Annotated in this window: 93 protein-coding genes and 2 other RNA genes (1 of these 95 running past the window's edge); 39 read left to right on the plus strand and 56 right to left on the minus strand. The window is 33.5% G+C overall.

What is annotated here, in order from left to right; genetic code table 11:
- Positions 1 to 98 precede the first annotated feature (98 nt).
- Entirely contained in the window at positions 99 to 2,510 is a 2,412-nt protein-coding gene (locus ASF10_RS12460) for a thiamine pyrophosphate-dependent enzyme (RefSeq protein WP_056249641.1), read from the plus strand.
- 222 nt (positions 2,511 to 2,732) lie between these two features.
- On the opposite strand, the gene kdsB is transcribed toward ASF10_RS12460, so the two are convergent.
- The 3 genes from kdsB to ASF10_RS12475 all read right to left on the minus strand — a co-directional run bounded on the left by kdsB (position 2,733) and on the right by ASF10_RS12475 (position 6,158).
- On the minus strand, positions 2,733 to 3,464 hold the full coding sequence (gene kdsB, locus ASF10_RS12465) for a 3-deoxy-manno-octulosonate cytidylyltransferase (RefSeq protein WP_056249643.1): 732 nt from the start codon (positions 3,462 to 3,464) through the stop codon (positions 2,733 to 2,735).
- A 278-nt stretch (positions 3,465 to 3,742) separates the two neighbouring features.
- Complete coding sequence (gene ygiD / locus ASF10_RS12470) at positions 3,743 to 4,573, minus strand: 4,5-DOPA dioxygenase extradiol (protein WP_056249647.1); 831 nt, start codon at positions 4,571 to 4,573, stop codon at positions 3,743 to 3,745.
- Positions 4,574 to 4,733: 160 nt separating this feature from the next.
- Complete coding sequence (locus ASF10_RS12475) at positions 4,734 to 6,158, minus strand: ATP-dependent RecD-like DNA helicase (protein WP_056249649.1); 1,425 nt, start codon at positions 6,156 to 6,158, stop codon at positions 4,734 to 4,736.
- A gap of 410 nt (positions 6,159 to 6,568) precedes the next feature.
- Between ASF10_RS12475 and ASF10_RS12480 the strand changes: the two genes are divergently transcribed.
- From ASF10_RS12480 to ASF10_RS12490, 3 genes are all read left to right on the plus strand, one after another.
- Positions 6,569 to 7,390, plus strand: a complete 822-nt coding sequence (locus tag ASF10_RS12480; protein WP_056249652.1) for a DUF3822 family protein — start codon at positions 6,569 to 6,571, stop codon at positions 7,388 to 7,390.
- Positions 7,387 to 7,992 (plus strand): RsmD family RNA methyltransferase, encoded by a 606-nt coding sequence (locus ASF10_RS12485; protein WP_056249655.1) that lies wholly within the window; start codon positions 7,387 to 7,389, stop codon positions 7,990 to 7,992. Before ASF10_RS12480 ends, ASF10_RS12485 begins: the two co-directional genes overlap by 4 nt.
- Positions 7,993 to 8,328: 336 nt before the next feature.
- The gene (locus ASF10_RS12490; RefSeq protein WP_055096600.1) at positions 8,329 to 8,523 is read left to right on the plus strand and encodes a hypothetical protein; all 195 of its coding nucleotides are present in this window, start codon (positions 8,329 to 8,331) and stop codon (positions 8,521 to 8,523) included.
- 6 nt (positions 8,524 to 8,529) lie between these two features.
- Here ASF10_RS12490 and ASF10_RS12495 read toward each other — a convergent pair whose 3' ends face one another.
- The 3 genes from ASF10_RS12495 to rnpB form a co-directional block, all read right to left on the minus strand.
- Positions 8,530 to 9,447, minus strand: coding sequence for a ketopantoate reductase family protein (locus ASF10_RS12495; RefSeq protein ID WP_056249657.1), 918 nt, complete (start codon positions 9,445 to 9,447; stop codon positions 8,530 to 8,532).
- 264 nt (positions 9,448 to 9,711) lie between these two features.
- Entirely contained in the window at positions 9,712 to 10,962 is a 1,251-nt protein-coding gene (locus ASF10_RS12500; RefSeq protein WP_056249659.1) for a cation:dicarboxylate symporter family transporter, read from the minus strand.
- Between the two features lie 31 nt (positions 10,963 to 10,993).
- An RNA gene (gene rnpB, locus ASF10_RS14335) (RNase P RNA component class A) lies at positions 10,994 to 11,311 on the minus strand.
- A 124-nt stretch (positions 11,312 to 11,435) separates the two neighbouring features.
- Here rnpB and ASF10_RS12505 point away from each other — a divergent pair.
- On the plus strand, positions 11,436 to 11,729 hold the full coding sequence (locus ASF10_RS12505; protein ID WP_056249663.1) for a hypothetical protein: 294 nt from the start codon (positions 11,436 to 11,438) through the stop codon (positions 11,727 to 11,729).
- A gap of 54 nt (positions 11,730 to 11,783) precedes the next feature.
- Here ASF10_RS12505 and ASF10_RS12510 read toward each other — a convergent pair whose 3' ends face one another.
- Both ASF10_RS12510 and ASF10_RS12515 read right to left on the minus strand, forming a co-directional pair.
- A complete protein-coding gene (locus ASF10_RS12510; protein ID WP_056249665.1) occupies positions 11,784 to 12,107 on the minus strand; it encodes a hypothetical protein in 324 nt (107 codons plus the stop codon).
- Positions 12,108 to 12,135: 28 nt separating this feature from the next.
- Positions 12,136 to 12,930, minus strand: a complete 795-nt coding sequence (locus ASF10_RS12515) for an SDR family oxidoreductase (protein WP_056249668.1) — start codon at positions 12,928 to 12,930, stop codon at positions 12,136 to 12,138.
- A 129-nt stretch (positions 12,931 to 13,059) separates the two neighbouring features.
- Between ASF10_RS12515 and ASF10_RS12520 the strand changes: the two genes are divergently transcribed.
- Complete coding sequence (locus ASF10_RS12520) at positions 13,060 to 13,440, plus strand: winged helix-turn-helix transcriptional regulator (protein ID WP_056249670.1); 381 nt, start codon at positions 13,060 to 13,062, stop codon at positions 13,438 to 13,440.
- A 370-nt stretch (positions 13,441 to 13,810) separates the two neighbouring features.
- Here ASF10_RS12520 and ASF10_RS12525 read toward each other — a convergent pair whose 3' ends face one another.
- The 4 genes from ASF10_RS12525 to ASF10_RS12540 all read right to left on the minus strand — a co-directional run bounded on the left by ASF10_RS12525 (position 13,811) and on the right by ASF10_RS12540 (position 15,836).
- Positions 13,811 to 14,182: a LysM peptidoglycan-binding domain-containing protein gene (locus ASF10_RS12525; protein ID WP_056249672.1), complete on the minus strand. Its 372-nt coding sequence runs from the start codon at positions 14,180 to 14,182 to the stop codon at positions 13,811 to 13,813.
- 7 nt (positions 14,183 to 14,189) lie between these two features.
- Entirely contained in the window at positions 14,190 to 14,672 is a 483-nt protein-coding gene (locus ASF10_RS12530; RefSeq protein WP_241774950.1) for a BON domain-containing protein, read from the minus strand.
- Positions 14,673 to 15,015: 343 nt separating this feature from the next.
- Positions 15,016 to 15,465: a nuclear transport factor 2 family protein gene (locus ASF10_RS12535; protein ID WP_056249677.1), complete on the minus strand. Its 450-nt coding sequence runs from the start codon at positions 15,463 to 15,465 to the stop codon at positions 15,016 to 15,018.
- Positions 15,466 to 15,515: 50 nt separating this feature from the next.
- On the minus strand, positions 15,516 to 15,836 hold the full coding sequence (locus ASF10_RS12540) for a hypothetical protein (protein WP_056249678.1): 321 nt from the start codon (positions 15,834 to 15,836) through the stop codon (positions 15,516 to 15,518).
- A gap of 249 nt (positions 15,837 to 16,085) precedes the next feature.
- Between ASF10_RS12540 and dnaX the strand changes: the two genes are divergently transcribed.
- Positions 16,086 to 17,171 (plus strand): DNA polymerase III subunit gamma/tau, encoded by a 1,086-nt coding sequence (dnaX, locus tag ASF10_RS12545; RefSeq protein ID WP_056249680.1) that lies wholly within the window; start codon positions 16,086 to 16,088, stop codon positions 17,169 to 17,171.
- A gap of 88 nt (positions 17,172 to 17,259) precedes the next feature.
- Here the strand turns inward: dnaX and ASF10_RS24345 are convergent, their stop codons facing one another.
- Positions 17,260 to 17,550: a hypothetical protein gene (locus ASF10_RS24345; protein ID WP_198529595.1), complete on the minus strand. Its 291-nt coding sequence runs from the start codon at positions 17,548 to 17,550 to the stop codon at positions 17,260 to 17,262.
- On the opposite strand from ASF10_RS24345, the gene ASF10_RS12550 reads away from it, so the two are divergent.
- Positions 17,528 to 17,815 carry a DNA polymerase III gene (locus tag ASF10_RS12550; protein WP_241774951.1) on the plus strand — a complete coding sequence of 96 codons (288 nt, stop codon included), beginning with the start codon at positions 17,528 to 17,530 and terminating at the stop codon, positions 17,813 to 17,815. The genes ASF10_RS24345 and ASF10_RS12550 overlap by 23 nt on opposite strands.
- 101 nt (positions 17,816 to 17,916) lie before the next feature.
- On the opposite strand, the gene ASF10_RS12555 is transcribed toward ASF10_RS12550, so the two are convergent.
- The 6 genes from ASF10_RS12555 to ASF10_RS12580 form a co-directional block, all read right to left on the minus strand.
- Complete coding sequence (locus tag ASF10_RS12555) at positions 17,917 to 18,495, minus strand: NAD(P)H-dependent oxidoreductase (RefSeq protein ID WP_056249683.1); 579 nt, start codon at positions 18,493 to 18,495, stop codon at positions 17,917 to 17,919.
- Between the two features lie 57 nt (positions 18,496 to 18,552).
- Positions 18,553 to 19,113, minus strand: coding sequence for a Crp/Fnr family transcriptional regulator (locus ASF10_RS12560; RefSeq protein ID WP_056249687.1), 561 nt, complete (start codon positions 19,111 to 19,113; stop codon positions 18,553 to 18,555).
- A gap of 76 nt (positions 19,114 to 19,189) precedes the next feature.
- Positions 19,190 to 19,771 (minus strand): TMEM175 family protein, encoded by a 582-nt coding sequence (locus ASF10_RS12565; protein WP_056249690.1) that lies wholly within the window; start codon positions 19,769 to 19,771, stop codon positions 19,190 to 19,192.
- Positions 19,772 to 19,909: 138 nt separating this feature from the next.
- Positions 19,910 to 20,800, minus strand: coding sequence for a Ppx/GppA phosphatase family protein (locus tag ASF10_RS12570; protein ID WP_056249693.1), 891 nt, complete (start codon positions 20,798 to 20,800; stop codon positions 19,910 to 19,912).
- Between the two features lie 30 nt (positions 20,801 to 20,830).
- Positions 20,831 to 22,912 carry a polyphosphate kinase 1 gene (gene ppk1, locus ASF10_RS12575; protein ID WP_056249695.1) on the minus strand — a complete coding sequence of 694 codons (2,082 nt, stop codon included), beginning with the start codon at positions 22,910 to 22,912 and terminating at the stop codon, positions 20,831 to 20,833.
- A 7-nt stretch (positions 22,913 to 22,919) separates the two neighbouring features.
- Positions 22,920 to 23,405 carry a SixA phosphatase family protein gene (locus ASF10_RS12580; RefSeq protein ID WP_056249697.1) on the minus strand — a complete coding sequence of 162 codons (486 nt, stop codon included), beginning with the start codon at positions 23,403 to 23,405 and terminating at the stop codon, positions 22,920 to 22,922.
- 499 nt (positions 23,406 to 23,904) lie between these two features.
- Between ASF10_RS12580 and ASF10_RS12585 the strand changes: the two genes are divergently transcribed.
- From ASF10_RS12585 to ASF10_RS12600, 4 genes are read left to right on the plus strand one after another with little or no spacing between them, the layout of a single operon-like run.
- Positions 23,905 to 24,456: a hypothetical protein gene (locus ASF10_RS12585; RefSeq protein WP_056249699.1), complete on the plus strand. Its 552-nt coding sequence runs from the start codon at positions 23,905 to 23,907 to the stop codon at positions 24,454 to 24,456.
- A 37-nt stretch (positions 24,457 to 24,493) separates the two neighbouring features.
- Positions 24,494 to 31,054, plus strand: a complete 6,561-nt coding sequence (locus ASF10_RS12590; protein WP_056249701.1) for a gliding motility-associated C-terminal domain-containing protein — start codon at positions 24,494 to 24,496, stop codon at positions 31,052 to 31,054.
- A 34-nt stretch (positions 31,055 to 31,088) separates the two neighbouring features.
- Positions 31,089 to 32,006, plus strand: coding sequence for a type IX secretion system membrane protein PorP/SprF (locus ASF10_RS12595; protein WP_056250371.1), 918 nt, complete (start codon positions 31,089 to 31,091; stop codon positions 32,004 to 32,006).
- A gap of 13 nt (positions 32,007 to 32,019) precedes the next feature.
- Positions 32,020 to 33,957, plus strand: coding sequence for an OmpA family protein (locus tag ASF10_RS12600; protein ID WP_056249703.1), 1,938 nt, complete (start codon positions 32,020 to 32,022; stop codon positions 33,955 to 33,957).
- A 120-nt stretch (positions 33,958 to 34,077) separates the two neighbouring features.
- Here ASF10_RS12600 and ASF10_RS12605 read toward each other — a convergent pair whose 3' ends face one another.
- From ASF10_RS12605 to pyrR, 7 genes are all read right to left on the minus strand, one after another.
- Entirely contained in the window at positions 34,078 to 34,581 is a 504-nt protein-coding gene (locus ASF10_RS12605; RefSeq protein WP_056249706.1) for a CAP domain-containing protein, read from the minus strand.
- Between the two features lie 168 nt (positions 34,582 to 34,749).
- Positions 34,750 to 35,394: a pyridoxamine 5'-phosphate oxidase gene (gene pdxH, locus ASF10_RS12610; protein ID WP_056249707.1), complete on the minus strand. Its 645-nt coding sequence runs from the start codon at positions 35,392 to 35,394 to the stop codon at positions 34,750 to 34,752.
- Between the two features lie 111 nt (positions 35,395 to 35,505).
- Positions 35,506 to 36,414 (minus strand): ribonuclease Z, encoded by a 909-nt coding sequence (locus tag ASF10_RS12615; RefSeq protein ID WP_056249710.1) that lies wholly within the window; start codon positions 36,412 to 36,414, stop codon positions 35,506 to 35,508.
- A 113-nt stretch (positions 36,415 to 36,527) separates the two neighbouring features.
- Positions 36,528 to 36,860, minus strand: coding sequence for a hypothetical protein (locus ASF10_RS12620; RefSeq protein ID WP_056249711.1), 333 nt, complete (start codon positions 36,858 to 36,860; stop codon positions 36,528 to 36,530).
- Between the two features lie 233 nt (positions 36,861 to 37,093).
- Positions 37,094 to 38,020: an aspartate carbamoyltransferase catalytic subunit gene (locus ASF10_RS12625; RefSeq protein WP_056249713.1), complete on the minus strand. Its 927-nt coding sequence runs from the start codon at positions 38,018 to 38,020 to the stop codon at positions 37,094 to 37,096.
- Positions 38,021 to 38,104: 84 nt separating this feature from the next.
- Positions 38,105 to 38,746, minus strand: a complete 642-nt coding sequence (locus ASF10_RS12630; RefSeq protein WP_056249716.1) for a DUF6891 domain-containing protein — start codon at positions 38,744 to 38,746, stop codon at positions 38,105 to 38,107.
- Between the two features lie 47 nt (positions 38,747 to 38,793).
- A complete protein-coding gene (pyrR, locus tag ASF10_RS12635) occupies positions 38,794 to 39,333 on the minus strand; it encodes a bifunctional pyr operon transcriptional regulator/uracil phosphoribosyltransferase PyrR (RefSeq protein ID WP_056249720.1) in 540 nt (179 codons plus the stop codon).
- 198 nt (positions 39,334 to 39,531) lie between these two features.
- Here pyrR and ASF10_RS12640 point away from each other — a divergent pair, with 198 nt between their 5' ends.
- The 6 genes from ASF10_RS12640 to ASF10_RS24350 all read left to right on the plus strand — a co-directional run bounded on the left by ASF10_RS12640 (position 39,532) and on the right by ASF10_RS24350 (position 43,155).
- Positions 39,532 to 40,200 carry a hypothetical protein gene (locus ASF10_RS12640; RefSeq protein ID WP_056249721.1) on the plus strand — a complete coding sequence of 223 codons (669 nt, stop codon included), beginning with the start codon at positions 39,532 to 39,534 and terminating at the stop codon, positions 40,198 to 40,200.
- A 131-nt stretch (positions 40,201 to 40,331) separates the two neighbouring features.
- On the plus strand, positions 40,332 to 40,748 hold the full coding sequence (locus ASF10_RS12645) for a hypothetical protein (protein ID WP_056249724.1): 417 nt from the start codon (positions 40,332 to 40,334) through the stop codon (positions 40,746 to 40,748).
- A 184-nt stretch (positions 40,749 to 40,932) separates the two neighbouring features.
- A complete protein-coding gene (locus ASF10_RS12650; RefSeq protein WP_056249726.1) occupies positions 40,933 to 42,114 on the plus strand; it encodes a YCF48-related protein in 1,182 nt (393 codons plus the stop codon).
- 37 nt (positions 42,115 to 42,151) lie between these two features.
- The gene (locus tag ASF10_RS12655) at positions 42,152 to 42,547 is read left to right on the plus strand and encodes a VOC family protein (RefSeq protein ID WP_056249728.1); all 396 of its coding nucleotides are present in this window, start codon (positions 42,152 to 42,154) and stop codon (positions 42,545 to 42,547) included.
- Positions 42,548 to 42,556: 9 nt separating this feature from the next.
- Positions 42,557 to 42,685, plus strand: a complete 129-nt coding sequence (locus ASF10_RS24620) for a hypothetical protein (protein WP_262487325.1) — start codon at positions 42,557 to 42,559, stop codon at positions 42,683 to 42,685.
- A 296-nt stretch (positions 42,686 to 42,981) separates the two neighbouring features.
- The gene (locus ASF10_RS24350) at positions 42,982 to 43,155 is read left to right on the plus strand and encodes a hypothetical protein (RefSeq protein WP_165606662.1); all 174 of its coding nucleotides are present in this window, start codon (positions 42,982 to 42,984) and stop codon (positions 43,153 to 43,155) included.
- A gap of 61 nt (positions 43,156 to 43,216) precedes the next feature.
- Here the strand turns inward: ASF10_RS24350 and ASF10_RS12660 are convergent, their stop codons facing one another.
- Positions 43,217 to 44,836, minus strand: coding sequence for an ABC-F family ATP-binding cassette domain-containing protein (locus ASF10_RS12660; RefSeq protein ID WP_056249731.1), 1,620 nt, complete (start codon positions 44,834 to 44,836; stop codon positions 43,217 to 43,219).
- A 267-nt stretch (positions 44,837 to 45,103) separates the two neighbouring features.
- Complete coding sequence (locus ASF10_RS12665) at positions 45,104 to 45,877, minus strand: TlpA family protein disulfide reductase (RefSeq protein WP_056249734.1); 774 nt, start codon at positions 45,875 to 45,877, stop codon at positions 45,104 to 45,106.
- 96 nt (positions 45,878 to 45,973) lie between these two features.
- On the opposite strand from ASF10_RS12665, the gene ASF10_RS12670 reads away from it, so the two are divergent.
- Together ASF10_RS12670 and ASF10_RS12675 are read left to right on the plus strand one after the other, a co-directional pair.
- The gene (locus ASF10_RS12670) at positions 45,974 to 46,714 is read left to right on the plus strand and encodes a prolipoprotein diacylglyceryl transferase (protein WP_056249737.1); all 741 of its coding nucleotides are present in this window, start codon (positions 45,974 to 45,976) and stop codon (positions 46,712 to 46,714) included.
- 30 nt (positions 46,715 to 46,744) lie between these two features.
- Entirely contained in the window at positions 46,745 to 48,133 is a 1,389-nt protein-coding gene (locus ASF10_RS12675; RefSeq protein ID WP_056249739.1) for a radical SAM protein, read from the plus strand.
- A gap of 1,283 nt (positions 48,134 to 49,416) precedes the next feature.
- On the opposite strand, the gene chiA is transcribed toward ASF10_RS12675, so the two are convergent.
- The 7 genes from chiA to ASF10_RS12710 all read right to left on the minus strand — a co-directional run bounded on the left by chiA (position 49,417) and on the right by ASF10_RS12710 (position 68,918).
- Positions 49,417 to 54,162 (minus strand): T9SS-translocated chitinase ChiA, encoded by a 4,746-nt coding sequence (gene chiA, locus ASF10_RS12680; RefSeq protein ID WP_056249741.1) that lies wholly within the window; start codon positions 54,160 to 54,162, stop codon positions 49,417 to 49,419.
- Between the two features lie 488 nt (positions 54,163 to 54,650).
- Complete coding sequence (locus ASF10_RS12685) at positions 54,651 to 56,717, minus strand: beta-N-acetylhexosaminidase (RefSeq protein WP_056249743.1); 2,067 nt, start codon at positions 56,715 to 56,717, stop codon at positions 54,651 to 54,653.
- Positions 56,718 to 56,873: 156 nt separating this feature from the next.
- Positions 56,874 to 58,811, minus strand: coding sequence for a glucosamine-6-phosphate deaminase (nagB, locus tag ASF10_RS12690; RefSeq protein WP_056250373.1), 1,938 nt, complete (start codon positions 58,809 to 58,811; stop codon positions 56,874 to 56,876).
- A gap of 115 nt (positions 58,812 to 58,926) precedes the next feature.
- Positions 58,927 to 60,510, minus strand: coding sequence for a RagB/SusD family nutrient uptake outer membrane protein (locus ASF10_RS12695; protein WP_056249746.1), 1,584 nt, complete (start codon positions 60,508 to 60,510; stop codon positions 58,927 to 58,929).
- Positions 60,511 to 60,521: 11 nt separating this feature from the next.
- On the minus strand, positions 60,522 to 63,554 hold the full coding sequence (locus ASF10_RS12700) for a SusC/RagA family TonB-linked outer membrane protein (protein WP_056249749.1): 3,033 nt from the start codon (positions 63,552 to 63,554) through the stop codon (positions 60,522 to 60,524).
- A 589-nt stretch (positions 63,555 to 64,143) separates the two neighbouring features.
- Positions 64,144 to 65,667 (minus strand): SusD/RagB family nutrient-binding outer membrane lipoprotein, encoded by a 1,524-nt coding sequence (locus ASF10_RS12705; protein ID WP_082472436.1) that lies wholly within the window; start codon positions 65,665 to 65,667, stop codon positions 64,144 to 64,146.
- 11 nt (positions 65,668 to 65,678) lie between these two features.
- Positions 65,679 to 68,918: a SusC/RagA family TonB-linked outer membrane protein gene (locus ASF10_RS12710; RefSeq protein WP_056249757.1), complete on the minus strand. Its 3,240-nt coding sequence runs from the start codon at positions 68,916 to 68,918 to the stop codon at positions 65,679 to 65,681.
- A gap of 217 nt (positions 68,919 to 69,135) precedes the next feature.
- Here ASF10_RS12710 and ASF10_RS12715 point away from each other — a divergent pair, with 217 nt between their 5' ends.
- The 3 genes from ASF10_RS12715 (at position 69,136) to ASF10_RS12725 (ending at position 72,528) form a co-directional block, all read left to right on the plus strand.
- Entirely contained in the window at positions 69,136 to 70,188 is a 1,053-nt protein-coding gene (locus ASF10_RS12715; protein WP_056249760.1) for a sensor histidine kinase, read from the plus strand.
- Positions 70,178 to 70,879: a LytR/AlgR family response regulator transcription factor gene (locus ASF10_RS12720; protein ID WP_056249762.1), complete on the plus strand. Its 702-nt coding sequence runs from the start codon at positions 70,178 to 70,180 to the stop codon at positions 70,877 to 70,879. Before ASF10_RS12715 ends, ASF10_RS12720 begins: the two co-directional genes overlap by 11 nt.
- 176 nt (positions 70,880 to 71,055) lie before the next feature.
- Positions 71,056 to 72,528, plus strand: coding sequence for an MFS transporter (locus ASF10_RS12725; protein ID WP_056249764.1), 1,473 nt, complete (start codon positions 71,056 to 71,058; stop codon positions 72,526 to 72,528).
- Positions 72,529 to 72,645: 117 nt separating this feature from the next.
- Here the strand turns inward: ASF10_RS12725 and ASF10_RS12730 are convergent, their stop codons facing one another.
- Both ASF10_RS12730 and fsa read right to left on the minus strand, forming a co-directional pair.
- Positions 72,646 to 73,143 (minus strand): hypothetical protein, encoded by a 498-nt coding sequence (locus ASF10_RS12730; RefSeq protein ID WP_056250375.1) that lies wholly within the window; start codon positions 73,141 to 73,143, stop codon positions 72,646 to 72,648.
- A gap of 89 nt (positions 73,144 to 73,232) precedes the next feature.
- Complete coding sequence (gene fsa, locus ASF10_RS12735; RefSeq protein WP_056249767.1) at positions 73,233 to 73,889, minus strand: fructose-6-phosphate aldolase; 657 nt, start codon at positions 73,887 to 73,889, stop codon at positions 73,233 to 73,235.
- Between the two features lie 268 nt (positions 73,890 to 74,157).
- On the opposite strand from fsa, the gene ASF10_RS12740 reads away from it, so the two are divergent.
- Positions 74,158 to 75,465 (plus strand): ATP-binding protein, encoded by a 1,308-nt coding sequence (locus ASF10_RS12740; protein WP_131726536.1) that lies wholly within the window; start codon positions 74,158 to 74,160, stop codon positions 75,463 to 75,465.
- Between the two features lie 26 nt (positions 75,466 to 75,491).
- Here the strand turns inward: ASF10_RS12740 and ASF10_RS12745 are convergent, their stop codons facing one another.
- Together ASF10_RS12745 and ffs are read right to left on the minus strand one after the other, a co-directional pair.
- Positions 75,492 to 76,295 carry an SDR family oxidoreductase gene (locus ASF10_RS12745; protein ID WP_056249772.1) on the minus strand — a complete coding sequence of 268 codons (804 nt, stop codon included), beginning with the start codon at positions 76,293 to 76,295 and terminating at the stop codon, positions 75,492 to 75,494.
- Positions 76,296 to 76,626: 331 nt separating this feature from the next.
- An RNA gene (gene ffs / locus ASF10_RS23950) (signal recognition particle sRNA small type) lies at positions 76,627 to 76,724 on the minus strand.
- 88 nt (positions 76,725 to 76,812) lie between these two features.
- Here ffs and ASF10_RS12750 point away from each other — a divergent pair.
- Both ASF10_RS12750 and hutI read left to right on the plus strand, forming a co-directional pair.
- On the plus strand, positions 76,813 to 77,865 hold the full coding sequence (locus ASF10_RS12750; protein ID WP_056249774.1) for a glutaminyl-peptide cyclotransferase: 1,053 nt from the start codon (positions 76,813 to 76,815) through the stop codon (positions 77,863 to 77,865).
- Between the two features lie 111 nt (positions 77,866 to 77,976).
- The gene (gene hutI / locus ASF10_RS12755; protein WP_056249777.1) at positions 77,977 to 79,212 is read left to right on the plus strand and encodes an imidazolonepropionase; all 1,236 of its coding nucleotides are present in this window, start codon (positions 77,977 to 77,979) and stop codon (positions 79,210 to 79,212) included.
- A gap of 309 nt (positions 79,213 to 79,521) precedes the next feature.
- Here hutI and ASF10_RS12760 read toward each other — a convergent pair whose 3' ends face one another.
- Entirely contained in the window at positions 79,522 to 80,400 is an 879-nt protein-coding gene (locus tag ASF10_RS12760; protein ID WP_056249780.1) for a hypothetical protein, read from the minus strand.
- Positions 80,401 to 80,499: 99 nt separating this feature from the next.
- Between ASF10_RS12760 and ASF10_RS12765 the strand changes: the two genes are divergently transcribed.
- Entirely contained in the window at positions 80,500 to 81,537 is a 1,038-nt protein-coding gene (locus tag ASF10_RS12765) for a formimidoylglutamase (RefSeq protein ID WP_056249784.1), read from the plus strand.
- Between the two features lie 133 nt (positions 81,538 to 81,670).
- Positions 81,671 to 82,924, plus strand: coding sequence for a DEAD/DEAH box helicase (locus tag ASF10_RS12770; protein WP_056249786.1), 1,254 nt, complete (start codon positions 81,671 to 81,673; stop codon positions 82,922 to 82,924).
- On the opposite strand, the gene ASF10_RS12775 is transcribed toward ASF10_RS12770, so the two are convergent.
- The 3 genes from ASF10_RS12775 to aroC form a co-directional block, all read right to left on the minus strand.
- Positions 82,921 to 85,107: a response regulator gene (locus ASF10_RS12775; protein ID WP_056249789.1), complete on the minus strand. Its 2,187-nt coding sequence runs from the start codon at positions 85,105 to 85,107 to the stop codon at positions 82,921 to 82,923. The two genes, ASF10_RS12770 and ASF10_RS12775, sit on opposite strands and share 4 nt — an antisense overlap.
- A 135-nt stretch (positions 85,108 to 85,242) precedes the next feature.
- On the minus strand, positions 85,243 to 86,523 hold the full coding sequence (locus ASF10_RS12780) for a dicarboxylate/amino acid:cation symporter (RefSeq protein ID WP_056249791.1): 1,281 nt from the start codon (positions 86,521 to 86,523) through the stop codon (positions 85,243 to 85,245).
- Between the two features lie 53 nt (positions 86,524 to 86,576).
- On the minus strand, positions 86,577 to 87,635 hold the full coding sequence (gene aroC / locus ASF10_RS12785; RefSeq protein WP_056249796.1) for a chorismate synthase: 1,059 nt from the start codon (positions 87,633 to 87,635) through the stop codon (positions 86,577 to 86,579).
- A 188-nt stretch (positions 87,636 to 87,823) separates the two neighbouring features.
- On the opposite strand from aroC, the gene ASF10_RS12790 reads away from it, so the two are divergent.
- Together ASF10_RS12790 and ASF10_RS12795 are read left to right on the plus strand one after the other, a co-directional pair.
- Complete coding sequence (locus tag ASF10_RS12790) at positions 87,824 to 88,648, plus strand: UDP-2,3-diacylglucosamine diphosphatase (RefSeq protein WP_056249798.1); 825 nt, start codon at positions 87,824 to 87,826, stop codon at positions 88,646 to 88,648.
- Between the two features lie 161 nt (positions 88,649 to 88,809).
- On the plus strand, positions 88,810 to 89,307 hold the full coding sequence (locus tag ASF10_RS12795; RefSeq protein WP_056249801.1) for a hypothetical protein: 498 nt from the start codon (positions 88,810 to 88,812) through the stop codon (positions 89,305 to 89,307).
- 197 nt (positions 89,308 to 89,504) lie between these two features.
- Here the strand turns inward: ASF10_RS12795 and ASF10_RS12800 are convergent, their stop codons facing one another.
- The 7 genes from ASF10_RS12800 to ASF10_RS12830 form a co-directional block, all read right to left on the minus strand.
- Positions 89,505 to 89,933, minus strand: a complete 429-nt coding sequence (locus ASF10_RS12800; RefSeq protein ID WP_056249803.1) for a protease complex subunit PrcB family protein — start codon at positions 89,931 to 89,933, stop codon at positions 89,505 to 89,507.
- Positions 89,934 to 89,959: 26 nt separating this feature from the next.
- A complete protein-coding gene (gene bshA, locus ASF10_RS12805) occupies positions 89,960 to 91,096 on the minus strand; it encodes an N-acetyl-alpha-D-glucosaminyl L-malate synthase BshA (RefSeq protein WP_056249805.1) in 1,137 nt (378 codons plus the stop codon).
- 643 nt (positions 91,097 to 91,739) lie between these two features.
- Positions 91,740 to 92,222, minus strand: a complete 483-nt coding sequence (locus ASF10_RS12810) for a hypothetical protein (protein ID WP_056249808.1) — start codon at positions 92,220 to 92,222, stop codon at positions 91,740 to 91,742.
- A gap of 96 nt (positions 92,223 to 92,318) precedes the next feature.
- Positions 92,319 to 93,110, minus strand: coding sequence for a (Fe-S)-binding protein (locus tag ASF10_RS12815; RefSeq protein ID WP_055096484.1), 792 nt, complete (start codon positions 93,108 to 93,110; stop codon positions 92,319 to 92,321).
- A gap of 135 nt (positions 93,111 to 93,245) precedes the next feature.
- Complete coding sequence (locus ASF10_RS12820; protein ID WP_056249811.1) at positions 93,246 to 94,580, minus strand: (Fe-S)-binding protein; 1,335 nt, start codon at positions 94,578 to 94,580, stop codon at positions 93,246 to 93,248.
- Between the two features lie 5 nt (positions 94,581 to 94,585).
- Entirely contained in the window at positions 94,586 to 95,551 is a 966-nt protein-coding gene (locus ASF10_RS12825) for an MlaD family protein (protein WP_056249814.1), read from the minus strand.
- 50 nt (positions 95,552 to 95,601) lie between these two features.
- Positions 95,602 to 96,729 carry an N-acetylmuramoyl-L-alanine amidase gene (locus ASF10_RS12830; RefSeq protein ID WP_056250377.1) on the minus strand — a complete coding sequence of 376 codons (1,128 nt, stop codon included), beginning with the start codon at positions 96,727 to 96,729 and terminating at the stop codon, positions 95,602 to 95,604.
- A gap of 82 nt (positions 96,730 to 96,811) precedes the next feature.
- On the opposite strand from ASF10_RS12830, the gene ASF10_RS12835 reads away from it, so the two are divergent.
- Both ASF10_RS12835 and ASF10_RS12840 read left to right on the plus strand, forming a co-directional pair.
- Positions 96,812 to 99,508 (plus strand): putative LPS assembly protein LptD, encoded by a 2,697-nt coding sequence (locus ASF10_RS12835; RefSeq protein ID WP_056250380.1) that lies wholly within the window; start codon positions 96,812 to 96,814, stop codon positions 99,506 to 99,508.
- A gap of 122 nt (positions 99,509 to 99,630) precedes the next feature.
- Positions 99,631 to 100,011 (plus strand): RidA family protein, encoded by a 381-nt coding sequence (locus ASF10_RS12840; protein WP_056249817.1) that lies wholly within the window; start codon positions 99,631 to 99,633, stop codon positions 100,009 to 100,011.
- Here the strand turns inward: ASF10_RS12840 and ASF10_RS12845 are convergent.
- The 6 genes from ASF10_RS12845 to ASF10_RS12870 all read right to left on the minus strand — a co-directional run bounded on the left by ASF10_RS12845 (position 99,992) and on the right by ASF10_RS12870 (position 108,777).
- Positions 99,992 to 100,375, minus strand: coding sequence for a methylglyoxal synthase (locus ASF10_RS12845; RefSeq protein ID WP_056249820.1), 384 nt, complete (start codon positions 100,373 to 100,375; stop codon positions 99,992 to 99,994). The two genes, ASF10_RS12840 and ASF10_RS12845, sit on opposite strands and share 20 nt — an antisense overlap.
- A gap of 178 nt (positions 100,376 to 100,553) precedes the next feature.
- Complete coding sequence (locus ASF10_RS12850; RefSeq protein WP_056249823.1) at positions 100,554 to 100,928, minus strand: methylglyoxal synthase; 375 nt, start codon at positions 100,926 to 100,928, stop codon at positions 100,554 to 100,556.
- A gap of 12 nt (positions 100,929 to 100,940) precedes the next feature.
- Positions 100,941 to 101,792, minus strand: a complete 852-nt coding sequence (locus tag ASF10_RS12855; protein WP_055096472.1) for an N-acetylglucosamine kinase — start codon at positions 101,790 to 101,792, stop codon at positions 100,941 to 100,943.
- Positions 101,793 to 101,921: 129 nt separating this feature from the next.
- Positions 101,922 to 102,926 (minus strand): type I glyceraldehyde-3-phosphate dehydrogenase, encoded by a 1,005-nt coding sequence (gene gap, locus ASF10_RS12860; RefSeq protein ID WP_056249826.1) that lies wholly within the window; start codon positions 102,924 to 102,926, stop codon positions 101,922 to 101,924.
- Positions 102,927 to 103,015: 89 nt separating this feature from the next.
- Positions 103,016 to 104,002, minus strand: a complete 987-nt coding sequence (gene pfkA, locus ASF10_RS12865; RefSeq protein ID WP_055096466.1) for a 6-phosphofructokinase — start codon at positions 104,000 to 104,002, stop codon at positions 103,016 to 103,018.
- A gap of 308 nt (positions 104,003 to 104,310) precedes the next feature.
- Positions 104,311 to 108,777 carry a translocation/assembly module TamB domain-containing protein gene (locus ASF10_RS12870; RefSeq protein ID WP_056249829.1) on the minus strand — a complete coding sequence of 1,489 codons (4,467 nt, stop codon included), beginning with the start codon at positions 108,775 to 108,777 and terminating at the stop codon, positions 104,311 to 104,313.
- A gap of 227 nt (positions 108,778 to 109,004) precedes the next feature.
- On the opposite strand from ASF10_RS12870, the gene tsaD reads away from it, so the two are divergent.
- From tsaD to ASF10_RS12905, 7 genes are all read left to right on the plus strand, one after another.
- Positions 109,005 to 110,027, plus strand: coding sequence for a tRNA (adenosine(37)-N6)-threonylcarbamoyltransferase complex transferase subunit TsaD (gene tsaD / locus ASF10_RS12875; RefSeq protein ID WP_056249831.1), 1,023 nt, complete (start codon positions 109,005 to 109,007; stop codon positions 110,025 to 110,027).
- 2 nt (positions 110,028 to 110,029) lie between these two features.
- Positions 110,030 to 110,743, plus strand: coding sequence for a 16S rRNA (uracil(1498)-N(3))-methyltransferase (locus tag ASF10_RS12880; RefSeq protein WP_056249834.1), 714 nt, complete (start codon positions 110,030 to 110,032; stop codon positions 110,741 to 110,743).
- A 210-nt stretch (positions 110,744 to 110,953) separates the two neighbouring features.
- On the plus strand, positions 110,954 to 111,592 hold the full coding sequence (locus ASF10_RS12885; protein ID WP_056249836.1) for a DUF4159 domain-containing protein: 639 nt from the start codon (positions 110,954 to 110,956) through the stop codon (positions 111,590 to 111,592).
- 10 nt (positions 111,593 to 111,602) lie between these two features.
- Positions 111,603 to 112,097 carry a TrmH family RNA methyltransferase gene (locus ASF10_RS12890; RefSeq protein WP_056249839.1) on the plus strand — a complete coding sequence of 165 codons (495 nt, stop codon included), beginning with the start codon at positions 111,603 to 111,605 and terminating at the stop codon, positions 112,095 to 112,097.
- 160 nt (positions 112,098 to 112,257) lie between these two features.
- Positions 112,258 to 113,208 carry a zinc metalloprotease gene (locus ASF10_RS12895; RefSeq protein ID WP_056249842.1) on the plus strand — a complete coding sequence of 317 codons (951 nt, stop codon included), beginning with the start codon at positions 112,258 to 112,260 and terminating at the stop codon, positions 113,206 to 113,208.
- Between the two features lie 112 nt (positions 113,209 to 113,320).
- On the plus strand, positions 113,321 to 114,412 hold the full coding sequence (locus tag ASF10_RS12900) for an AI-2E family transporter (protein WP_056249846.1): 1,092 nt from the start codon (positions 113,321 to 113,323) through the stop codon (positions 114,410 to 114,412).
- 2 nt (positions 114,413 to 114,414) lie between these two features.
- Positions 114,415 to 115,343 carry the 5' portion of a THUMP-like domain-containing protein gene (locus ASF10_RS12905; RefSeq protein WP_056249848.1) on the plus strand. 253 nt of this gene lie beyond the right edge of the window, so 929 of the gene's 1,182 nt are visible here — the first part of the coding sequence; it begins with the start codon at positions 114,415 to 114,417; its stop codon lies beyond the right edge, outside the window.

A 115,343-nucleotide genomic window follows, 5' to 3' on the forward strand; every position in this document is an offset into this window, starting at 1 on the left:
ATTTTAAATACATATAATTAAATTATATTTATTTTAAAGAATTATGATTATTGATTGTTTTTAAGTAATTTCGCAGTCTAACATGACCACTAAAGATTATGATAAAAGAAAAAAGCAATACTACATTAACATTTGAAGATTTCAAAACTGAGGTATTGAATGACTACAAAATTGCAGTAACTAGCCGTGAATGTAGCCTTTTAGGTCGTAAAGAAGTGTTAACAGGAAAAGCCAAATTTGGAATATTTGGTGACGGAAAAGAAGTGCCACAGCTTGCTATGGCAAAAGCCTTTAAAAACGGAGATTTCCGTTCCGGATACTATCGCGATCAAACTTTTATGATGGCTATTGGAGAATTAACTCCTAAACAATTTTTCGCAGGTTTATACGGTCATACAGATTTAGAATATGATCCAATGTCTGCCGGAAGACAAATGGGCGGTCACTTTGTAACGCACAGTTTAAACGAAGACGGATCCTGGAAAGACTTAACAAAACAAAAAAATTCAAGCGCAGATATATCTCCTACAGCAGGGCAAATGCCAAGATTATTGGGATTGGCTCAGGCTTCTAAAATTTATAGAAATGTTGATGGAATTACCATCAAAGACAAATTCTCTGTAAACGGAAACGAGGTTGCATGGGGAACTATAGGAAACGCAAGTACATCTGAAGGTTTATTTTTTGAAACCATAAATGCTGCCGGAGTTTTACAAGTACCAATGGTTATGAGTGTTTGGGATGATGAATACGGAATTTCTGTTCATGCAAGACATCAAACCACTAAAGAAAATATATCTGAAATTCTAAAAGGATACCAACGCGATGAAGATGCAAACGGTTATGAAATTTTTAGAGTAAGAGGCTGGGATTATGCTGAGTTGGTTTCGACTTATGAAAGAGCCGCAGCAGTTGCCCGTGAACAACACGTTCCTGTTTTAATTCATGTAAATGAATTAACACAACCACAAGGACACTCTACTTCAGGTTCTCATGAACGCTATAAAAATGGAGAAAGACTGGCTTGGGAAAGAGATTTTGATTGTATCCGCCAAATGCGTTTATGGATGATCGCTATCAATATAGCATCTCCGGAAGAATTGGCTGAAATTGATGCCGAATTGAAAAAAGAAGTTCTGGAAGCTAAAAAAGAAGCATGGAACTCTTTTATTAACCCTATTATCGAAGATCAAAAAAATCTTTTGATTTTACTGGAGAAGATTTCAAATGCCAGTATCAATCATAAGGATAAAATTCAAAAATACATATCTGAATTAAGTGCTATAAAATCTCCTTTAAAAAAGGAAATGTTGGTAATCGCCAGAAAAATATTGCGCTTTATCGAAGTACCAAACAGTAAAATATTACTATCTGACTGGATTACTAATTATATAAAAATTACGCAACCAAGATTCAGCAGTAATTTACATTCAGATTCAGATAAAAATGTTTTTTCAGTAGAAAAAGTACTTCCTGAATATGCTGACAATGCAAAAGCTGATCTAGACGGCAGAATGATTTTGCGTGATAACTTTGACGCTTTGTTTACCAAATATCCTGAAACACTAATTTTTGGTGAAGATGTTGGGAATATTGGTGACGTAAACCAAGGTTTAGAAGGCATGCAGGAAAAATACGGTGAACTTCGTGTTGCCGATGTTGGTATTCGTGAAGCTACTATTATTGGTCAGGGAATTGGGATGGCTTTAAGAGGTTTGCGACCAATTGCTGAGATTCAGTATTTAGATTATTTATTATATGCGATTCAAATCATGAGTGATGATTTGGCTACGTTACAATACAGAACTGTTGGAAAACAAAAAGCACCATTAATTATCAGAACCCGCGGACACCGTCTTGAAGGTATCTGGCATTCTGGTTCTCCAATGGGAATGATTATTAATGCAGTTCGTGGTATTCACGTTTTGGTTCCAAGAAACATGACGCAGGCTGCAGGTTTTTATAATGCTCTTTTAGAGACAGATGAACCGGCTTTAGTAATTGAATGTTTGAATGGTTATCGCTTAAAAGAAAAAACACCACTGAATTTTGGTGAATTTAAAACGCCAATTGGTGTTGTTGAAACCCTAAAAGAAGGCTCAGATATTACTTTAGTTTCCTACGGATCTACTTTAAGATTAGTAGAACAAGCCGCGAACGAATTATTAGAATTAGGTATTGATTGTGAAGTAATCGATATCCAATCTTTACTTCCGTTTGACGTAAATAAAGACATTGTAAAAAGTATAGCAAAAACAAACCGTCTTTTAGTAATCGACGAAGATGTTCCTGGTGGAGCTTCAGCTTACATCTTGCAACAAATTCTGGAGGAACAAAATGCTTACATTCATTTAGACAGCAAACCACAAACCCTTGCTGCAAAAGCACACAGACCAGCATACGGAACTGATGGAGATTATTTCTCTAAACCTTCTGCCGAAGATATCTTCGAGAAAGTTTACAGTATGATGAATGAAGTTAATCCTTCTAAATTCCCAAGTTTATACTAAGAATTTCGTTTGATTTTAAATATAAAAAAAGCTCCATTTCTGGAGCTTTTTTTTTGTACTTCTACACATTTTTTGTCATCCTGAGCGAAGTCGAAGGCGCACCAATTGGAACGTGGGCTTCGACTTCGCTCAGCCTGACAAAATATCAGCGTAAAAAATCCGTGTAAAATCTGCGTTTTCGCGATAGCGAATCCGTATCATCCGCGTGCCATTAAACGCAAACTAAGCCTTCAAAATAGCACGAGCTTTTTCTAAATCCTCAGCTGTATCAATCCCAATACCAACATGAGTTGTCTCAACCATTTTAATACGTTTTCCGAATTCTAAATAACGTAGTTGCTCCAGTTTCTCCGAAGCTTCTAAAGATTTCATTGGCAAACTATAAAAATCTAACAAAGCTTGTTTTCTAAAAGCATAAATCCCAATGTGCTGGAAATAACGAACTCCAACATCTTTGTCTCTAGGATACGGAATAACTGATCTTGAAAAATACAACGCAAACTGCGATTGATCAACCACAACTTTTACATTATTAGGGTTATTGATTTCTTCTTCATCTGTGATTTCACGCATTAAAGAAGCCAAATCTACCTTACGATCTTTATCATCTTTAAAAACCGATAAAACCTGCTCTAAAGGACCAGCTTCTGTAAAAGGTTCGTCGCCCTGAACGTTCACTACAATATCAACATCAAGATTCATAACAGCTTCGGCAATACGATCGCTGCCTGATTCGTGTTCTTTGACGCTCATAATTGCTTTTCCGCCATTCGAAACAATTTCATCAAATATCAAATCCGAGTCGGTTACGACAAATACATCGTCAAACAATTTCGTTGCTACAGAAGCTTCATACGTTCTTAAAATTACTGTTTTACCTCCCAGATCCTGCATTAGTTTTGCAGGAAATCGTGTTGAAGCATATCGTGCCGGAATTACCGCTATTATTTTCATTTTTTTTTTTATTGCGAGGAACGAAGCAATCTAATCCTCTAGTTATTTTATATTTTTTGTGTGTATCTTCGTGTAAATCTTTGTAAATCTATACAGTTACTACTTTTTTTAAACATATCGCATTTTACCGCAAAGCACGCAAAGTTTTATATTTGCAAGGTTTTGTAAAAAACACAAAGTTCGCAAAGCTAGGTCAACATGTAGCTTTGCGAACTTTGTGTTATAATTTTACCACAGAGAAACACAAAGGTTTTTTGCAGAGTTTCACAGAGTTTTTTCTACATAATTTTCACAGAAGTCATACTCAAAGAACCAGCTAATAATTTATCATTAAATAAGCTTAGTTCTTCTGATTTTTCTTTTAATCCTAAAGTATACAACAAAGGTAAATAATGATCTGGTGTTGGAATCGCTACTTGAACCGCTTTACTCATTTTTTCGAAATCAATTAAAGGCTGAAAATTTCCATCTAATAAATAATTATTAACGGTTTCTCTGGCTTCAATTGCCCAGTCAAAACCGTAATTATCCTTATCAAAATTTCTAAAATCGACTAAGCGAAGATTGTGAACGATATTCCCGCTCCCAATAATTAAAACTCCTTTATGGCGTAATGATTGAAGTTTTTGTGCCAATTCAAAATGATATTGACCAGATTTTGTATAATCAATACTCAACTGAATTACCGGAACATTTGCTTCTGGATATAAATGTTTGATTACGCTCCATGCGCCGTGATCTAAACCCCAATGTTCGTCTAAATCAACATGAACAGGTTCTAATATTTTTTGAGTTTCCAATGCTAATTCCGGACTTCCTTTTGCAGGATATTGCACATCGAAAAGGGCTTGTGGAAATCCTCCAAAATCATGAATTGTTCGCGGCATTTGCATCGAAGTCACTTTAGTTCCGTTGGTAAACCAATGTGCCGAAATACACAAAATCGCATTCGGCTGCGGTAAAGTTTTAGCCAGATTACGAAAACCAGCTACAAACTGATTTTCTTCTATTGCATTCATTGGGCTGCCGTGACCTAAAAACAAAACCGGCATTTTATCTGTATTCGAAAACGTAGACGAAATCGAATGTAAATCGTTTAGTGTTGTCATTTGCTATTTTTTTTCGCCACGAATTACACGAATTAGCGCGAATTTCTAATTACCTGTGAAAATATTATTTTTTCTTTCCACAGATTAAAAGGATTAAAAAAATTCCTTAAATATGTATTTTTAAAATCTTTGAGCATCATTTTAATCTGTGGCAAACTAATCATTCCTTAAAACTCTCGTCTTTAAATCCTATCAAATATAATTTATTTTTGGCACGTGTCATAGCGGTATAAAGCCACCTGATGTAATCGCGATCGATTCCGTTTGGTAAGTAAGGCTGCTCTATAAAAACGGTGTTCCACTGCCCTCCTTGCGATTTGTGACACGTAATCGCATAAGAGAATTTTACTTGCAATCCGTTAAAATATTCGTTCTCTTTTACCTTCTGAAACTTTTTATATTTCGTGGTTTCATTTTCATAATCTTTCATCACTTCTTCATACAAACGATTTGATTCTTCGTAAGTCAAAGACGGAGATTCACTTTTTATGGTATCCAAAAGCAATACCGTTTCAAAAGGTTTCTGGTCCGGATAATCGACCATTCTGATTTTTACTTTGGCAAAATTAAAACCATATAATTCTTTGATTCCAAAAAGCTCTAAAACTTCGATAATATCACCGTTCGCAATAAATCCCGCTTCATCAGTTTCTTTTAACCAGAAATAATTATTCTTGACAACCATAAGAAAATCACCAACAGAAAGTTCACTCTCCTTAAATAAAATTCTGGTTCGGATTTGTTCATTATATTGATTTGCACGCTTATTCGAACGAACAATAAATGCCGTATCTTCAATACTATAATTACTGTATGCTGAATTTATAGCATCCTGAATATCATACCCATCTGTAAGACGAACAATATCTTTGAACTTTTTTACATTAAATTTAAACTCTGTTATAAAAGAATCCTTAAGCAACTCCCGTAATTCTGTTGCATTAAATAAAATCCCTGAACTTTCTTCCTGACGCATTACTTCATCAAGTTCTATATGTTCAATTTCTTTATCATAATGAACCCCTAAAGTCTGGATATCCAGCGCCGGACTTATATCTAAATTCACCGGTGGTAACTGGGCTGTATCTCCTAAAAGTATCATTTTGCAATTTGTTCCGGAATATACATATGAAATCAAATCGTCTAAAAGAGATCCGTTATCATACAATTTAGAATCAGAATTACTGTCAGAAATCATCGAAGCCTCATCGACGATAAAAATGGTGTTTTTATGTTTATTTAATTGTTTAGTAAAAGCTACGCCTCCACCAGCAGATTTTTTAGGAAAATATATTTTTTTATGAATAGTAAAAGCAGGCGTATTCGAATAATTAGCGATTACTTTTGCCGCACGACCTGTTGGTGCCAGCAAAACAAACTTTTTATTGATATCTCCCAGATTATTTACGATTGTAGATATTACGGTTGTTTTTCCGGTTCCTGCATATCCTTTCAGCACAAATATGGTGTCATTATGCGTATCTGTTAGAAAAATAGCTATTTTCTGAAAAAAAATATCCTGTTTGTATGTGGGCGCAAAAGGAAATCGTTTTTGTAAAACGCCATAAAAAAGTGATGAATTCATAGGGAAAAATTGAACTACAAAGTACGGACTTTTAAATGGCAATGTCAATTAATCTTTTACACCATATAAGCAATATAAGTTCATATTATTCTGGAATAAATACAAAAAATTTAACGGAAGAATACCCCATAATCCAAGGTTTATTTTAGATGGTAATGTCAATTAAAAAATCAATTCAATTATAACGTTTTTATTTCATACAAGTAATGCACAGAATGTAAGTTTAAGTTTTTAGATATCAATTAATATGAACTTATATCAATTATATGGTAAAGAAAATTTAACCTTTCTTTAAACCCCAATTAAAATTGTTTTTCGAAATTGCATTTGTAATTGTTCCTTTTTAATTTGTAAGTTTGTAATCGCCTTAAATTCTTTCTTGTAAAACAGGTAACGAATTGTAAATCAATATGTCATTGCAAAATACTAACATCACTTCCAAAAATTACAAAAAGCTTTCTATTCAGGTTTCATTGAATGGATTTTCATTTTGTTGTTTTGATACTCTAAATAATACTATTACAGCATTTAATGAAGTCAACTTTAATAGTACACAAAAAACATCAAAAATTGAAGACTTATATAGTGCTGCCTTTAAAAATCATTCGGAACTAAAAGATACATACGACGAAATTTTAGTGATTCATAATAACAATCTTTCGACATTTGTACCAACAGCTTTATTTGATGAAAATTTCTTAGGAAGCTATTTACAATATAACACAAAAGTTTTTGAAACCGATTTTTTTACTTTCGATCAGATTTCAAATTACGAAATGCATTCTGTTTATATCCCTTACATCAATATCAATAATTTTTTGATTGACAATGTTGGATCGTTTGATTACAAACATGTAAACAGTATTTTGGTCGAAAAAATTCTTGAAAGTTCCAAGAACAACGATCAGAAAAAAATGGTGGTGAATTTTAATCCGGATCATTTTGAGATTATTGTGGTACAAAATCAAAAGCTTTTATTATTCAATTCATTTGAATATCAAACTCCCGAAGATTTTCTTTATTATATCCTTTTTACTGCCGAACAATTGAGTTTAAACCCAGAAAGTTTTCCTCTTGAATTATTAGGCACCATACATCAAAACGATGCATTTTATGCTATTGCTTATAAATACATTCGTCATGTTTCATTTTTGGATGTAAGCACATTACAACAAAAAAACAGCTTTTCAACTGCACAAAATCAAAAACATTATATCTTATTTCAATCATGAGAATCATTTCAGGAAAATATAAAGGACGCCGAATTTTTCCGCCAAAAAACCTTCCTGTAAGACCTACGACGGATATGAGTAAAGAAGCATTATTTAATGTTTTGAACAATCATTTTAGTTTTGACGGCTTAAAGGTTTTGGACTTATTTGCGGGAACAGGAAATATTAGTTTTGAATTCGCTTCACGCGGAAGCGCTCCAATAACCTCTGTTGATGGAGACTTTGGGTGCGTAAAATTCATCAAACAAGTTTCATCAGAATATGATTTTGATGTTGCTGCTACCAAAAGTGATGTCTATAAATTTCTGGACAATTGCAAAACATCTTACGATATCATTTTTGCCGATCCTCCTTATGGATTAGATCAGACTGCATTTGAAAAAATTGTTCTGACAGTTTTCGAAAGAGAATTATTAAACGAAGACGGAATGATGATTATCGAACATTCAAAATATACCAAAATGGAGCATTTAAGTAATTTCTCTTTTCAGAAAAATTACGGAGGTTCGTTTTTTAGTTTCTTCGAATTAAACTCAACTGATGATGACGAAGAGCTAACTATTGATTTATCCGGTAAAGCTACAGAAGAAGACGAAGGTTAATTTTCGTTCTGCAACATAAAAAAAATCCCTTGAAATCCAAGGGATTTTTTGTTTCTACTTCACCCTATCTGAAGTTTCTTCCATACTTTTTCCGGTAAATGCCGTTTCTTTTATTTTTCCAAAAGAATATTTAATCACAATTGAAATCTCAGCAGACTTAGAAAATATTTCAATTCAGATCCAAAAATAAGCATTGAAAGTACCCGAAATATTGGGTTAGAATTTAAAATAACTTCATAAGTTTACTGTAAATGATATAAGTTTTAAAATCAATTGTATAACGTTTCGCACATAAAGCGTAATACATTTGTAATGAAACATTTAAAACCAAACATCATGAACCTAAAAAGATTTTTCGGAGGATTATTAACGATCCTCGGAATAGTTGGTTTGATTTACACAGCAGTTATATTTGCTGGTACTTCAGGCGAAACGAGAGATATCAAATCATTAATTATTTACGGTATATTAGGTATTGTATTTTTCATGTCCGGAATAAGTTTAGTGCGCGCTACAAAAGACGAAGCATAAATTTATTTAAGCCAATAATACATTACTTATTTTTTCGTACAGAGGAGTTTTTACGCCATATTTCAACGCTTCATTCACAACAAATTTTGTCAGCGAAGCAGCTTCTATTTTATTACCTGCCAAATAATCTCTGTGCATAGATGAAGTCGCTTCTTTAGGCGATTTTTCTAGTTTTAGGATACTCTGATTTACTATATCATCCGGTAATTGTAACCCTTTAGCTTTTGCAACTAATTCAATTTCGTGAAGCAATTCTACAAAAATTGCTTTAGAATCCTTATCCTTTAATATGGTACCAATATTTTGGTTTAAATAGGAAGTTGCAGAAGCTAATGCGGATATAAAAATAAATTTCTCCCAAACAGTTTCTTCAATATTCTCTGCTAAATAACTTTCTATTTTAGCATTTCTAAATATATGCTGCAATTCATTTAATTCTGAAATAGAAGACGTTTTAGACCCAAAAAACAATTTTTCGTAAAAACCAATTTTTCGGATTGTTCCCGGCGAAAAAATCATCGAAACAATATAAACGCAACCTTGCAAAATCTCATTTTCAGGAAATAGTTTTAGTATACGTTCCGGTGCATCAACGCCATTATATAACGGAAGAATTATAGTTTTTTGACTGATACAGTTTTGTATCGAAAGTAGACTTTCTTCGATATCATACGTTTTTGTAGCACATATTAAATAATCCAGTTCACCAATTTCATCCGGATTATTAGAAACTAATTTTGGATAAACAGAGGTTTCCAAATCGTCCGTAATAATTTTTAATCCGTTTTCAGCGATTGCTTTTTGGGCTTCACCACGCGCGATAAAAATCACTTCAACATCATCAGACTTATAATACGCTTTTGCTAAAAGTCCGCCAAAATAACCACCTACTCCACCGATTCCTAAAATGCCTATTTTTTTCATATTTAAGTTTTTTTTGTCACTAATTACATGAATTAGCGTGAATTAAAAGTAAGGTAATCATATAAGTTTGTCATTGCGAGAAACGAAGCAACCACACTAAAAAGAAACCCCAAAATGAGTCAACAAATGAGATTGCTTCGTTCCTCGCAAGGACAAAAAAGTCGTTATTGCTGAAATAAACAACAAAAAAATCCGGTTAAATCCGCGCTTTCGCAATAGCGAATCCGTTTCATCCGCGTGCCATTCTCCGCAAAGCAAAGCAAATTATTCTTCTACAACAGGGTTAAGATTAAGCTCTGTAAAATCCCGCTCGCTTTTCGAAATTATAATTGTTGCTACTGTATTTCCAATCAAATTGGTTATTGCTCGTGCTTCGCTCATAAATTTATCAACTCCTAATAAAAAAGCCAAACCTTCTACCGGAATTTTGTGCAAAGCTGTCAAAGTCGAAGCCAGAACTATAAATCCGCTTCCGGTAACGCCCGCCGCACCTTTTGAGGTAATCATCAGAATCCCGATAACACTCAGGATTTCGAAAAAACTTAAATGTACATCATACAATTGCGCCAAAAATATTACCGACATCGACAAATAAATCGAAGTTCCGTCCAAATTAAAAGAATATCCGGTAGGAATCACCAATCCCACAACGGATTTACTACAACCCATTTGTTCTAATTTTACCATTATACTTGGCAAAGCAGCTTCAGAAGATGAAGTTCCCAGAACCAGCAAAAGTTCTTCTTTTATATATTTAAGAATCGAGAGAATACTAATTTTATAATATCTCAGAATACTTCCTAAAATCAGGAATACAAACAGCGCCATAGTCAAATAAACGCACAACATTAATTTACCAAGCGGAATCAAGGTCTGCAATCCAAATTTACCAATTGTATAAGCCATTCCGCCAAACGCACCTATTGGCGCGAGATACATGACATATTTCAAACCAAGAAAAACCACTTTCGAGAAGCGTTCTAAAACCAGAATAGTTTGTTCTCTTTTTTTATAAAAATTCAACGCAATTCCGCAAACAATTGCAGCTAATAAAACCTGTAGAGTAAAATTCGAAAAGAAAAACTCCAGCCACGAAAAATCTTTGGCTGCACCATTTGTATATTGACTTGCATCACCAAGAGTCAATCCTGATTTATCAATTTTTCCGGGTTTAAAAAAATAAGCTACACCTACACCAATGGCAAGAGCGATTGTCGAAACTACTTCAAAATAAGCGAGTGCCTTAATCCCAATTCGGCCTACTTTTTTCAGGTTTCCCATACCAGAAATTCCCAAAACAATTGTAAGAAAGATTATCGGACCAATAAAAATTTTGATAAGTGCAATAAATTTAGCTCCCAGAATTTCCATTTTGACACCATTTGAAGGCGAAAAATGTCCGAGTAAGATCCCGGCAATTATTGCAATCAAAACCCAAAAAGTAAGATTGGTAATTATGGTATAAAAAATGCCTTTTTTAGGTTTATTTGTAGGTTCCTGAGAGGTTATATTCATGAAAATAGTTTAGAGAGTTTCACAAATATATAAAAAATGCAGACCTATAAGCCGGATTCTGTCTTTGATAAATCAAAGCCTTATCATTTATCTAGATTCCGAATTACTTCGGAACTCAAGCTACCTACCCTTCAACAACGGACGAGAAGCCCTTAAATGCTGATATACTTGGTATTTCACCGCATAGAGTTTACCTGGTTTCACTACAGCATTACCTGTACATACTTTCTGTTGCACTTGTCCTGAAGTTATTGCTAACCCCGACGGGTGTTACCCGCTATGCTTCTCTGTGGTGTCCGGACTTTCCTCCCTCCCAATAAATTGGAACGACGATAAGGCGGTCTGCGGCGCAAAAGTAGCGATTTATATACTAAGAATAATGATTTTAAATTTCAGTTTTTCGCCTTGCTTTCGTAACAATTTAATTTTAAATTAGTTATCTTTAAAATCCATAATTTTTAAATTCAATTATCATGACTAGAATGTATCATTACGCAACTGTTTCAAAAGCATTAGATCAATTGCATGAAAAAGGATTTACTTGTGACTTTAATCTAAACTCTGACCTGATTAAAAAAAATCCTGAAAAATTTGAAATTGTACATGTGTATCGATACGAAGGGGATTCTGATCCCGGCGATGAGGCAGTTGTATACGGAATTAAATCAATTAACGGAAAAAAAGGCGTGTATGTAGCTGGCTTCTCAGCTGATTCTGACCAGGAAACGGCAAAGTTTCTATTTGATTTGAGTATTAAAGGAAGATGATAATAAGTCGCTGAGTATAAAAACAATTTATACTCAGCGACATAAAATAAAATGTTAACCCGTTATTTTCAAACTATTAATCTTTTCGTCTTTTAGTTCAAAGTGATATTTTAAAACAATAGGGCTTCCTTCAAAAGTTCCGCTAACTCTTGTCGTCAGGATATTTGTTGTATTATTTGTCGAAATCTCTAATGCCTCAAGTTGAGTCTGATAGGTTTCATTGGTCTTTTCATTCCATTTCATTATCTCTTCCTGACCTGTATGTGTTTCATTTTCATCATAAACTAAAGCCGTTTCTAAAAAACAAGCTGCATAGGCTTTGCTGTCAAAGTTTTTCTGTGCTTCAAGCAAATCTAAAATTATATCCGGTACATTCATTTTCTGTGTTTTTATTGGGTTATTAATTTTAAATCGTTGGAATCGTTCCGCCATCAATTACAAACTCAGTTCCTGTAAGATAACTGGCTCGTGGCGAAACCAGAAACCCAATTAGTTCAGCTACTTCCTCCGGATTTGCAGGTCGCCCAAACGGAATTCCGCCCAGCGCATTCATAACACTTTGTGCTGCTTCTTCGATCGTACCGTTCGAACTTTCGGCAATTCTTTCCATCATTCTTTGTGATGATGTCGTCATTATCCAGCCTGGAGAAACCGTAAGAACGCGAACTCCTTTTGGTGAAACTTCATTAGAAAGACTTTTACTATAATTAATCAATCCTGCTTTTGCAGCAGCATATGGCAAGGTTGAATCATACAAGGGTAATTTTCCCTGAATCGAAGCAATATGAATAATCACGCCTGTTTTATGCTTGATCATCTCAGGCAAAAAACCACGATCTAATCGCACCGGAGCAAACAAATTCGCCTGAAAAGTTTTTTTCCAGTCTTCATCATTTAAAACTTCAAAACCACCACCCGGAGTTTCTGAACTTCCCAGATTATTAATAAGAATATCCAGTTTGCCAAAATTCGTTTTAATTTCTTCAATTACTTTCGCACTTCCATTAGAAGTACTTAAATCTGCCGAAATAAAATGCATTTCTGTATTCTCAACCTCTGGTTTGTTTCTTGCCGTGATAATAACGGTTGCTCCCGCTTTCAACAATCTTTCTGCAATGGCTTTACCTGTTCCTTTTGTACCGCCGGTTACCAAAGCAATTTTACCTGATAACTCTTCATTAAAATTAAATTCTTTTTCCATTTTTTTTCGTTTTAGACAGGACAAATTTCGATAGTATAAACGGTTCTCACAATTACGGAAAACCGAATTGCATAGGGATAAATTTTTCCCCTATTGTGCAGTTTGGAACATTAGGTTAAATTTGTATTTATGTATGAAAGAAAAATTCCTTTGAACTTAAATTGTGGTCTGGACCTTATTGGAGAGGTGCTTTACGGCAAATGGAAAATCCGTTTGTTATGGTTCATCAACCAGGGTTTTCAGCGATCAAGCGAACTGCAGCGAAAAATTCCGGATGCTTCGAGACGGGTTTTAAATATTCAGTTAAAAGAACTGGAACAACACGAGCTTGTCTCAAAAATTATTTATGCTCAAATGCCGCCCAAAGTCGAATATAGTTTAACCGATTTTGGCAAAACATTAATCCCTATAATTTCTGCTTTAGGAAACTGGGGAGATCAGAACGAAGATCGTTTAAGAAAAGCTATTTTAAAGCAACCTTTAGTCGATAGCGATGAGTCTGAAGAATAAATTAATTTTCAGGAGCTATTTCCTGCTATTCGCTTGTATCTTTTCCCGGCTAAAAAGCCAGAAAAAGGATACCGCTTCTATCAGGGCTAGGGTTTTAGGTTTTATAGGAGTATTAATTTTTATGGCACGCAGATTTAAACCGTGCAGATGTTTTTTCCTTTTATGTCACCCTGAGCGAAGTCGAAGGGCGTGCCAATTAGAACGTGGGCTTCGACTTCGCTCAGCCTGACATAAAATGTGAATAAAAAAATCCAATGATATCCGTGTTTTCGCTTTAGCGAATCCGCGTTACCCTCGTACCATTCTCAAAAAAAAAACAAAAAAAAGTCCATCATTACGACGGACTTTCTATAACAGCTTCTAAATAAAATTATGCTGTTGGTATTTTTAATTTCCAACCTGGTTGAATCAGATCAGGATTTTTAATGATATCTCTATTGGCTTCAAAAATTGCTTCCCATGAAACGCCATGCGCTTTTCCTATTTTAGACAACGAATCTCCACCTTTTACCGTATATTCTGTTGTTGCACCTTCAGCTACTTCAATATTCATGACTACATCAGCCGATCTAAATTCAGGATCAATTTTTCCGTAAGCATTCCAAAGTTTTTCTTTGTCATCTGCAGATTTTGCTGTACCATCAACATACAATACATTATCTTGTTCTCTTACCTGCAAATTAGCTATTCCTAAATTAGTCGCTAAATCAGTTAATTCTTTGTATTTGTCTTTTAAACTCATCGCGATATTATTTAATAGTTAATTTGTTTTCAACCTTTTTAGGTTTTAATTCCTGCACACTTTTAATCAAATTAGGCAATTGATCTCTTTTGATATCTCCTGTAAGTGTTACAACGCCATCCTTAACTGTAGCTGTTACACCATTATAAGTTTTCACCACATCATTTACCGAAGTATTTAAAACACTATAAGCATTAATTTCAACAGGAGTTTCTGTTGCAACAGGTTCTGGAGCCGGAATTTCGCAGTTGTTAACTACTGTTTTAACTCCTTTAACCCCTTTTACAATGCTTTCCGCATTTTGTTTTACTGACTCGTCGTTACAAGTACCAGAAATAGTAGCTACTCCTTTTACTACAGTTACTTCTACTCCCGGAAGACCACTAATTTTTTCAGAAATCTCTTTTTCAATATCTGCATCTTTAGGTCCACAAGACACTAACGCAACGGCAAACACCATCCCCAATAAAATCGATTTAATTTTCATCATGATATTTTTTTAGTTAATTAAACATTTAAAATTAAACGAATAAAAATACTAAATATTACATAATAATCCTACAATTTTTACACTATTCCCATTCTTGCAGTTTTACAGATATAAAAAAAATCCTGAATTTAGAGATTCAGGACTTTTCATTAAAACGATGATGATATTTAATTAGTTTTTACAAAATTGTATTTGTAGATATCTTAAAAATTAAAATTATAAATATTAAAAAAATAGAATAAAATCAATCCAAAAAAAAGTGCAAAAATGCCAATAACAATAGCAGTGGTAATTAGTATTTTTTTCATTGTAGTATATTTTCATTGAATTTTATGCCTAAAAACTACTCATGTTGCGATACATCATTATATTGCCAAAGTACATTTATAATTTTCCATTCTCCATTTGTTTTTACAATGTGCATATAATCTATCCACGCATCCGCTAATAGTTTAACAGATGCAGTTCTTGCAGAAACATCTAAAAGCTTCACTTCTTTTCTGGGATTTTTAGGGAATTTATCTCCTTTTGCATTATAAGTTTCGGCAAGAATAACCATATTCTCTGTAAAATATTCTGATATATAATCTTTTTGGGCAGCCTTACTTCTAAAAACTGACCTTTTTACCAATCTTGGATGCAAGGCGCTTTCCATCAATTTAGGATTCGGATTATGTTGTGCTTCAATATAAGCCAAGGCAACACGTTTAATATCAATCGTATCTTGCGAAGTTTGAGCCTGAAGCTGAAAAGAAAAAAATACAATTGTGATTAATCCAAAATATTTTTTCATAGAATGTTAGTTTTAAGAGGAGAAAAGATTGTTTTTAATAGTCTGTTTTTTTATTCTAAAATTCGAAATTCGCTATTTCTATAGCTTAATTTTAAAACTTTATTTTTATCATTTATGTTCCAACCTAATTGGATTGCATTTTCAATTATTTTTTTGATAAAACCAGGCGTTATAATTTTAGGTTCAAAATCTTCAGGGCGTTCTTGAGGATTATTAGCAAATTCCCAATAATCAAAATATCCAAAATTAATTTCAAGTTTGTTCGTTTGGTTCTGATCAGGTCTAATTTCAATAATGCCATTTAGTCGCCAATAATAAATTTTATTATCTGTTACTAATTTCCTGAAACCCATTTTTTTCTTTGGAACCATACATTTTTCGTTCAGCTAAACTTTAAAAGCAGATAAATAGTTGCGCTTTTTTCTCACAAATAAACAAAATTTAAAATAATGTCTGATCAAATTTCATTAAACAGCCATCATTTTAAATTATTGAAAAAATAAAAACAGAACCTTACTTTCTCATATTCAAAATACTCAAAATCCAATCGAATATTTATCAATTTCAGATTTGTGATTTGGCAATTTTCGGACTATATTTGCTATCGAATAAAAAAGAATATGGAACAATTTGTAGTATCGGCTCGTAAGTATCGCCCACAGACCTTTAAGGATGTTGTAGGCCAGAAAGCCATTACCAACACTTTGCTGAATGCTATTGACAGCAATCACCTTGCCTCTGCCCTTTTATTCACTGGACCGCGTGGAGTTGGTAAAACAACTTGTGCTCGTATTCTTGCCCGTAAAATAAATCAACCGGGATATGATGATCCTACCGAAGATTTTGCTTTTAACGTTTTTGAGTTAGATGCGGCTTCAAACAACTCTGTAGATGATATTCGAAGTCTGATTGATCAGGTTAGAATCCCACCGCAAACCGGTCAATATAAAGTCTATATTATTGACGAGGTTCATATGTTGTCTTCGGCAGCTTTTAATGCTTTTTTGAAAACATTGGAAGAACCGCCAAAACACGCTATTTTTATTTTAGCAACAACAGAGAAACATAAGATTATTCCAACGATTTTATCTCGTTGCCAGATATTTGATTTCAAAAGAATTACTGTAAAAGATGCTAAAGAACATTTGGCAGAAGTTGCAACAAGTCAGGGAATTATTTATGAAGACGATGCTTTGCACATTATTGCCCAAAAAGCCGATGGTGCAATGCGTGACGCTTTATCTATATTTGACCGTGTGGTTTCGTATTGCGGAACTAATTTAACACGTCAGGCAGTAACCGAAAACCTAAACGTTTTAGATTACGAAACTTACATAAGCATTACTGATTTACTTTTAGAAAATAAGATTCCGGATCTTTTACTGGCTTATAATGACATTCTTGCTAAAGGATTTGACGGACATCATTTTATTGCCGGTCTTGCTTCTCATTTCAGGGATTTATTAGTGAGCAAAACTCCTGCTACAATCACTTTGCTTGAAGTAGGCGAACAGGCGCAGCAAATGTATGGCGTTCAGTCACAAAAATGTTCTCAGGAATTTTTATTAAAAGGAATTGATATTGCAAACGACTGCGATTTAAAATACAAATTAAGTCAAAACCAACGTCTTTTAGTCGAATTATGCTTGATGCAATTGGCCTCTATTAACTTTGATGGAGAAAAAAAAAAGTTGAGCAATTCATAATTCCCCCTACTTATTATAAAAATAGCGGATATTCTATAGTCGAAGTTGAAAGCCAAAAACCAAAAGTTGAGGCAGAAAAACCAGCTTCTCAAATCGAAAACCCAACTACTTCTGTTGAAGTTGAAAGTCCAAAAAAAGAAGAAACGCCTGTTGCTCCAAAAGCTGAAGTTAGCACTGAGCCTAAAATTTCTGCTTTTTCATTATCCAGTATTCGCAAGAAAAAAGAACTTGAAGCAAGTAATAAATCGTATGTAAAACCATCTTCGGTATTACCAACAGAAGAATTTACTGAGACAGAAATGTTAGTGCAATGGAATAAATACGCACAGCGTTTGGGTGATAAAGGTTTTAAAATTATGGAATCGTTATTGTTAATCAACGATCCTACTTTAGACGGAACTACAATTACGCTAGAATTACCAAATGAAGGTTCTAAATTAGATTTTGAAGGTCAGATGATTGGTCTTTTAGGACATCTAAAAGGACATTTACACAATCATGACATTACGATCCAGGTTAATGTAAATGAAGCGATTGAAAACAAAAGAAGTCTTAACGATCAGGATCGATATAATCGCTTATTAGAAATTAATCCTAATATTGAACTTTTGCGTACTACATTTGGATTAGATGTTCACACCTAATTTTTATCCATAACGGGAATAGTAGCGAATAAGAAATGCAAATACACGAATTTGTTTTTTTAAGTAATTATTCAAATTCGTGTAATTAGCAGCAAACTATTTTATTTGTTTTTAAGTCCAAACTCAAAGACTTTTTTAAGCCATTTTTCCTTTTGCTTTTCATCAGATGTCTTTATGATTCCGATATAAGTGACTTTTACAGGTTTTACTCCGCAGAATTCTAACGTACATTTTTTCAATTGATTGACACTTGGTTTTGCGTAGACAAATCGATAATACCAGTCTGGCTGATCCAGGGTTGTAATTATATGCGCTGTTTTTCCTTTAAGCAATTTATCCCACCAAACTGAATTTTCGCGATGTTCAAAAGCCATTCCCGGTAAAAATAAACGATCTATAAAACCTTTTGTAATCGCAGGTAAACCGCCCCACCAAATTGGGTGAATCCAAACTAAATGATCTGCATTTTGAATCTTTTTCCATGATTCCAGCAAATCCGGCTCTAATTCTGTTCGTTTTTGATAACCAAATTTTAGATTTGGATTAAAATCTAATTCGGCAATAGTTATTGTTTCTACTTGGGCTTTAGATTGTATTGCACCTTTTAGGTAAGATTCGGCTAAGCCAAAATTAAAACTTGACGGATTTGGATGTCCGTTTATAACCAGTATTTTTTTCATGCTTTTTGTTTTTTACAAAAATACCATTTCGATCAAACTCAATACTGGACAAATGTCCTATAAAGCCGCTTTACGAATTCTGCTTAAATGTCTTGGCGTTACGCCTAAATACGAAGCAAGATATTGAAGCGGAATCATTTGAAGGTATTCCTGATGGTTTTGATAAAGTTCGATATAACGTTGTGTTCCAGATAATTTCTGAAAAGAAATCATTCGTTTTTGAAGCGTTACATATTCCATTTCGGTTAGTTTACGCCCTATTTCCTGCCACTGAATCCCTAATTTGTATAGTTTCTCTAAGCTCTCGCGACTTAAGATCTGCAAGTCTGTATCTGCTAATGCCTGAATATTTTCTTCGGCAATATTTTGTGTTATAAAGCTCGAAAATGAAGCCATAAATTCGTTTTCAAAAGCAAAACAATTTGTGATTTCATCGCCTTGATGATTAAAAAAGTACGAGCGTAAGATTCCCTTTTTAATAAAAACGATTTCATTGCAAACCTGATTTTCCTTTAATAAAAGTTCTCCTTTTTTAAGTTTTCGAAATGTAATTAAATCCTCTAAAAGATTTAACTCATTTTGAGACAGAACCTGAATCGATTGAAAAACGGATTTCATTATAAAGTGATTTTCTTATTTATAGAAAAGCTAAAGAAACTTTAATAGTTACTAATACAGCAAAATAATATTGGAATTAATTTTTTGCAGCAAAAGCTTTTTCTATTCTTTTGTCCGGAATTAACCATAACAAAGCAACTATAAAGTATGCTGCTCCAGCGATCCATTCGTTATAAAATGAAGAAATTATACCAACTACATACAATATAGAAGATACTTTTCCTTTCATATCCCTGCCAATAGCTTTTGCCAATATCGAATTTTCGCCTTCGTTACTGATTACAATTTTCTGTAAAATAAAATAGGCTACTGAAGATAAAAACAACACAAATCCGTATAAAGCCATTGATGCTTTTGCAAAATTATGTTCTCCCATCCAGCCTGTAGAAACCGGAATTAGGGACAGCCAAAAAAGCAAATGAAGATTACTCCATAAAACTTTTCCGTTTACTTTTGTTAATCCGTGAAATAAATAATGGTGATTATTCCAGTAGATTCCAACATAAATAAAACTCAAAATATAACTTAAAAACTTAGGAATAAGCGGTTTTAAGTCAGCAAATTCATGTCCGTTGGGCACTTTTATTTCTAAAATCATAATAGTAATAATGATGGCTAATACCCCATCACTAAAAGCTTCGAGTCTTGTTTTATTCATTTATTTAAAATTTTAATGATCAATATTTAAAAAAAGTTTGCCACGAATTTCACTAATTTGCACTAATTTTTTTTATTAAAAGCTTAAAAAATTAATTTGTGAAAATTCGTGAAATTCGTGGCTGAAAATATTTATTTTTTAAATTTTACCGTAATACATCGCTTTTACGATTCCGTCAGAAAGTCCTATTTTTGGTACATAAATCTGGCGTGCTCCACTCCATTTCATCGCATTCAGGTAAATTCTGGTTGCGTGGATAATTACGTCGGCACGATCTGAATTTAGTCCTAATTCGGCGATTCTTTGTTCGTATGTTAAGGAATTTAAAAACGCATATTGCGAATTGATGTAAATGTATGAAAGCGGTTTTTCTTGTTGCTTTCCGGACATTTTAAATAATTTATTAATGTTTCCTCCGGATCCAATCAAAGTTACTTCTTCATAATCTGCCGTATTGGTTTTAATCCATTTTTCGATTTCATCCCAAACTACATCGTGAACCATATTATTAAGCAAACGAACTGTTCCGGCTTTAAAAGATCTGGAATTAACCAGTTTTCCGTCAGAAAAGAGCGTAAACTCAGTACTTCCGCCACCTACATCTACAAAAAGATAGGTTTCGTCTGTTTTTAGTAAATGATGTAAATCTGTAGATGCAATAATTGCGGCTTCTTTTTTACCATCGATAATTTCGATTTTTATATCGGCTTCTTTTTCAATTATTTCGACAACTTCCTTCGCGTTATAAGCTTCACGCATTGCCGAGGTTGCAAACGCCATATAACGTTCTACTTTATGTACTTTCATCAAAAGGTTGAATGCTTTCATGGCATCGACCATTCGATCTATATTTTCTTCTGAAATTTCTCCAACAGTAAAGGCATCTTGTCCCAAACGAATTGGCACACGAACAAGCGAACTTTTATTAAATTGGGGTTCTTTGCCATCTTGTTCTACAACATTCGATATTAGAAGCCTCATGGCATTTGATCCAATATCTATTGCTGCAAGTTTCTTTATATTAATCATGCTCACTTATGATTTGAATTTTATTTTTTATTAATTTATTTTTTGTGGAACCTGCTCTAATACCGAAATCTTATTTTGATAATATTTATAGGTTTCAAGCTGGGCTCTAAACGGGGCATGATGGTTTCTTGGCTTGTATTTATTATCGAGTTTATAGGAATGGTATCTCACTTTAACATTCCCTTTCCATGCAATATTAAAATTATCTATTAGTTCTTTCTTGATTTCAAGATCATAAATTGGACAGGTAACCTCAACTCTGCCGTCAAGATTTCTGGTCATAAAATCTGCTGATGAAATATAAACTTCGGTTAAACCGGCGTTTCCAAAAATGTAAACTCTTGAATGTTCCAGGTAATTATCGACGATGCTTATGGCTTCAATGTTTTCGCTCATTCCCGGAATTCCCGGAATCAATGAGCAAATTCCTCTTACCTGCAGCTGTATTTTTACTCCGGCATTACTGGCTTCATATAATTTATCTATCATTTTAAAATCAGATAAACTATTCATTTTTAATTTAATATGTGTTTTTCTACCTGCTAATGCATGGAGGATTTCACGATCAATAAGTTTAATAAATTTTGTTCGTGTATAATGTGGTGATACAATTAAGTGTTTGTATCTGTGTACTCTGTAATTGATGTCGAAAAATTCGAATATTTTAGAAATGTCTTTCAAAATTCCCTGATGACAGGTTAAAAGTGTTACATCTGTATAAATTTTGGCTGTAGATTCATTGAAATTTCCTGTCGAAATAAATCCGTAGCGACGTGTTTTACCTTCTTCAACTCTTTCTATTACACATATTTTACTGTGTACTTTAAGTCCTTTTATTCCAAAAATAAGATCAATTCCTTCTGTTTGCATTTGTTCTGCATACGAGATATTTGTTGCTTCATCAAAACGTGCCTGAAGCTCGATTTGAACAGTAACTTTTTTACCGTTTTTTGCAGCATTTATCAAGGAACTAATTACTTGAGAATTTTTTGCCAATCGATATAAGGTGATTTTTATAGTGGTCACTTTAGGATCTAAAGCTGCTTCACGCAAAAATTTTGTCAAATACGAAAAGGATTGATAAGGCGCATGCAGCAAATAATCTTTTTTATTGATTTTTTCCAAGATACTTCCTCCCAGACTTAAACCCGGAATTGGCAATGGTTCATTTGGTTTATACAGTAAATCGTATCTTCCTAAGTTTGGAAAACCCATATAATCACGACGATTATGATATCTTCCTCCGGGAATAATACTGTCTGTTTCTACAATTTTCATTTTATCAAGGAAGAAATGCAGTGTATCTTCTTCGATTAAACTGTCGTATATAAAACGTACCGGTTCACCTATTCGTCTGTCTTTTACTGATGTTGCGATTTTTTCGAGCATACTTTTACTCAAATCACTATCAATATCCAACTGTGCATCACGGGTTATTTTGATCATGTGTGCTGAAACACTTTTATAATCGAAAATATTAAAGATGTTTTTCAGGTTATAACGAATTACGTCATCAATTAAAATAACATAATGTTTATCGTCGTGCGATGGCAAAACAACGAATCTGTTTATAGTTTTTGGAATTTCGATTACCGCATAACGAACTTCATCGTTTGTGTTCATTTCTAAACGAACGGCGAGATATCCCAAAGTATCTTTTAAGATTGGGAATTCGGCCAAATCATTCAAAATGATAGTCACTAATTCCGGACTTAATCTTTGTGTAAAAAAATCTTTTAGAAATATTTCCTGATCTGTTGTAATTTGATCTTCGTTTATGATAAAAATATTTTCGGCTTCGAGTTCTGCTTCGATATTTCCTAAAATACGTAAACTTTCAGATTGTTGCTGAATTACAATTTCGGTAATATCTTTAATTAGCTGATGGGCAGAAACTCCGCCTAAATATTTTTCTCCGGAGATTCCTGAAAGACTTAATCGTCTAATAGCAGCATATCGAACTCTAAAAAATTCATCTAAATTGTTCGAAAAAATTCCAACAAAACGCAGTCTGTCTAAAAGCGGAACCGTGTTATCTGCAGCTTCCTGAAGTACTCTTGCATTAAACGCTAACCAACTTTTTTCTCTATCGATATATTTCTGTTCGTACACTTTATTATTATTTTAAATCTTTGGGGAAAATTGTTTTATGAGTTTTACCTTTATTAATGGTGTCCCAACTTTCTGCATTAAACTGTAATGATACAAAGCCGGAAGTAGGAACGTTCTCGATAAAAACATCCCCAAATTTATTAACAAAATTTGTAATAGCCTCGTTATGTCCAAAAAGAATAACGCTATCGAAACTATTATCACATGATTTGATAACTTTTTCGAGCTGTTTATCATCAAAAGTATAAAGATCGTCTTTATAAACGATACTTTCAATAGGATATGAAATATTTTGAGCAAAAATAAGTGCCGTTTCTGAGGCTCTTGCCGCGGTGCTGCTCCAGATAATATATGTTTTAGGAAGATATTTTGAAATATGAGATGACACGTCGTGAGCATCTAAAATACCTCTCTTCATTAAAGGTCGGTCAAAATCTTTTAGAGGTGCTTCCCAACTGGATTTAGCATGTCGTATTAAAATTAAATTTTTCATAAGCAGCAAGTTTATAAAACCTTCTTTTGAGGTTACTAATTTTTATTGAACTTCTAATTTACAAAAGAAAAATTAAACCCTCTCTTTTTTTTATTTCTGTTAACATTAAATAGAAATTTTAACAAGAATAAATATTTCTTCAAACTTACTTTTCTCAAAAATCAGCATTTGCCTTTATGTTAAAAAAGTGTTCTTTATCTGTTAAAACAAACACTTGGTCGATTTATACATATCCATAATAAATTAACTAAATATCTGATTATTAATCATTTAAAATATTTAAAAAATTGCTTTTTTAATTGAAAAATCAAAAAATACTTACTTTTTTATTTGTTATAAATGACATAAAAAATTGCTTTTTAGATCTTTATTTAACAAAAATCATACACTTAAACGAGTTTTTAGGTTAGTTACGGAGAAAAAAAATCAAAAGTACACACGCACTATAACTTTGATTCTGTTAAAATTAGATCATTATCACAAATAAAAATCCTAAGTTATGAGAACTAAAACTACTCTTGAAAAAGCAGTGAAATTTGTTAGCAATTGTAAGTTTATTTTTTCTTTCAAAAAAAACATTTTTCGCCGAAACTTGTTTTCCCTTTTCTTTTTTTTGGTCACTACAATTTCATTTTCTCAGTCTGGTTCGTGCAGCGCTATATTGATAGTTGAGAATAATGGAAACATTCGAAGCACTCCTCTTGAAGGAACTTACTATTCTATAATTCTCACGAATAACAGCTCGTCTACTGATACTTTTATCTTAAACAGTAAAAACATTAATTCTTCGTGCGCAAACACAGACGGAAGTTCTACGACTGGAAATGTGACCGTTAATACTGAATTTATAAATTCTGAAAGAATCTCTCTTACTGAAATCACTTTGAACTCAGGACAATCTATAAATTTTTACATACATGTCACGGTACCTAACGGAACTTCTATACAAAAATGGTCTTGTGACCAGATTACTGCTACTTCAAAAAACTGTACCAATTATACGGTTTATACTGTTTTACACACCTTCATCATTAATCCGGTTAATGATTAAAATAAATATATCAAGTATTCCCTTAAAATAATTTAAAATGGAAAAACTATTACTCTCTTTAAGCAGTTATTTACGTGATATAAAAAAAATATACTTTGCTGTATTATTTCTTCTGTGGTCTTCAATTGGTTTATCTCAGTCTATAACTACCAACAAAACGGTAACTGCAAATGCAACCAATTGTGGTATTGTAAATGTAAAAGTAGATATTACGGGAGCCAATCCTATTACACGAAATTCAGATGTGATTTTGGCTATTGATGTTTCTGGCAGTATGGGTTATACTATTCCGGGAGATTTTAAAACATCTATGGATTATGCAAAAGATGCTGCACTGGCGTTTCTTACGCAGGCTAAAGTAAATCCTCAAAACCGAATCGCAATTGTAGCATACAGTACAACTGCAACTTTAAAAATAGGATTGACTTATTTGAATGCTGCTGGTGTAGCTGCCATAACAGCTCAAATTAATACTTTACAAGCCACTAACTCAACCAATCTTTATGGAGGAATTGTTAGATCAGAAACTGAATTAGAAACCAATGGCAGATTTGACTGCAGCAGTGCAAGGGCTATTATTTTACTTACAGATGGTGTAGCAAACGTAACAGGAACGAACGGAAATACTACTTGTAATATTAGTAAAACATCGCAATGTGTTACTACTGCTATTAGTGCTGCTACAAATGCAAAAACAACAACAAAATCAAGCGTTGTTTATAACAATCAACTTTTTTCTGTTGGTCTTTTTGGCGGGCTGAGCGGAAATATAAATACAAATAATAGTGAACAAAATATTGCGAAATTTACGTTAGACGGTATACAGGGAAGTCCTGCTTATATCACACAAAGTGGTGCAAACTTAACTTCGATATACAATCAGATTGCGACTCAAATTTCATGGGTTGCGCAAAACTTAATTACTAAGGAAACTGTTATTCCTGGTTTTACAATAGGTTCTATTACAACAAGTAAAGGAACAGCTTCGTTGTCCGGACAGGTTATTACATGGAATACTGATTTTTTGAACTCAGAAACTATTACTTTAAATTATCAATTAACGCCAACGGGAACTGCTTGTGGCAATCAAGTTGTGAGTACCTCAACATTGAATTATCAAAATTCATCTTGTGCCAATGATTCTAAAGCAATTAATACCTCTGGTTATTTTGTTCCTTGTGCACCTGTAATCACAGGAGTTTTAACTTCATGCGGATCTACTACATTAACAGCTGTTACCAATGCAGCTTCGCCAACTTATGTATGGTATAAAGATAATGCTGTTTTGGCAGGACAAACTTCGGCTACACTTGTTGTGACAGCAAGTGGTGCTTATAAAGTAAAAAATGGTGTTACAAATTGTGAATTAACCTCAGCAGAATCAACTGTATCAATAAGTCCTGCCGCTGCACTTACTGCTCCAGCAAATGCAAGTGTTTCAGGATGCGGAACGACTGCAATAACGGGGCTTCTATACAATACTACAAACACAAATATTACTCTGGCACAACTAACAAGTGCGGGAGGAACTTTACCAAATAGCGCTTTACTGGGAACATACACCATATCATATTCTGATGTTGCCACAGGTACTTGCCCAACGATTGTTACCAGAACTTTTAAAGTAGTAACGGGTTGTGGTACTATTACGGCCGTACAAACTATAACTATTACAGATACTGCTGCTCCAACCTGGACAACGGCTTCAACAGCTTTAAACACAACTTTACAATGCAGTGATACAGCGGGATTAACAACTGCTCAAAACCAAACTCCGATTGCGACTGATAATTGTGGCGGAACAATAACATACACTAAAACAAGCGGAAGTTTCATTGCGGGTTCTTGTGCCAATTCAGGAACTTATACCAATACCTGGATTGCCAAAGATGTGTGTTTGAATACTTCGACCACTTTTACGCAGGTAATTACAATTATCGACAATACTCCTCCAATTTGGATAACGGCTTCAACTGCTTTAAACACAACTTTACAATGCAGTGATACAGCGGGTTTAACAACTGCTCAAAACCAAAGTCCGGTTGCAACCGATAATTGTGGCGGAACAATAGCATACACTAAAACAAGCGGAAGTTTCATTGCGGGTTCTTGCGCAAATTCAGGAACTTACACCAATACCTGGATTGCAAAAGATATATGTTTGAATATTTCGACCACTTTCACGCAAGTAATAACTATTGAAGATACTTCTGCTCCAACTTGGACTACGGCTTCAACAGCTTTAAACACAACTTTGCAATGCAGTGATTCGGCAGGATTAACGACTGCTCAAAACCAAACTCCGTTTGCGACCGATAATTGTGGCGGAACAATAACATACACCAAAACAAGCGGAAGTTTCATTGTGGGTTCTTGCGGAAATTCAGGAACCTATACCAATACCTGGATTGCAAAAGATTTGTGTTTGAATACTTCGACTACTTTCACGCAGGTAATTACGATTATTGACAATATCGCTCCAACTTGGACAACTTTAGCTACAGCTTTAAACACAACTTTACAATGCAGTGATTTGGCAGGATTAACAACTGCTCAAAACCAAACTCCGGTTGCAACCGATAATTGTGGCGGAACAATAACATACACCAAAACAAGCGGAAGTTTCATTGCGGGTTCTTGCGGAAATTCAGGAACTTATACCAATACCTGGATTGCCAAAGATGTGTGTTTGAATACTTCGACTACTTTTACGCAGGTAATTACGATTATTGACAATACCGCTCCAAATTGGACAACTTTAGCTTCGTCTTTAAACACAACTTTACAATGCAGTGATACAGCGGGTTTAACAACTGCTCAAAACCAAAGTCCGGTTGCAACCGATAATTGTGGCGGAACAATAACATACACTAAAACAAGCGGAAGTTTTGTTGTGGGTTCTTGCGGAAATTCAGGAACCTATACCAATACCTGGATTGCAAAAGATTTGTGTTTGAATACTTCGACTACTTTCACGCAGATAATTACAATTATCGACAGTACCGCTCCAACTTGGACTACAGCTTCAACTGCCTTGAACACAACTTTACAATGCAGTGATTCGGCAGGATTAACAACTGCTCAAAACCAAACTCCGGTTGCRACCGATAATTGTGGCGGAACAATAACATACACYAAAACAAGCGGAAGTTTCATTGCGGGTTCTTGCGGAAATTCGGGAACTTATACCAATACCTGGATTGCCAAAGATTTGTGTTTGAATACTTCGACCACTTTTACGCAAGTAATAACTATTGAAGATACTGCTGCCCCAAGTTGGACAACTTTAGCTGGGTCTTTAAACAAAACTATCGAATGTAGCGATGCAACGGCTTTAACTTCCGCGCAAGCGTTATTCCCTATTGCTGGTGATTTGTGCGATGCTGATGTTTCGAATATTGTTAAAGTTAGTGGTGGTTTTGTAGTTTCTGCAAGTTGTTCGAATGCGGGAACTTATACCAATACCTGGACAGTAAAAGACGATTGCGGAAATACTTCTGATACTTTCACGCAAGTCATTACAATTGAAGATACTGTTGCCCCAACTTGGACAACTCAAATTGGTTCATTAAATAAAACTATTGAATGCAGTGATACAGCAGGTTTAACTTCTGCGCAAGCGTTATTCCCAATAGCTGTTGATTTATGCGATGCTGATGTTTCGAATATTGTTAAAATTAGCGGAGCTTTTGTAGCTTCTGCTAATTGTTCGAATGCCGGAACTTACACCAATACCTGGACAGTAAAAGACGATTGCGGAAATACTTCTGATACTTTCACGCAAGTAATTACAATTGAAGATACGGTAAAACCAATGTTTATTGGAGATCTTCCGTTAGATATTACTGTTTCTTGTGATGCTGTTCCAGAACCGGCAAATGTTGATGCTTCTGATAATTGTAATGGTAATTTGCCAATTGTTTTCAGTGAAATAAAAAGTGATATTCAAAATAGTTGCAATACAAATTACACATTAACCCGTATATGGACTACTAGCGATTGTAGCGCAAATATTGCCAGTTATACTCAAATTATAACCGTTAGAGATACGACTCCGCCTACCGGAACTGCACCAACAAATCTTGCAAACCTGCAAACTATTGCTGATATTCCTGTGGGAAATGCGAGCGATGTAAAAGATGCTTCTGATAATTGCAGTACAACTGTGGCTATTACCATTAATGATTCTGATAATGGAGGAAACGGTTGCGATGGAAATCCTTATATCTTAACCAGAACTTATACTTTGACAGATTGCGCCGGAAATAAAACGGAATTGAAACAAACTTTTACTGTCGAAAATAAAGTTTCGGTTACAGGAATTGCTTCAAATGTAACTTGTCTTGGCGGAAAAGATGGTTATATTCTGGTTACAAATAGTCCCGGATCAACTGTTATTGTTAGAAATGTAAATAATGAAGTTGTAGCAAACAACAATTTGCCTGCCGGAACTTATACATTAACAGCAACATCATCTGTAAATACCGGAAACCAAACTTGTTCTGCAGTTGCAACAGTTGTAATTACTCAACCAACTTATACGGTTAAAATATCCGGACAAATTATTAATAAAGACACAAATACACCACTTGCAAATGTGCCTGTTACCTTGGTTCCGCAAGGTACAACCACTGGTTCAATTTTATTACAGATCACTGGTGCTGATGGTTTTTATAGCTTTTCAGGTATGCCTGCAGGTAGTTATTTGGTACAGGTTCAGGATGCTAATCTCAACAGTGCTTATGAATTATATCCTATAGCTTCAAGTTTGTTTTTTACAACACTGGAAGATTGCAAAATTCAGGAACATGATTTTGAATATGGAAAATCAACTCTTCCTGTTTTAGGAGATTATGTTTGGTATGATACAAATGCTAACGGAATTCAGGATGAATGGTACGATGCTAATAATGATGGTGTTGTAACTAAAAATATCCCTGATGAAAATGGCGCTGTAGAATACAACAAATGGGAATGGATAGATCTTAATGGTGACGGAAGTTATACCGGAGCCCTGAATGTTGGAGAATTAAATGAAGGTGGATTTGGAAATGCATTGAGCCCTAACGTAATTATTGATGGTCCTAACGGCTATCATGCTGAAGTAATTGTAGGTATTGAAGGATTCTGGAGAAACAGACCTGAAACTGCAAATCCGTATGGGGATTACGCTATCAAATTAGTAAAAGATACTAATCTTGATGCTGTTGCTGCAAATTTAGGCGCGACTGGTTTGATAAAAGTTATTCCTTCACCAACAGATAAAAAATTAAGTAATAAAACCAGTAAATCACAATTACATACGGTTTGTAGCACAACTGGAGGCGTGAGCGGATATATTGTAAAGATTACGCCTGACGATCTGGTTCATTTAAATGCTGATTTTGGAGTAAATTGTAAAGCCTATTCTGATATTGTTGCCAATGATGATAAAGCGGGTCCAATTGTGGGTGTAAATACTACTACACCAAATGTGATAAATGTATTGCTTAATGATACACTTGAAGGCATTGTTGTAACGGCTTCTGATGTTGTTATTACCACCATAACACCAAATGCTTTTTTGCAATTAAATCCTGATGGTTCTATAAATGTTTTACCAAATGCGCCTGCCGGTACTTTAACATTAGTGTACCAAATTTGCGAAGCTGACCAAACCTCAAATTGTGATACTGCTACGGTAACAATTACAATTATTAATCCAGTAATTGCTAACGATGATACTTATACTAATATTGGCTGTAATACATTTGGATTAGCAGGAAATGTTTTGAGCAACGACTTTAAAGGTATTACGAAAGCTTCTGTTGATTTGGTGAACTTTACATTATTAACTCAAAATAATATCGGTATAAAAACAGATCCAAATATCACTTTTGATACTTTGGGAAATGTAACGGTATCGAGTTTAACACCAGCCGGAACTTATACCTACAGCTATCAAATTTGCGACAAATTAAGTGCTGCAAATTGCGATACTGCGACGGTTACTATAACAGTCATTCCTAATGGTATTACAACTATTGCAAGTTCAGCTTGTAATGATGATTCGACTTTGATAAACTTATTTTCCTTACTGCCTGAAAACACACCACCAACAGGAATTTGGATGGACAATAGCAACAGTAATTCTATACAGGGAAACACGCTAAATGTACTTGGTTTAGCACTTGGCAATTATATTTTTGAATATAAAATAACCGATCAGAATTGTCCGAGAAGCATTTTGCTTAATATGGAAATAAATGATGATTGTAAAGTATTGGCCTGCGGAAATGTTGTAGTTCATAACGCTTTTTCTCCTAACGGTGACGGCATGAACGATCTTTTCAGGATTGATAGTATTGATGATGTAACCTGTTATCCTGAAAATAACGTGGAAATCTATAATCGCTGGGGAATTTTGGTTTTTGAAACTGATAATTATAACAATACAACCAACGCATTTGACGGAACATCAAGAGGAAGAACAACTGTTAAACAATCTGATGGATTACCAACCGGAACGTACTTCTACATTATTAATTACAAATCATTAGACGGAAATAATGTACTTCAAAATAATAAAAAAGACGGGTATTTATATTTATCTAAATAAAATCGATAGTAATAATAATATAATAATATCTACTATGAGAACAAAATTATTTTTCATCGTCATAATGTTTGCGGGCATTGCCGGTTATGCACAACAAGATGCACAATTTACGCAATACATGTATAACACTATCAATATCAATCCGGCTTATGCAGGATCAAGAGGAGCTTTAAGTGTTTTTGGATTGTATCGTACACAATGGGTTGGACTCGACGGAGCTCCGGAAACCAGCAGTTTTTCTGTCAATTCACCAATAAACAATAGTAATGTGGGGATTGGCGTGTCATTGGTAAATGATAAAATTGGCCCAACAAACGAGAACAATTTTTCTGTCGATCTTTCGTATACAGTTCAGACTTCGCCAGATTTTAAATTGTCTTTTGGAATAAAAGGAACTGCTAATTTATTCAATCTTGACATCAATAAATTAAATCCTGAAAATCAGGGCGATCCGCAATTTCAAGATATTGACAATAAATTTTCTCCCAATGTTGGAGCCGGTGTATATTGGCATTCTAATAAAGCATATATAGGATTATCTGTTCCTAATTTTATAGAAACTAATAGATATGATGATAATGATGTGGCTATTTTCAAGGATAAAATCAACTATTATTTAATGGCGGGATACGTATTTGATCTTGATAAACTGGAATATATAAAATTCAAACCGGCAGTTTTAACCAAAATGGTCGAAGGCGCGCCGCTTCAGGTAGATGTTTCTGCCAACTTTATGTTCATCGAGAAATTTGTTGTGGGCGTGGCTTACAGATGGAGCGCTTCTGTAAGTGCCATGGTGGGTTTCCAGATCACAGACGGACTTTATTTGGGTTATGGTTATGATCGTGAAACCACCAACCTGAACAATTATAATTCAGGATCACACGAGATATTCCTGCGTTACGAATTCATCAAAAACAACGGTAAACTGACAACCCCTCGTTTCTTCTAAAAATAAAATGACTATGAAAAATTATATACTTCTCTGCATCACAATGATCTGTTTTTCATTTGATAGTTATTCGCAACAATCCAAGGTAGCTGCCGGAGATAGAAAATACGACAGTTATGCTTATATCGATGCTATTAAAACCTATGAGCGTGTTGCCAACAAAGGGTACAAGTCTGAGGATATGTTCAAAAAACTAGGCAACTCCTATTATTTTAATTCTGATTTTGAAGGAGCTGCCAAATGGTATGGCGAATTATTTGCCATGAACACAACTGTAGAACCAGAATATTATTACCGATATGCACAGTCTTTGAAATCAACGGGACAAATCGATAAAGCCAATCAGATTCAGTCAGAATTTAATACCAAATTCAAAAATGATAACAGAGGAAAACTCTATAATGGAGCAGTTAATTATCTCGATGAGATAAAAGCTAATTCAGGACGTTATAAAATCGAAGATGCCGGAATTAATAGTAAATATTCAGATTACGGATCTTTTGTTTACGATAACAAAATCTATTTTGCATCGGCAAGAGATACCGGAAACTTTTCGCAACGCAAACACAAATGGACTAATGAATATTTTACCAATTTGTATTTTGCCAATGTTGATACTCAAAATAATAGTATAAGTTCTAAGGTAAATAAGTTTAAGACTTCTCTTAATACGAAGTTTCATGAATCTTCTCCAGCTTTTACCAAAGATGGAAAAACAGTTTATTTTACCCGAAACAATTATGAAAATGGCAAAAAAGGAAAAGATGCAAACAAAATTACTTTAGTAAAAATATACAAAGCCACGATTGAAAATGATAAATGGACAAACATAACTGAACTTCCGTTTGACAGTGATAATTATAGTACGGCACATCCTGCGCTGAGCCCTGATGAGAAAACCTTATATTTTGCATCAGATATGCCGGGAAGCGTCGGACAATCTGATATTTATAAAGTGAGTATCAATAGCAATTCAAGTTATGGACCGCCTACCAATCTTGGCAAAAGTATCAATACAGAAGGCAAAGAAACTTTTCCGTATGTTACCAGCGAAAACGAAATTTATTTTGCCTCAGACGGACATCCCGGATTGGGCGGACTTGATGTATTTGTCGGTAAAATTGAAGACAACGGAACGATTAGCAGTATTCAGAATGTGGGAGCCGATGTCAATTCTCCAAAAGATGATTTTGCCTATATAATTGATCCAGTTTCCCGAATAGGTTATTTTAGTTCTAATAAAGATGGCGGTCAGGGTTCTGATGATATTTATAAAATTCTTGAAACAAAAAGACTGCAATGCATTCAGGAATTAAACGGAATCATTACTGATGCTGAAACTGCTGTTATTTTACCCGGAACAAAAGTTACTTTATATGAAGGAACAAGTATAAAAAACACCATCATTTCTGATTCGGCCGGATTTTATAGTTTTGTTGTCGAATGCGGAAAAACCTATAATGTAAGAGCCGAAAAACAAGATTATACCACTAAAGAAGTAAGTATAACTATTGGAAAACTTACCGGAAAAACAAGCCTTCCAATTGCTTTAGAAAAATCAACCTGCAAAGTCACTATTGGCGATGACTTAGGAAAATGTTTTGGAATTAAAATGATTTACTTCGATCTGGATAAATCCAATATTCGAACAGAAGCAGCTTTAGATTTAGAAAAAATCCTGGATGTTTTGAATAATAATCCAACGATGAAACTTGATATTCGTTCTCATACTGATAGCAGGGCTACACATCAGTATAATGAAGCTTTGTCTAACCGAAGAGCAAAATCAACACTACAATGGCTGGTGAAAAACGGTATTGCCGCAAACAGGTTAACCGGAAAAGGTTATGGAGAAACACAACTGGTAAACGGTTGTGCTGACGGTGTAAATTGTACCGAAGAAGAACATCAAATGAACAGAAGAAGTGAATTTATTATTACGGCTTTATAGTTCATTAAAAATATCCGGGTTAAAAGCTGTCTGAAATTCAGGCAGCTTTTTATGCAAAAAAAAAGTCGTTGTAAATCAAAGATCTACAACGACTACTAAAAACCAACCAGTCCAATATATTTAAATCTTAACGAAAATGTTCGTGTAATATTTTTTTCCCGTTTTAGTATCAGTTGTTACTGATAAACCAAAATGAGTATAATCTCCTTCAATGTTTTCTTTGTGTCCCGGACTATCCAGCCATGCTTTTACAGCAGCTTCTGATGTCTTGTAATTATAAGCAACATTCTCGCCTACTTTTTTTGCTGACAAAACGCTCATAATATTATTAGAACGTGCCGTAAAATCATTATGATCTACAACATTATTTGCGATCATATAATTATTATGCTCCTGGCATTTAAACGATACGTGATTTATTTTTTCTAATGCGTTTAAACCAATACTTATTCTATAGTCATTAATAAGTTTCATGGTTTCGATCTCTGAATCATTATAAGTGTAGTTCGTGATCAGAGTTTGAGAAGTCGTAGTCTCTTCTGTTGCCTCGGCGTTATCTGCAGAGCATGAGTTCATTGTAATAAAAATTACAACGAACATCATGGCATACATAATCTTTTTCATAATCAATTGCAGGTTAATATTAAAGTAAATGTTGGGGCAAATTCCTTAATAAATTTTATAAATAAAATAGTTTGTTTCTGCTTCAAACTTATTCAATTTACCGTTAAACTACAAAATTAATCGATGAAATACATACATAATGCAATATTAAAGGTATTTTTCTTACAACTAAGAAGAAAGTCTTTCGATCTTCCATGAAAAATCAGACTGACTTTGATAACGTATTCTGTCATGCAACCTGTTAGGTCTTCCCTGCCAGAATTCTACCTCTAATGGAGTTACTAAAAATCCGCCCCAATTATCAGGTCTGGTGATAGGTTTTCCTTCAAATTCTGCTTCAAGTTTTTTTAAGTTTTCTTCTAAAAAAGTTCTTGACGGAATCACTTCACTCTGATTCGAAACAATTGCGCCTAATTTACTTCCGTCAGGACGCGAATCAAAATAACCATCAGATATGTTTTCAGAAGTTTTCTGTGCAATTCCTTTTATGATTACCTGACGCTCCATTTCCTGCCAAAAAAAAGACAAACAAACATGAGGGTTTGCAGCAATTGCTTTTCCTTTTTCAGAATTGTAATTGGTGTAGAAAATGAAACCTTCTTCAGAAAATTTCTTTAATAAAACCACTCTGGATTTCGGAAAACCATCCAGTCCAATTGTAGCAACCGTCATGGCATTTACTTCTCCGCTTGCGCCAAAATCTTCTACTTCATGAAACCATCTGTTAAAAAGATTAATGGGATCTTCCGGAATATTAGTTTCTAATAATTCGCTCTTCTCGTAAGATTTTCTATAATTGCTTAAATCGTTCATGATTGAGGATTTAGATTGTTGATTTTAGATTTTAGATTTTAGATTTCGCTGGACTTTTCAAACTTAGTAACTTAGTTTCTCAATCCCGAAACTTCGGGACAGCAACTTAATTTATTCCCACTCAAAACTTCTCCCGTCATCGCCTAAAAGTACGTTCGGGAAAATTTCTTCAGCTTCTTCTTTAAAACGCTCGATTCCATCATATCTTGTAGAATAATGACCTAAAACAAGTTGTTTGGCATTTGCCATAAGTGCAATTCTTGCCGCTTCTTTTGCAGTAGAATGCAATGTTTTTTGAGCCAAAGCAGCTTCAGATTCCAGAAATGTAGTTTCATGGTACAAAACATCTACATCTTTTATAATTGGAATAATATCTTCATTATAAACCGTATCTGAGCAAAAAGCGTAACTCAACGCCGGAATGGGATCAAAAGATAATTTTTCATTTTCGATTACAGTTCCGTCATCCAGTGTAACATTTCCGCCACCCTTTATTTTTTGATAATAAGCCGTATGTATATTGTATTGTTGCACAGCTTCGACATTTAGTTTTCTGTCACCGGGTTTTTCCTGAAACAAAAATCCGTTAGTGTAAACGCGGTGTTTTAGCGGAATTGTTGTTACAATCACTTTGCTATCTTCAAAAATAACTTCACTTTCTTTCGATTCTAATTCATGAAAAAACAGCTCATAAGTTGTCCAGGAATTGGATAATTTAAGTTGTAAAGTAATAATTTCCTTCACTCCTTTTGGTCCGTAGATATGCAAATCAGTTGTACGTCCTAAAAGTGCAAAAGTCGAAATAGTCCCAATTAATCCAAAGAAATGATCTCCATGCAAATGCGAAATAAAAATGTGATTAATCTTAGAAAATTTAATCTTGTTTTTACGCAATTGAACCTGAGTTCCTTCGCCACAATCAATTAAAAACAATCTGTTTTTAATTTCTAAAACCTGCGAAGTTGGGTTGGTAATCGTTCTGGGAGTTGCGGCATAACAGCCAAGTATGGTAAGCTTCATTTTTGATTTTAGATTGTTGATTTTAGATTGAAAGCCTGGAGCTTCGATATTAATTGGATCAAAATTTTAGATTTAGTATAAAAATCTAATATCTAAAATCAGAAATCTAAAGTTTAAAATCCCAGATCTCTTTCGATTTCTTCCATTTCGATAATATCGTGTGCTTCTAAAAGAGAAGGAACCACAACTAATTTATCAGATATAGCATTAAAGTCAAGATCGTCGACTACAATTACAAAAGATTTTTTTGCTTTTTTTTGTTGTTTGGCAAGTGGTAAAAAAAGCTTTAAATCACTTTCAGACAATTCTGAATCTGCTGTTAAATCGATTATAATATTTTGTTTTTCAAAGGTTTTAAATTGCTGCGTTACTTTTTCCAGAAAAGATTTAAAATCTTTCTGAGTATCTTTAATCGTAACGGTATGTCCTTTTTGATCTACTTTCATCTTATAATATTGAAAAGCGAAGGTACGAAGTTTTTTTATTTTTTTGTTTCAAGTTTCAAGTTTCAGGTTGCTAAGCTGAACGTTCCAAAACCTTTGTGATAAAAAGTTAGTTTCAGGTTTGTCAGGCTGAGCGAAGTCGAAGCCTTTTTTTACTTATTAGCCTTCGACTTCGCTCAGGGTGACAATCATTTCAAATTCTGACCGTCACTGAAAACTGCGACTGAAAACTAAAACTATTGAATCTTAGAAGCCAGCAAATATATCACCGCCATTCTAATTGCTACACCATTCTCTACCTGATTCAAAATTACTGAATGATCAGAGTCGGCAACTTCAGATGTTATTTCTACTCCTCTGTTTATTGGTCCCGGGTGCATGATTACGATTTCTTTATTAAGAGAATCTAACAACGGTTTGTCTACTCCGTATTGTTGTGCATATTCACGTGTCGATGGAAAAAAGTTCACATCCATACGTTCGTTTTGTACCCGAAGCATATTTGCAACGTCACACCATTCTAAGGCTTTTCTTAAATTTGGTTCAACCGTAACACCCAATGATTCGATATATCTTGGAATCAATGTTTTTGGTCCGCAAACTTTAACCTCTGCGCCTTGCATTTGCAAAGCATATATATTTGATAAAGCAACTCTTGAATGCAGAATATCGCCTACAATAACTACTTTTTTTCCGGCTACATCACCTAATTTTTCTCTGATCGAATAACTGTCTAACAAAGCCTGAGTAGGATGTTCGTGTGCTCCGTCTCCGGCGTTTACGATACTTGCTTTGACATTTTTAGATAAAAAATAAGCCGCTCCGGGATTGGAGTGGCGCATTACAACCATGTCTACTTTCATGGAAAGGATATTATTTACAGTATCAATCAGGGTTTCTCCTTTTTTAACAGAAGACTGAGCTGCTGAGAAACTAATAACATCTGCTGATAATCGTTTTTGTGCTAACTCGAACGAAAGTTTTGTTCTGGTACTGTTCTCGAAGAAAATGTTAGCAATGGTAATATCTCGTAATGAAGGAACTTTTTTAATGGGTCTGTTAATGACTTCTTTAAAATGATCGGCAGTTTCAAAAATCAGGTTAATATCATTCTCTTTGATGTATTTTATTCCTAATAAATGATTTACACTTAATTCTTTCATTTTTATTTCTTTAATATTTAATTGTCAAATTCCTGAATTCCTGAAACATTCAGCCTTTTCATACTTCTTTTAAGAGCAGCTGCCCTATTGAACCATTCTGTCTACAACTTCACTGTAATCCTGAAGATCTCTTGCGTCTTCATCAAAAATCTTTTGCCATCTAAAACCAGGAATTTCAATTTTAGTTCTGGCAGAGCCGTCCCATTTTATTTTAAAATCGTTATTTATTAAAACTTCGGCAACTCGTTTTCCAACTTCTATTGTAATTGTATCATCTGAATTATCTACTTTCTGGAAAGCAATGTACAAACCTGGATTTTCAAGATCGATTGCTCTGGCTAAATCCTGTTCGTGATAAAAGCAATAACCATCAGACTCTACTTCGTTTTCCTGCAATTCTCTTTCAACCTCAACTACTTCATATTCACCGTCGGTTGTGGTGTAACCCGCATTGTGAAGCGCAATGATATTTTCATCGCCCAATTCATCAAACGCTTTTATTAATCTTTCCGTATCTGTTGGACTTTCCCATAGTTTACTTTCTGCAAGTAACTTTTGGTATTCTTCTCTTATTTTATCAAAAGCCCATTCTTCTGAGATTTCGTCTTCAAATTCGTTGTCTTCAATTTCTTCCAGTATGTTTTCCTGAATCTCATCAAGAGAATGAAATCCCATTCTGATCTGATTAAAAATTGATTCGTAAATAAAAGTTTCGTTCTCAGTCATGTGTTATTGTTTATTCGTTTTAATTGTTTAACTGTTTAATAATTAAATTAATTCGTTACCAGATGAACAACGTCTTCTCCTTCATTTTCTTTCCAGCTTACTTTTACTTTTTCGCCATTTATAGCATCAACCTGACGACCGCGATAATCGGGCTGAATAGGTAAATTACGGCTAAAACGTCTGTCGATTAACACTAATAATTCGATTTCTGAAGGTCGCCCAAAAGATTGAATTGCAGTTAACGCAGAACGAATGCTTCGTCCGGTAAACAATACATCATCAATAAAAATGACTTTCTTGTTTTCGACGATAAAATTTATTTGTGTTTTATTGGCTTCCAGCGGTTTATCAGTGCGACGAAAATCATCTCTAAAAAATGTGATGTCCAGATATCCCAAAGAAATTTCGGGAACCTGATATTCGTTTTCTAATATTTGTTTTAAACGTTCAGCTAAAAAAACGCCTCTTGGCTGAATCCCCACTAAAATAGTATCAGAGAAATCAAGGTGTTTTTCGATCAACTGACAAGCCAAACGATGGAGTATGATAGTAACTTCTTTTGAATTAAGTAATACTTTTTGGCTCATAATTAAGTGTAATGTTTGGTTGGGCAAATATACGAAATCAGAATTTATTTGTTGGGGTGTTGAGTGGGGAAATATTTTTTTTTAGAAATTGTAATGAAATTTTGAGTTGAGAAATGGATTTTTGGTATCTTTCTATATTTAATATTTAAAGTCAATAAAATCATTTTAGTAACATCAAAAATTCAATATTTTTCAAATATGATAAATCGAAATCATTTAAAAGAATTTATAAAAAATAATGAAAAAGAAATCCTTATTGATTACAGAGAAAAGCTTTACAACAATTTACAAGAAGTTATAAAAAAAGAAGAAAAACAAACACTGATTTTATTGATTTTGATTATTCTTTATTTCTTTGTAGATTATAAATCATTATCTGAAGTTTCCCTAGGTATACTTACAATAACAAATCCAGCAAATTTAGTTATTCAACTAATACCGATTATTTTTTCCACATTGCTTTTCAATCTGTTTCGCATTGGGAAAGATAGACAAGATTTACATGATAGCCTAAAGGAAATTACATCGCAATTAACAAGTAGTTTAATTAATCCTGAATCAAAAGATGAACTATTAAATAACACACTTTATAGACTATATCTTCCCAATTCAATTGGAAATTTTGCATCATCTATTACAGCTAGAAAGCGAATTTCCCTAATTGTTATTGGATTTATATTATTAATACCTTTTTTCATAATAGGAATACTACCCTTCTTGATAATTATTTTAATGCTATGTAATTTATGGATAACACAAATTGAAACTATATTGGGAATAATATCTTTTTCAATAACACTTTGGGTCTCAATTTCAATTTTTTTTTTCTTTTTTACTCCTCAACAAGAAGAAAATTTAAATATTTAATACCAAGAAAATCATATACAAATATGTATACAATAAATTCATAAGAATTCAGTCGTACCCGATCGCGCGGATGTTCAACTATAGCGCGGAGATTCTTTCCATATACACAAAGCGAATAACTCAAATAAAAAATGATTTACATCGATAAAACTACATTTCCACATTGTTATATTGAAGAAAAGAAATTTGACTGGGGAGAACCTTACGATATTATAACACCAATCTTCAATTTATATATCGATCCGCAGTTATCAGATATTGAATATACAATTGAAGTTTTAGGCAAAAATAATTTCAAAATTAATTTAGAAAAGCTTTATAATATTCTGCTTAACAAGGAAGAATATGATCGTATTGAAAACTTTAATACGCCAATTTTTAATAGGGAACTTTTATTAAATAATATCCAAAAATTTTTGAACTCAAATGAAGACCGGACTTCTCCGTGGAAACAATATTATGACGGATACTTAACCGAAAATGATTATTTGAAATCTATTGAAGAAGATCTGAATAGAATATTATTATTTGAACGAAAAGAATATTGATTAGATTAAAAAAACCGAATATTTTTAAGAAGAATAATACAAAAATTAAGTAATTTGGCGTTCATTAAAATCAATACAAAGTTCAAGAACGTTACATAAATCCATATTACAAAAACACAATAAACATTTCTATTTTAACTTTAAAATTGTGAGGCGTCAACACCATAAACACAGACATGATTATATGAAAAAAAAATTACTCTTAGTATTATCCTTAATCGTTTTGCAAAACAGCCATGCGCAATGGACTAAAATTACATCGCCATACGCAGGAAATTTATGGACTATTAAATTTTTTGATTCACAAAATGGATATATTGGCGGAAACACTGCCATTTTAAAAACTACTGATGGCGGCGCAACGTGGACATCAAAATCGATTACCAACTTTTTAATAAACAGTTTTTCTTTCCCAAGTGCAACTATCGGATATTATGGCTGCAATAATAACATTGTGGCAAAAACAACTGATGCAGGTTTAACCTGGACAAACCAGAATCCAAATGCAAGTCCTTATGCAATACTATCTGTAAGTTTCCCTACTGTATCTACCGGATATGCAGTTGGTGATGCAGGAACAATCAGAAAAACTACTGATGGCGGAACAACATGGGCGACTCAGGCTTCAGGTTTAACAACAGGAATAGAAGAAGTTCATTTTTTTGATGTGAATACCGGAATCTGCGTTGGAGACGGCGGTAAAATCAAAAGGACAACAAATGGAGGTGCAACATGGGTTACAATAGCGAGTGGAACTACGCAAAATCTATATGATATCTTTTTTATAAATGCAAATACAGGCTTTATAGTCGGAGGAACCGGTACAGTTCTTAAAACAACAAATGGCGGACAAACGTGGTCTGTTTTAACTACAGGAATTACAAGCTGGTTGTATTCTATTTGTTTTAAAGACGCATTAACAGGATATGCAGCAGGTGCTCAGGGAAAAATAATAAAAACTATAGATGGTGGTGTAACATGGACATCAGAAGTTTCAGGAGTAAGTAGCGCTAAAAGCATAAACGATATTATCTATATTAATAACAGATTTATTGCCGTGACAGATCAGGGAGAAATAATTACTGATGTTGCTACTTTAGGAACTGATGACAATATAAAAGAAGATGCTGCAGTTATTGTGTATCCAAATCCTACATCTGATTCTTTTTCTGTAGACTATCATAATGATGAAAATTTGACTTTAAAAGTAAATATTATTAATACAAACGGCGTTATAGTAAAATCTAAGGTTTTAAATGATAACCAAAGAACAATAAATGTAAAAGACCTAAGCAACGGAGTTTATATTGTTGAAATTAAAGCGGATCAATTTTCTGCTACTAAAAAATTGATCATTAAAAAATAAAAACGTAAGGTAAATAATCAATTTAAAACTATAAAAGATGAAAGTAAAAGTCACAGGAATTCCGGTTCTTGATCAGGAAAAGGCATTACAATTTTATACGGAGAAATTAGGTTTTATAAAAAAACACGATGTGCCTTTAGGCGAAAATAACAGATGGTTAACAGTAGTTTCTAAAGAAGAACCAGACGGAATTGAAATTTTATTAGAACCTGCGCCAAATCATTTTGAACCTGCCAAAACCTATCAAAGCGCTTTATTTGAAGCTGGGATTCCGTATACGCAATTTAATGTCGATAATCTTGAGGAAGAATATGGCAGATTGATTAATCTTGGCGTTGATTTCAGCATGAAACCTACTGAAATGGGAAATGTAAAAATTGCCATTCTTGATGATACTTGTGGGAATAGGATTCAGCTTATTGAGATGGTATAAAAATAAAAAATGACTACAGAATCTAAGAAAGAAAAGTTAATCGAAGAATTAAAAAAAGGCGAAAAATCTGGAATGATTAAAGATTTTAATCGTGATTTGTTTCTTGACAATCTTCACAAAAAATATTTACAAAAATAAGATCGATCTGATTTTTGCAATTTTAAAATTCCGTAGGAATGATTATATTGTAGTAACGGATTTTAATCCGTTGTAGAACGATGATCATTCTTTGTAGACTGGATTAAAATCCAGCCCTACAATATGGATCGAGCCGCTGGCTCTTTTTGAATATCTTTGATATTCTTTAAGATTAATCTAAATCATAGAACTTTTGAACTAAATTATGTAATACATTTTTTTGTTGTTTGAAGTAATTTTATTCTACGATAATTAGAATAGTAAATTCTTTTTAAAACAATTAAAACAGCAAAATCATGCAAAAGAACATTACACGTTTGTTAATGGTATTCGTAATACTATTTTCATTTACAAGTTGCGAAGTTATTGGAGACATTTTTAAAGCCGGAATGGGATTCGGGATATTCATCGTAATCTTTATTGTTGCGATCATTATCTTTATATTCGCTAAGCTTTTTGGTAAAAAATAAAACATAAAAAAATCCCGTTCACTTATGCGAACGGGATTTCTTTTTTATTTAAAGCTAAGTTTTATTTAGCGTACATTTTTGTTCTTAATTCCTGAACTTTTTCGTCGTCAAGATATTCATCAAATGTCATATAACGATCGATCGCTCCGTTTGGTGTAAGTTCTACTACTCTATTACCTACAGTTTGTGCAAACTCGTGGTCATGTGTGGTAAAAATTACAGATCCTTTAAAGTTTTTCAAAGAGTTGTTAAAAGCTGTAATCGACTCCAGATCTAAGTGATTCGTTGGTTCATCAAGCATTAAGATATTTGCTCTTTCCATCATCATTCTTGAAAGCATACAACGTACTTTTTCTCCTCCTGATAATACACGGCTTGTTTTTAAAGCTTCTTCTCCTGAGAAAATCATTTTTCCTAAGAATCCTCTAATAAATACTTCGTCACGCTCTTCTTCTGTTTTTGCGTATTGACGCAACCAGTCTACCAATGTTAAATCATTTTCAAAGAAAGAATGATTTTCAGCCGGTAAATAAGCTTGGTTTGTTGTAATTCCCCAATCAAAAGTTCCTGAATCTGCTTTTTGTTGGTTGTTTAAGATTTCGTAGAAAGCTGTTGTAGCACGTGAATCTTTAGAGAAAAGAACGATTTTATCGCCTTTTGCCATATTCAAATCTACACCTTTAAACAAAAGCTCTCCATCTACAGAAGCTTCTAAATTTTCGACATTCAAAATCTGATCTCCTGCTTCACGGTCCTGATCAAAGATAATCGCAGGATAACGACGGCTTGAAGGTTTGATATCTGAAATATTCAATTTAGAAATCATTTTTTTACGAGATGTTGCTTGTTTCGATTTTGCAACGTTGGCACTAAAACGACGAATAAATTCTTCTAATTCCTGTTTCTTTTCTTCTGCTTTTTTGTTTTGTTGTGCACGTTGTTTCGCCGCTAATTGGCTAGACTCGTACCAGAAAGTATAGTTTCCTGAATAGTGGTTGATTTTTCCAAAATCGATATCAGAAATATGTGTACAAACCGAATCTAAAAAGTGACGGTCGTGAGATACTACAATTACAGTATTTTCATAATTTGCCAAGAAATTTTCTAACCAAGTAATGGTTTCAAAATCCAGATCATTGGTAGGCTCATCCATAATAAGCAAATCAGGGTTTCCAAAAAGTGCTTGCGCCAAAAGCACACGTACTTTAATTTTTCCCTCAAGATCTCCCATTAATGTATAATGATGTTCTTCGTTGATTCCTAAGTTAGACAACATTGATGCGGCATCAGAATCTGCGTTCCATCCGTTCATTTCTTCGAACTGAACCTGAAGTTCTCCAATTCTGTCTGCGTTTTTATCGTTGTAGTCTAAATAAAGTTCATCCATTTCTTTTTTAACAGCATAAAGAACTTTATTTCCCATCAAAACAGTTTCCAAAACCGTATGCTCATCGAACATGTTGTGATTTTGGTTTAAAACCGACATACGTTTTCCCGGTTCTAAATGTATGTGCCCGGAAGTTGGATCGATATCGCCTGAAATGATTTTTAGAAAAGTAGATTTTCCAGCACCATTGGCTCCAATAACTCCATAAATATTTCCGTGTGTGAATGTGGTATTTACTTCGTCAAACAAAATTCGTTTGCCAAATTGAACTGATAAATTATTGACTGTTAACATGAATGTCTTTTTAATTAATTTGGTGCAAAAGTACGGAAAAAGGTTCAGAGTTGCAAAGGTACAAAGAGGCAAAGTTTTAATGTAAATGATCAGCTCTCTCGCAAAGTCGCAAAGAAAAGTTTTTTCCGCATTTTATGTCATTTCAACAGTGGAAAAATCTTCGCAAGAAACTCTACAAAGTTTGGATTGTCGTTGCGGAGTTTCTTGTGAGGATTTCTCATTCTTCGAAATGACAAACTAGACGAAAAGCACGAATAGTAAAAAACGCTACAACTTACTTTCTTTCTCAAGCGCCACTTCTAAGCTTTCAAAATTAGGCAGCACTTTTGCAATCATGCCTTCTTTATTCAATATAAAATGTGTTGGGAATGAATTGAGTTGTAAAGCTTCGTTCATATACACTTTCATGCCAGGAATTACGGCGTATGCCAAAGGCCTTTTGGTTAAAAATGTTTTCAATTGTTCCGGTGAATCTTCTGCCAGACTAACAAAAATAATATCCTGACGGTTTTTGTATGTTGCTGCCAGTTTATTTACTTGCGGAAATTCTTTTATACAGGGCGTGCAGTGAATGTACCAGCATTTTATAACTACAATTTTTCCTTTCATGGATTCATTTGAAATTAGATTTCCGTTTAAATCTTTAAAAGAGAATTTAGGAAATGGTTTCCCTTCCATTTCGAAATTTTTATAGGCATCAAAACCAATTTGGTTGATTGTGGCTTTTATACTGGTATCAGAATTGGGCTGAATCTGGAATAACTTATAATAGTAAACTAAATCTTCTGATTTTAATCGAATCGGAATGTAGTTTCCGTTTGCCAGTTGATCTAAAAAAGATCCTTTTGAAATTTCTTTTGAATTTGAATCTAATGCTGTAATATCTCTGGAAAGCATGATGTTTTTACTTTGATAAGCAGACCAATCTGTATACGTTTTTTGAATTTGAATGGGATCAACTTCCGGATTTTGGTATTTGGTTTGGGCGAATGAAGAAGTGAAAAATAAAAATGCTATTATACTTGTAATCGATTTTTGCATGAGTTTTTAAGATACAATTGGGTTTCAAAAGTAAAAAATTAATCTTAAACATTTTTAATTAGATTTACCTATATTCGCTAAAAATTCTGACTAAAAATGACGTTTCCCTTTCAATTTGAAATCTTTGAAAAAACATTTTACTGGCATTTTATATTTGAGACTTTAGCTTTTTTTATTGGTATAAGGGTTTACTATTTTCTAAAAAAAAGAATTCAGGATCCTATATCAGACACGAATCGTTTGATTATTATGATTGGAGCCATGATTGGGGCTTTGGTAGGTTCGAGAATAATTGCTTTATTAGAAAATCCATCACAAATTGCTCATCAGACTTTTTTAACTTTATATCAAAATAAAACTGTTGCCGGAGGTTTTTTAGGAGGATTAATGGGGGTTGAATTAATTAAGAAATGTATTGGCGTAAAAATCGCTTCGGGAGATTTATATGTAATTCCACTTATTGTTGCCTTATTTATTGGTCGGATTGGCTGTTTTTCGATGGGAATCGCTGAACCAACTTATGGCAACGAAACTACTTTTTTTACAGGAATGAATTTAGGTGACGGATTAAAAAGACATCCTATTGCCTTATATGAAATGGTGTTTATGATTTTGCTTTTTATCTTTTTTGAGAAGATAAAAAACAAAAAACTGATTAATGGTGACCGTTTTAAGCTTTTTATGGTTTTGTATTTTCTCTTTCGGTTTTTAGTCGAATTCTTAAAACCTTATGAATCTTTATTTCTTAATCTGAGCAGTATTCAATGGAGTTCTATATTTATTTTTGGCTACTATTGGAAGTTTTTATGCCGAATATCTGCCTTTAAAAACAATTAAAATTTTACTTTACAATATAAATTTAATTTAATGAAAACTCGCGATTATATATTTTACGACTATACCAAAAGTTTATGCCATTATTGTCTGGCTCTTGTAGATACTAAAATTGTATTTCAGGATGACAAAGTCTGGATGCTGAAAAATTGCAAAACTCATGGCGAAATGAGATCTATGATTGCTGATGATGTCAATTATTATAAGCAGTTGCGTAATTACAATAAGCAGTCTGAAATGCCCTTAAAATTCAATACAAAAGTGCATTATGGCTGTCCTTATGATTGCGGATTGTGTACAGATCACGAACAGCATTCGTGTTTGACAATTGTAGAAGTTACAGATCGATGTAATCTCGCCTGCCCTACTTGTTACGCGAGTTCCGGGCCTAATTATGGCAGGCATCGTACTCTGGAAGAAATCGAAAAAATGTTTGATACTGTTGTAGCAAACGAAGGAGAACCAGACGTGGTTCAGATTTCTGGTGGGGAACCAACTGTACATCCTGAATTTTTTAAAATTTTAGATATTGCCAAAAGTAAACCTATCAAGCATTTAATGCTAAATACAAATGGTATTCGAATTGCAAAAGACATTAAATTTGCAGAAAAACTGGCTGCTTATATGCCTGATTTTGAAATCTATCTGCAATTTGACAGTTTTAAACCTGAGGTGTTAGAAAAATTACGAGGAGAAGATTTAACCGAAGTGCGCAAAAAAGCAATCGAACATTTGAATCAGTTTAATATTTCGACCACTTTAGTAATTACGCTTCAAAAAGGAGAAAATGACGATGAAATTGGTCAGATAATTGAGTATGCTTTACAGCAAAAATGTGTCCGTGGCGTTACATTTCAGCCTACTCAGGTTGCCGGACGAAATGATAATTATGATGATTTTTCAGGAAGGATTACATTGACTGAAGTACGTAGAAAAATTTACGAACAATATCCGGTTTTTACACCACAAGATTTAATTCCGGTTCCGTGTAATCCAGATGCTTTATGCATGGCTTATGCATTGAAAATTGACGGGGAAGTATTTCCTATGACGCATTTGATAAATCCGGAAGATTTATTGAATAACTCAAAAAATACAATAGTTTTTGAGCATGATGAAAAACTAAAAACGCATATGCTAAATTTGTTTAGTACAGGAATTTCTGTTGATTGTGCCGAAGGTGAATTTAGTGAACTTATGTGCTGTTTACCTAGAGTGCAATCTGACTCACTGAATTACAATAATTTATTCCGTATTTTAATCATGAATTTTATGGATGCCCATGACTTTGATGTCAGGGCAGTTAAAAAATCATGTGTTCATATTGTAAGCGATAAAATGAAGATTATTCCGTTTGAGACGATGAATTTATTCTACAGGGATAATAAAATAGATCAAATTAGAGAAAAATTAAATGTTTAATAAAAACTTTTAAAATATGGAGGGTTTAGTGTTTTTAGGATTTATTCTTGTGGTAATGTTTTTAATTGGTCTTTTTGGTTTAATTTTTTCTACAGATAGCAAGAAATTTTATTTACGACTTATGTTAGTTCCTATAATTATTGTTGTTATAGGGTTTGGTACCTGTGTTGCAATATTGAGTAATATGTAACTTTTTGACTTAAAAATTAAAAGCGCTAAATGATTTTAGTGCAAACGATGACAACATTGTGGTCATTTTCACTTATTTATGGCACGCGGATGATACGGATTCGCTATCGCGAAAACGCGGATTTATGCGGATTTTTTATTACTACGATTCTTTTAGTCATTGCGAGGAACGAAGCAATCTCATTTGCTAAATCAATTTTTAGTGTGGTTGCTTCGTTCCTCGCAATGACAATATTGTGGTTGCATTACGTTTCAAGGGATTAAAATCCCTCGCTACAAAATAAATCATTCCTTCGGAATTTTATAAAGAGTTCCAGAGGAACTAAACATATTGTAGGGATGGATTTTAATCCATTCTACGCAGTTATAATCGACAATCTTGTTCGAAATATTTATGGTCATTTTACTTATTTATGGCACGCGGATGATAAGGATTCGCTATCGCAAAGACGCTGATTTATGCGGATTTTTTATTACTACGATTATTTTAGTCATTGCGAGGAACGAAGCAATCTCATTTGCTAAATCAATTTTTAGTGTGGTTGCTTCGTTCCTCGCAATGACAATATTATGGTTGCATTACGTTTCAAGGGATTAAAATCCCTCGCTACAAAATAAATCATTCCTTCGGAATTTTATAAAGAGTTCAGAGGAACTAAACATATTGTAGGGATGGATTTTAATCCATTCAACGCGGTTATAATCGACAATCTTGTTCGAAATATTGTGGTTACTTTGTTTTTTCGCAAACTAATAATGTGTATTTAAACTGTAACTTTTTATGAAACCAAATGTCCTAGCCCTGATAGAAGTGGAAATCCTTTTATTTTTTTTCTTTAAAAAATAAAAGATTGAAACGGATAGCAGGAAATAGCTCCTAAAAAAAATCATTATCGTTTTAGTTCATTTTAAACCATAAAAAAACCTGGCAATAAATTGCCAGGTTCATAATGCTCTACTTCGGGTGAAAACCAAATAACAAATCACCTAAATTCGATACATTTATTCGAAATAAAAATTAGATTAAAAAATAAATAACCAAACTCAATTTTAACCGTTCCAATATTTTATTTCTAGATTTTCATTCCTGAACCTTAGTTTAAAAAGTTCATTACTTTGAATGATTTTTTATTTCCTGCTTTGTCAGTTACCACAACTATAAACAATTGTTTTGTTGAGAAACTTTGGTTTTGAAGCAGTACTTCTTTATTATTCTGAACATTTTGGTAGTTTACCAATGATTGTCCAATTGTATTAAATACGTCTACGTGTGCAATTTCTTCGGCTTCATTTGTTACCGATAATGCATTGTTTTTAAAGTAAACGATTGTATTGCTTTTTACTTCTATTTTGTCAAGTGCTAATGTTTTTGCTGATGACTGTGAAGCAAAATAAGCGGCATAGGCTTTAGATAATTCAGATGAATTTCCACAAGAAGATGCATCCCAGTTTACAGACCAAGTCATTAAACCTCTTAAAGAAGGATATGGTCCGCCTGGCTGCATTGTGTATGTTCTTCCTGAAAAAGTAGTTCCTGTTCTTAAATAATTCATGGCACTAATTCCTTCTGCCGGTGTTAAATATCCGCTACCTGCTGCACTTGGACAAGCTGGTAATGCAATAAGAACTTTTGAGGCTGGTAAACCATCAAAACGCATTCCTGTTGTAGCAATGTTATATCCTTTTATCACCATATCGGTTAGGGCTGTTACCATGTTTGCTTTTTTAGCTGAACCATAATATTGACCATCTAATCCGTTTTCTCCTCCTGTATTATACAATTGTACGGCTAACAAATCTAATTCGTTACGTAGGTTTTGAATGATTGGAAGGAAAGAACCAAAAGTATCTGTATAAGTAGAATATCCTCCTTGTACGTATTGTGTTTCAGGAGCTGCAGTTAATAAAAATCCAGGTCCATAATATGCTTTTAATTCTTTGAAAGCATCTACTACGTTTTTCAATCTTGGATAAGCAGAAATACCCGCATAAGAAATATCTCTTAAACCTCCTGCATTAAAATTCATCGATCCGCCTTCGAAATCAATATCAACTCCATCAAATTGATACTCGTCAATAATGGCTTTCAGACCATTTACAAAAATATTTTTTTGAGCTACATTGTCTAAAACAACATGACCATTTTGACCTCCGATAGAAACAATAACAGGAACGCCGCTATCTCTTAAGGATTTTATATCGTTTTTCAACAATTGTTTATTGAAAACTCCATTTGTCAAATATCTGGTGTCATTTGTAGTTAATACTGGTGTATAACCGTCACGATTAACTGTTTCTACGAAAGAATAATCGACTACGTTAAACTTACTTCCTACCATTTGAGAAAAATATAAAAATGGAGCACCTGCATTTTCCCAAGAATGTGCATATCCTAAAATAATTTTAGACGGAAGCGGAATAAATCTATTTGTGCTCACTGGAGCAATTTTGATTGTATTGTTTAATGTAGTTACACCAGATTGATTATCGGTTGCTTTGATTACAACTGGATAATCCTGATATGCAGATGGTGTAAAATTATACGTATACGTACTATTTGCACCTGCTGTCATATTAAATGTACCTCCATTTATTGTAATAGTAACACCTGAAACTGATCCGTTACTATCAACAGCTGTAACTGAAATTGGCACAACCTGAAAAGTACTTTGGTTTACAGTAGTATTCGATGGTGAATTCCAAGTAATTACAGGTAATGAATTAGGGCAGTTTGCACCTGAACAATTTAATGTAAAACTATATGTTTTTGAATCTGTTGATCCGTTTGATGCCGTTGCCGTTACAGTTAACGTATGAGAAAGTGAAAACTGATTTGCTACTGGTGTCCAAACCGCTGTATAAGTTCCTGAAGAATTCGTAGCACTCAGGCTTTGTCCGTCTAAACTAAATACAACAGATGAGATTGTAGTGGCATCAACAGCACTTAATCCAACACTTGCAACAAAATTAATTGCTGATCCTAAATTTATAGCAATCGCCGAAGCTGTTGGCGCTGTAATGGTAACTACTGGCTTAGTTGCAACCACGGCTTGTCTGTTAAAATTATAAACCGTTGCAGTTGTTGGAACTGCAAAGTTGGCAAGGTTATTTGGATAATAAGTCACATCGCCATTTTCCCAAGCGTTTAATTTCAAACTTAAGATTTGTGTATAACCTGCTACAACTGAATTATCGAAAGTATAATTTCCTGATGCATCTGTTGTTGCTAAAACACTTTTCCAGTTGTGTGTATTATCTGTCCAGGGTAAAACGATTTCTACTTTTGCTCCTGCAACTGCAACTGTTCCGTTTTTAACGGTTCCGCTGATTAAGTTTGCGGCTGCCAATGCTAATTTTGCTGTAGAACTTGTATTGAAGTTGTAAACTGTTGGGTTTACAGGAACTGCAAAGTTTGCCAGATTATTTGGGAAGTAGCTCACTTCTCCATTCTCCCAAGAGTTTAGTTTTAAACTTGTAACGGTTGTATATCCTGCTACAACTGCATTATCAAAACTGTATTTTCCTTGTGCATCTGTTGTTGCAATAACGCTTTTCCAGTTATGAGTATTATCTGTCCAAGGCAAAACTAATTCTACTTTTGCGCCTGAAACAGGATTTGCTCCATTTTTAACTGTTCCGCTAATTTTGTTTGTTCCAACAACAATAACGTCCTGAGAGAAGTTTAATGTTTTGTTGGCTGTTAAATTAGTATAAACTGTTGAAGCCGGTGTATAAGTTTGTCCTGTTAAAGCTGCCGTTACTGTATAGTTTCCGCCAGAAGGCAAACTAAGTGAGTAAGCACCGCTCGCATTTGTAACTGCTGCGTAACTTCCTCCTGTAAAAGAAGCGGTAACTGTTACACCAGAAACCGGAGTTGTATTGTTTAAAACTGTACCACTTACTGTGTAATTTACAACTGGTGGACCTTGAGTAAAATTCAATGTTTTATTTGCATCAATTGCATTATAAACTGTAGAAGCCGGAGTGTATGAGAATCCTGATTTTGCAGCTGTAACCGTAAAATTAAGACCTGCTCCCAAACCTGCCACGCTATAAACTCCGCTTGCATTAGAAACCGCAGTTAAAACTGTTGTTCCTGATGTTGCAGTAACAGTTACGCCAGAAACTCCGGTTGTTCCGTTAAGAACTGTTCCGCTTACTGTATAAGTTGGCTGAGATCCGTTGATAACAACAGCAGTTTGATTTACCGTAACGTTTGTAAGTGTTACCGGAGTAAATGTATAAGTAGCTTTTAAAGCTGTAAGTGTATAATTTTGACCTGAAGTTAAGTTACTAAATGTAAAATTACCTCCTGTAGAAACTACTGTTTGCAATATTACATTGCTCGCATTGCGCAATTCAACTGTAACATCCGGCACTAAAGCTGAACCATTTTTTACTGAACCTGCAATACTTACTGTTCCCGGAACAACGCTGCCAAAAGAAGTATCAACCTGATTGATCAATGCATTTGGAACTGCTCCTCTTGTATCCTGAGATAACTCCCAGATCATACCACCGGCAAGATTTTTAGATTTTATATATTGTACTTTTAAATCCATTGATTGCTTATCTTCATAAGAGATAAACTGTTTTAAAGTAGCATTATACAAATAAGGAACTTTTGTAGTATTATCAAAATAACGTACCCATCCTGCAGCCGCTGCAGTTGATGTAACCATCATGGTATTTGGATCTAAATAAGCATGTGAATTTGTAACCGGATTACCTACTAAATCACATATTTCGATACTTCCTGATTTCTCACAAGCTGCCGGACCATCCCAGGTTCCTGTTGGATTTTGCGGATTTGTACACCCTGAAACTGTATATCTTGGTGCAGCAACAAATAATCCTGGTAAATTAGGAGTAGTTCCGTTATTGGCAACATTATCGAATTTTTTACCGTAGAAAGGCAATCCCATGATTAATTTATTCGCAGGAAAACCAACTACATTCAAATATTGATTGGTTAATTCGTCTAATGATTCTGATTGCGTTGCACCATATAACGGATCATTTGTGTTTCCGCTTGCATATAAAGGAGCGTTGTAACATGTTTTATCATACCAGTTTCCACCAAAATCATATCCAAAATAAGTGATGTAATCACAATAAGTAGAAATGTCTTCTGTCATTCCGTATTGTGTTCTGTTGTTTGGCCCTAAATATTGTTTAGAGACATTTCGAACATTGTTTCCTGCAGCAATCGTAACTAATTTATTTGGCATTGCCTGACGCATTGCTTTTAATAAATAAACTAAGTTTTTGTTGTCATCCGGACTGTACTTTTGCGGAGGAATTGGAGCTCCGTTTATCACTTCGGTACCGTCTGTTCCTCCAGAAAGAGGATATTCCCAGTCAATATCGAATCCATCAATAAATGGATAAGTAACAATAAATTTTGCCATATCTGCAGCTAAAGCAGCTCTTGCAACAGGACTTGCTGCAATTGGAGAAAGATCCTGACCTTTGGTCCATCCTCCAACAGAGATTAAGATTTTTAAGTGCGGATACTTTTCTTTTAACTTTTTCAAGTCATAAAAATTTCCTTTTACAGGAGCATCCCACGGAATTCCACCTTCCATATGCTCAAAATCAGCATAGGAATCTAAGCATAACAACTTTGTATTCTCCGGATGTGCCGGATCATAAGTTGTACCATAAAACGAATAATTCAAATGCGTCAATTTACTTCCGTCTATCTTAGGGACATTAAAATCCCGGGCATAGATAGACCATTGCGCATAATACCCTACTACTTTTTTACCGTGAGCTGGTTGTGCTAACGCAAGCAAGGGAAACAGTAACAAAAAAAGCAATCTGTAATAATGTTTCATAATTAAATTAATATTGGTTAATAGAAAATAAATATTCCAATTACGATACCTTACACGCTCAAAAAAGCATGTAAATACAACAACTGGGATTCAATTGATTGCAAATAGAAAACATTGCAACCCATTGGAAATGAATTCATATTACTTCTAAAAATAAATACTACTATTACCGATTATCCATAATCATTAGTAAATAGCACTGATTGATATTTATTTAATTTTTTAAAAAAATTAGATTAAACAAAAAAGATAAATTTGGGGTTTATCAATTTTTAATACTTTACTTATTTGTCATGTTTTTATTCTCTTTATTTGGTTTTAAGATGTTAATACTATTATTGATGGTTATTTTTCATATTCTTTTGATAACTAAGATTTAAGCGTGTATTATTTACCATATCTACCTCTACCAGAAGTATCTGGCAGAGATAAATAAATTACTAATAATCATAGGGTAACATACTAATTACTAACTCAAACCAAATCTTTTAAATTAATTTTTTAAGGCTTGTATATACTGATAGCTCAACATCAGCATAATCTTTTGTATTGCATTGCTCTATTAGATTCTTTAAATCATCTGATTTTAATGTTGATTTATTCTCTAACACAAGTAATAATTCCTGCGATGCATCATTTAATTTTTTAGATAATGGTAATATTGACTGCACTAAAGGTGCATTGGCACTTAACTCAATTAATCCTTTGTTTACAGCAATCCATTTGTTGAAAAAAGCTGCTAGTTTTGCCTTGTTTTCAGGTGTTTTACTGGCTAAATATTGCGCTACGGCATCATCAAAAGCCAGAGAATCTTTAGCATCCGGTCCACAAGCATCAGCAAAAAGAGTAAGTGGAGAATACATTTGATATTCTGTTCCGCCTTTATTTCTTGTATATCCTTTTAATGGCTCACAAACATTAGAAAATTCATTTAATGATTTAATATTCTGATTGTTTGAAATGTTTCTCAACAGAACCGCTTTATTTCGAATGTGTGTCAATCCTAATTCTTCTAATCTAAAAGAAACTACTTCCAGACGTTTACGCATATTGGCTACATCTGTAATATCTTCTGCTGACCAAAGTCTTTCTGCAATTGCAGCTGTTCTTGGCCAAAGTCTTGAATCTATTGTGGTCGAAGTTGTAAGTTCTGTCCACATTGTGGCTTCACCGCCTAGAATTCTTGCTTTTTCTTCTGTTGATAAATCTGCTCCTTTGGGCATTGGATCATTTAAATAATGACTTGCAATTGGGTACATTAAGTCGATATAATATCCGTTTGACAAAACTGTTTTATATCCTTTTTTTACTGCATCTGTTAATGATTGTCCTGCAACCATTCCTTCATTAGGACCTCTCCAGGAATGAATAATAGCATCTTTTGACATGTTTTTCGTCAAAATTTCTTCCCATCCCATTAATTGTTTTCCATGTTTTTTAAGCATTGGTACTAATTGCATGGTAAAATAGGTTTGCAATTCGTGATTAGTGGCTAACTTATTTTTCTTTTTAAATTCCTGAATTTTGGGGTTTGCATCCCAGTCTTTACCTTCATTTTCATCGCCCCCGATATGAAAATAAGCGCCTGGGAATAATGGGCAAACCTCATCAAAAATCTCACTTAATAATTGATATGTTTTAGGATTTGAAGGATCTAATGTTGGCGAAAAAATCCCAGCATTTCTTTCAATTCCATAGGTGGCAATTGCCGTACCCTGAATATTTTTTTCAGAAGTTCCTCCTGTCAATGTAATTACTTTACTTCCTATTTCAGGATAAGCGGTAAGTATTGCAGATCCATGTCCGGGAACATCTATTTCCGGAACTATTAAAATTCCGCGTTCATCAGCATATTTTACAATATTTTTAATTTCTTCTTGTGTGTAATATAATCCGTCTGATGCTAATTCTATCAGTTTTGGATGTTTTTTCATCTCGATTCTCCAACCCTGATCATCTACTAAATGCCAGTGAAAAACATTCATTTTTACTGCAGCCAGGGCATCAATATTTCTTTTGATAACATCAACCGGCTGAAAATGTCTCGAAGCATCAATCATTAAACCTCTCCAGGTAAATCTGGGAAAGTCAGTAATTTTAGAATTCGGAAAATAAAATGAATTATTTGTATTCTGTAACAATTGCAATAACGTTTCTAAGCCATGTAATGCTCCTAAATCGCTCGTTGCATTTATTGTAATTTGATTTTGTTTGATGTCCAGATGATAACTTTCGTCTTCATATAAACCAATTTTTCCGCTTTTATCACAATTGATTTGAAGTGTAGCATTTGGAACTTCATTGAGTTTTGAAATAAAACCCTGTTCGAAAAAAATACCGGTTCTACCATCTAAGCGACGTAAAAAACGAGTAACTCCACCAAAAATTCTTGGATTAGGATTTCCGGTAATGTTTACTTTAAAACTTTTATTTAAAGCAAAATTTCCGTCGTTTAAAACAACACTTTGAGGCCAGGGCATAAGATTAAGCTGCTCTTTTTTGATTTGAGCACTAGAAGTTACACCTGCTAATAGTAGGACTAATAAATATTTCATTTTTACTGTTTTTGAAAAGATGTTACCCTGAGATAACGGTATTAAATAATAAGAAACAAAACTCAGAATGATCGCTATTGAACCCTCACTATCCTTATAAAATCAATCTGAATTTTGTAATGTGATTCGCTCTCACCCGAATCTTAATTTGTTATTCTAGTAATCAAAACGCTTAAAGGCTTCGATTGCTTCGTATTCTGCCAATCCTAAATCATCGTATAAAATTGCTGTGTTTTTGTTACGGTCTTCGGCTCTAACCCAGAATTCTCTCGAATCATTTCCCTGAAACATAACCCTGTCTTTTTGCGATTGATGGTACAAGATTGCGTGACGTTTTAATAATACTTCTGATGGAGAAAGCGGAACTGCCATATCAATTTCATGAATATCCCATTCGTGCCACGCTCCTCTGTACAGCCACAACCAGCAATCATCCATGTATTTCTCCGGTTTTAATTGTTTCATGGCAGCAAAAATCGCGTTCAGGCAAACTTCGTGCGTTCCGTGTGGGTCTGCAAGATCTCCTGCTGCAAAAACCTGATGTGGTTTTATTTTGGCAATAATATCTTTTACAATGGCAATATCTTCTGCGCCTAAAGGATTCTTTTTTACCTGTCCGGTTTCATAAAACGGAAGATCCAAAAAGTGTGTATTCTCATCTTTTAAACCTATGTATCTTGTCGCCGCATAAGATTCCCTTCTGCGGATAAGTCCTTTTAATTTTCGAACTTCAAGGGAATCAATCTGGTTTTCTGATTTACTGTTTAAAAATTCTATTACAGATTTAAAGTTGATTCCAGCGCCTGCTTCACCAATAAAATCCTTGGCAACCTCAGCAAATTTTAATGCTTCGTCGTCTGTAACAGCTATATTTCCGGAGGTTTGATATACAACATGTACATCATGGCCTTGTTTTATCAATTTTGAAAAAGTTCCTCCCATAGAAATCACATCATCATCAGGATGCGGACTAAAAAGAATCACTCGTTTTTTTGCAGGATTGGCTCTTTCCGGACGATGCGAATCGTCTGTGTTGGGTTTTCCGCCCGGCCATCCTGTGATGGTATGCTGCAATACGTTGAACATATTGATGTTCAGGTCATAAGCAGAACCTTCCTGCGCCAATAGATCAGACATTCCGTTGTTGTTGTAATCACGGTCTGTTAATTTTAAGATGGATTGTTTTGTTTTTTGGCACAACCAAACAATCGCTTTGCTTTTTAATTCTTGTGTCCAGATGCATTCCCCAACTAACCACGGCGTTTTAAAACGCGTTAATTCTGAAGCTGCAGACTGGTCCAATACAAAAGTTGCATTGGCATGATTTTGTAAAAATGTAGCCGGAACTTCTGAGCTGATATCTCCCTGAATGGTTCTCTTGATGATATCGGCTTTGTTTTGTCCCCAAGCCATTAGTACGATTCTCTTTGATCTCATAATAGTCGAAACTCCCATTGTGATCGCTCTTTTGGGAACGTTATCGATACCGTTAAAATCAGACGAGGCGTCTACTCTTGTAATATGGTCCAGTGTAATGATTCTGGTTCCTGAATTGATGTGCGATCCCGGTTCGTTGAAACCTACGTGACCCGTACGTCCAATTCCTAACAATTGGAAATCAAGTCCTCCTGCGTTTTTGATATTCATTTCATAATCGATGCAATATTGGTTCAGTTCCTCAATTGTAACGGTTCCGTCCGGAATATTGACATTCTCAGGCTTGATGTCGATATGATTGAAAAGATGCTGGTGCATGAAATAATGATAGCTCTGGTTGTTCTCTCTGGTCATTGGATAATATTCATCCAGGTTGAAAGTAACTACATTGCTAAAACTAAGGCCTTCTTCTCTGTGCATTCTCACTAATTCCTCGTAAACTTTTATAGGAGAAGAACCTGTTGCTAAACCCAATACACAAGATTTTCCTTTTTCTTGTTTGGATCTGATTAACTGCGCGATTTCCTGCGCTACAATTACTGAAGCTTCTGCTGAATTTTTGAAGATTTCGTTGTGGATTTTCTCAAACCTTGTCTCTTCAAATTTTCCCGCGCTTTTATAGCTGATATCAGGTTTTATTTCTAAAGCACTTTTCATTTCTTTTTTCTTTTTTGTATTTACAATTTTGGTTTTTGAAATGGTATAAGCAATTTGCACTGCTTATACCATTTACTAACCAAACTTAAATTCTTATATTCTTTGATATTTATTTTTAGAAATTTGGAGCATTAACATCCCACCAAAGTCTGGTTCCACCATTATCTGGTCCTCCCAACTTCGCCAAACCAGTTGCTACACCTTCTTTATTATTTGCAATCTCAGACTGCACAAAGTTGATTCTTCTTGCACCAAGGGCTGTAGAAATTTTTCCTCCACTGTTATTTACGAGTACAGGAAATAATTTTGGGTAACCTGTTCTTCTGTAATCAGACCATGCTTCTTGTCCTTCAGGAAAACCTGCAATCCATTTTTGAGTAATAATTTTTTGCAATTTCACTTCATTAGTTGCAGCACCATCCCAGGCAACTGTAACATTATTTACTGGTGCAGCATTATTTACAGGAAAATTAGGATCTGTATAAGCTACTGGTAATTTTACATTATCTGCTGAATATGCAGCAGCTCCGGAAACACCTCTTTGATCAAATGAAGCCTGAATACCTAATTTGTATAATGACTCAGCATCACTACCCATATTCCAACCTCTTAAAGCTCCTTCAGCTCTTAAAAAATAAGCTTCGGCAGTTGTAAATAAATAAATTTCTTTTGATTTTACGACAGCTCCAATTCCTGAAAAATCCTGGTGATCTCCTTTTCCTCCAATCGTGATACCTGTACGGATACCTTTGTATTGTCCTGGAAATTGAACTGATGTATCAAAGTAAGCAGCTATTCTAGGATCTTCATATCCTTTTAAGATAGATTCCATATCTGCAGACATACGAATATCTAACCATGAACCGCTAATTGTAGCAATAGGATTTGTAAAATCCGGAGATACAATTTTAAACGCATCTCCATTTGTAGTCATTACTCCAAATTTATGTGCGATTGCTTTTTCAGCCTGAGCTTTTGCGATATCCGGTTTTATTTTTACAATACGCATTGCTAATCTTAAACGTAATGTGTTAGCAAATTTTACCCATTGTTTGTAGTCTCCTTTGTAACCTGATAAATCTGTAGCGGCAAAAGCTGTAGCTTCACCTGCATCTACTCTTTTTGTTAATTCAGCAACTGCAATATCCAATTCAGAAAACATTTGGTTGTAAACCTCTTCCTGAGAATCATAAGGAATTGGTGCTTCTTTACCGTATTGAGAATAAATAATTGGTCCAAAAATATCAGTAAGCCTGTGCATTCCTTCTACTTTCAAGATAAGAGAAAGTGCATAAAACTGATCGTATTTTCCTTTTGCTTTATTTGCAATATCATATGCATTAAACATCACGTTAGGATAAGCATTACTCCATATTGCAACGTTCCAGGAATCTACCAATTCGTAAGTAGTATTATTACTTCCTCCTCTAAATCCAGTTGGTGTCGCCATATAACCTGACCAAACATCTGCATTTAAGTTTTGTTGCAGTTGGTATTGATCTTCTCTTTGATTTCCTAATACCTGAATATTATTAAACATTGGAGCAAATCCTCCTTTGATGTGATTAAAGTCTTGTGCCAGTTGCTCCTGACTAAAACCATTAGGATTAGTATTAATATCCTCAAAATTATCTGTACAACCTACTGCAGCAAGTAATGAAATACAGACAGCTGTTGTTTTTATATTTTTTAATTTCATTTTTTTTGAATTTAGAAAGTTACATTTAAATTAAGACCGACACTTCTAGTAGATGGTAAACCATAGATATCAACACCTTGCAAGCCTTCTCCTGTACTTAATGCAATATTTGGATCAAAAGGAGCGTCTTTATAAATAAAGAATAAGTTTCTGGCAATTAAAGAGATACTAGCTGTTTGAAAAACAGGAAGTTTTTTTGGATTAAAAGTATATCCTATAGAAATCTCTCTTACACTTACGTTTGTTCCGCTGTAAACATATTCTCCGGTAATTCCGTCTCTTCCTCCAACTGTTTTGTAATATTGTTTCGCATCCATTGTAGTAACTGGTGTTCCATCAGGCATAACAGCGTTGATTGCAACTCCTCCAGCATTTCTGGCATCACCAGTAGCTTTAGATACTCCAAAATAATCGTTTTGAGCCTGAGTCATACTCATAACTTCACCACCAAAACGTCCGTCAACTAAAACATTTGCAAAGAATGCTCCTAATTTAAAAGAGTTAGAAAAACCTAACATAAAATCAGGATTTGCGTTTCCTACTTCAACAAAACCTGAACCATTATTTTGAATGTTTCCGTCTGCGTTTAATAAAATTCTGCCTTGAGCATCTCTTAAAATAGTTTTACCCATAATAGCTCCAAATGGTCTTCCTTCTATTAATGAATATTGGTAGTTATTAACTCCAGGATCTGTAAGGTTCACTACTTTTCCTAATGAATCAGGAAGTTCTTTTACTTTATTTTTATTTTGAGAAAAGTTTACAGATGAATCCCAAGAGAATTTATCACCTCTGACAATTCCAGCATTTAATACAATCTCAAAACCTTTGTTTTCGATACTTCCTGCATTAAATCCGTAATATTTAACCCCTTCTGGATTTCCTTCTGGAGCAATAACCTGTAAATATTGATTTTTAGTTTCTGAACTGTAGTATGAAATTTCAAAACCTAATCTGTTATTAAACATTCTCCACTCAGTACCAAATTCATATTCTGATTTTAATTCTGGTTTTAAAGTAGTTCCGCTTTGTACACCAACCTGAGGTTGTGCAGGAAGTCCTGGAAGGAAATAATTTACCGGAGTAGTTACAAAAGCATTAATGTCGTTACCAACCTCTGCATAAGTTCCACGAACTTTAGCAAAACTGATGAATTCCGGCATTGTAAACATTTCACTAAGAATACCTGTTACCCCTACTGAAGGATAAAAGTAAGATGGACTATCTGTGTTAACTAATGTAGATGACCAGTCATTTCTAGCTGCTAAATCTAAGTACAACATTTCTTTATATCCAAAAGTTGTCGTTGCAAATACAGATTGCACTTCTCTTTTAGAACCAATTGTTTGGTAATTTCCTGTATTATTTACAAAGTTATGAAGTGTAAACCAGTTAGTAAGTGTTAATCCACCTCCGATTCCAGAATCTAAAATTGTTTTTTGATTTGTTAACGTATTAGTTATACTTGTACCAATGTTAGCATTGAAAGTAAAATCATCAGAGAATCTTGTATTGATTGTAGCAATTAAATCTCCGTAACGTTGTGTGCTATATGAATTTTCGTTGATGTAACGACCATTTGCATGAGAAAGTGTTCCCTGAGTTGTAGCAAATATTTTTTTATCAAATTCACTGTCAATTCTGTTATAGCTATATCTTGAAGCAATTGTTAACCAATTATTTGCTTTGTAAGAAGCTGTAATTGCACCATTAAAGAAGTTATTTTTATCCTCAGATTTATTTCTGTTAATAGCCCAATATGGGTTTTGCATGATATCTCTGTTTGTCATCCAGTTTTGAGCCATTAAATTTCTGTTTGGATCAAAAACTTCAAAATTGTCTTTGTAAGCATTAAAGTCGTTTCCTCTTGGCATTAAATAAACTCCTGTCAAAGGGTTAAAATAAAGTCCGTTAACTGGTTTATTTATGATTGACTGAGTTGTATAATTTGCATTTACTCCAAGTGTTAATTTATCATCTAAGAACTTAGCACTTTGACGAATACCAAAGTTATTTTTCTTGATACTGTTTCCAGGCATAATTCCTGTTCCTGATGTATTAGCATAAGATAATGCTGTAGAAGAATTTGCTGATGCAGTAGAATATCCTAAAGATGTAATTTGTGTAGTTCCTGTATTAAAGAAATCTTTTACGTGATCTTTTGATTTTTGTTTATTTCCCCAAGTTTCATCTTCTCCTGCATTAGCAATGTAATCAGATTGAAATTCTGGTAAATAAGCAGCTGTATCAAAAGTAGTTACCGATGATGCTGAGATATTTCCTTTTCCTTCTTTTGCTTTTTTAGAAGAAAGTAAAATTACTCCGTTTGCTCCCTGAGAACCATATAATACAGAAGCTGCAGCTCCTTTAAGAACTGTCATTCCTTCATAATCATCAGGATTAATTAAAGATACAACATCTCCACCATCACGATTACCTCCTGATAAACTACCAAATGTATCATTTGGCTGTCCTGATCCTGAGTTTAGCATTGGGATACCATCAATAACATATAAAGGTTGGTTATTTGTTACAGAAGAATTTCCACGAATAACAACTTTTGTAGATCCACCAGTACCTCCAGAACTTTTTGTTACGGCAACACCAGCAATTTTACCGGCAATTGTATTGATAACGTTAGCATCTTTTACACGAGTTAACTCTTCTCCTTTAAGTTCCTGAGCTGCGTATGTCAAAGATTTTCTAGTTTTCTTGATACCTAATGAAGTTACAACAACTTCATTTAATGCATTAGATGCTCCTTGTTGCATTTTTACATTAATTGTAGCAGCATCTCCTACAACTATTGATTGTGTTTCAAGACCTACATAGGTAAAAACTAAAGTCTGTCCTTTTTGCGCTTCAATTGTGTACAAACCGTCAAAATCGGTAGTAGTACCTTTTTGACCTCCTTGCACTGCAACAGATGCCCCTGGTAATGGCATCCCGTCAGAATCTGTAATCACACCTTTGACATTTTTTACTTGTGCAAGCGAAACTTGCGCCGTAAAAACAATCATAAAGATTAAGAAAATTTTTTTCATGTTTATTTATTTTGTTAGTTATGGTGTAAATTTATTCTTAAGGGATTGTTAAAAAAAATAATTTATACAAACGACTATAAATTTTAAACGAACGACATAAAACAATCAATAATACGTTTCACGAAAACGTTTTCCAATTAGTATATTTATTGCATTTACCCTGTTTACTAACTTTATATGCAGAGTTTTTACTTATTTAATAAAAAATTCTCATTTACAACAACAACTTAATTATCTGGCATTTAGATAAAATTTAGAATAAAAACGATTGATTTATTCCATATTCAAAAAAGAACAACAATTAGAATGGTTTATTTTAACAAAGCGTTGTGATTTGCTGAAATTCATTTTTTACCATTTCAATTTCTGATTTTGCCTTTTTATTTATTTTTTTTTTAAATAGCCGATAATCCGGATTGTTTAACTTTTTATGTAGAAAGTATTTAAACTAAGAAAAAGAAAACTTATATAATAAGAATGCCTGATAAAGCTTTATTTTTATCCTAATTTAATTTTAAAATTGTTGCTTTAATTTTAATTAAAATGAAAATAGCACTTTATCAGGCATACTTATAAATGGGATTATTTTTTAGTTGGCATCCCACCAAACTTTATTCAGCCAGTCATTTTTTCCGCCCATTCTTGATAAGGCTTCTAAATAATTCTTTTCGTTTTTCTGCATTTCATCATTTGGGTAATACAGACGAGTTGGAGTAACTCCTCCAGTTTCAGAATCCGGATTTGTTATTGGAACTAATTTTGGAAATCCGGTTCTTCTCCAGTTTGAATATGCTTCGATACTATTAAAGATGTAAGTAATCCAAAGTTGTGTTGCAATTTGCTCTTTTTCTTGTCCCGCAACTAAAGGTTTAGCACTTAAATAAGTATTGATACTCGCCTGAGTGGCAGGTTCTGCTCCATAAATTTCTAATTGTTTGATGCCTGCTTCTACTCCTTTTTTATAATAATCTGCTGCAACACCAGAAACCCAGCCTCTATAAGCAGCTTCTGCAAGTAACAATTGTGTTTCTGAATAACTTACATGTAAAAAAGGCGTTGTTTTTTTCTTAAAATAAGATTGTATTCCTGAAGTTGAACTCGCTCCCATTGGAACTTCCCATTGAAAAAGTCCTGGCTTAACACCTTCATAAAGTATTTCTCCGGGTTGTATGGCGCCTCCGTAAGTAATACTGCTTGTTGTTTTAGGAGTTGCGTACATGGTTAATCTTGGATCTCCGTTGTCTCTTAAATAATTTATTACCAAAGTACTAAAGTGATCTCCATTTTCGTTGCCGTTAAGAGCGTACGCCAAACCGTTTCCTCTAAAATCTATAGACGCGGGATCATCATTAAAAGTAGCATCTAAGTGCTTCATGATACAATTATCAGCATTACTTTCAAAAACACCGGCTTGTAAGGCAGCTTTAACCTGCTTTTCTGCTTCGGCTGGTTTTACTTCAGAAATTCTCATTCCTAAACGTAATCTTAAGGTGTTGGCTAATTTTTTCCATTTAGTAATATCGCCATTATAGAACAAATCCCCTTTTACAGTTCCGCCACCAGGATTTAATTGATTTTGAGCTTCTTCTAAATCTTTAAAAAACGATGCATAAATATCTTCCTGCTTGTCATATTTAGGAGTTACTATTGCTTTTGAGAAGCCTAATCCTGCCTCAGAATAAGGAATATCACCATAAATATCAGTCATACGCTGCGCTACCATTACTTTCATGATTTTACCTACGGCATTCATATTTACAGTCTTTGGATCTCCGGCAGTTTTTTCAAGAATATCTACGACGTTTTTCAATTCATTTTGATAACCGTTTCTCCATAAAGCAGTTGCGTATCCGTCATCTTTCTTGAATTTGCTTCCAAACTCAGTTACGTTCCACGCACCCGCATAATGTTGCACAAAACCTCCTGAATAAATTAAATTAGTTCTCCATTGATAGAATCCGTCACCGGACATACACAATTGAGTAAACGTAAGTTGTCCTGCCGGATTTGCTGTCAATGCCACCGGATCTTTTTCCAGTGCATCAAAATTTTCGGTACAGCCTACTGCGGTAAACAAGGTGAGTATGGCTATTATTATTTGTTTAAATTTCATAATTTCTTTTTTTAGAATGCAACTTTAATATTAAAACCATATGATCGTCTAAAAGGCAATGAACCATATTCAAAACCTTGTCCGTTTCCAGAAGTGTACATAGATTCCGGATCAATGTTTGGAAGATCTTTACTAAAAGTCAATAAATTTCTGGCGAATGCTGATACATATATTGAGTTTATTTTTGCTCCGCCAAAAACGCTTTTTGGTATTGTATATCCCAAACTAACTTCTCTTAATTTTACATATGAAGCATCATAAACAAATGGCGCCGGACTGTTGTTAAATACTGTATTCCAATAATCCTGAGGATTAACAGGAGTTGTATTTTTTACATAAACCGGATTAGCAGCCGTTCCTGTATTTACCACACCTTCTGCAACGTAACCCGCTGTAGGAACCCAAGTAGACTGGCTAAAATTAGGATCATTAGCTATTGCTGTTGCTCTTGCATTATTATAAGCGTCTCTGCCTTCTGTAGTTACATCCAAAAGTCCTTTTGTTGCCGCAACTGAATTCGTCATAGAATATACATCCATACCAAATTTCATATCAACTAAAAATTGAAGCGTAACACCTTTGTAACTAAATCTATTCGTTAAACCAGCTGACCAATCCGGAAGCCCTTTTCCTAATGCTACTTTTTCATCTGTAAACAAGGGTAAACCATTTGCGCCAACTACTTTTTCGCCAGCTTCATTTCTTAAGAAATCTCTCCCCATAATGGTTCCGTATTGACCGCCAACCTGAGCTACAATTGCTGCTCCTGCCCAACGAGCTTCAGATATTGTATAAGTATCAATATCCGGATGTAAGGAAAGAATTGAGTTTTTATTTTTTGAATAGTTCAAGTCAATTCCCCACTCAAAATCTTTAGTTTTTATTGGTGATCCTGATAAAAATATCTCTATACCTTCATTACGTAATTTACCTGCATTTACAGAAATAAATTCGTATCCTGATGTTGCAGATGACGGTAAATCAAGTGTTTGATCTGATGTATCTTCGCGATAAACTGTAATATCAGCTTTTAATCTGTTTTTAAAGAAAGCTGTTTCAAGTCCAAATTCGATTCCGGCTTTTGACTGATACGTTAAATCCGGATTTGGTGCTGCAGAATTTTTAATATTTACAACACTTTGTCCGTTGTAAGAAGCAAAAGTAGTATAGTTTAATGCATTTTTATACGCACCGGGAGCATTCGAAACTTCTGCCCACGATCCTCTTAGTTTACCATAAGAAAACGAATCACTCTGAATACCAAAAGCATCTGAGAATATAAAACCTAATGAAGCTGCAGGATAAAAAGCATCTTTGTTTATAACACTAAACCAGTCGTTTCTTCCTGTAAACTCAGCATATAAATATCCTTTATAATCAAACTTTGCTGCACCATATACAGAATTTGTTCTGGTTTTGGTTTCTACAGGCGCATTTTCTGTCTGATTTACGAAGTTGCTGATATATTCAGTTCCGGGCTCAATAATTTTAGTTCCAAATCTTGAGTTTTGTTCTCTTCTAAAATCTCGTCTGCTTGCTCCTAAAATTCCGGAGAAAGTAAAATCAGTTGCCAATTTAATATCACTAAAAGTGGCTATTAAATCCGTATTCATTTCTGATACATTGATATTATTTAAACCAAGATATCCTTCATCTCTCCCTGGCCACGTACTTCCTGCTGCCATAAAATCTTTTGCACTAAAAGCATAAGTATCAATACCGGTTCTTAAAGTCAAGGCAATCCATTTTTTTAACTGGTAAGTTCCTGTAACATTCCCAATAAAACGGTTTTTCTTAGAAGAGTTATGGTTTTCCTGAGTTGTAAAATAAGGGTTCAGCAAATACACATTACTGTTCCATGGATAGATTTCGCCAGTTTCCTCATTTTTATAATTCTTTAACCACGCCTGATCAATATTTGGAGCTAATCCGCTTAATGAATATCCAATATTATTAGGAGAATCTCCCAAACCCGGTCTGTTCTCTGTTACTTCGGCAATATAATTTACATTAGAATCCAACGTAAATTTATCCGATTTTAAAGTCGCACTCAAACTGGCATCGTTTCTTTCTAAACCTGAACCCGGAATAACATCATCATTGTTTAGGTTATTATAACCAAAACGCACAAAGGCATTTTCGCTACCTCCGGAAACTGCAACACCATTTGTTGTTGTAAATCCGGTTCTGAAAAAATCCTGAATATTATTTTCAACCCTTGCGTAAGGTTTCATAGAACCATCAAATATTTTTACTTGTTGTCCTACAGTTTCAGAAAATTTAGGTCCCCACGCATTTGTAGTATATCCGTAAATCTCAGTAGGAGCTTTTGTAGGATCCGGTAAAGCACCATTTGATCCTGTACCATATTCATTTTGAAAATCCGAATATTTAGCATTTACGCGATCAAAGCTCACTCCGCTTGTAAGTTCAACCTGAAGTTTTCCTTTAGTTCCTTTTTTGGTTGTAATCAAAATTACACCATTCAAAGCTCTTGAACCGTACAAAGCCGCAGCAGCCGCTCCTTTTAGCACTGTAAGACTTTCGATATTATTTGGATTTATCCCGGAAATTCCGTCTCCGTTATCACGTCCGTCAAACCATTTGCTTGTTGCAGCACTATCATTAGACAAACCGCCATTATCAATAGGAATTCCATCTACAATATAAAGCGGTTGATTACTCTCGCCTATACTTGATATTCCTCTAATAATAACTCTTGTACTCCCTGCAACTCCAGTTGCCGGGATCGAAACATCTACTCCGGCTACTCTTCCTGAAAGTGCCGTAGTTACATTTGTTGTAATTACTTTATTTAATTGGTCTCCTTTTACATCCTGAACGGCGTAACCCAATTCTTTCTTTTGTCTCTTAATACCCAAAGCAGTAACTACAACCTCATTCAAATTTTGAGCATCCTCCGTCAGCACAACATTTACAGTAGCAGAACCCGCTACAGTTACTGTTTTAGTTTTAATACCGATGTACGAAAAAACAAGTACATCACCTGCTGATGCCTGTATCGCATACATTCCGTCATAATCAGACTGGGTTGCTGTTTTTCCGCCTTGAATAATAATACTTACTCCCGGCAGTGGCAATCCGTTTTGATCGCTTACTAAACCTTTAATTGTTTTTACCTGGGCAACCGAAAATTGCGCGGTAAATACAATCATAAAGATTAACATAATTTGTTTCATTTTATCATGGTTTTGTTGGTTAAGCCATAAATTTATTGTTAAAATTAACATAAATAAAACATTTTAAACAAACAACACAAAACCTTAAACGAACGACTCAAATCATTCAATAATGCGTTTTACGAAAACGATATCCTCTAAAAATAATTTAATTTTAATCTTTTTTTCCAAATTTTTATTCAAAAGAATTGCGTTTTAGCAAGTAATTGTTTAAAGTTGCACAATAATTACATTGACCAAGCCAATAACAATAAACCATTCCGTAAAGTTGACTGAAATTCAGAAATTAAAATTTGATATTAAACTTAAAAATCACTTTTGGTTTTGGGGCAGCTATTTCACTCTTAACTTTTTACGTTGGGGAGCTTACTTTAATGACTATCCTTATTCGTTTAAATCGAACTTGATTGAGTTCTCTTTACACATTCCTCTGGTTTATTTTAATCTTTTTGTTTTAGTACCTCGTTTTGTACTTAAACAGAAATATATTCAATATACATTTTCTTTAATAGTAAGCCTTTTTGGAATTTACTTATTAAAAACAGCCCTTACCTATTATATTATCTCAGAAAATATCTGGCCTGAAGCAAACAGAGAATACCATCCTTTTGAAATTAATCATATCGTAGCGGTTTGTATTGGAGAATTGTATGTTCTCGCCATGGCTTCATCTGTTTATCTGACATTGACATGGTTAAGAGAACGTGAAAGAAACCGATCATTAAGAGAAAATCAGTTTAAAATAAAATTGAAATATCTGGAGAATCAAATTCAGCCGCATTTCTTTTTCAATACCTTAAATAATCTATACGCTTTATCACTAGAATCTTCTGATAAGGTTCCGGATGTAATTATAAAACTGTCAAATTTGATGGAATATGTTTTATATGATGTAAAAGGAACCAAATTTGTTCCATTAATAAAAGAGATAGATTACATTCAAAATTATATCGAAATTGAGAAGCTACGCTTTGAAAACGTTGAAGTTACCATAAACTTAGAATCAAATATAGAAGATATCGTTGTACCGCCGTTAATATTCATTTCATTGGTCGAAAATGCCTTTAAACATGGAGGAGTTAACAATAATAACCTGAAAATTAAGATCAATTGTAAAGTTATTGACAATAAAATGTTAGATTTTGAAATCTTAAATAATTTTGTAATTTCACAAAATCTTAATACGAAAGGCGGAATTGGTTTAGTTAATACCAAGAAAAGATTAAAATTAATTTATAAAAGCAATTTCAGTTTAAAACATAAAACGAAATTAAATTACTATATAATCCGTTTGCAAATACCTATTAATAATGAAGATTAAATGCGTGTTGATTGATGATGAGCCATTAGCAATCAAAGTCCTGCAAAATTATTTTACAAATTTTACAGACTTTGAAGTCATTGGTACATTCAATAATTCTCTGGAAGCGCTTGATTTTATAAACAGTACAGCTGTTGATGCCGTCTTTTTAGACATCAATATGCCTATGATGACAGGTTTTGAACTCATAAGTTTAATCGAAAACAAGACTAAAGTTATTATTACTACTGCTTTTAGAGAATTTGCTGCCGAAAGCTACGATCTTGATGTTTTAGATTATTTAGTAAAACCAATTCCGTTACCACGATTTATAAAATGCATCAATAAAATTACAACCGAGTACAATTTAAAAAACAATATTAAGGTTGAAACCACAAAAGGAGATTCTCATATTTTTATCAAAGTCGATAAAAAAATGATGAAAATTAATATTGAAGAAATTTTATTTGTCGAAGGAATGAAGGAATATATCAAGGTCGTTACGCCTGATAAAACTTATATTACCCATAAATCACTGACTTCGTTGTCTGAAGAATTGCCGGCAGATCGTTTTTTACGAATTCATAAATCATACGTAATTGCACTAAACAAGGTAAAATCTATCGAAGGAAACCGCATTCAGATCCAGTCTTACACCATTCCTATAGGCAGAAATTACAGTAAAGAGGTCAAAAACAAAATTCTTGAATAAATTCTCATTCACAATTTCATTTTATAACTCGGTAAAAATTAACACATTGTTGAAAAAATGATGCCGTTGGTTTAAATTTAACATTATTTGTGCCTTTTTATTTTTTTTTGATACACTTAACAAATATATTTACGGTCTTCAAAAAACAATAAAATAAAAAATTAACCTCTTAAATTATGAGTTCAGAAAATGTTCAAACCAAATGGGGACAGTTTATCTCGTTGATAATTGTTTTCTTCTTTTGGGGTTTTGTTGGTTCAGCCAATGATATCCTGATTCCAGTATTCAAAAAAGTATTCACTTTATCACAAGTACAATCGCAATTAGTAGCGTGGGCATTTTATGCTGCGTACTTTGTAGGATCTGTAATTTTCTTTTTAGTATCCTTAAAAGTAGATGTTTTACAAAAATTTGGATACAAAAAAACTTTATCTGCCGGTTTACTTCTTTCAGCAGTTGGATCATTTTTATTTATTCCTGCTGCAACAATGGAAAGTTTCCCTTTCTTTTTAACAGCTTTATTTACTGTAGGTTTAGGATTCTCAATACAACAAATTGTTGCAAATCCACTGGCTATTAAAATGGGAAGCCCTCAAACAGGAGCGCACCGTTTGACTTTGGCTGGAGGTATCAACTCTTTTGGAACAACAATTGGAGCTATCCTTTTAGGAATCGCTTTGTTTGGAATGGGAGATAACAAAAACACATCACTTTCATTAGAAGATATCAAATTACCTTTCGTTATTCTTGGGCTTGCATTTATTGTAGTTGCTATTTTCATGAACTTCTCTAAAATCGAAGATCCTGCGAAAGAAGAGGAAGAAGTAGTTAAAGTAGCACACGAAAAATTCAACATCCTGGATTACCCACAATTATATCTAGGAATGTTAGGAATCTTTATATATGTTGGAACTGAGGTTACAATTATTAGTAATTTACCGGCGTTGCTTCATACAGCAGAATTTGGAAACGTATTAGAAGATGCCATTGCGCCATTTATCGCCTTGTATTGGGGAAGTTTAATGATTGGTCGCTGGAATGGTGGAGTTAACGTTTTTAATACTTCAAACTTAGTAAACACGGCATTAAAATTTATTGTACCAGCTGTAGCATTTGGAGTAATTATTGGAGCTAATATTTTTGCTGCACATGATGTTTCTGCATTTTACATTTACCCAATCTGGATCTTATTGTTTATCGCTGTAAGCTTTGTAGGTGGTAAAAATGCCGGAAAAACATTAATGCTTTTCGGAATATCAGGTTTATTAATGATGGTTGCGGGATTAGTCTGGCCAGATCCATCAATTGCTAAATTCTTCTTTATCTCAGGAGGTTTATTTTTATCTATCATGTGGCCATCGATATTCGATTTAGCTATTGCAGGATTAGGAAAAAACACAGGAAAAGCATCTTCATTCTTAATTATGATGATTCTTGGTGGTGGAGTTATTCCATTAATCCAGGGAAGTATCTGCGATATTGATCTTACAAGCCCGGGAGGAATCTTCGGAATCACATGGACTCACTTCTCTTATATCGTTCCACTTCTTGGATTTGCTTATTTAGGATTCTACGGTTTCTATTGCCCTAAAATCTTAAAAAGACAAGGAATTGACCATAACGTTCAAAGCGAAGGCGGAGGTCACTAAGCCAAAAAATAAAAGATAAAAAAATCCCAAATTCTAATTCACAAAATTAGAATTTGGGATTTTTTATTCGTCAAAGAAAAAATCTTAGAACCTCAGAACCTTAGCATCTTAGAACCTCTATTTAGCATTAATAACATTCTTCAAATTCTGCTTAAAAACGTCTTTGTTTTTCTGTGATAACGTATAAACAACATCTTTATCAGCATGAACAATTACCTTGTCTATATTCGCTTCTAAAAGTGCTTTTGGATCTTTTATTTTCAACGTGCAAGCTCCGTCAAAAAAGCCATCATCTTCAATAATTTTTTTAGCTTCGATAATAGTTCCGTCGCTCAATACTGCTGAAATAGTCATTGTTTTATTAAGCGTTTTCGAATAAAAACCATCCATAACCAACATTAGCCGATAAGAATTTTTCAATTCCGGACCTTTAAATTCATGACGTGTAATATTGTAACGCAAACCTTTTGCCAGAGACTGAAAATGTACAGAACAATCCAGTTCAAAACTCGCGACATCACCGACTTCACTAACTTGTTTTATTATTTTAGCAGCTTGTGCATTTACAGAAATACCAATAATCAAAAACACAAAAATTAAAACGACTTTTTTCATATGTATTTCTTTTTGAGACATATAAAAGTAAAAAAAAATCACCACCTTTTTTTAAAAGATGGCGATTTTATATTTTAAATACCTGAGTATTACTTATTTCCTTTTTCGAAATCAGCTACAAACTGAGCTAATCCAATATCAGTCAACGGGTGTTTCAACAATCCGTAAATTGCAGAAAGAGGTCCTGTCATAACATCTGCACCAATTTTAGCACAATTTACAATATGCATTGTGTGACGTACAGAAGCTGCCAAAATTTGAGTTTCATAACCATAGTTATCATAAATAGATCTAATTTCTTCGATCAAATTCAAACCATCTGTAGAAACATCATCTAAACGACCAATAAAAGGAGAAACATAAGTAGCTCCGGCTTTTGCAGCCAATAAAGCCTGACCTGCAGAAAACACAAGTGTTACATTTGTTTTAATTCCTTTATCAGAGAAATATTTTGCAGCCATTACACCTTCTTTTGTCATAGGTAATTTAACTACGATCTGATCGTGCAATTCAGCTAATTCTTCACCTTCTTTGATCATTCCATCATAATCAAGCGCATTTACTTCAGCACTAACATCTCCTTCAACAAGATTACAAATGTCTACATAATGCTTTAAAATATTGTTTTTTCCGGTAATACCTTCTTTCGCCATCAATGACGGGTTAGTTGTTACACCATCTAAAACACCTAAAGCTTGTGCTTCTTTAATCTGAGCTAAATTAGCTGTGTCAATAAAAAATTTCATAATTATATCTATTTAATTGTGTTCCTGTTTTGGGCGTGTCCCTCAGGGTCGGGCTATCGGCTTTATATTTTGTTCCGTTTCTCTTCACAAAAGGATACCACCTCTATCCCTCACGCAAAATTCCGTGCAAAATTACAATTTATAATTTCCATAAGATAAAAAACTAAAAAATAATTTTAAACCTCAGGCATATACAACCTAAAGTCTCAGTTAAAAAGATATTTTATTTTTTGTACTTTTAAAAAAAATAAAAACATCCCCCAAAAAAGTGCTAGAAAATCATTTCAAACAAGATATAATTAATATTGAGAACATTACAATAGTTCCTACCCTACTCAACGTTATTTGTCAAACTACCGGAATGGGTTTTGCAGCAATAGCAAGAGTTACAGAAGACAGATGGATTACCTGCAGCGTTCAGGATAATGTACTTTTTGGACTAAAACCAGGAGACGAACTCAAAATAAAAACAACTATTTGTAATGAGATCAGACAAAATCCTAAACCAGTCATTATAGACAATGTAAGCGAAGATCCGGATTATCACGACCATCATACACCGGCAATGTACAATTTGCAAAGCTATATTTCTGTACCAATTATGCGTCAGGACGGAAGTTTCTTTGGCACATTATGCGCTATTGATCCAAAACCAAACAGTCTTAAAGAATTTAAAGTTCGGGAGATGTTCAATTTATTTGCTAATTTGATTTCATTTCACCTAAATGCAATAGAAAATATTGCAGAAAACAATAAAGATTTAAATGAAAAAAATCATCTTCTTGAAAAAACAGAAAATGAAAAGCAAAAAATAGAAAAATTAAAATTAAACGCCGAGAAATTGCTTATCGAGAAAAATATTTCTCTTGAGAAAATGAACAGCGAACTCGAAGCCTTTAATTATATCTCAAGTCATGATCTTCAGGAACCGTTGCGTAAAATTCAGCTTTTTACAGACACAATCGAGCGCGAAGAAGTCAATAACTTATCTGAAAAAGGCAGGACTGCATTTCATAAAATCAAAACGTCAGCTTATCGAATGCAAAATCTGATAAACGACCTTTTGATTTATTCTAAAACAAAATTTGATGACAGAAAGTTTGAAATAAAAGACTTAAACCAAATAACCAATGATGTCATAGAAGACCTTACAGATGAGTTTGAGAATAAAAATGTAGTTTTTGATATACAACAATTAGGAAAACTGTCTGTAATAGAATTTCAATTTAGACAATTAGTATATAATCTAATCAGCAATTCACTGAAATTCGCAAGTCCGGACCGAAATCTAATCATAAAAATATCTGCAGAAATGACAAATGGAGAGCTTGAAAAACTTTCTCCACTTACTAAATATTATAAAATAACGATTTCTGACAACGGAATTGGATTTGATCAGCTATACAACGAAAAGATATTTGGACTATTTCAGGCATTGCATACGAAACCTGTAAAAAGCACAGGAATTGGACTTACAATCGTAAAACGTATTGTAGAAAACCACAACGGATTTATTAGGGCAAAAGGAGTTTTAAACGAAGGAGCAAAATTTGATATCTTTATTCCTGTGGAATAATTTCAAATTTTGCTCCGTGTTAATTTTTATAACTTATAATGATTCATTAACATCTTTTCGTAGACTTTATCGGGAAGTGCGCGCTTTAGCACAATTGAAAACTTTTGCATAAAGGCACCTACTTTATAATGCACATTTGGCTTTTTTTGCTGCATAATTTTATAAACTGCCTCAGCCATTTCGTTAGGATTACTACCCGCATCAACATGTTCATTCATTGTCGAAAGCGTTTCTCCATATACTTTTTCATAGGCAGAACCCGGTATTACCGGCGCATGATAACGACCAGAAGCAATATTGGTTGCAAAATCTCCAGGTGCTACATTTGTAATTTCGATTCCAAACGATTTTACCTCCATACGCAATGCTTCTGTAACAAGCTCTAAAGCTCCTTTTGATGCCGAATAAACGCTACGATATGGCAATCCCATATAACCTGCAATTGAGGTAATATTAATAATCAAACCTGATTTTTGCGCTCTCATTTGCGGCAAAACAGCTTTCATTACTTCAATAGGACCAAAGAAATTGGTTTCAAAATTATTCTTGATTTCTTCCGTTGGGATTTCTTCAAGAGGCCCCGTAATTCCAACACCTGCATTATTAATTACAACATCTAATCGACCGGAAGTAGCAATAATTTTAGAAACAGCTGATTTTATAGATTCGGTATTTCGAACATCTAAAGCAACCAAAGGAAAAACTGAATTTAAAACTTTCTCTGGATTTCTACTGGTTCCATATACTGTGAAGCCTTTTTTTTGTAAAAACTCTCCAATTGATTTTCCAATCCCTGAGGATCCTCCGGTAATTAAAACGACTTTGCTCATATTTTGGGTCATAGGTTATTTATTAAGTTAAGGAAAATCACGACTCACTATTATGGATAATAATTTTAACGCAAAGAACGCTAAGTTTTTTTATCTTAAAGTATCTTTAGAAAACACACAGTTCGCAAAGCTAAATCAATATAAAGCTTTGCGAACTTTACATCTTTTTATACAAATTAAGAGTAAAAAAACTTAGCGTTCTTTGCGGTATTTTTTTTCTCTTTTAGAGTTGATCCAATTTTACTCAGGTCCAAAAATAAAAAAATCCTCCATAAGGAAGACTACTTTTAAATTAATTATAAAAAAAATCCCGAAACATCGGGAATAAAAAAAATGGCAAGCGACCTACATCGCACCGCTCAACCACGTACCCTTGCTATGTTCCCATCCTGGGGGAGTCTGCAGGAGCTGGTCGTGTAGGACTTGCCGGTGCAAATATACAATCTTTTTATATTTTTGCAAGACCTTTGTTGCTATAAAAATATCGTCGTATATTGGCTCATTCAAATTTTTAACTATGAAAAAATATAACTTCCTAACTGTCATTTTATTAGGAATCACATTAATTGGATGTGGAGATACAAAAAAAGGTGAAAATTCTTTATTTAACATTGATGATTCTGCTTTTCCGGCGCATTTTACACAAAAAGAAGCGGTTTCTGTTGGAATTTTGAACCCAAATTCGAAAGAAATCGACAGCATTGCTTACTTTGTTAATGATAAAAAAGTGGGAAGCATAAAAGGTGATGAAAAATTTAATTTTGTATTAAAAGATCAGAAATTAGGATATCAATATATAAAAGCAACAGTTTATTTTGGATCTGATTCTTCTGATGCCACAAAAAGAATTGAATTAGTATCTGATGTCGAGGCAAAACCTTTGAAATATAAAATTGTTAATACATATCCTCACGATACAAAATCTTTTACCGAAGGTTTAGAGTTCTATAAAGATACATTGTACGAAAGCACAGGACAAGAAGGTGCGTCTTACATTAGAAAATACGATTATAAAACAGGAAAAGTTTACAAACAGATCGATCTTGAAAAAAAATATTTTGGTGAAGGAATCACTTTTATCAATGGTAAATTATACCAATTGACCTGGCAAAACAAAACTGGTTTTATCTATAATGCAAATACCTTAAAACAAGAAAAAACTTTTGCATACGATAAAGATATCGAAGGCTGGGGAATGACAAATGATGGAAAATACATTTACCAAACTGATAAAACAGAGAAAATCTGGAAAATGGATCCTACAACCCAAAAAATGGTAGATTACATTAATGTATATTCAGGAACTTCAAAAATTAAAGCCATCAATGAATTAGAATGGATCAATGGAAAAATCTATACTAATGTTTGGTTTAAAGATGCCATTGCAGTGGTAAACCCAGTATCCGGAGCTGTTGAAGGAATCCTGGACATGTCAGGCTTGCGTAAATTTATGCCGGATGTGACTAAAGATGATGTTTTAAACGGAATTGCTTACAATCAAAAAACAAAAACAATTTTTGTAACCGGAAAAAACTGGAGCAAAATGTTCGAAATTACGGTTTCGGAATAAATTAAAGACGATTTTATTTAAATATAAATTTCACAAATTTTCACGAATTGATTAGTGATAATTTGTGAAATTTGTGTTTTTAAACATTCCTAAAAAATAATAAATCATACTATGATTACTCTAATAACCAACATAAAAGAATTACTTCAGGTTCGTGAAACTTCAATTTCTAAGGTTTCAGGCGTTGAAATGGCTATTCTTCCTACTATAAAAAATGCTTTTTTAATTCTAAAAGACAATCTGATTGATGATTTTGGTTCAATGGAAAATCTTCCTGAAATAAAAGCCGATAAAACTATCGATGCAACAGGCAGAATTATTTTGCCAACATGGTGCGACAGTCACACGCATATTGTATATGCGGGCAATCGCGAACAGGAATTTGTAGACAGAATCAACGGTTTTACTTATGAAGAAATTGCCAATCGTGGCGGAGGAATTTTAAATTCGGCAAAAAAACTCAACGAAACTACAGAAGAAGAAATCTACGAGCAATCAAAAGTTCGTCTTGAAGAAGTGATGCATTTAGGAACCGGAGCCGTAGAAATCAAATCCGGATATGGTTTAACGCTCGAAGGCGAACTGAAAATGCTTCGTGTAATAAAAAAATTAGCCGCAAATTACCCAATTGCTATAAAAGCTACTTTTCTGGGCGCACATGCTTTTCCTTTACATTACAAAGACAATAAAGAAGGTTATATTGAAGAAATTATAACTAAAATGCTGCCGGAAATTGCAAAAAATAAATTAGCTGATTATATAGATGTATTTTGCGAAACAGGCTATTTTTCTGTAGAAGAAACAGAAAAAATTATGCAGGCAGGAATAGAATTCGGTTTAAAGCCAAAAATTCACGTAAATCAATTTAATTCTATCGGAGGAATACAATCCGGAATTAAATTTAAAGCCCTTTCTGTCGATCATCTCGAAATTATGAAACCGGAAGATATTGAAGCTTTAAAAAACACAGAAACAATGCCTGTAGCGTTACCTTCCTGTTCTTATTTTTTAAGCATTCCGTATACTCCAGCACGTGAAATGATAAAAGCAGGACTTCCGCTGGCATTAGCAACAGATTTTAATCCTGGTTCTACTCCATCCGGAAATATGAACTTTGTGGTTGCAACAGCTTGTATTAAAATGAAAATGACTCCGGAAGAAGCCATAAATGCAGCAACTATAAACGGCGCGTACGCAATGGGAATTTCTGAAACCCACGGAAGTATTACAAAAGGTAAAAAAGCCAACTTAATCCTTACCAAACCAATTTCATCTTATTACCAAATTCCATATGCATTTGGCAGTAATTTAATCGAAAGTGTTTTTTTAGAAGGCGAAATTCTATAAAATGAATTATTTTAATTTTTATTCATAAAAATCAAGAGTTGAAAGTCTGCAATTTGTGCCATTAGGCACTAAATATTGGTAGAAAAAAAAAGGAAAAAGAATGATTTAGCGTGCAGTAGGTACGCATTAGCTATTATTTTGTTGCGTACCTACGGCACGCTAACTTATTACTACCACAATTTCTACAAATATTTAGTACCTAAAGGCACATCTCAATTCTTAATTCGCATTATTCCATAAAAAAAGGTCTGTGAAAAACTTCACAGACCTTTAATATTTTAGTGGTATTATTACCTAAGCGACTTTGTCTTATCTTAAGTTGAAACTAGTTTTAGAAACTAATTCATCATTATCAAAAACGTTGATAAAATAAGCACCTTTAGCAAAATCTTTACCTGGTAAATCTTCACTAACATTTACTGTTTTATTTTCATATTTAACAGTAGTTTTAAAACTGTAAGTTAAAGTATTATCACCAAAACTTTCTGTTTTCTTATCTCCTAAAACATTGTTTTTAGAATCGATAACCTGTACATAATACGTTTTATCGCCAGATTTAGCGATTTGGTTTTCAGCAACAGTAAAACTGATTTTTAAAACATCAGCACGACTTGCTTTATCAGTTTCGATTTGTTTTCCTGAGCTTTTTAATTTGTAAGCAGCAGTTTTTGTATTTAAAACTGATAATTTAGCTCCTTTTTCAACCGTTTTAGCCAATTCTTCGTTTTGACCTACTAATACTTCATTATATTTTTTAGATTCTCCTAAAACTACAATTGTACTATCTCTCTGAACTGTTAAAGTGCCGTTTTGTTTTTTCAATTCGTCATTTTCAGCAACCAAAGTTTTCATTTTACCTTGCATTGCCTGAACTTGTGATTTGTATTTAGACACATCACCTTTAGATTTGTTCAAATCGTCCATTAGAGCGACTACTTTATCTCTTTCCTGAATTAATTCATCAGACATTGAAGTATTTTCAGCAATTGCAGCATCATAAGTTGCTTTTAGCTCTTGCAGATCTTTCATAACCGATTCTTTTTCCGTCATAGTCGACGTAAGTTCGGTCTTAACTACATCTGTATCAGATGATAATTTAAAAATATACACTAAGCTACCAATAAGTAGGACTGCTAAAACTGCGATTACCGCTTTTAGACTTGAGTTGTTGTTCTTTGGGTTTTCCATATTTAAAATAATTTTTCTTTAAAACAAATTTAAGAATTAATATAAGGTTATAACGTAAGTTACTACAATTATATTATTTTTGGAAAATAAATTTTTTTCATGGAGAAATTAATCCCGTTTACTATTAATGATTTAGCAAAAGTCACAAATCATCGAAGTGGTGAAATAAAGTTTGGAGAAAAGATGATTATCATTCCTAAAGGAGTTGACAGAATCAATTTTCTAAAAGAAAGTGAAGCTAAATATGTACTACTGGGAATTCCGGAAGATATTGGTGTGCGCGCAAATTACGGAAGGCCAGGAGCAGCATCAGCATGGGAAAGTGCCATAAAAAGCATTGCAAACATTCAGCACAATCGTTTTTCTAAAGGAAGTCAGATTATTGTTTTAGGACAAATTAATGTTACGGAGGAAATGCGTGATGTCGAAAATCTTGATTTTAATGATATTGATGACCGATCCAAATTAAGTCAGCTTGTCGAAAAAATTGACAAAGAAGTTTCGCACATCATATTTAATATTATAAAAGCAGGAAAAACCCCAATTATCATTGGCGGCGGTCATAATAATGCATACGGAAATATAAAAGGATCGGCTTTAGCCAAAGGAAAACCTATAAACGCTATTAATTTTGATGCCCATTCTGATTTCAGGATTCTTGAAGGCAGACACAGCGGAAACGGATTTTCATATGCTTATGAAGAAGGTTTCTTAAAAAAGTACTTCATTTTTGGTTTGCACGAAAACTACACTTCAAAAAGTGTTTTGGATATCATAAAAAAACTGGAAGACAGAGTTCGATACAATACTTATGACAGTGTAAATATTCGTAAAGAAAAAGATTTTAACAGGGAGATGGCTTTGGCACTTGAATTTATAAAAACAGATTCTTTTGGTATCGAAATTGACTTAGACGCTATTCCTAATATCGCCAGCAGCGCTATGACTATCAGCGGATTTTCTGTCGAAGAATTACGTCAGTTTGTGTCCTTTTTTGGGCAAAATCGAAATGCTGCTTATTTGCACATTTGCGAAGGAGCCCCGGATTTGGCAGATTCTCCTAACAACAATTTAATTGGTAAATTAATTGGTTATTTAGTGACTGATTTTATCAAGGCTAATAATGAAAAAGAATAATTTACTGAAAGTTGAACGACTGAAAATTAGCTCATTTGCCAAATAAAACAAGAATCAAATAAACGATTGGTCGAATAAACCTATCTTTGCACAGAATTTTAGTACTTAAAACTAAATTCTTAATACCTAAGATATGTTATTCGAAGATTTATCACTTTCAAAAAGTATACAAAAAGCCGTATTTGAAGAAGGCTACCTTAACCCTACTCCTATTCAGGAACAATCTATTCCGATTGTTTTGGCAGGAAGGGATTTAATTGGTTGTGCCCAGACAGGTACAGGAAAAACTGCTGCATTTGCAATCCCAATCATACATCAATTACACAGAATTGTAGGTTCATCAAAAAAAGCCAAAGTAATTCGTGCCTTAATAGTTACTCCAACTCGTGAACTGGCAGTTCAGATTGGGCAAAGTTTTGAAACTTATGCAAAATACACCAACCTGACTCAATTAACGATTTTTGGTGGAGTTTCGCAAAATCCACAAGTAGATACGCTAAAAAACGGAGTTGACATTTTGGTAGCAACACCGGGAAGATTATTAGACTTGCAAAAACAAGGTTTTCTTGATCTTGATCATTTGCATACTTTAGTTTTAGACGAAGCAGATCAAATGCTGGATATGGGTTTTATAAACGATGTAAAAAAGATCGTTAAACTAACGCCTAAAAACCGTCAGACTTTATTATTCTCAGCAACAATGCCAATTGCAATTCGCGAACTGGCCGAAATGTTTTTGCAGGATCCTGCAAAAGTTGAAGTTTCTCCGGTTTCATCAACTGCAGAAAATGTTGAGCAACGTGTTTATTTTGTTGAAAAAACAGAAAAAAGAAATTTATTATATCATTTAATAAAAAACGAAGACTTATCAAACGTATTGGTTTTTTCAAGAACCAAACACGGAGCTGATAATGTTGTAAAAGCATTGCGTAAAAAAGATATTCCTGCTGAAGCAATTCACGGTGATAAATCACAAAATGCAAGACAACGCGTTTTAGATGCTTTTAAAAATAAAGAAGTTGGTGTTCTTGTCGCGACGGATATTGCCGCAAGAGGAATTGATATTGATCAATTGCCATTTGTAATCAACTTTGACTTACCTAATATTCCTGAAACTTACGTGCATAGAATTGGACGAACTGGTCGTGCCGGAAACGGAGGAGTTGCAATTTCGTTTTGCAGCAAAGACGAACATGGTTATTGGAAAGATATTCAGAAATTGATAAAAGTAGATGTAAAAACAATTACAGATCATCCTTATCAATGGCATGCAGGAAGTCCCGAAGCAGCGGCAGAAGAGAAACCTAAAAACTCAAACCGAAGCGGAGGAGCTCACAAATCAAGAAAATCAAATGCTTCTAAGCAAAATAAAAAACGTTGGTATTAACCAACGTTTTTTGCTTCATGTATTAAGTAACTTATAATTTTAAACAGCTTAACAGGTTCAAAAGGTTTAATGATAATATCATTTATTCCGGAAGAAATTGCTTCGTCTGTGATTTCATCTTTATCAAAAGCAGTCAAAGCTACAATAGGTGTTTTTATATCTTTTAAACGAATTCGTTTAGTGGTTTCAAATCCATTCATCAAAGGCATATTGATATCCATTAAAATAAGATCGAAACTTTCTTTCTCCAGGATTTCCAAAGCAGCAAAACCATCATCGACTACTTTACAAATATAATTGTTCTTTTCGATTATTTTTTTTGTTACCAACTGATTGATCACATTATCCTCGACAATCAGTATTTTATAAACCTCACTTGAGGTTAAATCTACTTCTATCTCTTCTATAATATTTTTGGTTTTTTCAGGATCGTACTCAAATGGTATTATGAACAAAAATGAAGTTCCTTCGCCAATATTACTTTTTAAACTAATTGTACTTCCAAAAAGTCCTAACAATCTTTTTACAATACTTAAACCCAATCCTGTTCCCTGATAATCTTCATCTTTTCTGCCAACCTGAACAAATTTTTCAAAAATTTTACCCTGATCTACAATTGCAATTCCAACACCGTTATCTTTTATGAGAAAATCAAGAAAATGTATTTTCTCTTCTATCCTATCCAGTTTTACAATAATTTCGACTTCGCCATCTTTAGTAAATTTCAAGGCATTACTCACTAAATTCATTAAAATCTGTGCCAGCCTTAATTTATCTCCAATTAGATATTCCGGAATGTTGGGGTCAATAGAAACCGTAATTTTATTATTGTTTTTTTGAGATAAAAAAGAAAGCGAATTTTTGATCATTGTAATTTCATCTGAAATATTAAAAGTCAAATTTTCAAGTACTACTTTATTCTCTTCAATTTTATTAATCTGAAGAATATCATTTACGAGCGACAACAAGTATCGCGCTGAAAATTTCAGGGAACTCAAATGCTGGCTTCTGGATAATTCTTTATGTTCTTCGAGCAGCATGTTAGTAATACCTACCACACCATATAGAGGAGTACGCAATTCGTGGCTTATAGTCGAAATAAATTGAGTTTTAAGTAAAGAGGCTTCCTCTGCAATTTCTTTTGCTTTTACAAGCTCTAAATTATGTTTTTTCTTAAATCTGATATTTTTGACCAAAGTGATAATCAGAAAAAGAAGAATTAAAGAAATCAATACAAATAAGATGACGATAATTCTGGATTTTTTCAGACTTTGATATTGTGAGTCTTTTTCATTCTCGATCTTATCAATTTGTCTTTTATATTCGTCTAATTCCAGGTTAAAGCCGGCAATAGAAGCTTTCTTAAGTTTTTCTTCATTGTATAATTCCTCTGTAATTTTATTATATGCCGCCAGGTTTTCGTAAGCATCTTTATAATTTTTAATTTTAGTCAAAAATTTTGAGTATTCTAAATGAGCATACGAAAGATCTGATTTTTCTTCATTGTCTTTTCCTGCTATTAGCGCTTTCAAAAAAAATGTATTTGCTGCTTCATTGTCATTCAAATAAGAAGAATACATTCCGTTAAGCATATTTACGATAATCTCTGTCGATTTATCACCATATTTTTCGACATTGTTTCCAACAAATTTCAAATAAGGATATCCTTCTTTAAATTTACCAATATCAAAATAAGCCCACGCTATATTTACGTTTGTAAAATAGACCTGACTCATATCGTTAATCTTCAAAGAATATGCGATAGACTTTTTATAAAAATTAATCCCTTTATTAAATTGCTTTTTTTCGAAGCAATAAATATTCCCAAGATTATTATGAAGACTGTATTTAATAGAATCGTTTTCTGTTTTATTTGCGTAGTACAACCCTTTATTATAAAAGAAAATAGCTTTATCAAATTCTGATAATTCGCTGTAATTACCGGCAATAATCTTGTATGATTTTGCTATTAAATTATCATTCTTAGAAGTTGTAGCATAATTGAGGGCTATTCGTGAAGTAATTAATGATTTTTCGAAATTAGAATCCTTATAATCATTCCAGGCTTGCTTAACCAGTTTTGCAATCTTATCATCCGGCATAGAATCTGATTGCGCAATCGCCGAATTGGCAAAACAATTCAGAAATAAAAAGAGCAATAAAAAAATCCGTATTTGGGGCATAAATAGGCTAATTTTATCAAATATACACTTAAAAATAAAAAAAAGCTGTATTTCATATAAAAATACAGCTTTTCTTTATTTATTTAAATTTTACTAAATATTATAGTTTCCTTCTGATGAAAAAATAAGATAAAATTACTCTATAGAATTCTCTTCTAAGTCTTTATCATCTTCCCATTTTCCAACAACAGATGTTGCCAATGCATTTCCTAAAACGTTTGTAGCACTTCTGAACATATCACAAAAGTGATCAATAGGCAAGATTAATGCAATACCTTCTACAGGAATTTTAAACATTCCGCAAGTCGCTGCAACAATAACCAAACTTGCTCTTGGTACTCCGGCAATTCCTTTACTGGTTAACATTAAAACCAAAAGCATTGCCATTTGTGTTCCCAAATCTAAGTGAACTCCGTAGAACTGAGCAATAAAAATACTGGCAAAAGTCATATACATCATACTTCCGTCAAGGTTAAACGAATAACCAAGTGGCAACATAAATGCTACAATTTTGTCTTTAACACCAAAACTTTCCAGTTCTTCGGTTAATTTAGGGAATACAGCTTCACTACTTGTTGTTCCAAAAGCGATTGCTAATGGCCCAACAATACGTTTTAATAATTCAGTCATTCTTCCTTTAAGGAAAATATAACCCACCGCAATCAAGACTACCCAAAGTGTACTGATTCCGACTAAAAATGATCCGAAGAATTTAAAATAGGTAATTATTAATTCTTCTGCATCTCTAATAGCGAATACCCCTGCAATAGCGCCAAATACTCCAATTGGAGCAAAATTCATTACATAGTTTACCATTTTTAAAACGATATGCGACGCTTTATCAAAAGCATTTATGATTGGTTTTACAGTACTTCCTAATGAAGCTGCCGCTAAACCAAAAAAGATAGAAAAAATTACGATTTGCAAAATTTCATTCGTTGCCATTGCCTCAAAAATACTTTTAGGTACAATATGTTCAACGAAATTTTCAACAGATAATATTTTTGTTTTAGCCGTAACCTCAGATGCTGCAGCCATATCGACATGATCCAATTTTAAACCTACTCCCGGTTCTAAAATATTCACATAAAATAATCCTATTAATAAAGAGATAAATGACGCGGTAAAAAACCATCCAAGAGCTTTTCCTCCAACTCTTCCAACTGTTTTTATATCTCCCAGTTTTGCAATTCCAACTACTAAAGTGGTAAATACCAAAGGAGCAATAATCATTTGCACCAATCTAATAAAGATCGTAGCAAGCATTTTGATTTTATTACTAAACGATAATGCAGCTTCCTCTGAAATCGAATTATGAATAATAATTCCCAGAGTAGCTCCAAGCACCATTGCTATTATAATTTGCCCTGTTAACCCTTTAAGAAATGGTTGTTTTTTAGTTTCTGTAACTTGCATTAATTTGTTTTTTTTAGATTAAAATACTAAGACCCTCACTGTCTTAATTTTTATTAATAGGTTTTGTTGATCAAATAAAAATCAGCCAAAACAATTGCTGCCATAGCCTCAACAATAGGCACAGCGCGCGGAACAACGCACGGATCATGACGACCTTTTCCGGTCATTGGCGTAATGTTTCCTTTATTATCTAATGAATCCTGAGTTTGCATAATTGTCGCAACCGGTTTAAACGCAACTCTGAAATAAATATCCATACCGTTACTTATTCCACCCTGAATTCCTCCGGAAAGATTTGTTTTTGTAGTTCCGTCAGGATTGTATAAATCGTTGTGTTCGCTTCCTTTCATTTCAGAACCTGAAAATCCGCTTCCGTATTCAAAACCTTTAACGGCATTTATAGAAAGCATTGCTTTTCCTAATTCAGCATGTAATTTGTCAAAAACAGGTTCCCCTAAACCTACGGGAACGTTCTGGATCACACAAGAAACAATACCACCAACAGTATCTCCCTGTTTGCGGATATCGCGAATATATTCTTCCATAATAGCTGCTGATTTTTCATCAGGACAACGAACGGGATTACTTTCTATTTTAGAAAAATCTAAATCCTGATATGGAGTATCTAAATGAATTGGTCCTACAGAAGAAACGTAAGCATTAATTTTAATTTCCGGTAACATTTGCTTTGCAATTGCACCTGCAACTACTCTGCTTGCAGTTTCTCTTGCAGAGCTTCTTCCGCCGCCGCGATAATCACGAAAACCATATTTCTGGTCGTATACATAATCAGCATGACTTGGTCTGTAATTATCTTTTATATGAGAGTAATCATCAGATTTTTGATTGGTGTTTGGGATAATAAACCCTATTGGAGTTCCGGTAGTTTTGCCTTCAAAAATACCAGATAAAAACTGAACCGCATCCGGTTCTTTACGTTGTGTTACAATTGCTGACTGCCCAGGTTTTCTACGAGACATTTCAACTTCAATTGCTTCTAAATCAAGTTCAATTCCAGATGGACAACCATCTATAATTCCGCCTAAAGCTTCACCATGAGATTCTCCAAATGTGGTAACTTTATATAGGGTGCCGTAGCTATTTCCTGCCATTGTAATTTGTTTTGAGCAAATGTAAGTTTTATGAATTAAATTAAAAAATTTAAAATTAGTATTATTAAGTAAAGGTTGCGGCCTTTAAAAATCACAATTTATTAAAATTGTAGCTAAATTGATAACCTTTTGATAAAATAAATCCGACTAAAGATTCTTTTATTTGTTGAACTTCAAAAAAAGAAAAATTGAAAAAACGAAATGTCGAATTGGTCATTCTTTCAGATGTCCATTTGGGAACTTACGGAAGTCACGCTAAAGAACTAAACAACTATTTATCAAGCATTAAACCTAAAACTCTTGTTTTAAACGGTGATATTATTGATGCCTGGCAATTTAGAAAATCATACTTTCCAAAAGCACATTTAAGAGTCATTCAACGCATTATAGGAATGGCTTCTAAGGGTACAAAAGTGTATTATATCACTGGAAATCATGACGAGATTCTTAGAAAGTTTAGCGATATGAACATGGGAAATTTTTCACTGGTCGACAAATTAGTTTTAGATCTGGACGATAAAAAAGCCTGGATTTTTCACGGAGATGTTTTTGATGCTTCTGTTCAACATTCAAAATGGATCGCAAAATTAGGCGGATTGGGTTATGATTATTTGATCTTAAGCAATCGATTTGCCAATTGGTGTCTGGCAAAATTAGGACGCGAACCTTATTCTTTTTCTAAAAAAATAAAAGCAAGCGTAAAAAAAGCCGTTAAATTTATTTCTGATTTTGAAACTACAGCCACGGATCTGGCAATCGAAAAAAAATACGATTATGTAATTTGCGGACATATTCATGAACCAAAAATTATCACGAAAGAAAACAAACACGGATCTACATTATACTTAAATTCCGGCGATTGGGTAGAAAATCTTACCGCATTAGAATACCACAAGAAAAGATGGAAATTATATTCATACGCCGAAAGTAATTTTACGGAAGAAGAAAATTTTTTTGAAATGGAAGATATTTTAAGCTCGCAATTAATTTCGTCGATAATCCTTAAAAAGTAGTCGCTTCACCTATAATATATAGGAATTTTAAAATAGATAATTTTTAGCTTTTATACTTTAAGCATTTTTAAAATGTGAATTATATAACAATTTTCAATAATAATATACGTTTGAAAATTGTTCGCAAGAGTACATTTGAAAAAAATTAATAACCATTTTTTATGAAGAAGATTATTTTATCTGCCATTATGCTATTAGGATTAGCATTTACGGCTCAATCACAAGAAATTTCGAAACACGCTTTAGGATTGCGTTTAGGAGACAATAACGGATTTGGAGGAGAAGTGTCATATCAACTAGGATTAAACCAAAAAAACAGACTTGAATTTGATTTAGGCTGGAGAAACAGCAGCGATGTAGACGCCATAAAAGGTGTTGCTCTTTACCAATGGGTTTGGAACATTGACGGAGGTTTTAACTGGTATGCTGGTGTTGGTGGTGGTATTGCTGCATGGGATCACGATTATTACTCAAACAATTTTAAATACAACGACAGCGGAACATATGTGTTTGCCGCTGGAGATATCGGTATAGAATATAGATTTAGCGAAGCGCCAATTACATTATCACTAGATGCAAGACCAGAGATTGGTTCTGGATATTATGATGATGACAATTTTGGATTTGACGTTGGTTTAGGCGTTAAATTTAGATTCTAAAAATAGAATAAAGTAAAAAATAATTGTAAAAGAAAACCTGTCGTTTAACTGCGACAGGTTTTTTTTTATGTTTATATAAAAGATCAATAAAAAATTCTATTGTCAGGCTGAGCGAAGTCGAAGCCCTTTTTTAATATAAACATTTTAGTTGGCTCAGTATTGATTAGGCTTCGACTTCGCTCAGCCTGACAAAATACTTATTTGATGATAATCTCTTTTTTCGAATGTATTTTTACAACTGTATATGGATATGTAATTACCTGCATTACCATAGCATCCGGAGCAGGATTTATTTCTTTAACCGTGATGATAATATTCTGATCTGTTTCTTCTACTTTTTCAACTCCAATAGAATAACCACCAGTATTTTTCTCGCCCATGTTTAAAATAACATAATTCGAATTACTAATATCATCATGTTTCATTTTATCAGATAAAAGCGGATCGTTTTCTAACATTTTGATTTCGTTAGATTCTGTCAAAATCTCAAAAAACTTAATATTTCCACCTCCGTCAGATTGTTCTGTTAGGACTTCATACAAAACTTTAGAACCTGAACCTGATGTTTTACTTGCTCCACAAGAAACCAAAACAAAAACTATTAAAACCAAAATTACTTTTTTCATCTGCGTATATTTTAAAATTAATGCTTCTAATTTTTATAATCGTCAATTGCTCTTTGATACAAAGCTTCATATTTAGGCAATATATTTTTGATGTCGAATTTCTTAGCAACTTCTAAAGCATTCGCTTTAAATTCGCGCAACGTTTCATCATCTTTCAGAATTCTGATTGCATTCGCAGCCATTTCTTCTACATTGCCAACATTGCTCAAATACCCTGAAATACCATCAAAATTAACCTCCGGCAAACCTCCAGAATTACTCGAAATCACGGGAACACCACAAGCCATTGCTTCTAAAGCTGCTAAACCAAAACTTTCAGTTTCTGATGGCAATAAAAACAAATCGGTAAGACATAAAATTTTATCAATTTCGTTACTATTACCAAAGAAAATTACTTTGTCATAGATTCCCAATTCCATACATAAAGCTTCCGCCTTTTCTTTTTCAGGACCATCACCAACCATCATTAATTTTGCCGGCATTTCTTTCTGGATATTATAGAAAATCTTAATGATATCCGGAATACGTTTTACCTTTCTAAAATTACTGATATGTGTTATAATACGCTCATTTTCCTTCGCCATTACATAACGGTGACAAGGCTGTTGCGGATCTTTTCTCATTTTATCCAATTCGATAAAATTAGGAATCACCTTGATTTTATTCTTAATCTTGAACAATTTCAAAGTATCATCTTTCAAACTCTGAGAAACAGACGTCACATAATCAGATTTATTGATACTAAAAGTCACCGCAGGTTTATAAAATGGGTGATTTCCAACCAGCGTAATATCAGTTCCGTGAAGTGTTGTAATCATAGGCAGATTAATTCCTTCATTCTTTAGCATTTGCTTTGCCATATAACCCGCATAAGCGTGAGGAATAGCATAATGCACGTGCAAAACTTCGATTTTATATAATTTCACCATATCAACCAATTTGCTTGACAAAGCCAACTCATACGGCTGATAATGAAAAAGAGGATATTCAGGAACGTTTACTTCGTGATAATGAACATTAGGATTTAAAAGTGCCAACCTAACCGGCTGACTATAAGTAATAAAGTGGATTTCGTGTCCGCGTCTGGCTAATTCAAGGCCTAGTTCTGTTGCAACTACACCACTACCACCAAATGTTGGATAACAAACTATTGCTATTTTCATGTATTAAATTTAATACTACGAAAGTACTCAAAAATAGCGTTATTCGAAGACTTCAATTGTTAGATTTTTGTGAATATTAGATTTATCACAGTATTAGATTGTTAGACCTTTAGATCACTATTATCGCTTTTATCCGAAGCAAATTCACAAGGCTTTGCGTTATAATTTTTATTTGTAGCAGAAAAATTGCATTCAAAAAACCACTTGTCCCGCTGTACGTTATATCTTTTCCTTGCTAAAAAAGCCAGAAAAAGGATACCACTTCCATCGGGGCTAGAATAGACGTTTTTATTTTTTAAACAATCACAGAGTTAAACCCGACAGGTTTTAAAAACCTGTCGGGTTTGCCGTTTTTATCCTTATCAAAATTTAAAGTTTTAACAAAGTTCGTTTACAAAATCTTGTCATTTCGACCCAAGGGAGAAATCACACTCGTAAATCTACAAAAATTGAAAAATTTCTATGCGGAATTTCTAGTGTGATTTCTCCCTTGGGTCGAAATGACAAAAAATGCGTGTATCGTTTTAAGACCTAACGAATATTTATACTTACAAACCCGTAAATGTGATATTTCTTAACTGCTAAAAACAAAAAAAGGCACAAAACTAAGTTTCATGCCTTTTAAAATATATTATAATTTCTCTTAGAAAAATCTGCTATGCCAGCTATCGACAGCAGGAACTTCCCATGATTCATTGTATTCTTCGATATTATTTACAAGGTTATTGAAAACAATCGTATTCTCTGAAACCGATTTATCTTTTACCATTTTCTTGAAATCAATCAATGGTTTATGTGCAATATGTTCACCAAGTTTAAAAGTCACGTTCATTTTATCAAGCAAATCCACGTTATATTTTTTTTCTAAACCCTGGATAAATTCCACAGAACTATCAATAGAACAACCAGTTGCTGCTTGTACATCCTGATTTACAGCCAGAATAATGAATCGGTTGTATTTTAATTGGTACGAAGCTTCTAAACTTGTTCCGTGTGCTGCCCAACCTTCCACGAAAGCTTTCAGGTCAGTTTCTATTTCAGAAAATTCTTCCTCAGAAAATTTTCTGTTTGATTGATAAATCCAGATTCTGGATTCACCAGGTAAATCTTCAAAAGGTATATACATTTTTAATTTTAGATTTTAGATTGTTGATTTTAGATTTGAAAAAGTTTCAAGTTTCAGGTTCAAAAAACTTAGAACCTTAGCGACTCAGAACCTTATTTACAAATCCTGCGCATTTGCAATTAACTCAGCAATATCCATTACTTTTACTTGCCCTTCTTTTTCCTGATGTTTAATACCATCAGTTAACATCGTATTACAAAACGGACATCCCGCTGCAATAATATCCGGTTTTACTTCCAGAGCATCTTCTGTACGCAATACGTTTACTTCTTTATTTCCTGGTTCAGCATCTTTAAACATTTGTGCTCCACCTGCTCCACAGCATAAACCATTAGCTTTAGAACGTTTCATTTCGACTAATTCTACATCAAGCTTTTCGATTAAATCTCTTGGTGCTTCATAAATCTTATTGGCTCTTCCTAAATAACAAGGATCGTGAAAAGTGATTTTCTTTCCTTTAAACTGTCCGCCTTCAACGGTTAATCTTCCGTCATCCATTAACGACTTTAAAAATTCAGTATGATGAATTACATCATATTGACCACCTAATTCAGGATATTCGTTTTTTAAAGTATTAAAACAATGCGGACAAGCCGTAACGATTTTTTTTGCTTCATAAGCATTCAAAACCTCGATATTCATCATGGCTTGCATCTGAAACAAAAATTCATTTCCAGCACGTTTTGCAGGATCTCCGGTACAACTCTCTTCTGTACCAAGAACTGCAAAAGAAACATTAGTACGATTTAAGATTCGTACAAATGCTTTTGTAATTTTTTTTGCTCTATCATCAAAACTTCCTGCACAACCTACCCAAAACAAAACTTCTGGTTGTTTTCCTTCGGCCAGCATTTCTGCCATTGTTGGTACTACTAAACTTTCTGACATCTTCTTATTTTGTTAAATCGGTTAATTGTTAATTTGGTTAATCGCTCTCTTGAAATAACCATTTCCCTAACATCAACACCGAAATTTATTTTACGAATCGATTAAACGGTTAAACGAATAACCAGTTAAACTATTTTAGTTCTCATTTTTCCAATTAAGTCTATCCTGCTGATTGTATTGCCAAGGTGCGCCATTATTTTCGATATTTGTCATCATAGCATTCAATGACATTGGAGCAGCACTTTGTTCCATCACTAAATAACGACGCATATCCATAATAATAGATAACGGGCTAATATTTACCGGACATTCTTCTACACAGGCATTACATGATGTACACGCCCATAATTCTTCAGGAGTAATATAATCGTTCAATAATGTTTTATTATCCGGAACAAAAACACCTTTATTGGCATCAATATTTTTTCCTACTTCCTGCAGACGATCTCTTGTATCCATCATAATTTTACGAGGAGACAATTTTTTACCAGTTTGATTTGCAGGACATGATGATGTACAACGTCCACATTCTGTACAAGTATAAGCGTTTAATAGCTGAACCCAGTTTAAATCCTGAACATCACTCGCTCCAAATTTAGACGGAGCAGCATTTTCATCTACCGGAGCAGCTGCAAAAGGATCTGCATTTGGATCCATCATTAACTTCACCTCTTTTGTAACGGACTCAAGATTATCAAACTGTCCTTCTGGATTTAAGTTTGCAAAATAAGTGTTTGGGAAAGCCAATAGAATATGCAAGTGTTTTGAGAAGTATAAATAGTTCATAAAAACAAGAATACCTGCAATATGCAACCACCAGAACACTTCAGACAATAACATGACTAATTCATTAGACATTCCGTTAAAGATTGGCGCAATAAACTGACTCACAGGGAAACTTCCTGCTTTATGAAAATGCGAAAATCCTCCAGGAACATTTTGCAAATGCAAATCAGATGCATTCATCAATAAAAACAATGTCATTAATACCATCTCGAAATACAAGATGTAATTGGCATCGCTTTTAGGAAATCCATTTAAATCAGGATTGATAAAACGTTTTAAACGAATGATATTTCTTCTGATCCAGAAAACGGATACGGCAACGAGCACTAAAAGTGCTAATATTTCAAAAGAACCTATTAGTACATTATAAGCTGTTCCTAAAAAAGCAAAAACTCTATGTGTACCAAATAAACCATCAATGATGATTTCCAGTAATTCTATATTAATGATTATAAAACCTAGGTAAACAACGATATGCAACACTCCCGCTACAGGACGTTTTACCATCTTAGATTGCCCAAGAGCAATCATTGCCATGTTTTTCCAACGTGCTTTAGAATTATCTTTTCGATTTACATCTACTCCCAAATTAATGTTTCGGATGATTTTTTTTACGCTCGTTGCAAAAAAACCGAAACCAACTATAAGAAGGATAGCGAATAAAATATTATCTAAATAACTCATTCTAATTAATTTTTAGTAGTTGAATTTGCATCTTCTGCCGGTGCAACATAGGGCTTATTTTTCTTTCCAAAAAGAGAAACATTTACATAACGTGTTGGATATAAACGAACATCCTGCAATAATAACTCTAACTCTTTTGAAGTTTTAGCCAGGTTATTATATAAAGCATCATCGTTTAATAATTTTCCTGCAGTTCCTTTTCCTGAATTTAAGTTATTCATTATTCCATCTACTTTCGCCAAAGTCTGGTTTAGATTTCTAACTGTTTTTCCTAAATCAGCTTTATTTAACGAATCAGATATTTTATTGAAGTTGCTTGACATTTTATTAAAGTTTGTCACCACTCCGTTAATCTGACCTTTATTTGTATCTAAAATTGAATTAAGACTTCCGGAAGCTCTATGAAATTGCTCCATAGTCTGGCTCAATTCTGCTAAAGATTTTTTTAGATTCTCTTGTCCTTGTTTGTCTAAAACATTGTTTAATCCGGAAACAAGTGTATTGATATTAAGCAGCATTAGATCTAATTTTTGCTGAATAGGTTCAATTTTACCTCCTAAAGATTCAGTTAATCCTAATTCTACGGTAGAATCAAGAGTTTGTCCTTCAACAGCAGGATCTTTATCTTCCAGGTTAGGCAAAATTTTAATCTGTTTTCCGCCAATTAAGCTTGGAGAATACAAAGATGCTTTACTTGTTTTCGAAATAGGAAAATCTGTTTTTAATTGAAGTTCAACTAATAATTTACCTGTTATTTCATTAATTGTAATTTTACTTACTTTACCTATTATAAGACCATTTATGGTAACTGGAGCTGATGCTGACAAATCCTCAACATTATCATATTGTACATATAATGTTTTATAATTTGTAAAAAGGTCTTTGCCTTTTAAAAAACTGTAGCCCCAAATAAATAATAATATTGACGCGATGACTAAAATAGCCGTTTTAATTTCTCTTGTTAGTTTCAAAATTCTTAGTGTTTGTACAAAATTAATATAAATATTCGAACTTGTAGCTATTATTTGATGGCGTCCTGAATACTGATCTTTTCCCCGTCTTTATTTGCAATTAAAAAAGCAGCTCCATATCCTTTATCCTTAGCTTCTTCCAAATATTTTTTAGCGGTTTCATAATTTGAAGTTTCCTGATAGAAATATTTGTAAATGTTATTTTCGTACAACATTGTTACATTCTTCAAACCTTTAAAATTTTTAGGCTCCAGCGGTGTTTTTTTAATACTTGCAATAAGCTGTACTTTAAAGAAGATCCCTTTTGGAGCATTCTTAGCCGCTGCTGCACTTTCTACAACCTTTGTTTTAGTTGGTGTCGAAGTATCTTTTGCCGGTCTTGCCTCTATCATTTCAGTACTTCCTGAACCAAAATATTCTCTTTTATAACTTAAAATAGCTTCTGCAATTGCTTTTGCAATATCGTCTTGTCCTTCTTCTGAATTTAAAATATTCCCTTCTGTTGGGTTAGATACAAAGCCGGTTTCTACTAAAACTCTTGGCATATAAGCTTTATGCAGTACCATAAAAGGTGCCTGCTTCACTCCTCCTTGTCTTAGTTTTTTTCCTAGTTTTTCAAAATTATCTTCAATTTTACTTGCTAATGAAATACTATTATCCTGATATTCTTCCTGCATTAATGTCAATCCAATCATAGATTCAGGAGAATTTGGATCATAACCTTCATATTTACGTTTATAATCTTTCTCTAAGGTAATAACAGAGTTCTCCTTTTTTGCAGCCTCAAGATTCGATGCCAATTTACTTAAACCCATTACATAAGTTTCTGTTCCATCTGCAGCAGTATTTTTATTGGCATTACAGTGAATCGAAACAAAAATATTTGAATTTGCCCTGTTGGCAATATTAGCTCTTTCGACCAAATCGATAAAAACATCCGTTTTACGGGTATAAATAACATTTACGTTTGGACTCGCCTCTAAAATCTTCCCCACTTTTAAAACAATAGCCAAAGCAATATTTTTTTCAATCCGTCCGCTATAAACAGCTCCAAAGTCATGATCTCCATGCCCGGCATCAAGTGTTACCTTAAAAACATTTGATTGGCTATAGGAACAAAAAGACAATATCGTGAGAAAAAAAGTAAATATTACTTTAATTGTGTTAAATCTATTCATAAATCTAAAAGTTAATTTTAATAAAACGTAACAGCTATAATTTTTACAATTGATTATTTTTGACAAAAAATTATATGTAAGTTTGACATGTCAAAAAACAAGCCATAATTTTACAAAAATAGCATTTAAACCTTTGCATACAAACTTATTTAATATCGTTTTATTATCATTTTTCCTAACATTAGGATGTGGTAATTTATATTCGCAAGAGATAAAAAACAAAAAAAAGCCGTTATCAACTGTAAAACAATCAGATAAACCTGAAATTACAGTTGCAGATACTATAAAACTTGACACTGTTAGGACAAAAAAGACTTTTCTTGATGCGCCAACAAAATACAAAGCCAAGGATTACGCAAGGTATGACAAGAAAACAAATACCCTTACTTTATATAATGAAGCGGAATTATATTATAAAGATGTCGAGCTAAAATCAGGTATTATTGTACTTAATACGGAAAAAGATGAAGTTTATGCAGGAAGAATTAAAGATTCTGCCGGCGTTTTAATACAATATCCCAACTTTAAGCAAGGTGCAAGTGAAGTTCAGCCTGATTCTATTCGTTTTAATTTTAAAACTAAAAAGGCATTAATTTATAATTCAAGAACTGAACAGGGAGAATTTAAAATTAAAGCTGCAGTTACTAAAAAAGAAAATGATTCGGTTTACTTCTTAAAAGGAGCCATTTTTACCACTTCAAAAGATATTGATAACCCTGAATATTATTTCCAGACGAATAAAGTAAAATTTATTCCCGGTAAAAAAGTAATTACAGGTTTGACCAATATGGTTATTGCAGATGTTCCTACTCCACTGGCTTTGCCTTTTGCTTATTTCCCTATGAGTCAGGAAAAAAGTGTTTCTGGTATTATCATTCCAAGTTATAACGACTCTAATACACGAGGTTTCTCTTTGCAGAATATGGGGTATTATTTTGCCTTAAGCGAAAATTATGATTTGACGGTTTTAGGAGATTACTATACTAATGGTAGTTACGCCATGCGTTTTGAATCTGCTTATGCAGAGCGGTATAAATACAGAGGAAACATTAATGTACGTTTTGAAAACCTGATTAATAGTGAGCGTGGCTATCCGGATTACAGCAAACAAAGCATTTACAACATTCAGTGGTCGCATGCAAAAGACACAAAATCGAATCCAAATTCAAGCTTTTCTGCCTCTGTGAATATGGGTAGTAGTAAATACTTTAAAAGATCGATCAATCAGGCAAACGTAGGTTCGAATTTAAATAATACATTAAATTCATCGATCTCTTACAACAAAACATTTAATACAATACCACAAGCGCGTTTCTCATTGACCGCAACACATTCGCAAAATACGCAAACAGAACAAATTCAGATGACATTGCCGGCTTTACAAGCCAGTGTAGATCGTGTATATCCTTTTGTTGGAAAAGATGGCGTTAAAAAAGGTCTTATCAAAAACATCAATTTACAATATAACTTAAGTGGTAAAAACAATTTTAATACCACAGATTCCTTGTTTTTTAAACCTCAAATGTTTAGAGATGCACAAATAGGTATGCAACACAGTATTCCTATTAGTACCAATTTTAAAGTATTTAAATATTTTAGTGCAGGAGCATCTACCAATTATCAGGAAACCTGGGTTACAAAAACTATAGATAAAAATTATGATTTCGATCAAAGTAAAGTAATCGATAAAACAGTAAATGGTTTTGACGCTTACAGAACTTATAATTTCAGTACAAACTTAGGAACAACAATTTACGGTACCTTTAATTTTGGCAGTGACAAAAAAATCCAATCCATTCGTCACGTCATGAGACCAACCGTTACTTATTCTTACACACCAAGTTTCGATCAATATTATAACAATTATACGGTTGATGCTTCCGGAAGAATTTCTACGTATTCGAGATTTGACGGCGGTATATTTGGAGCTCCCGGAAAAAGCAATTCAAACATTGTATCCTTCGCTTTAAGCAATACTTTTGAAGCTAAAGTAAGAGACAGTGACAGTACAAAAACAGAACCTAAAAAGATAATGCTGCTGAACAATTTAAACTTCAGTACAAGTTATAATTTTAATGCTGACGGAAAAGAAACTTTAGCGTGGCAACCTGTTCTTGTAAGTGGTGGAACTCAGCTTTTTGACAATAAAATGAATGTGAATTTTGGAGCTACATTAGATCCATATGCAATCGATAACGGAGGCGCAAGAATCGATACTTACAATATTGATAATGGCGGAAGTTTGTTTAGAATGACAAGTGCTAACGTTACCTTAAACTATTCGTTCTCGAACAAAGGAACTGAAAAAGACGAAAACAAGCAAAGTGAGCGGAATGGTGGTCGTAAGGATGATTTATTTGGTACCAATACGGATTTAAATGACAGCAGAAACAGTCAATTTGCAAATGAAAAAGATGATGACAAAGATGTTATAACTGAATTTTTTAATTCTAAAATTCCGTGGGACATGACCATGGCTTATTCATTGACTTATTCGAATGTAAATCGTGAAAATAAAATTACAGGTAATTCTATAATGATTTCGGCCAATATGGATATTACCCCTAAATGGAAAGGCGGAGTTTCGACCGGTTACGATTTTGTTCAAAAAGGGGTTACTTTTACCCAATTTCGTTTCGAAAGGGATTTATTAAGCTGGAGAATGGCTTTTAACTGGTCTCCTCTGGGTGTAAACTCAAACTGGAATTTCTTTATTGGAATTAAATCCGGAATGCTTAGTGACATCAAATGGAACAAACGAAGTACTTCTAACCGATAATTCACATATCATTTAAACATACTATTTTAGGTATTATGAAATTAGGTTTAAAATTTAATCTTAATTTCATAATGCCTAATAATTTATAATTCTTCAATTTAGTCCTTTAAATAACTATTATTATGAAAAAGATCATTTTTACAGAGAAAGCACCAGCTCCAATTGGACCTTATAATCAGGCGGTATTATCAGGAAACACACTTTATGCTTCTGGTCAGATTGCAATAAATCCAGCTTCGGGAGAGCTTGTTACAGAAAACATCAATGATGAAACAAAGCAGGTAATGGAAAACATTGCTGCAATTTTAGAAGCTGCAGACATGACTTTTGAAAACGTAGTTAAAGCTACTATCTTCATTATGGATATGAATAATTTTGCTGCAATAAACACTATTTACGGTTCTTATTTTAATGAAAAAACTGCTCCGGCACGCGAAACCGTGCAAGTGGCATGTTTACCTAAAAACGTAAATGTCGAAATTTCTATAATTGCTGTACAATAGCATTCAACATTAATTGTGCCGTTGCTTCGTTAGTCGCCAACGGCACATTATGAACATCACAAATCCTGAGCAGCATATTCACATCTACTTCGTGGGCATGGTTTGCTAAAGGATCTTTAAAGAAAAAGACAGCATTAATTCTTCCTTCTGCCACTTTTGAAGCAATCTGAGCATCACCTCCCATACTGCAAGGCAACATCTTTTTTATTTTAAATCCTGATTTTTCTGCATTTCTTCCCAATAATCCGGTAGCTATAAGTTTTACCCTTTCATGTTTTAATGTAAGTCCGTTTTTTATAAGAAACTGAATCATATCTGCTTTTTTATTATCGTGTGCAATAATTGCAATTGTATGTTTTTTCATAATTTAACAATAAATTTATTATCAAAATTACACTAAAAAAACAAGCTTACACCATTAAAACAATGATTAACAGAGTAAGAGAGTTAAAAACCAAGGACTACAACATCTATCTTGTCTTAAACAAAAAAACCGCTTCAATAAATGAAACGGTTTTAAATATTAGATAATATGTAATTTTCTACAATTGCAATGCGATGGCATTAAGTAATAGCTGAGCAGAAGCTTCGTTTGTTGCAAGAGGCACATTATGCACGTCACAAACACGAATAAGCATGTTAATATCGACTTCATGAGCGTGGCTGGCAAGTGGATCTTTAAAAAAGAAAACCATCTGCGTTTTGCCTTCGGCTACACGAGCAGCAATCTGCGCATCACCTCCCATTGGTCCTGAAAGCTTTCTTTTTACCTTAAATCCAGCGTTTACAGCTTTACTTCCGGTAGTTCCTGTTGCGATTAATTTAATGTTTTCCTGAAGAAGAAGGGTTTTGTTTTTATTTAAAAACTGAACCATATCTGCTTTCTTTCCATCGTGAGCTATAATAGCAATTTCCATATGTTACTTTTATTATTGATTAGCAACATGATAAGCTATCAATCCATCAATAGGTCTTCTTAAAACATTACCCAATTGAAGTTCGTACTTATCAAACGTTTCCTGTAATTCGTCTTTCAGGTAAAAAGCAATTGAACCAACAAAATGAACCGGAATTTCTTTACAGTTATCATACTGTTTGATGTAGTTTTTTACAAAAGATTTCATTCCTTTAAAAATGATTTTTCTGCAAAACTCAGTGTCTTTATGTTTGATTAGAAACTTTGCAAAAGTTGCTAAATAAGCATTTGGATTTGGTTCTTTGTATAATTTATTTTTGATAAAATCAGGATCTAAATCATATTCTTTTTCAAATTCAACTGCCAATTCTTTTGGCATTTTATTGAAATAATATTTTCTGATTAATTCTTTTCCAAAAACATTTCCACTACAATCATCCATGGCAATATACCCTAATGACTGAACTTTTTGATGCAATAATTTTCCATCAAAATAACTACAGTTAGAACCTGTTCCTAAAATACTTACGATTGCCTCTTCTCCTTTTGGAGTTGTTGCATAAACCGCTGCATAGGTATCTTCATGAACTTCTACTATAGCGTTGCTAAAATATTCCTGAAATATTTGAGAAAGTGAAGTTTGCATTCTCTCCGTTCCACAACCTGCTCCGTAAAAGAACAAATGAGTGGCATTTTTTTTATTTTGCAGAATATCAAAACGGTCGTTTAATCTTGAAATAATTTCAGGACCGTCAAGAATTTCAGGATTTAATCCTAAAGTTTGTGTGGTGAATAATACTTTTCCATTATCATCAATTGCAATCCAATCGGCTTTAGTAGATCCACTATCAACTATTAATTTCATTTTATTTAGTTTTTGGATTAGTTTTCTTTAACTAAATAAAAAGTGTGTTTTTTACATTAATTAAAGGCATAACAAAATAAGAAAATCCCGTTACTTTGAAATAACGGGATTTTGCAAAAATATATAATATTATTTTAAACCTGCGATATGCACAGATAAATCAATCAATTTACTAGAGTATCCGTACTCATTATCGTACCAAGATACAAATTTGAAGAAAGTTGAATTTAAACCAATTCCTGCAGTTGCATCAACGATTGAAGTTCTTTTGTCAGAAATAAAATCCTGAGAAACAACAGCATCTTCAGTATATCCTAAGATACCTTTTAAGTCTGTTTCAGAAGCTTTTTTCAATACAGCAAGGATTTCTTCGTAAGTAGTTTCTTTTGCAACTTTTACAGTTAAATCTACTACAGAAACGTCAGCAGTAGGAACACGGAAAGACATTCCAGTTAATTTTCCATTCAAAGAAGGAATTACTTTTCCAACAGCTTTTGCAGCTCCTGTAGAAGAAGGAATAATGTTAATGCTTGCAGCACGTCCACCTCTCCAGTCTTTTCTAGAAGGACCATCAGCAGTCATTTGAGTTGAAGTTGTTGCGTGAACAGTTGTCATTAAAGCTTCAACAATTTCGAAGTTATCGTGAATAACTTTAGCTAAAGGAGCTAAACAGTTTGTAGTACATGAAGCATTAGAAACAACTAAATCAGAAGCTTTTGCAGTTTCATGGTTTACTCCCATTACAAACATTGGAGCATCTGCAGACGGAGCAGAAATAATTACTTTTTTAGCACCACCTTTAATGTGCTCATTTGCAGTTTCGATAGTTGTAAAGATACCAGTACATTCAGCAACTACATCAACATCAACTTCATTCCATTTTAAGTCAGCTGGATTTCTTTCTGCAGTGATACGGATATTTCTTCCGTTTACAAAAAGTTTTCCTTCTTTAACTTCTACAGTTCCGTTGAAACGACCGTGAACTGAATCATATTTTAATAAATAAGCTAAGTGATCAACATCTAACAAATCGTTGATTGCTACCACTTCTACATTATCTCTGTTGAAAGATTCTCTAAAAACGATTCTTCCGATACGTCCAAATCCGTTTATTCCTAATTTTACTTTTGACATTTTACTTAATTTTTGCTTTTGTTTTTATTACACTAATTTAAAGTCTAATTTCCTCACAATAAACTTCTTTTCCTTTTTAAACTTTTATATTATGTTGACATGATATCAGATACTCTCAACAACTCTCTATCAATTTCAGATTTCCCTTTAATTGCTTGTTCAAGAGGCGTTAAAGCAACTTTATCTGCCTGTAAACCTACCATATAATTTGACTTACCTTCTATCAAAGATTCGACAGCTTTTACACCTAAACGGCTTGCAAGAACACGATCAAAACAAGATGGCGAACCACCACGCTGCATGTGTCCTAATACAGATACCCTTACATCATACTCAGGTAAATTAGCCTCAACGTAATCTTTTAATTCGAATACGTTTTTACCAATTTTATCACCTTCGGCAATAACAACTATACTTGATGATTTTCCTGAAGCTTTACTTTTTTGAAGAGAATCCAGTAATCTGTCCAGACCTAAATCTTCTTCAGGAATAAGAATTTCTTCTGCACCTGCGCCAATTCCGGCATTAAGAGCAATGTGTCCGGCATCTCTACCCATAACCTCTACAAAGAAAAGACGATTATGTGAACTTGCCGTATCTCTAATTTTATCAATACAATCCACTACAGTATTCAAAGCAGTGTCATACCCTAAAGTATGGCTGGTACCAAAAATATCATTATCGATTGTACCCGGAATTCCCATAACCGGGAAACCGTATTCTGAATTAAAAATCAATCCTCCGGTAAAACTTCCGTCACCACCTATTACAACCAGAGCATCAACTCCTGCTTTTAATAGATTTTCGTGGGCTTTTTTTCTACCTTCCGGTGTTCTAAACTCAACTGAACGAGCAGATTTTAGGATCGTTCCGCCTTTGTTTACAATATTATTTACGCTTCGAGGTCCCATTTCTTTGAAATCTCCTTCGATCATTCCCTGATACCCTCTATAAATTCCTATGCATTCTATATTATGATAAGCACATGTTCGAACAACTGATCGTATTGCGGCATTCATTCCTGGTGAGTCTCCTCCCGATGTAAGAACACCAACTTTTTTTATTGTTTTTGGCATTATTTAAGTATTAAAGTGTAAAATTAGCAAACATTCACCACTTTTCGGGTTATGTTTATAATAAATTAATAAAATATGTTAAATTCAAACGTTTTCGTTAATAAGTTTTTCGATAGTAAAAAATTCATTTAAAATAATAAAAGCCACTTATTTTAATTAAATCTTTAAAATTAACAATACATAAATGAAGTGTTATAAAAATCTATAACTTTAAATGTATCTGAAAATTTAATGAGCCGCTAAATTTAGCATAAAAAAACCATTCGCAGTAACGAATGGTTTTATATATAGTTTATTTTAACAATCTTTTAGAAATCATTGTCCGGAATCAGTCCCTCATTATTATTTTGAGGCGGTGGTTTTTTCTGTTCTTCTTTCTTCTCTGTTTTCTTTTTATTCTTTTCGGAATCTTTTTTATTAGAGAAATTAACGAAATCAGGATTTAGATTAGAATCCTGCAAATCATCCGGAGAGCTTTTTATGGCTTTCTCTAATTTATGGCTTTTAAATAGTTTGTTCACCAATTCGCTAAAAGTATCAAAATCTACCTCATACGAAATACCAACTCCTTGTGTATAACCAATTCCTTGTCCTATATAATTAATATCATTTTCTTTATTAAACAAACGCAGGTTCATAGATCCGTCTTCATTTACCCTGTATAATATTTCGATATCCCCAACAATTGCAGATTCGTTTACACCACCAACCGGAACTCCTAGTTTTCCGTTAATCGTGATTCTTTCATTTACTTGAGAAGTTATATTTGCCACAAACTGACCGTCAGCTTCCTGACCTAATCTTTTATCAGCAGAGATATAATTTAAATCAATATTGACTTTATCATTATCAGATTTTATGATTCCGCCTAATAAACTCGAAGCGGTTTCTGATAATGTTCCGGACAAATCGCCCTGACTAAATCCATCTGTACTCATAAACGAACCTGTAGACAATAAGTATAGCGCCTGTGTCTGGCGAATATCTTTATCATCTAACTTATATTGTATCTCTGATTTAAGAACATTGCTGACTGATGGAAACTGAATATCAAAATTAGGTTCCGGACTCGTTAAATCTCCTCTTAATCCAATAACAACTTCTACCGGCACTTTTTTATTAAATGACGAAGTATTATCCAGCAACACAGCAGGATTTGCAGAGGTTTTATAAACCGCTTCAAGATTTAACTGTGCTTTCATAGGGTTTCCTTCCCAAATAATAGATCCTCCTTTTTTAACAGAGAATTTTTTATCGATTAATCCACCGTATTTAAAGTTATAAGTTCCTTCGTATGCCTGGAAATCTCCCCACATATTAAATTTACCCAGCGTATTGATTTTAAACAACAATGATCCATATCCTTTTCCTTTCATACCGTGTCCGGAATTTCTATCCAGAATCACTTCGACCTCGGCATCAGGCGTAATATCAAAATCGAACTCTAGTTCAAGACCATTATAATTTCTGGATTTTTCGACAATACCGTTGGCTAAATTATATTTCTCTTTTGGGGTCACAAAATGAATCCAACTGCTCTCTCCTACGCTTTGGGCGTTATTGATAGGAATCTTGACTTCTGTTCCTTTCTCAGATTTTGCATCTACCTTTATAAACAAACTTTCTGTTGGGCCTTTTATACTTGCGGTACCATTTATAAATGCGGTACCAAAATAAGCAGCATCTTCACTATCTTTTGTATCCAGCGCCAATAATCGTTTTGACGTTATGGTTAGATCCAGCTTCCAGTCTCCAAAATTATGATGTTCAATACTACCGTTCAGCAATCCTTTTGTCTGGTATTTGGTATCTGTTAACTGATTATTTCTAAATAGAAACTTTTCGTCTGTTAAATCAATAACCGTTCGATCACTTAACTCATAATCTGTATTAAGGTACGGAACTGTCATTCCGGCTTTTTCTACGTACAAACGTCCGTTTATTTCCGGTTTTTTCAGATTTCCTACAACTGCGGCATTTCCTGAAACAGATCCTCTCACATTCGAGAGAACATCGCCTCCAACAGTTCCTAAAGTTGCCAGATTAAAACCTTCGAGCTTTAGATTTAAATCTAAGAAAGTCTCTTTATTCTCGATTGCAAAAGTTCCGTTTGCCCGGAACGATTCTGTAAAACCATTTTGAATAGAGGAATTTATCGTGAATTTCTTAAAACTTTCGTCTCCCGAAATATCAAAATTCAAAGTTCCTAAATCAATTTTATTCAAATTAAGATGATCAATAGTAATGGCCGCTGTTGGCTGATAGACATTCTTATTCTGCTTATAATTGATGCTTCCGTTCAGATTACCATTAAACACAAATTTAGAAGTCAAAGGTGTAATCTTATTGATATCAACATCTTCAAAATTCAGCACAATATCCTTATAATCGTTGCCCTTTATGACTCCGTTTAAATCAATTTTCTGATTTTCATGTGATAAAATGATGTTATCAATTGTAAAGTTTTTAAAATACTGATCAAATACAATCTGATTGTCTTCTTCTGAATTTTCATTTAAATACCATAAATAGTCTTTAAATTTCATTTCTGATTTCTTGATTCCAACAATATTATTTTTGTTTTTATCTATGGTATGATACAAATCCAGATTAAAATAATCCTGGCCTTTTTCTCCACCTTTAAACTCAGATCGAACAAACAAGGTATCTTTTGATGTTACATTTATCAAATTAAAATCTCGTATTTTATAATAAGGTGTTTTAATACTATCTAATTCGACATAAGCATTATAAAGCGGGTTTTTATTATCAATGCTAATTCGGATATTATCAAAAGTATTTTTTGCCGCCGTAATTTTCTGTGATTTAAACCTAAATTTAAATTCCTGCAAATCAGAGTCAATTTTTCCACGTACGACAGTACTTGAATCAACATTAATTTCCGGATAAAGCATTTCGACTACTTTATCATAAACATGAAAATTAAAACGCAAAAACTGACCTTTATTAACTTTATAAGGCTTGTAATTTGTATAAAGACTTCCTACAGAATTCATTACCAATTTTTCTAATTGGGCAAACTGAAATTTACCAACTATCTGGCCGTTTACAACATCTTTAGAATTAATGGTAATGGTGCGTAATTTATCAGCATCAAAATTTGAATTAACGGTTATTTCATCAAATGCATAAGTTGCTTTAGGATTTTGGTATACTGCATCTTTGATCGAAACAGTACCTTGCAGGTTCTCGATCGAGTTTCCGGTAACTTCAACAACTGCATCTCCTCTAAAACTGGAAATAGAATCATTTATGAATTTCAGCTTTCTTAAATTGGCATTTTCTACATTAATATGAAAATCATATTTACTTTCGCGCTTGCTCAAATCAACTAATCCATCAAAATTCAGGACTAAATTGGGATCATTTATAGAAACTTCTCCTTTATAATACGGTAATTTAAAATTACCATTAATAACAATATTATTGTAGGTGTATTTATTATAATCTAATTTCGAAATATCTCCTTTGATGATTGTGTTCAGGTATTTTTCAGTAAATCCAACACCATCAACATCTAAATTAAGGGTTGTCCTGCCAATATCTTTTCGATTCAGCAAAGCACCAACATTAAAATTGTCCAGAATAATATTTCCTGAATAGGACGCTTTATCGATAAAATCCATATTATTCATATGCAAATCCGCCTGTCCGTTTCCTAAATCAGTAATCATTTTAAAATTAGTTTCTAAAGCTGTTGTAGAAACTTTTGCCTTACCAACAATATTAAATGTACCAATTCTCTTGAGTTCCTTCGGAAGTTTTTTTCCTAAAATCCCGGGTAATATCACCACCAGATTATCATAACTGGAAATAAGTTTATCGAACTTTCCATCCATGGCAAACTTTTGTGTTTTGCTGCCTAAAAGATTTTTAAAGTTAATAGTTCCGTTAATCTTAGAACCATTCCTATCGCTTAATCTAAGATTTCTTAAATTAAGATTATTCAATGTTCCTTTTATCTTGGTTTTGATTTTAAAATGCTGGTTTTTACCTAATCCGTCATAAAAATAACGAATATCATTTGAAGCAAGTGAAGCTGAATCAAGTGCAACATCAAACTTTACTTTATCTGTAAAATGTAGAAAATCTTCTATTTTATAATTTAAAATAGCTTTACCGTAAATCCAGGATCTTTTGGTTTTAATCGCTAAATTTTCAACCTTAATTTGTTTTTTGGTATAAGTTAATTTTCCTGCGAAATTAGAAACATACAAACCGCGGTGATCTAAAAAAGAAAAACGGTGAATATTTGTATTTACATCTGGCCCATACAATTTAAAATCACTGATATAGGCATTTAATTTTTTGAAATTCAGGAATATTGGTGTGGTTTTATTTTCGTCTACCACAGAAAACTGACCATTTGATATGTATGCATTTCTGGCTGTAAGCAAAAAATGTCTCGTTGATTTCGATTTTTTACCTGACTCAAATAATTTAATAAACTTATTGATATTGTTTTCGTTCTCGTTTTTATAGGTTTTAAGATTAAAAATCAAACCTGTTAAACGAAGATCTCCAAAAATCAAATCTCCATCGAGTAATCGCTTAAAACTCAAAATATCTGTTGTAATAATATCAGAATAGATCAAAGTTTTTTTGTGATGATCCAGAATTACTACATTTTTAAGCTTAACACCTCCAAAAATATTTAATGCTACTTTCTCAACTTTAATATCAGCTTTAAAATCAGTTCTGAGAGATTCTGTTACGTAATGTGCAATTTTTGTCTGAACAAAAGGCAAAGACAGCGTTATAGCGAGTGCCAGTAAAAGTAAAATTAACCCAATTAGGGTTCGTGATATTATTTTCTTTACTGTTTTGATAGCTGCTTTTATTTTAGTTTTCTTTTAATTTATTTTGAACAGACAAAGAACGACTGTTTTTGATAAAAATTCTTTAATTTTGGCTTCTCCTTATAATTAAAGAAAATCAAATATTTGATTTGTCAAATATAATTCAAAATTCGTGCCTTTATATGCAAAATTCAGAGGTTTTTATTCTTGCCATCGAAAGTTCCTGCGATGATACTGCCGCCGCGGTTTTACATAACGATAAAGTACTCTCAAATGTTGTGGCCAATCAGTTAATTCACAACCAATATGGTGGTGTAGTTCCTGAATTAGCCTCGAGAGCACATCAACAAAATATTGTTCCGGTAATAGATGCTGCACTTCGCAAAGCAAATGTACAAAAAGATCAACTAACTGCTATTGCTTTTACGCAAGGTCCGGGCTTAATGGGCTCTTTGCTGGTTGGCAGTTCTTTTAGCAAATCATTATCATTGGCTTTGAAGATTCCGTTAATTGCTGTTAATCATATGCATGCGCATATTTTAGCGCATTTTATAGACGAAGAAGGTTTTGATAAACCTGAGTTTCCGTTTCTTGCCTTGACCATTAGTGGTGGTCATACTCAGATTGTGAAAGTAAACGGTTTTTTTGACATGGAAATCATAGGCGAAACTACTGACGATGCTGTTGGGGAAGCATTTGACAAGAGTGCTAAAATCCTTGGACTTCCTTACCCAGGCGGGCCTTTGATCGATAAATATGCCAAAGAAGGAAATCCAAAAGCATTTGCGTTTACAAAACCAAAAGTTCCCGGATTAGACTTTAGTTTCTCCGGATTAAAAACGGCGATTTTGTATTTTATCCAGAAGAAAAAACTGGAGAATCCCAATTTCATCGAAGAAAACCTGAATGATATTTGCGCTTCTATTCAATATACGATTATCGAAATTTTGATGGATAAGTTGAAATTAGCGGTAAAAGAAACCGGAATCAATCAAATCGCTATTGGCGGTGGAGTTTCTGCAAATTCCGGAATCAGAACAAGATTAAAAGAAAGCGAAGGAAAATACGGTTGGAAAACTTTTATTCCCAAATTCGAATACACTACAGATAATGCCGCAATGATAGGAATTGTAGGATATCAAAAATATTTATCAAGCCGTTTCGAAACTTCAGCAGTAGTTTCGAAAGCGCGAATTCAATTTTAATTATGCAATTATTTTACAATCCCGATATTGACGAATCAACAGAAAGTTTTGCTTTTGATAAAGAAGAAAGCAGACATATCATAAAGGTTCTCAGAAAAAAAGATTCAGACATTTTACATGTTACAAATGGTTTTGGTTTATTGTTTGAAACCGAAATTACATTGGCATCAGACAACAAATGTATTGTTCAGGTACTTTCGATAAAAAAATCTCCTGAACCAAAATTTCATTTGCATTTAGCAGTTGCGCCAACCAAAATGAACGATCGTTTTGAATGGTTTTTAGAAAAAGCAACCGAAATAGGAATTCAGGAAATCACGCCAATTATTTGTGATCGTTCTGAGCGAAAAGTAATTAATGCGGAGCGTTTTGAAAAGATTATCCTTTCGGCAATGAAACAATCCAACGAGACTTATTTGCCTAAATTAAACGAAGCGATTTCGTTTAAGGAATTCGTTAAACAACAAAATAAAGGCTTGCAATTGATCGCACATTGCGAAGAAACAGATAAAAAATCATTAAAAGATATTCTAAAACCCAATGAAAGCGTTACGATGCTTATTGGTCCCGAAGGTGATTTTTCTGAAAAGGAAATTGCATTGGCTTTAGAAAATAATTATCAGCCTGTTGCGTTAGGAAACACACGTTTACGAACTGAAACTGCTGCAATTGTAGCGTGTCATAGCGTTGTTTTTTTTAATGAAAGTTCTAATTAAGGAATTTTTGTTTTTCGCCGGATTAGTTGTGTTATTGAATTAGTTTGTCATTTCGAGGAACGAGAAATCTTCGCAAGAAACTCCGTAAGCAAAATGTCAATCTTTGTCGATTTTGCAACGAAGATTTCTCCTTCGTCGAAATGACAAAAAAGGCGAAATGATAAAAAGTAGTTCACAAAAAAGGTGCGATGACAAAAAATATAAAATTTTATGAAAAAAATATTTCTTTTGTTTTTATTGGTTTCAATTTCTTCCTTTTCGCAGGAAATAGCTTTGCTAAAATATAGCGGTGGCGGCGATTGGTATGCAAATCCTACTTCATTGCCCAACTTAATTAAGTTTTGTAATGCAAATATCAATACCAGAATAAAACCAAAACCTTCGACTGTTGAGCCTGGAAATCCGGATTTGCTTTCGTATCCTTTTGTGCATATGACGGGACACGGAAATGTAGTTTTTAGCGATTCTGATGTTAGTAATCTTAGAAATTATCTAAACGGCGGTGGTTTTCTGCATATTGATGATAATTACGGAATGGATCAATATATTCGAAAAGAAATAAAAAAAATATTCCCTAATAATAATCTTGTCGAAATTCCGGCAAATCATCCTATATTTCAAAAACCTTTTTCTTTTCCTACAGGATTACCTAAAATTCATGAACATGACGGAACGCGTCCTCAGGCTTTTGGGATTTTTATAGAAAATAAATTGGCTTTATTATATACTTACGAATGTGATTTGGGTGATGGCTGGGAAGATGCAGAGGTTCATAATGATCCTGCAGGAGTTAGGGACAAAGCCTTAAAAATGGGCGCCAATATTATCAATTATATTTTTACTAATTAAAATTCTAAAAGTGCAGCTTACTCACGAAGAAAATCAATTTGAGAGAAAAACATTTCCGATAACATTAGTTTGTGATCACATTTATTTTCAGCAGAATATAGGTTCGCTTTTTAGAATCAGTGAAGCTTTTGGAGTAGAAAATATTATCTTTTTAGGAAAAGATATTCCGCTTACGCCCCGTAAAATCAATAAAACATCACGAAGCACGCATCTTCATGTGCCTCATACTGTAATCGAACAAACAACTGAACTTGTCGATTACTTACTTCAGAATAATTTTGAAATTATTGCCTTGGAAATCGCAAGCAATAGCAAACCGCTAAAAGAAGTGGTGTTACCTGAAAACCAAAAAATTGCACTTTTAATAGGAAGTGAGATTGATGGAATTTCTGATGAACTTTTAAAAATTTCGAATCAAATTGTTCACATAAATATGTTCGGAAAGAACTCAAGTATGAATGTTGTACAAGCTGCAAGTATAGCTTTGTACGAATTTACTTCTTAATAAAATAGTGTTAAATTTTTGTAAGAACTAGACTATACAAGGGTTTGTAAAATTCTCACAAAATTATTATTGTAAATATTTTGTCACAATAGTTTATTTGTTATAAAATTGCGGTATAAATAACCAAATTTAATTTTTTATAACAAAACCCTAAATTATTATGAAAAAAGTTCTTATTACCGCATTCACAGCATTAGTGCTGTTTTCTTGTCAAAACGACCAAACAGAATCAGCAGATTCAAATGTAAGTGCTATTGCCCATCGCGGATGCGCAACTCAGGAAGTTTTAGAAGCTCAATTAAAAGCTGATCCTACTTTAGCTATCAGAATGAATGAGATCGAAGCATTTACAAACCAGGCTTTACTTACAGGTAAACTTGTAAATGGTAAAGTTCAAATTCCAGTTGTTGTTAATGTATTGTACAGAACAACTGCAGAAAACATCTCTGATGCACAAATCCAAACACAAATCGATGTTTTAAACAAAGATTTTAATGCATTAAACTCTGATTACAACAGCGTTCCTACTTTATTTGCAGGTGTAAAAGCGAATGTTGGTATTTCATTTGTTTTAGATCAGATTATCAGAAAATCTACTACAAAAACTTCATGGGGAACAAACGATGCCATGAAAAAAGTAGCACAAGGTGGTTTAGCGCCAACTTCTCCTACAACAAAACTTAACTTATGGGCTTGCACAATTGGTGGCGGAATATTAGGTTATGCTCAATTTCCTGGAGGAGCATCTGCTACTGACGGAGTTGTAGTTGACTCTAAATATTTTGGTTTATCAGGTTCATCAGCTGCTCCTTACAACTTAGGAAGAACTGCTACTCACGAAGTAGGTCACTGGATGAATTTACGCCACATTTGGGGTGATGCTACTTGCGGAAGTGATTTAGTATCTGACACGCCAACTCATAACACTGCAAATTACGGTGTACCGGCTTATCCTCATTACAGTACTTGTTCAGGAACTCCTGTAGAAATGACAATGAACTATATGGATTATGTTGATGATAACGCAATGTACATGTTCTCTAACGGGCAAAAAAGTAGAATGGCCGCTATTTTTGTAACCGGTGGAGCAAGAGCTGCATTTGGAATCTAAAAAAAACAGGTTAAAATAAATTGGGAAAAGCGAGGTGATATCACCTCGCTTTTTTTTGTTTAACGCCTCTATATAAAAGCTTTTTCCTATATTTATAATCTAAAATAGAATCATGATAACATCAAAAATTATTTCTAACGGAATTTTAAGAGCTTTAACAACAATCCTGGTTATTGTTGTCGTTTTATATTTTCTCTACGAAATACAAACAGTAATTGTTTACTTATGCATCTCACTATTACTGTGTCTAATTGCAAATCCGTTAGTACAATTTTTAAAGAATAAATTAAAATTCAGTAACTCTCTCGCAGCCACCACAACTCTAATTGTTTTTATATTAGCAATAGTGGGTTTTATATTATTATTTGTGCCTTTAATCATTTCTCAGGCTAATAATTTATCGCTACTCGATACCAATAACCTGCAGCAGCAATTTATGGAAACAGAGAAAAGTATCGAAACTTATTTTAATATTCAGCATGTTGATTTAAATAAGGTTTTAAAGGATTCTAAACTAACTTCTATAATTGATTTTAGCTACTTTACCGGTTTTCTAAATTCGATATTGAACTTTTTGGCAAATATGGGAATGGGATTAGTTTCTGTGTTTTTTATTACTTTCTTTTTTATTAAAGATCAGGACACTTTTAAACTAACTGCGCGTAAAATTCTTCCGGATAATAACGAAGATAAAATTCTGAATTCAATCACTAAAATCAACCACTTTTTAACCCGATATTTTGTTGGCTTACTGCTTCAGTTAACGGTCGTTTTTATTTTATATCTGATTGTTTTAATGATTTTTGGAAATAAAAATGCTTTTGTAATTGCTTTTTTATGTGCCATTTTGAACATCATTCCGTATATAGGACCAATTATTGGAACTATTCTGGCTGGAATTCTAACTATGATTAGTATGATTGGAAGTGATTTTCAGTCTGAAATTTTACCCCGAACTATATATGTAATCATTGGCTTTTTGGTGGTTCAGGCTATTGATAATAATATTAGCCAGCCTATAATTTCATCAAAAAGTGTAAATTCGCACCCGCTGGAAATATTTCTGATTACTTTAATAAGCGGAATTACTTTTGGAATTGTGGGAATGATTATAGCAATTCCTGTATTTACAATGGTAAAAGTAATTTTGAAAGAATTTTTTCCTGAAAACAAAATTGTCTCCGTATTAACCGAAAGAATCTAACATTGAACACTTCTATTTTGCGCCAAAATATTCAGGAATTTATAACTCAAAATAGTGGTGCATCGATTACAAAATTAGCGCTTCAGAAGAATCCGTTTCCTGAAATCGACTGGATTTTAATCTTAAATCAGATTGAAGCAAAAGCTAAGGCAAAAGAGAAATTGCCAACCTGGTTTATGACTGAGAATATCATTTATCCCAGTAAAATATCTGTTGAACAAACCTCATCTGAAAAAACAGCAGCTTATAAGGCTTCTTTAATTTCAGGCGAGAGTTTAATAGATCTTACAGGAGGTTTTGGAGTTGATGATTATTACTTTTCCCAAAAATTTAAACATATTGCTCATTGTGAGATAAACGAAGACTTATCTGCGATTGTAAAGCATAATTTTGAACAGTTAAAAGTAAAAAATTGTACTTTTTATGCACAGGATTCTACTACTGTTTTAGAAGAACTGAATCAAAAATGGGATTGGATTTATATTGATCCTTCCCGCAGGAATGATGCAAAAGGCAAAGTTTTTATGCTGAAAGACTGCTTGCCAAATGTTCCTGATTTACTTGATTTTTATTTTGAAAAAGCAGATTCAATTTTAATAAAAACAGCTCCTTTATTAGATATTTCGGCTGGTTTATCTGAATTGAAATTCGTAAAAAACATACACATTATTGCACTTGAAAATGAAGTAAAAGAATTGCTTTTTGAAATTCACAACCATTATTCAGGTGACATAACTATAAAAACAGCCAACTTAGTAAAAGACAAAATAGAAACTTTTGAATTTGTTTTGGGCGATGATACAGTTTTTGCATCCTATCATTTACCTCAAAAATATGTTTACGAACCCAATTCAGCAATTATGAAATCTGGTGGTTTTGATGAAGTTAGTTCTATTTTCGAAATTAATAAACTGCATAAACATTCTCATTT

The sequence above is a fragment of the Flavobacterium sp. Leaf82 genome (assembly GCF_001422725.1).
GTDB lineage: Bacteria > Bacteroidota > Bacteroidia > Flavobacteriales > Flavobacteriaceae > Flavobacterium.

What these genes read in the sequence shown, in the direction of transcription:
- fsa (WP_056249767.1), bottom strand. Translation starts at nt 73,889, where the DNA reads ATGAAATTTTTTATTGACACAGCTAATTTAGCTCAGATTAAAGAAGCA.
- gap (WP_056249826.1), bottom strand. Translation starts at nt 102,926, where the DNA reads ATGTCAAAAGTAAAATTAGGAATAAACGGATTTGGACGTATCGGAAGA.
- ASF10_RS12745 (WP_056249772.1), bottom strand. Translation starts at nt 76,295, where the DNA reads ATGAGCAAAGTCGTTTTAATTACCGGAGGATCCTCAGGGATTGGAAAA.
- ASF10_RS12595 (WP_056250371.1), top strand. Translation starts at nt 31,089, where the DNA reads ATGAGAACAAAATTATTTTTCATCGTCATAATGTTTGCGGGCATTGCC.
- ASF10_RS12625 (WP_056249713.1), bottom strand. Translation starts at nt 38,020, where the DNA reads ATGAAAGAATTAAGTGTAAATCATTTATTAGGAATAAAATACATCAAA.
- ASF10_RS12615 (WP_056249710.1), bottom strand. Translation starts at nt 36,414, where the DNA reads ATGAAGCTTACCATACTTGGCTGTTATGCCGCAACTCCCAGAACGATT.
- ASF10_RS12480 (WP_056249652.1), top strand. Translation starts at nt 6,569, where the DNA reads ATGTCATTGCAAAATACTAACATCACTTCCAAAAATTACAAAAAGCTT.
- ASF10_RS12540 (WP_056249678.1), bottom strand. Translation starts at nt 15,836, where the DNA reads ATGGTTCCAAAGAAAAAAATGGGTTTCAGGAAATTAGTAACAGATAAT.
- ASF10_RS12655 (WP_056249728.1), top strand. Translation starts at nt 42,152, where the DNA reads ATGAAAGTAAAAGTCACAGGAATTCCGGTTCTTGATCAGGAAAAGGCA.
- ASF10_RS12460 (WP_056249641.1), top strand. Translation starts at nt 99, where the DNA reads ATGATAAAAGAAAAAAGCAATACTACATTAACATTTGAAGATTTCAAA.
- ASF10_RS12885 (WP_056249836.1), top strand. Translation starts at nt 110,954, where the DNA reads ATGAAAAAAATATTTCTTTTGTTTTTATTGGTTTCAATTTCTTCCTTT.
- ASF10_RS12895 (WP_056249842.1), top strand. Translation starts at nt 112,258, where the DNA reads ATGAAAAAAGTTCTTATTACCGCATTCACAGCATTAGTGCTGTTTTCT.
- ASF10_RS12515 (WP_056249668.1), bottom strand. Translation starts at nt 12,930, where the DNA reads ATGGAAAAAGAATTTAATTTTAATGAAGAGTTATCAGGTAAAATTGCT.
- ASF10_RS12600 (WP_056249703.1), top strand. Translation starts at nt 32,020, where the DNA reads ATGAAAAATTATATACTTCTCTGCATCACAATGATCTGTTTTTCATTT.
- nagB (WP_056250373.1), bottom strand. Translation starts at nt 58,811, where the DNA reads ATGAAAAGTGCTTTAGAAATAAAACCTGATATCAGCTATAAAAGCGCG.
- ASF10_RS12720 (WP_056249762.1), top strand. Translation starts at nt 70,178, where the DNA reads ATGAAGATTAAATGCGTGTTGATTGATGATGAGCCATTAGCAATCAAA.
- ASF10_RS12535 (WP_056249677.1), bottom strand. Translation starts at nt 15,465, where the DNA reads ATGAAAAAATATTTTGGATTAATCACAATTGTATTTTTTTCTTTTCAG.
- pfkA (WP_055096466.1), bottom strand. Translation starts at nt 104,002, where the DNA reads ATGCCAAAAACAATAAAAAAAGTTGGTGTTCTTACATCGGGAGGAGAC.
- bshA (WP_056249805.1), bottom strand. Translation starts at nt 91,096, where the DNA reads ATGAAAATAGCAATAGTTTGTTATCCAACATTTGGTGGTAGTGGTGTA.
- ASF10_RS12845 (WP_056249820.1), bottom strand. Translation starts at nt 100,375, where the DNA reads ATGAAAAAACATACAATTGCAATTATTGCACACGATAATAAAAAAGCA.
- ASF10_RS12580 (WP_056249697.1), bottom strand. Translation starts at nt 23,405, where the DNA reads ATGAAAAATTTAATTTTAATACGACATGCTAAATCCAGTTGGGAAGCA.
- ASF10_RS12520 (WP_056249670.1), top strand. Translation starts at nt 13,060, where the DNA reads ATGTATGAAAGAAAAATTCCTTTGAACTTAAATTGTGGTCTGGACCTT.
- ASF10_RS12840 (WP_056249817.1), top strand. Translation starts at nt 99,631, where the DNA reads ATGAAAAAGATCATTTTTACAGAGAAAGCACCAGCTCCAATTGGACCT.
- ASF10_RS12855 (WP_055096472.1), bottom strand. Translation starts at nt 101,792, where the DNA reads ATGAAATTAATAGTTGATAGTGGATCTACTAAAGCCGATTGGATTGCA.
- ASF10_RS12685 (WP_056249743.1), bottom strand. Translation starts at nt 56,717, where the DNA reads ATGAAATATTTATTAGTCCTACTATTAGCAGGTGTAACTTCTAGTGCT.
- ASF10_RS12570 (WP_056249693.1), bottom strand. Translation starts at nt 20,800, where the DNA reads ATGATTAATATAAAGAAACTTGCAGCAATAGATATTGGATCAAATGCC.
- ASF10_RS12725 (WP_056249764.1), top strand. Translation starts at nt 71,056, where the DNA reads ATGAGTTCAGAAAATGTTCAAACCAAATGGGGACAGTTTATCTCGTTG.
- ASF10_RS12830 (WP_056250377.1), bottom strand. Translation starts at nt 96,729, where the DNA reads ATGAATAGATTTAACACAATTAAAGTAATATTTACTTTTTTTCTCACG.
- ASF10_RS12780 (WP_056249791.1), bottom strand. Translation starts at nt 86,523, where the DNA reads ATGCAAGTTACAGAAACTAAAAAACAACCATTTCTTAAAGGGTTAACA.
- ASF10_RS12730 (WP_056250375.1), bottom strand. Translation starts at nt 73,143, where the DNA reads ATGAAAAAAGTCGTTTTAATTTTTGTGTTTTTGATTATTGGTATTTCT.
- ASF10_RS12660 (WP_056249731.1), bottom strand. Translation starts at nt 44,836, where the DNA reads ATGTTAACAGTCAATAATTTATCAGTTCAATTTGGCAAACGAATTTTG.
- ASF10_RS12585 (WP_056249699.1), top strand. Translation starts at nt 23,905, where the DNA reads ATGAGAACTAAAACTACTCTTGAAAAAGCAGTGAAATTTGTTAGCAAT.
- aroC (WP_056249796.1), bottom strand. Translation starts at nt 87,635, where the DNA reads ATGGCAGGAAATAGCTACGGCACCCTATATAAAGTTACCACATTTGGA.
- ASF10_RS12850 (WP_056249823.1), bottom strand. Translation starts at nt 100,928, where the DNA reads ATGGAAATTGCTATTATAGCTCACGATGGAAAGAAAGCAGATATGGTT.
- ASF10_RS12510 (WP_056249665.1), bottom strand. Translation starts at nt 12,107, where the DNA reads ATGAATGTACCGGATATAATTTTAGATTTGCTTGAAGCACAGAAAAAC.
- ASF10_RS24350 (WP_165606662.1), top strand. Translation starts at nt 42,982, where the DNA reads ATGCAAAAGAACATTACACGTTTGTTAATGGTATTCGTAATACTATTT.
- ASF10_RS12675 (WP_056249739.1), top strand. Translation starts at nt 46,745, where the DNA reads ATGAAAACTCGCGATTATATATTTTACGACTATACCAAAAGTTTATGC.
- pyrR (WP_056249720.1), bottom strand. Translation starts at nt 39,333, where the DNA reads ATGAGCCAAAAAGTATTACTTAATTCAAAAGAAGTTACTATCATACTC.
- ASF10_RS12495 (WP_056249657.1), bottom strand. Translation starts at nt 9,447, where the DNA reads ATGAAAAAAATAGGCATTTTAGGAATCGGTGGAGTAGGTGGTTATTTT.
- ASF10_RS24620 (WP_262487325.1), top strand. Translation starts at nt 42,557, where the DNA reads ATGACTACAGAATCTAAGAAAGAAAAGTTAATCGAAGAATTAAAAAAA.
- ASF10_RS12645 (WP_056249724.1), top strand. Translation starts at nt 40,332, where the DNA reads ATGATTTACATCGATAAAACTACATTTCCACATTGTTATATTGAAGAA.
- ASF10_RS12525 (WP_056249672.1), bottom strand. Translation starts at nt 14,182, where the DNA reads ATGAGTTTAAAAGACAAATACAAAGAATTAACTGATTTAGCGACTAAT.
- ASF10_RS12560 (WP_056249687.1), bottom strand. Translation starts at nt 19,113, where the DNA reads ATGAAATCCGTTTTTCAATCGATTCAGGTTCTGTCTCAAAATGAGTTA.
- ASF10_RS12770 (WP_056249786.1), top strand. Translation starts at nt 81,671, where the DNA reads ATGTTATTCGAAGATTTATCACTTTCAAAAAGTATACAAAAAGCCGTA.
- ASF10_RS12485 (WP_056249655.1), top strand. Translation starts at nt 7,387, where the DNA reads ATGAGAATCATTTCAGGAAAATATAAAGGACGCCGAATTTTTCCGCCA.
- ASF10_RS12795 (WP_056249801.1), top strand. Translation starts at nt 88,810, where the DNA reads ATGAAGAAGATTATTTTATCTGCCATTATGCTATTAGGATTAGCATTT.
- ASF10_RS12750 (WP_056249774.1), top strand. Translation starts at nt 76,813, where the DNA reads ATGAAAAAATATAACTTCCTAACTGTCATTTTATTAGGAATCACATTA.
- ASF10_RS12695 (WP_056249746.1), bottom strand. Translation starts at nt 60,510, where the DNA reads ATGAAATTAAAAAATATAAAAACAACAGCTGTCTGTATTTCATTACTT.
- ASF10_RS12505 (WP_056249663.1), top strand. Translation starts at nt 11,436, where the DNA reads ATGACTAGAATGTATCATTACGCAACTGTTTCAAAAGCATTAGATCAA.
- pdxH (WP_056249707.1), bottom strand. Translation starts at nt 35,394, where the DNA reads ATGAACGATTTAAGCAATTATAGAAAATCTTACGAGAAGAGCGAATTA.
- ASF10_RS12700 (WP_056249749.1), bottom strand. Translation starts at nt 63,554, where the DNA reads ATGAAAAAAATTTTCTTAATCTTTATGATTGTTTTTACGGCGCAAGTT.
- ASF10_RS12500 (WP_056249659.1), bottom strand. Translation starts at nt 10,962, where the DNA reads ATGAATATAACCTCTCAGGAACCTACAAATAAACCTAAAAAAGGCATT.
- ASF10_RS12670 (WP_056249737.1), top strand. Translation starts at nt 45,974, where the DNA reads ATGACGTTTCCCTTTCAATTTGAAATCTTTGAAAAAACATTTTACTGG.
- ASF10_RS12550 (WP_241774951.1), top strand. Translation starts at nt 17,528, where the DNA reads ATGGAATCGTTATTGTTAATCAACGATCCTACTTTAGACGGAACTACA.
- ASF10_RS12555 (WP_056249683.1), bottom strand. Translation starts at nt 18,495, where the DNA reads ATGAAAAAAATACTGGTTATAAACGGACATCCAAATCCGTCAAGTTTT.
- ASF10_RS12815 (WP_055096484.1), bottom strand. Translation starts at nt 93,110, where the DNA reads ATGTCAGAAAGTTTAGTAGTACCAACAATGGCAGAAATGCTGGCCGAA.
- hutI (WP_056249777.1), top strand. Translation starts at nt 77,977, where the DNA reads ATGATTACTCTAATAACCAACATAAAAGAATTACTTCAGGTTCGTGAA.
- ASF10_RS12810 (WP_056249808.1), bottom strand. Translation starts at nt 92,222, where the DNA reads ATGTATATACCTTTTGAAGATTTACCTGGTGAATCCAGAATCTGGATT.
- ASF10_RS12620 (WP_056249711.1), bottom strand. Translation starts at nt 36,860, where the DNA reads ATGAAAGTAGATCAAAAAGGACATACCGTTACGATTAAAGATACTCAG.
- ASF10_RS12565 (WP_056249690.1), bottom strand. Translation starts at nt 19,771, where the DNA reads ATGAATAAAACAAGACTCGAAGCTTTTAGTGATGGGGTATTAGCCATC.
- ASF10_RS12640 (WP_056249721.1), top strand. Translation starts at nt 39,532, where the DNA reads ATGATAAATCGAAATCATTTAAAAGAATTTATAAAAAATAATGAAAAA.
- ASF10_RS12665 (WP_056249734.1), bottom strand. Translation starts at nt 45,877, where the DNA reads ATGCAAAAATCGATTACAAGTATAATAGCATTTTTATTTTTCACTTCT.
- ASF10_RS12900 (WP_056249846.1), top strand. Translation starts at nt 113,321, where the DNA reads ATGATAACATCAAAAATTATTTCTAACGGAATTTTAAGAGCTTTAACA.
- ASF10_RS12490 (WP_055096600.1), top strand. Translation starts at nt 8,329, where the DNA reads ATGAACCTAAAAAGATTTTTCGGAGGATTATTAACGATCCTCGGAATA.
- ASF10_RS12530 (WP_241774950.1), bottom strand. Translation starts at nt 14,672, where the DNA reads ATGATGAAAATTAAATCGATTTTATTGGGGATGGTGTTTGCCGTTGCG.
- ASF10_RS12650 (WP_056249726.1), top strand. Translation starts at nt 40,933, where the DNA reads ATGAAAAAAAAATTACTCTTAGTATTATCCTTAATCGTTTTGCAAAAC.
- tsaD (WP_056249831.1), top strand. Translation starts at nt 109,005, where the DNA reads ATGCAAAATTCAGAGGTTTTTATTCTTGCCATCGAAAGTTCCTGCGAT.
- ASF10_RS12630 (WP_056249716.1), bottom strand. Translation starts at nt 38,746, where the DNA reads ATGACTGAGAACGAAACTTTTATTTACGAATCAATTTTTAATCAGATC.
- ASF10_RS12605 (WP_056249706.1), bottom strand. Translation starts at nt 34,581, where the DNA reads ATGAAAAAGATTATGTATGCCATGATGTTCGTTGTAATTTTTATTACA.
- ASF10_RS12475 (WP_056249649.1), bottom strand. Translation starts at nt 6,158, where the DNA reads ATGAATTCATCACTTTTTTATGGCGTTTTACAAAAACGATTTCCTTTT.
- dnaX (WP_056249680.1), top strand. Translation starts at nt 16,086, where the DNA reads ATGGAACAATTTGTAGTATCGGCTCGTAAGTATCGCCCACAGACCTTT.
- ASF10_RS12800 (WP_056249803.1), bottom strand. Translation starts at nt 89,933, where the DNA reads ATGAAAAAAGTAATTTTGGTTTTAATAGTTTTTGTTTTGGTTTCTTGT.
- ASF10_RS12820 (WP_056249811.1), bottom strand. Translation starts at nt 94,580, where the DNA reads ATGAGTTATTTAGATAATATTTTATTCGCTATCCTTCTTATAGTTGGT.
- chiA (WP_056249741.1), bottom strand. Translation starts at nt 54,162, where the DNA reads ATGAAACATTATTACAGATTGCTTTTTTTGTTACTGTTTCCCTTGCTT.
- ASF10_RS12880 (WP_056249834.1), top strand. Translation starts at nt 110,030, where the DNA reads ATGCAATTATTTTACAATCCCGATATTGACGAATCAACAGAAAGTTTT.
- ASF10_RS12710 (WP_056249757.1), bottom strand. Translation starts at nt 68,918, where the DNA reads ATGTTAATTTTAACAATAAATTTATGGCTTAACCAACAAAACCATGAT.
- ASF10_RS12760 (WP_056249780.1), bottom strand. Translation starts at nt 80,400, where the DNA reads ATGGAAAACCCAAAGAACAACAACTCAAGTCTAAAAGCGGTAATCGCA.
- ygiD (WP_056249647.1), bottom strand. Translation starts at nt 4,573, where the DNA reads ATGACAACACTAAACGATTTACATTCGATTTCGTCTACGTTTTCGAAT.
- ASF10_RS12775 (WP_056249789.1), bottom strand. Translation starts at nt 85,107, where the DNA reads ATGCCCCAAATACGGATTTTTTTATTGCTCTTTTTATTTCTGAATTGT.
- ASF10_RS12765 (WP_056249784.1), top strand. Translation starts at nt 80,500, where the DNA reads ATGGAGAAATTAATCCCGTTTACTATTAATGATTTAGCAAAAGTCACA.
- kdsB (WP_056249643.1), bottom strand. Translation starts at nt 3,464, where the DNA reads ATGAAAATAATAGCGGTAATTCCGGCACGATATGCTTCAACACGATTT.
- ASF10_RS12705 (WP_082472436.1), bottom strand. Translation starts at nt 65,667, where the DNA reads ATGAAATTTAAACAAATAATAATAGCCATACTCACCTTGTTTACCGCA.